At 69.5% G+C, this 112,441-nt stretch carries 102 protein-coding genes, 2 tRNA genes and 2 pseudogenes (2 of these 106 only partly in view); 57 read left to right on the top strand and 49 right to left on the bottom strand.

Features of this window, described 5'->3' with window-relative positions; translation table 11 throughout:
- From ABZX12_RS01975 to recO, 4 genes are all read left to right on the top strand, one after another.
- On the top strand, positions 1-817 hold the 3' portion of the coding sequence (locus ABZX12_RS01975) for a GNAT family N-acetyltransferase (RefSeq protein WP_355688956.1). The gene continues 632 nt to the left of window position 1, outside the view; only the last 817 of its 1,449 coding nucleotides appear in the window; the start codon falls outside the window, past its left edge; it ends in the stop codon at positions 815-817.
- A 67-nt stretch (positions 818-884) separates the two neighbouring features.
- On the top strand, positions 885-1,874 hold the full coding sequence (locus ABZX12_RS01970) for an aldo/keto reductase (RefSeq protein ID WP_355688954.1): 990 nt from the start codon (positions 885-887) through the stop codon (positions 1,872-1,874).
- Complete coding sequence (locus ABZX12_RS01965; protein WP_355688952.1) at positions 1,871-2,692, top strand: SDR family oxidoreductase; 822 nt, start codon at positions 1,871-1,873, stop codon at positions 2,690-2,692. The genes ABZX12_RS01970 and ABZX12_RS01965 overlap by 4 nt, the downstream gene beginning before the upstream one ends.
- 12 nt (positions 2,693-2,704) lie before the next feature.
- Positions 2,705-3,448 (top strand): DNA repair protein RecO, encoded by a 744-nt coding sequence (recO, locus tag ABZX12_RS01960; protein WP_355688950.1) that lies wholly within the window; start codon positions 2,705-2,707, stop codon positions 3,446-3,448.
- 720 nt (positions 3,449-4,168) lie between these two features.
- Here recO and ABZX12_RS01955 read toward each other — a convergent pair.
- From ABZX12_RS01955 to ABZX12_RS01945, 3 genes are read right to left on the bottom strand one after another with little or no spacing between them, the layout of a single operon-like run.
- Positions 4,169-4,672, bottom strand: a complete 504-nt coding sequence (locus ABZX12_RS01955; RefSeq protein WP_355688948.1) for a hypothetical protein — start codon at positions 4,670-4,672, stop codon at positions 4,169-4,171.
- A gap of 39 nt (positions 4,673-4,711) precedes the next feature.
- Positions 4,712-5,719: a hypothetical protein gene (locus ABZX12_RS01950; protein WP_355688947.1), complete on the bottom strand. Its 1,008-nt coding sequence runs from the start codon at positions 5,717-5,719 to the stop codon at positions 4,712-4,714.
- Positions 5,713-6,072 carry a hypothetical protein gene (locus ABZX12_RS01945; protein WP_355688945.1) on the bottom strand — a complete coding sequence of 120 codons (360 nt, stop codon included), beginning with the start codon at positions 6,070-6,072 and terminating at the stop codon, positions 5,713-5,715. The genes ABZX12_RS01950 and ABZX12_RS01945 overlap by 7 nt, the downstream gene beginning before the upstream one ends.
- 587 nt (positions 6,073-6,659) lie before the next feature.
- On the opposite strand from ABZX12_RS01945, the gene ABZX12_RS01940 reads away from it, so the two are divergent.
- From ABZX12_RS01940 to ABZX12_RS01930, 3 genes are all read left to right on the top strand, one after another.
- A complete protein-coding gene (locus ABZX12_RS01940; protein WP_355688944.1) occupies positions 6,660-7,499 on the top strand; it encodes an isoprenyl transferase in 840 nt (279 codons plus the stop codon).
- 74 nt (positions 7,500-7,573) lie between these two features.
- Positions 7,574-7,822, top strand: coding sequence for a hypothetical protein (locus ABZX12_RS01935; protein ID WP_355688942.1), 249 nt, complete (start codon positions 7,574-7,576; stop codon positions 7,820-7,822).
- Positions 7,822-8,712, top strand: a complete 891-nt coding sequence (locus tag ABZX12_RS01930; RefSeq protein WP_355688941.1) for a hypothetical protein — start codon at positions 7,822-7,824, stop codon at positions 8,710-8,712. Before ABZX12_RS01935 ends, ABZX12_RS01930 begins: the two co-directional genes overlap by 1 nt.
- On the opposite strand, the gene ABZX12_RS01925 is transcribed toward ABZX12_RS01930, so the two are convergent.
- Genes ABZX12_RS01925 through ABZX12_RS01910 form a run of 4 tightly spaced genes read right to left on the bottom strand, consistent with a single transcriptional unit; the run spans position 8,709 to position 12,323 of the window.
- A complete protein-coding gene (locus ABZX12_RS01925) occupies positions 8,709-9,350 on the bottom strand; it encodes a response regulator transcription factor (RefSeq protein ID WP_355688939.1) in 642 nt (213 codons plus the stop codon). The genes ABZX12_RS01930 and ABZX12_RS01925 overlap by 4 nt on opposite strands.
- A complete protein-coding gene (locus ABZX12_RS01920; protein WP_355688937.1) occupies positions 9,347-10,570 on the bottom strand; it encodes a sensor histidine kinase in 1,224 nt (407 codons plus the stop codon). The genes ABZX12_RS01925 and ABZX12_RS01920 overlap by 4 nt, the downstream gene beginning before the upstream one ends.
- A gap of 53 nt (positions 10,571-10,623) precedes the next feature.
- Positions 10,624-11,445 (bottom strand): ABC transporter permease, encoded by an 822-nt coding sequence (locus tag ABZX12_RS01915; RefSeq protein ID WP_355688935.1) that lies wholly within the window; start codon positions 11,443-11,445, stop codon positions 10,624-10,626.
- The gene (locus ABZX12_RS01910) at positions 11,442-12,323 is read right to left on the bottom strand and encodes an ABC transporter ATP-binding protein (RefSeq protein ID WP_355688934.1); all 882 of its coding nucleotides are present in this window, start codon (positions 12,321-12,323) and stop codon (positions 11,442-11,444) included. Before ABZX12_RS01910 ends, ABZX12_RS01915 begins: the two co-directional genes overlap by 4 nt.
- 118 nt (positions 12,324-12,441) lie before the next feature.
- On the opposite strand from ABZX12_RS01910, the gene ABZX12_RS01905 reads away from it, so the two are divergent.
- Positions 12,442-13,536 carry an S-(hydroxymethyl)mycothiol dehydrogenase gene (locus ABZX12_RS01905; RefSeq protein ID WP_355688932.1) on the top strand — a complete coding sequence of 365 codons (1,095 nt, stop codon included), beginning with the start codon at positions 12,442-12,444 and terminating at the stop codon, positions 13,534-13,536.
- Here the strand turns inward: ABZX12_RS01905 and ABZX12_RS01900 are convergent.
- A complete protein-coding gene (locus tag ABZX12_RS01900; protein ID WP_355688930.1) occupies positions 13,533-14,903 on the bottom strand; it encodes an MFS transporter in 1,371 nt (456 codons plus the stop codon). The two genes, ABZX12_RS01905 and ABZX12_RS01900, sit on opposite strands and share 4 nt — an antisense overlap.
- A gap of 135 nt (positions 14,904-15,038) precedes the next feature.
- Here ABZX12_RS01900 and ABZX12_RS01895 point away from each other — a divergent pair, with 135 nt between their 5' ends.
- The gene (locus tag ABZX12_RS01895; protein WP_355688928.1) at positions 15,039-15,986 is read left to right on the top strand and encodes a sigma-70 family RNA polymerase sigma factor; all 948 of its coding nucleotides are present in this window, start codon (positions 15,039-15,041) and stop codon (positions 15,984-15,986) included.
- On the opposite strand, the gene ABZX12_RS01890 is transcribed toward ABZX12_RS01895, so the two are convergent.
- The 7 genes from ABZX12_RS01890 to ABZX12_RS01860 all read right to left on the bottom strand — a co-directional run bounded on the left by ABZX12_RS01890 (position 15,972) and on the right by ABZX12_RS01860 (position 21,282).
- Positions 15,972-16,466, bottom strand: a complete 495-nt coding sequence (locus ABZX12_RS01890) for a GNAT family N-acetyltransferase (RefSeq protein ID WP_355688926.1) — start codon at positions 16,464-16,466, stop codon at positions 15,972-15,974. The genes ABZX12_RS01895 and ABZX12_RS01890 overlap by 15 nt on opposite strands.
- 81 nt (positions 16,467-16,547) lie before the next feature.
- Entirely contained in the window at positions 16,548-17,522 is a 975-nt protein-coding gene (locus tag ABZX12_RS01885) for an aldo/keto reductase (protein ID WP_355688925.1), read from the bottom strand.
- 93 nt (positions 17,523-17,615) lie between these two features.
- Positions 17,616-18,050 carry a MerR family transcriptional regulator gene (locus ABZX12_RS01880; protein ID WP_355688923.1) on the bottom strand — a complete coding sequence of 145 codons (435 nt, stop codon included), beginning with the start codon at positions 18,048-18,050 and terminating at the stop codon, positions 17,616-17,618.
- 50 nt (positions 18,051-18,100) lie between these two features.
- On the bottom strand, positions 18,101-18,493 hold the full coding sequence (locus tag ABZX12_RS01875; protein WP_355688921.1) for a Fur family transcriptional regulator: 393 nt from the start codon (positions 18,491-18,493) through the stop codon (positions 18,101-18,103).
- A gap of 85 nt (positions 18,494-18,578) precedes the next feature.
- The gene (locus tag ABZX12_RS01870; protein ID WP_355688920.1) at positions 18,579-19,583 is read right to left on the bottom strand and encodes a metal ABC transporter permease; all 1,005 of its coding nucleotides are present in this window, start codon (positions 19,581-19,583) and stop codon (positions 18,579-18,581) included.
- Complete coding sequence (locus ABZX12_RS01865; protein ID WP_355688918.1) at positions 19,580-20,344, bottom strand: metal ABC transporter ATP-binding protein; 765 nt, start codon at positions 20,342-20,344, stop codon at positions 19,580-19,582. The genes ABZX12_RS01870 and ABZX12_RS01865 overlap by 4 nt, the downstream gene beginning before the upstream one ends.
- Positions 20,341-21,282, bottom strand: coding sequence for a metal ABC transporter substrate-binding protein (locus ABZX12_RS01860; protein ID WP_355688916.1), 942 nt, complete (start codon positions 21,280-21,282; stop codon positions 20,341-20,343). Before ABZX12_RS01860 ends, ABZX12_RS01865 begins: the two co-directional genes overlap by 4 nt.
- 51 nt (positions 21,283-21,333) lie before the next feature.
- Between ABZX12_RS01860 and ABZX12_RS01855 the strand changes: the two genes are divergently transcribed.
- Both ABZX12_RS01855 and eboE read left to right on the top strand, forming a co-directional pair.
- Positions 21,334-22,614: a YibE/F family protein gene (locus tag ABZX12_RS01855; protein ID WP_355688914.1), complete on the top strand. Its 1,281-nt coding sequence runs from the start codon at positions 21,334-21,336 to the stop codon at positions 22,612-22,614.
- A gap of 104 nt (positions 22,615-22,718) precedes the next feature.
- Positions 22,719-23,867 carry a metabolite traffic protein EboE gene (gene eboE, locus ABZX12_RS01850; protein WP_355688913.1) on the top strand — a complete coding sequence of 383 codons (1,149 nt, stop codon included), beginning with the start codon at positions 22,719-22,721 and terminating at the stop codon, positions 23,865-23,867.
- On the opposite strand, the gene ABZX12_RS01845 is transcribed toward eboE, so the two are convergent.
- Positions 23,826-25,064 carry an FAD-dependent monooxygenase gene (locus ABZX12_RS01845; protein WP_355688911.1) on the bottom strand — a complete coding sequence of 413 codons (1,239 nt, stop codon included), beginning with the start codon at positions 25,062-25,064 and terminating at the stop codon, positions 23,826-23,828. The genes eboE and ABZX12_RS01845 overlap by 42 nt on opposite strands.
- Before the next feature lie 91 nt (positions 25,065-25,155).
- On the opposite strand from ABZX12_RS01845, the gene ABZX12_RS01840 reads away from it, so the two are divergent.
- Positions 25,156-25,698: a helix-turn-helix domain-containing protein gene (locus ABZX12_RS01840; RefSeq protein WP_355688909.1), complete on the top strand. Its 543-nt coding sequence runs from the start codon at positions 25,156-25,158 to the stop codon at positions 25,696-25,698.
- Positions 25,699-25,711: 13 nt separating this feature from the next.
- On the opposite strand, the gene ABZX12_RS01835 is transcribed toward ABZX12_RS01840, so the two are convergent.
- Entirely contained in the window at positions 25,712-26,008 is a 297-nt protein-coding gene (locus tag ABZX12_RS01835; protein WP_355688907.1) for a DUF6703 family protein, read from the bottom strand.
- Between the two features lie 33 nt (positions 26,009-26,041).
- Between ABZX12_RS01835 and ABZX12_RS01830 the strand changes: the two genes are divergently transcribed.
- The 5 genes from ABZX12_RS01830 (at position 26,042) to ABZX12_RS01810 (ending at position 30,281) form a co-directional block, all read left to right on the top strand.
- The gene (locus ABZX12_RS01830) at positions 26,042-26,323 is read left to right on the top strand and encodes an antibiotic biosynthesis monooxygenase (RefSeq protein ID WP_355688906.1); all 282 of its coding nucleotides are present in this window, start codon (positions 26,042-26,044) and stop codon (positions 26,321-26,323) included.
- A 103-nt stretch (positions 26,324-26,426) separates the two neighbouring features.
- A complete protein-coding gene (locus ABZX12_RS01825) occupies positions 26,427-27,812 on the top strand; it encodes a glycine--tRNA ligase (protein WP_355688904.1) in 1,386 nt (461 codons plus the stop codon).
- Between the two features lie 2 nt (positions 27,813-27,814).
- A complete protein-coding gene (locus ABZX12_RS01820; RefSeq protein WP_355688902.1) occupies positions 27,815-28,480 on the top strand; it encodes a hypothetical protein in 666 nt (221 codons plus the stop codon).
- A gap of 1 nt (position 28,481) precedes the next feature.
- On the top strand, positions 28,482-29,603 hold the full coding sequence (gene dusB / locus ABZX12_RS01815; RefSeq protein ID WP_355688900.1) for a tRNA dihydrouridine synthase DusB: 1,122 nt from the start codon (positions 28,482-28,484) through the stop codon (positions 29,601-29,603).
- A 96-nt stretch (positions 29,604-29,699) separates the two neighbouring features.
- Positions 29,700-30,281 (top strand): dihydrofolate reductase family protein, encoded by a 582-nt coding sequence (locus ABZX12_RS01810; RefSeq protein ID WP_355688899.1) that lies wholly within the window; start codon positions 29,700-29,702, stop codon positions 30,279-30,281.
- Here the strand turns inward: ABZX12_RS01810 and ABZX12_RS01805 are convergent.
- Complete coding sequence (locus tag ABZX12_RS01805; protein WP_355688897.1) at positions 30,257-30,454, bottom strand: hypothetical protein; 198 nt, start codon at positions 30,452-30,454, stop codon at positions 30,257-30,259. The genes ABZX12_RS01810 and ABZX12_RS01805 overlap by 25 nt on opposite strands.
- A 137-nt stretch (positions 30,455-30,591) precedes the next feature.
- Positions 30,592-31,527, bottom strand: coding sequence for an NAD(P)-dependent oxidoreductase (locus tag ABZX12_RS01800; RefSeq protein ID WP_355688895.1), 936 nt, complete (start codon positions 31,525-31,527; stop codon positions 30,592-30,594).
- Positions 31,528-31,637: 110 nt separating this feature from the next.
- Here ABZX12_RS01800 and ligD point away from each other — a divergent pair, with 110 nt between their 5' ends.
- Entirely contained in the window at positions 31,638-32,615 is a 978-nt protein-coding gene (gene ligD, locus ABZX12_RS01795; RefSeq protein ID WP_355688893.1) for a non-homologous end-joining DNA ligase, read from the top strand.
- A gap of 31 nt (positions 32,616-32,646) precedes the next feature.
- Here ligD and ABZX12_RS01790 read toward each other — a convergent pair whose 3' ends face one another.
- Together ABZX12_RS01790 and mug are read right to left on the bottom strand one after the other, a co-directional pair.
- Entirely contained in the window at positions 32,647-35,928 is a 3,282-nt protein-coding gene (locus ABZX12_RS01790) for a hypothetical protein (RefSeq protein WP_355688891.1), read from the bottom strand.
- A gap of 94 nt (positions 35,929-36,022) precedes the next feature.
- Positions 36,023-36,523, bottom strand: coding sequence for a G/U mismatch-specific DNA glycosylase (mug, locus tag ABZX12_RS01785; protein WP_355688889.1), 501 nt, complete (start codon positions 36,521-36,523; stop codon positions 36,023-36,025).
- A gap of 58 nt (positions 36,524-36,581) precedes the next feature.
- Here mug and ABZX12_RS01780 point away from each other — a divergent pair, with 58 nt between their 5' ends.
- The 6 genes and pseudogenes from ABZX12_RS01780 (at position 36,582) to ABZX12_RS01755 (ending at position 45,551) form a co-directional block, all read left to right on the top strand.
- Entirely contained in the window at positions 36,582-37,859 is a 1,278-nt protein-coding gene (locus ABZX12_RS01780; RefSeq protein ID WP_355688888.1) for a serine hydrolase domain-containing protein, read from the top strand.
- A 44-nt stretch (positions 37,860-37,903) separates the two neighbouring features.
- The gene (locus ABZX12_RS01775; protein ID WP_355688886.1) at positions 37,904-39,301 is read left to right on the top strand and encodes a sigma 54-interacting transcriptional regulator; all 1,398 of its coding nucleotides are present in this window, start codon (positions 37,904-37,906) and stop codon (positions 39,299-39,301) included.
- Position 39,302: 1 nt separating this feature from the next.
- Positions 39,303-41,262, top strand: a pseudogene (locus ABZX12_RS01770) (VWA domain-containing protein).
- A 314-nt stretch (positions 41,263-41,576) separates the two neighbouring features.
- Positions 41,577-44,231 (top strand): pyruvate, phosphate dikinase, encoded by a 2,655-nt coding sequence (gene ppdK / locus ABZX12_RS01765; protein WP_355688885.1) that lies wholly within the window; start codon positions 41,577-41,579, stop codon positions 44,229-44,231.
- A gap of 122 nt (positions 44,232-44,353) precedes the next feature.
- Positions 44,354-45,193, top strand: coding sequence for a class I SAM-dependent methyltransferase (locus tag ABZX12_RS01760; protein WP_355688883.1), 840 nt, complete (start codon positions 44,354-44,356; stop codon positions 45,191-45,193).
- A gap of 79 nt (positions 45,194-45,272) precedes the next feature.
- On the top strand, positions 45,273-45,551 hold the full coding sequence (locus ABZX12_RS01755; protein ID WP_355688881.1) for a muconolactone Delta-isomerase family protein: 279 nt from the start codon (positions 45,273-45,275) through the stop codon (positions 45,549-45,551).
- Here the strand turns inward: ABZX12_RS01755 and ABZX12_RS01750 are convergent.
- Together ABZX12_RS01750 and ABZX12_RS01745 are read right to left on the bottom strand one after the other, a co-directional pair.
- Positions 45,548-46,798 carry an acyl-CoA thioesterase/bile acid-CoA:amino acid N-acyltransferase family protein gene (locus ABZX12_RS01750; RefSeq protein WP_355688880.1) on the bottom strand — a complete coding sequence of 417 codons (1,251 nt, stop codon included), beginning with the start codon at positions 46,796-46,798 and terminating at the stop codon, positions 45,548-45,550. The genes ABZX12_RS01755 and ABZX12_RS01750 overlap by 4 nt on opposite strands.
- A gap of 34 nt (positions 46,799-46,832) precedes the next feature.
- A complete protein-coding gene (locus tag ABZX12_RS01745; protein ID WP_355688878.1) occupies positions 46,833-48,053 on the bottom strand; it encodes a hypothetical protein in 1,221 nt (406 codons plus the stop codon).
- A gap of 163 nt (positions 48,054-48,216) precedes the next feature.
- On the opposite strand from ABZX12_RS01745, the gene ABZX12_RS01740 reads away from it, so the two are divergent.
- Positions 48,217-49,743 carry a UDP-N-acetylglucosamine 1-carboxyvinyltransferase gene (locus ABZX12_RS01740; protein WP_355688876.1) on the top strand — a complete coding sequence of 509 codons (1,527 nt, stop codon included), beginning with the start codon at positions 48,217-48,219 and terminating at the stop codon, positions 49,741-49,743.
- Here the strand turns inward: ABZX12_RS01740 and ABZX12_RS01735 are convergent.
- Entirely contained in the window at positions 49,708-50,565 is an 858-nt protein-coding gene (locus tag ABZX12_RS01735; RefSeq protein ID WP_355688875.1) for an alpha/beta fold hydrolase, read from the bottom strand. The genes ABZX12_RS01740 and ABZX12_RS01735 overlap by 36 nt on opposite strands.
- Before the next feature lie 109 nt (positions 50,566-50,674).
- Here ABZX12_RS01735 and ABZX12_RS01730 point away from each other — a divergent pair, with 109 nt between their 5' ends.
- Positions 50,675-51,301: a TetR/AcrR family transcriptional regulator gene (locus tag ABZX12_RS01730; protein ID WP_355688873.1), complete on the top strand. Its 627-nt coding sequence runs from the start codon at positions 50,675-50,677 to the stop codon at positions 51,299-51,301.
- Here the strand turns inward: ABZX12_RS01730 and ABZX12_RS01725 are convergent.
- Together ABZX12_RS01725 and ABZX12_RS01720 are read right to left on the bottom strand one after the other, a co-directional pair.
- Positions 51,241-52,494, bottom strand: coding sequence for an MFS transporter (locus ABZX12_RS01725; protein WP_355688871.1), 1,254 nt, complete (start codon positions 52,492-52,494; stop codon positions 51,241-51,243). The two genes, ABZX12_RS01730 and ABZX12_RS01725, sit on opposite strands and share 61 nt — an antisense overlap.
- Positions 52,491-53,030: a helix-turn-helix domain-containing protein gene (locus ABZX12_RS01720; RefSeq protein WP_355688870.1), complete on the bottom strand. Its 540-nt coding sequence runs from the start codon at positions 53,028-53,030 to the stop codon at positions 52,491-52,493. Before ABZX12_RS01720 ends, ABZX12_RS01725 begins: the two co-directional genes overlap by 4 nt.
- Before the next feature lie 73 nt (positions 53,031-53,103).
- Between ABZX12_RS01720 and ABZX12_RS01715 the strand changes: the two genes are divergently transcribed.
- From ABZX12_RS01715 to ABZX12_RS01705, 3 genes are all read left to right on the top strand, one after another.
- The gene (locus tag ABZX12_RS01715; RefSeq protein ID WP_355688868.1) at positions 53,104-53,706 is read left to right on the top strand and encodes a dihydrofolate reductase family protein; all 603 of its coding nucleotides are present in this window, start codon (positions 53,104-53,106) and stop codon (positions 53,704-53,706) included.
- 75 nt (positions 53,707-53,781) lie between these two features.
- Entirely contained in the window at positions 53,782-54,204 is a 423-nt protein-coding gene (locus ABZX12_RS01710; RefSeq protein WP_355688867.1) for a nuclear transport factor 2 family protein, read from the top strand.
- 48 nt (positions 54,205-54,252) lie between these two features.
- On the top strand, positions 54,253-55,482 hold the full coding sequence (locus ABZX12_RS01705; RefSeq protein ID WP_355688865.1) for a deoxyguanosinetriphosphate triphosphohydrolase: 1,230 nt from the start codon (positions 54,253-54,255) through the stop codon (positions 55,480-55,482).
- Here ABZX12_RS01705 and ABZX12_RS01700 read toward each other — a convergent pair.
- The gene (locus ABZX12_RS01700; protein WP_355688864.1) at positions 55,444-57,306 is read right to left on the bottom strand and encodes a sialidase family protein; all 1,863 of its coding nucleotides are present in this window, start codon (positions 57,304-57,306) and stop codon (positions 55,444-55,446) included. The two genes, ABZX12_RS01705 and ABZX12_RS01700, sit on opposite strands and share 39 nt — an antisense overlap.
- 98 nt (positions 57,307-57,404) lie before the next feature.
- Between ABZX12_RS01700 and ABZX12_RS01695 the strand changes: the two genes are divergently transcribed.
- On the top strand, positions 57,405-58,646 hold the full coding sequence (locus tag ABZX12_RS01695; protein ID WP_355688862.1) for an FAD/NAD(P)-binding oxidoreductase: 1,242 nt from the start codon (positions 57,405-57,407) through the stop codon (positions 58,644-58,646).
- Between the two features lie 84 nt (positions 58,647-58,730).
- Here ABZX12_RS01695 and ABZX12_RS01690 read toward each other — a convergent pair whose 3' ends face one another.
- On the bottom strand, positions 58,731-59,579 hold the full coding sequence (locus tag ABZX12_RS01690) for a biopolymer transporter Tol (protein WP_355688860.1): 849 nt from the start codon (positions 59,577-59,579) through the stop codon (positions 58,731-58,733).
- A gap of 115 nt (positions 59,580-59,694) precedes the next feature.
- On the opposite strand from ABZX12_RS01690, the gene ABZX12_RS01685 reads away from it, so the two are divergent.
- Together ABZX12_RS01685 and dnaG are read left to right on the top strand one after the other, a co-directional pair.
- The gene (locus ABZX12_RS01685) at positions 59,695-60,804 is read left to right on the top strand and encodes an alpha/beta fold hydrolase (protein WP_355688859.1); all 1,110 of its coding nucleotides are present in this window, start codon (positions 59,695-59,697) and stop codon (positions 60,802-60,804) included.
- A gap of 56 nt (positions 60,805-60,860) precedes the next feature.
- Complete coding sequence (dnaG, locus tag ABZX12_RS01680; protein WP_355688857.1) at positions 60,861-62,744, top strand: DNA primase; 1,884 nt, start codon at positions 60,861-60,863, stop codon at positions 62,742-62,744.
- A 21-nt stretch (positions 62,745-62,765) separates the two neighbouring features.
- Here the strand turns inward: dnaG and ABZX12_RS01675 are convergent, their stop codons facing one another.
- Positions 62,766-63,302 (bottom strand): DUF664 domain-containing protein, encoded by a 537-nt coding sequence (locus ABZX12_RS01675; RefSeq protein ID WP_355688855.1) that lies wholly within the window; start codon positions 63,300-63,302, stop codon positions 62,766-62,768.
- Between the two features lie 85 nt (positions 63,303-63,387).
- Between ABZX12_RS01675 and ABZX12_RS01670 the strand changes: the two genes are divergently transcribed.
- Positions 63,388-64,662, top strand: coding sequence for an adenylate/guanylate cyclase domain-containing protein (locus ABZX12_RS01670; RefSeq protein ID WP_355688853.1), 1,275 nt, complete (start codon positions 63,388-63,390; stop codon positions 64,660-64,662).
- 26 nt (positions 64,663-64,688) lie between these two features.
- Here the strand turns inward: ABZX12_RS01670 and ABZX12_RS01665 are convergent, their stop codons facing one another.
- Positions 64,689-65,537 carry an MBL fold metallo-hydrolase gene (locus ABZX12_RS01665; protein ID WP_355688851.1) on the bottom strand — a complete coding sequence of 283 codons (849 nt, stop codon included), beginning with the start codon at positions 65,535-65,537 and terminating at the stop codon, positions 64,689-64,691.
- Positions 65,538-65,666: 129 nt separating this feature from the next.
- Between ABZX12_RS01665 and ABZX12_RS01660 the strand changes: the two genes are divergently transcribed.
- The 3 genes from ABZX12_RS01660 to ABZX12_RS01650 all read left to right on the top strand — a co-directional run bounded on the left by ABZX12_RS01660 (position 65,667) and on the right by ABZX12_RS01650 (position 69,926).
- Entirely contained in the window at positions 65,667-66,113 is a 447-nt protein-coding gene (locus ABZX12_RS01660; protein ID WP_355688849.1) for a helix-turn-helix domain-containing protein, read from the top strand.
- A 197-nt stretch (positions 66,114-66,310) separates the two neighbouring features.
- Entirely contained in the window at positions 66,311-67,219 is a 909-nt protein-coding gene (locus ABZX12_RS01655; RefSeq protein ID WP_355688847.1) for a hypothetical protein, read from the top strand.
- Between the two features lie 544 nt (positions 67,220-67,763).
- Positions 67,764-69,926, top strand: coding sequence for a GAF domain-containing sensor histidine kinase (locus tag ABZX12_RS01650; RefSeq protein WP_355688846.1), 2,163 nt, complete (start codon positions 67,764-67,766; stop codon positions 69,924-69,926).
- Between the two features lie 12 nt (positions 69,927-69,938).
- Here the strand turns inward: ABZX12_RS01650 and ABZX12_RS01645 are convergent, their stop codons facing one another.
- A complete protein-coding gene (locus tag ABZX12_RS01645; protein WP_355689714.1) occupies positions 69,939-70,598 on the bottom strand; it encodes a response regulator transcription factor in 660 nt (219 codons plus the stop codon).
- Positions 70,599-70,611: 13 nt separating this feature from the next.
- Positions 70,612-70,968, bottom strand: a complete 357-nt coding sequence (locus ABZX12_RS01640; RefSeq protein ID WP_355688844.1) for a response regulator transcription factor — start codon at positions 70,966-70,968, stop codon at positions 70,612-70,614.
- Positions 70,969-71,183: 215 nt separating this feature from the next.
- On the opposite strand from ABZX12_RS01640, the gene ABZX12_RS01635 reads away from it, so the two are divergent.
- The 3 genes from ABZX12_RS01635 (at position 71,184) to ABZX12_RS01625 (ending at position 74,382) form a co-directional block, all read left to right on the top strand.
- Positions 71,184-72,032, top strand: a complete 849-nt coding sequence (locus ABZX12_RS01635) for an alpha/beta hydrolase (RefSeq protein ID WP_355688842.1) — start codon at positions 71,184-71,186, stop codon at positions 72,030-72,032.
- Positions 72,029-72,385 (top strand): cupin domain-containing protein, encoded by a 357-nt coding sequence (locus ABZX12_RS01630; RefSeq protein WP_355688841.1) that lies wholly within the window; start codon positions 72,029-72,031, stop codon positions 72,383-72,385. The genes ABZX12_RS01635 and ABZX12_RS01630 overlap by 4 nt, the downstream gene beginning before the upstream one ends.
- Before the next feature lie 134 nt (positions 72,386-72,519).
- Positions 72,520-74,382 (top strand): TSUP family transporter, encoded by a 1,863-nt coding sequence (locus ABZX12_RS01625; RefSeq protein ID WP_355688839.1) that lies wholly within the window; start codon positions 72,520-72,522, stop codon positions 74,380-74,382.
- 996 nt (positions 74,383-75,378) lie between these two features.
- On the opposite strand, the gene ABZX12_RS01620 is transcribed toward ABZX12_RS01625, so the two are convergent.
- Positions 75,379-75,452 (bottom strand) — tRNA-Ile (locus ABZX12_RS01620).
- A gap of 128 nt (positions 75,453-75,580) precedes the next feature.
- Between ABZX12_RS01620 and ABZX12_RS01615 the strand changes: the two genes are divergently transcribed.
- The gene (locus tag ABZX12_RS01615) at positions 75,581-75,718 is read left to right on the top strand and encodes a hypothetical protein (RefSeq protein ID WP_355484662.1); all 138 of its coding nucleotides are present in this window, start codon (positions 75,581-75,583) and stop codon (positions 75,716-75,718) included.
- Positions 75,719-76,086: 368 nt separating this feature from the next.
- Here the strand turns inward: ABZX12_RS01615 and ABZX12_RS01610 are convergent.
- The 3 genes from ABZX12_RS01610 to ABZX12_RS01600 all read right to left on the bottom strand — a co-directional run bounded on the left by ABZX12_RS01610 (position 76,087) and on the right by ABZX12_RS01600 (position 77,710).
- A tRNA-Asn gene (locus ABZX12_RS01610) sits at positions 76,087-76,159 on the bottom strand.
- Positions 76,160-76,252: 93 nt separating this feature from the next.
- Complete coding sequence (locus ABZX12_RS01605) at positions 76,253-76,792, bottom strand: hypothetical protein (RefSeq protein ID WP_355688838.1); 540 nt, start codon at positions 76,790-76,792, stop codon at positions 76,253-76,255.
- Positions 76,793-76,825: 33 nt separating this feature from the next.
- Positions 76,826-77,710, bottom strand: coding sequence for a sigma-70 family RNA polymerase sigma factor (locus ABZX12_RS01600; protein ID WP_355688836.1), 885 nt, complete (start codon positions 77,708-77,710; stop codon positions 76,826-76,828).
- Positions 77,711-77,934: 224 nt separating this feature from the next.
- On the opposite strand from ABZX12_RS01600, the gene ABZX12_RS01595 reads away from it, so the two are divergent.
- Complete coding sequence (locus tag ABZX12_RS01595; protein WP_355688834.1) at positions 77,935-81,729, top strand: S8 family serine peptidase; 3,795 nt, start codon at positions 77,935-77,937, stop codon at positions 81,727-81,729.
- Positions 81,730-81,777: 48 nt separating this feature from the next.
- Here the strand turns inward: ABZX12_RS01595 and ABZX12_RS01590 are convergent, their stop codons facing one another.
- A complete protein-coding gene (locus ABZX12_RS01590) occupies positions 81,778-82,728 on the bottom strand; it encodes a helix-turn-helix domain-containing protein (RefSeq protein ID WP_355688832.1) in 951 nt (316 codons plus the stop codon).
- A 78-nt stretch (positions 82,729-82,806) separates the two neighbouring features.
- On the bottom strand, positions 82,807-84,312 hold the full coding sequence (locus tag ABZX12_RS01585; RefSeq protein WP_355688830.1) for an amidohydrolase family protein: 1,506 nt from the start codon (positions 84,310-84,312) through the stop codon (positions 82,807-82,809).
- A 71-nt stretch (positions 84,313-84,383) separates the two neighbouring features.
- On the opposite strand from ABZX12_RS01585, the gene ABZX12_RS01580 reads away from it, so the two are divergent.
- From ABZX12_RS01580 to ABZX12_RS01570, 3 genes are read left to right on the top strand one after another with little or no spacing between them, the layout of a single operon-like run.
- Positions 84,384-85,160, top strand: coding sequence for a uracil-DNA glycosylase family protein (locus ABZX12_RS01580; RefSeq protein ID WP_355688829.1), 777 nt, complete (start codon positions 84,384-84,386; stop codon positions 85,158-85,160).
- 31 nt (positions 85,161-85,191) lie between these two features.
- Complete coding sequence (locus tag ABZX12_RS01575) at positions 85,192-86,061, top strand: exodeoxyribonuclease III (protein WP_355688827.1); 870 nt, start codon at positions 85,192-85,194, stop codon at positions 86,059-86,061.
- A gap of 1 nt (position 86,062) precedes the next feature.
- Positions 86,063-87,187, top strand: a complete 1,125-nt coding sequence (locus ABZX12_RS01570) for a hypothetical protein (protein WP_355688825.1) — start codon at positions 86,063-86,065, stop codon at positions 87,185-87,187.
- On the opposite strand, the gene ABZX12_RS01565 is transcribed toward ABZX12_RS01570, so the two are convergent.
- A complete protein-coding gene (locus ABZX12_RS01565; RefSeq protein WP_355688823.1) occupies positions 87,180-87,680 on the bottom strand; it encodes a DUF664 domain-containing protein in 501 nt (166 codons plus the stop codon). The genes ABZX12_RS01570 and ABZX12_RS01565 overlap by 8 nt on opposite strands.
- A 50-nt stretch (positions 87,681-87,730) precedes the next feature.
- Here ABZX12_RS01565 and ABZX12_RS01560 point away from each other — a divergent pair, with 50 nt between their 5' ends.
- The gene (locus ABZX12_RS01560; RefSeq protein ID WP_355688821.1) at positions 87,731-88,756 is read left to right on the top strand and encodes an aldo/keto reductase; all 1,026 of its coding nucleotides are present in this window, start codon (positions 87,731-87,733) and stop codon (positions 88,754-88,756) included.
- Here ABZX12_RS01560 and ABZX12_RS01555 read toward each other — a convergent pair.
- Positions 88,753-89,334, bottom strand: coding sequence for a hypothetical protein (locus ABZX12_RS01555; RefSeq protein WP_355688819.1), 582 nt, complete (start codon positions 89,332-89,334; stop codon positions 88,753-88,755). The two genes, ABZX12_RS01560 and ABZX12_RS01555, sit on opposite strands and share 4 nt — an antisense overlap.
- 21 nt (positions 89,335-89,355) lie before the next feature.
- Between ABZX12_RS01555 and ABZX12_RS01550 the strand changes: the two genes are divergently transcribed.
- Positions 89,356-90,111: a DUF5995 family protein gene (locus tag ABZX12_RS01550; protein ID WP_355688818.1), complete on the top strand. Its 756-nt coding sequence runs from the start codon at positions 89,356-89,358 to the stop codon at positions 90,109-90,111.
- On the opposite strand, the gene ABZX12_RS01545 is transcribed toward ABZX12_RS01550, so the two are convergent.
- Together ABZX12_RS01545 and ABZX12_RS01540 are read right to left on the bottom strand one after the other, a co-directional pair.
- Positions 90,108-90,812, bottom strand: a complete 705-nt coding sequence (locus ABZX12_RS01545) for a M50 family metallopeptidase (RefSeq protein ID WP_355688817.1) — start codon at positions 90,810-90,812, stop codon at positions 90,108-90,110. The two genes, ABZX12_RS01550 and ABZX12_RS01545, sit on opposite strands and share 4 nt — an antisense overlap.
- Positions 90,813-90,843: 31 nt before the next feature.
- Positions 90,844-92,019 carry a hypothetical protein gene (locus ABZX12_RS01540; protein ID WP_355688815.1) on the bottom strand — a complete coding sequence of 392 codons (1,176 nt, stop codon included), beginning with the start codon at positions 92,017-92,019 and terminating at the stop codon, positions 90,844-90,846.
- A gap of 128 nt (positions 92,020-92,147) precedes the next feature.
- Between ABZX12_RS01540 and ABZX12_RS01535 the strand changes: the two genes are divergently transcribed.
- The 3 genes from ABZX12_RS01535 (at position 92,148) to ABZX12_RS01525 (ending at position 95,933) form a co-directional block, all read left to right on the top strand.
- The gene (locus ABZX12_RS01535) at positions 92,148-94,199 is read left to right on the top strand and encodes a S41 family peptidase (RefSeq protein WP_355688813.1); all 2,052 of its coding nucleotides are present in this window, start codon (positions 92,148-92,150) and stop codon (positions 94,197-94,199) included.
- 118 nt (positions 94,200-94,317) lie between these two features.
- The gene (locus ABZX12_RS01530) at positions 94,318-95,532 is read left to right on the top strand and encodes an aconitase X catalytic domain-containing protein (protein ID WP_355688812.1); all 1,215 of its coding nucleotides are present in this window, start codon (positions 94,318-94,320) and stop codon (positions 95,530-95,532) included.
- Positions 95,529-95,933, top strand: coding sequence for a DUF126 domain-containing protein (locus ABZX12_RS01525; protein ID WP_355688810.1), 405 nt, complete (start codon positions 95,529-95,531; stop codon positions 95,931-95,933). The genes ABZX12_RS01530 and ABZX12_RS01525 overlap by 4 nt, the downstream gene beginning before the upstream one ends.
- Here ABZX12_RS01525 and ABZX12_RS01520 read toward each other — a convergent pair.
- Positions 95,886-97,091, bottom strand: coding sequence for an MFS transporter (locus ABZX12_RS01520; protein ID WP_355688808.1), 1,206 nt, complete (start codon positions 97,089-97,091; stop codon positions 95,886-95,888). The two genes, ABZX12_RS01525 and ABZX12_RS01520, sit on opposite strands and share 48 nt — an antisense overlap.
- A gap of 216 nt (positions 97,092-97,307) precedes the next feature.
- On the opposite strand from ABZX12_RS01520, the gene ABZX12_RS01515 reads away from it, so the two are divergent.
- Positions 97,308-98,135 (top strand): phosphatase PAP2 family protein, encoded by an 828-nt coding sequence (locus ABZX12_RS01515; protein WP_355688807.1) that lies wholly within the window; start codon positions 97,308-97,310, stop codon positions 98,133-98,135.
- Between the two features lie 14 nt (positions 98,136-98,149).
- On the opposite strand, the pseudogene ABZX12_RS01510 reads toward ABZX12_RS01515, so the two are convergent.
- Positions 98,150-100,309: pseudogene (locus ABZX12_RS01510) on the bottom strand (SulP family inorganic anion transporter); the annotation flags it as partial.
- Here ABZX12_RS01510 and ABZX12_RS01505 point away from each other — a divergent pair.
- Positions 100,254-101,027, top strand: coding sequence for an SDR family oxidoreductase (locus ABZX12_RS01505; RefSeq protein WP_355688805.1), 774 nt, complete (start codon positions 100,254-100,256; stop codon positions 101,025-101,027). The pseudogene ABZX12_RS01510 and the gene ABZX12_RS01505 overlap by 56 nt on opposite strands.
- Before the next feature lie 9 nt (positions 101,028-101,036).
- Here ABZX12_RS01505 and ABZX12_RS01500 read toward each other — a convergent pair whose 3' ends face one another.
- Positions 101,037-101,804, bottom strand: coding sequence for a DUF427 domain-containing protein (locus tag ABZX12_RS01500; RefSeq protein ID WP_355688803.1), 768 nt, complete (start codon positions 101,802-101,804; stop codon positions 101,037-101,039).
- Positions 101,805-101,878: 74 nt separating this feature from the next.
- Here ABZX12_RS01500 and ABZX12_RS01495 point away from each other — a divergent pair, with 74 nt between their 5' ends.
- Positions 101,879-102,265 carry a nuclear transport factor 2 family protein gene (locus tag ABZX12_RS01495; RefSeq protein WP_355688801.1) on the top strand — a complete coding sequence of 129 codons (387 nt, stop codon included), beginning with the start codon at positions 101,879-101,881 and terminating at the stop codon, positions 102,263-102,265.
- A gap of 91 nt (positions 102,266-102,356) precedes the next feature.
- Here ABZX12_RS01495 and ABZX12_RS01490 read toward each other — a convergent pair whose 3' ends face one another.
- The gene (locus tag ABZX12_RS01490; protein WP_355688799.1) at positions 102,357-104,390 is read right to left on the bottom strand and encodes a CBM35 domain-containing protein; all 2,034 of its coding nucleotides are present in this window, start codon (positions 104,388-104,390) and stop codon (positions 102,357-102,359) included.
- Between the two features lie 215 nt (positions 104,391-104,605).
- Between ABZX12_RS01490 and ABZX12_RS01485 the strand changes: the two genes are divergently transcribed.
- Positions 104,606-106,066, top strand: a complete 1,461-nt coding sequence (locus ABZX12_RS01485; RefSeq protein WP_355688797.1) for a lysyl oxidase family protein — start codon at positions 104,606-104,608, stop codon at positions 106,064-106,066.
- Between the two features lie 71 nt (positions 106,067-106,137).
- Here ABZX12_RS01485 and ABZX12_RS01480 read toward each other — a convergent pair whose 3' ends face one another.
- Positions 106,138-107,661, bottom strand: coding sequence for an MFS transporter (locus tag ABZX12_RS01480; RefSeq protein WP_355688795.1), 1,524 nt, complete (start codon positions 107,659-107,661; stop codon positions 106,138-106,140).
- A 124-nt stretch (positions 107,662-107,785) separates the two neighbouring features.
- Here ABZX12_RS01480 and ABZX12_RS01475 point away from each other — a divergent pair, with 124 nt between their 5' ends.
- Complete coding sequence (locus tag ABZX12_RS01475) at positions 107,786-108,658, top strand: LysR substrate-binding domain-containing protein (protein WP_355688793.1); 873 nt, start codon at positions 107,786-107,788, stop codon at positions 108,656-108,658.
- 104 nt (positions 108,659-108,762) lie between these two features.
- Here ABZX12_RS01475 and ABZX12_RS01470 read toward each other — a convergent pair whose 3' ends face one another.
- Positions 108,763-109,575, bottom strand: a complete 813-nt coding sequence (locus ABZX12_RS01470; RefSeq protein WP_355688791.1) for a UbiA family prenyltransferase — start codon at positions 109,573-109,575, stop codon at positions 108,763-108,765.
- Between the two features lie 18 nt (positions 109,576-109,593).
- On the opposite strand from ABZX12_RS01470, the gene ABZX12_RS01465 reads away from it, so the two are divergent.
- From ABZX12_RS01465 to ABZX12_RS01455, 3 genes are read left to right on the top strand one after another with little or no spacing between them, the layout of a single operon-like run.
- Positions 109,594-110,640 carry a type III polyketide synthase gene (locus ABZX12_RS01465; protein ID WP_355688789.1) on the top strand — a complete coding sequence of 349 codons (1,047 nt, stop codon included), beginning with the start codon at positions 109,594-109,596 and terminating at the stop codon, positions 110,638-110,640.
- The gene (locus ABZX12_RS01460; protein WP_355688788.1) at positions 110,640-111,152 is read left to right on the top strand and encodes an isoprenylcysteine carboxyl methyltransferase family protein; all 513 of its coding nucleotides are present in this window, start codon (positions 110,640-110,642) and stop codon (positions 111,150-111,152) included. The genes ABZX12_RS01465 and ABZX12_RS01460 overlap by 1 nt, the downstream gene beginning before the upstream one ends.
- A gap of 5 nt (positions 111,153-111,157) precedes the next feature.
- The gene (locus ABZX12_RS01455) at positions 111,158-112,183 is read left to right on the top strand and encodes an FAD-dependent monooxygenase (protein WP_355688787.1); all 1,026 of its coding nucleotides are present in this window, start codon (positions 111,158-111,160) and stop codon (positions 112,181-112,183) included.
- 231 nt (positions 112,184-112,414) lie between these two features.
- Here the strand turns inward: ABZX12_RS01455 and ABZX12_RS01450 are convergent, their stop codons facing one another.
- Positions 112,415-112,441, bottom strand: partial view of a helix-turn-helix domain-containing protein gene (locus ABZX12_RS01450; protein ID WP_355688785.1) — the end only. It continues 1,512 nt past the right edge of the window; the window shows 27 of its 1,539 coding nt (coding positions 1,513-1,539); its start codon lies off the right edge, out of view; its stop codon occupies positions 112,415-112,417.

The following is a 112,441-nucleotide window of genomic DNA, read 5'->3' as shown; positions in this document are numbered from 1 at the left end:
CGAGAAACTCGAGGCGAGCGAGGCCCGGATCGACCGGAGCTACCTCGCGCTGGTGACGATGGCGCACACCCTCGCCGGTGAGCCGGCCGGCTACACGCTGATCTACCTGCCGCGGGCGGATGCCGTGAACGCCCAGCAGGACGACACGCTGGTCCTGCGGGAACACCGCGGCCACAACCTCGGCACGTTCCTGAAGCTCGCGAACCTGGAACAACTGGCCGAACACCGGACGACGCAACGCTTCCTGCACACCTGGACGGCGTTGACGAACGCCCCGATGCGCAAGGTGAACGCCCGCTTCGGCTTCCGTGCCGTCGAGGAGCACCGCGAACTCGAGCTCCGCCTGCCGCGGCTCCGCCCGGCGGCTCGAGGGGTGATCGTGGACGAGAACGAGCGCGTCCTGCTGGTCCGGTTCGAGTTCGCGGACGGGCCGCTGTGGGCGACACCGGGCGGCGGCCTGGAAGCCGGTGAGACCGTGGTCGAGGGACTGCGGCGCGAGCTCGTCGAGGAGGTCGGCCTGACGGGCTTCGCCGACCCCGTCCACCTCTGGCATCAGGAAGTAGTTGCCGACGGCCACGCCACGGGCTACGACGGCGTCCTCAACGACTACTTCCTGATCCGCGCGGACCACTTCACCCCGGCCGGCTCCATGACTGCCGCCGAACTCGCCGCCGAGAACGTCCACGAGATGCGCTGGTGGACCCTCGACGAACTGCAAGCTCACGAGGGCCGCTTCGCTCCGCGCGACCTCCCGGAGCTGGTTCGGCGCCTGCTGGCGAACGGCCCACCGAGCACACCCACCCAGCTCGGCCTTTGAGAGGCCTGTGCGAACTCCGTGAGAACCAGGGCGGCAAGCTGAGGGGCACAAGGGGTAGGTTCGGGGCATGCGTGAATCCCAGCTCGGTCACCTGACCGTTTCCTGCCTCGGCCTCGGCTGCATGGGCATGTCCCAGTCGTACGGCGTCCGCGCCGACGACGCGGAGTCCGTCGCGACGCTGCACGCGGCCATCGACGCGGGCTGTACCTTCATCGACACCGCCGACGTGTACGGCGACGGCGAGAACGAGTCGCTGGTCGGCCGGGCGCTGGCGGGGCGTCGCGACGAGGTGGTCCTTGCGACCAAGTTCGGCTTCAAGAAGCCGGCGTCGGCCTCGGCGGTGCCGACCGTGGTCGACGGCTCACCTGCCTATGCCGCTGAGGCCCTGGACGCCTCGCTGCGCCGGCTCGGTGTCGACCACATCGACCTGTGGTACCTGCACCGGCGCGACCCGCAGGTCCCGATCGAGGAGACCGTCGGGGCGATGGCCGCCGCGGTCGAGGCGGGCAAGGTGCGGTACCTCGGGCTGTCCGAGGTGAACGGCGACACGGTGCGCGCGGCCCACGCCGTCCACCCGATCACCGCCGTCCAGAGCGAGTGGTCGCTGTGGACGCGGGACCCGGAGACCGTCGTCCTGCCGACGCTGCGCGAGCTCGGCATCGGGTTCGTGCCGTTCAGCCCGCTCGGGCGCGGGTTCCTGACCGGGCAGATCAAGTCTCCGGCCGACTTTCCCGAGGACGACATGCGGCGCGGGCTGCCGCGGTTCCAGGGCGAGAACTTCCAGCGCAACCTGGACCTCGTCGAGCAGGTCAAGACGCTGGCTGCCGCGAAGGGCGTCACCCCCGGCCAGCTGGCGCTCGCCTGGCTGCTTGCGCAGGGCAACGACGTGGCGCCGATCCCGGGGACGAAGCGGCGCAAGTACCTGGCCGAGAACCTGGGCGCCGTGGACGTCACGCTGACCGATGCCGAGCTGGCCGACCTCGACGCGGCGTTCCCGCCGGACGCGGTGGCGGGCCAGCGGTACCAGCAGGGTGGGATGGACCTGGTGGGCAAGTGATCGGCGTCACCGGGGCGACCGGGCAGCTCGGGTCCCGGATCGTCGCGCGATTGACCGGCGAACCGCTGCGGCTGATCGTGCGCGACCCGGCGCGGGCTCCGTCGGTGCCGGGCGCCACGGTGGCGCAGGCGGCGTACGGCGAGCACGCCGCGCTGCTGTCCGCTTTCGAGGGCGTCGACGTACTGCTGCTCGTCAGCGCGAGCGAGTCGGCGGACCGGGTGGCGTTGCACAAGGCCACGGTCGACGCGGCCGTGGCGGCCGGCGTACAGCGGATCGTCTACACGTCGTTCATCGGCGCGGCGCCCGGCGCGACGTTCACGTTCGCGCGCGACCACTGGCACACCGAGCAGCACATCCGGTCTGCTGGTGTCGACTTCACGTTCCTGCGGGACAACATCTACCTCGACTTCGTGCCCGGGTTCGTGGGCTCGGACGGCGTGATCCGGGGCCCGGCGGGGGACGGGCGGGTCGCCGCGGTCGCTCGAGACGACGTGGCGGCCGTCGCGGCCGCGGTCCTGACGTCGGACGGGCATTCCGGCGCCAGCTACGACCTGACCGGGCCTCGCGCGTTCACGCTGGCCGAGGCGGCGGCGGTGCTGAGCGATGCATGGGGGCGGAAGGTGCGGTACGAGCCGGAGACGCTGGACGAGGCGTACCGGTCGCGTGAGTCGTACGGCGCCCCGGCGTGGGAGGTGGCCGGCTGGGTCACGTCGTACGCCGCCATCGCCAGCGGGGAGCTGTCGGCCGTGACGACCGCGGTGCGTGACCTCACCGGGGTCGAACCGACCGGCCTCGAGGAGTATGTCCGCGCTCAGTGAGACACTACTGACGTGCCGCTCTACCGGGATCAGGCGATCGTGCTGCGCACCCAGAAACTGGGTGAGGCGGACCGGATCGCCACGCTGCTGACCCGCGCCAACGGCAAGGTCCGCGCGGTCGCCAAGGGGGTCCGGCGGACGTCGTCACGGTTCGGCGCCCGGCTGGAGCCGTTCAGCCACGTCGACCTGCAACTCGCCACCGGCCGCACCCTCGACGTGGTCACCCAGGCCGAGTCGATCGCGGCGTACGGCGAGGGCATCGTGGGCGACTATGCGCGGTACACCACCGGCACCGTCCTGCTCGAGACCGCCGACCGCCTCGTCGTCGAAGAGAAGGAACCGGCGATCCAGCAGCACCTGCTCCTGGCCGGCGCGCTCCGCGTTCTGTCCACCGGCGAACGCGAACCCGCCCTGGTCCTGGATTCCTTCTTGCTGAGGTCCTTGGCGATCTCCGGCTACGCGCCGTCCTTCGACGACTGCGCCCGCTGCGGCGAACCAGGCCCCCACCGAGCCTTCAACCCCGCCGCCGGCGGCATGGTCTGCACCTCCTGCCGCCCACCCGCCTCAGCCATGCCGTCCCCCGCCACCGTCACCCACCTGGCCGCCCTCCTCACCGGCGACTGGCCCACCGCCCTCCAAGCCGACCCCAGAACGCGCCGAGAATCCACCGGCCTGATAGCCGCCTTCTTCACCTACCACCAAGAAAACCAACTCCGCTCCCTACCCCACCTGGACCTAACCCCCGGCGGCTCCTGAGCCGCGATCACCTGCCGCGATCACCGGCCACGCTCGCCGGCCGCGGTCACCGACCACGGTCACCGACCACGCTGCGGCCACCCGCTCGGCTCCGACCGAGGCCGGCCCGGAGGCATGGGCCACCCGGTGCGGTCGGCGTTGACGACGATCCGACCCGAAGGCGGAACGTTGGGAGGACGTGCTGCTGCAGCGGTGAGCGGCCGCGTCGACCTCATCGGTCGTTGACCAGCCCAGGCATGCGCGATCGCCCGCTTGGTGTCGAGCTCGGCTTCTCGGGCCGCTTGACTGCCCCGCGCGTCGGGCCGCCGGTCACCGAACCGGTCGAGGCCCGGCTGGCGGTCGTTCGGATGGCGTCCGAGCCGAGCGCAGACGTGTGCATAGATGTTGTTCCGGCCGCGACGGGGCTTGATCGCCAGCAACTCCCGCCGAGGCTTCCCGCCCGGAGCCTGCGGCCCGATCTCCCGAAACACCAGCCGGTAGTCAGGCTTGCGTGAGGGATCCGACCGGATGTACGCCGTCACACAGTCCCGGAGATCGCCCTTTCCAGTCTCGCGGCCGAGCGCATGATGTCCGTCGGTCGTACCCGCCCGAAGTCTTTCGATCTCACGGAGAACCTCGCGGTACAGATGGCGGAACCCGGCCGGGGAAGCCTTCGCCTGCTGACGGAGGAAGTGCAAGTCCTGATGGAACTTCTCGATGCCGACGACTTCGTACTTCCCGTCATCGGCCATCGCCCTCTGTCCTCTCCTCGGCTCGTATCTCGTCGAGAAGTTCGCGGGTGAACGGATCGTCGGCGGCCCACTCGTCCAGGTCCAGCGGGCGGCTGGTGGGTGAGGGTTCAGTGGCGTAGGTGCGCACGGTGGGGTCATCGAGCTGACCGAGCGGCGGATGGTCGTCGCCGCGCAGGTCGCGGTACTGCGCCGTCGACATCACCACGGCCTCAGGCTCACCGTCGGCGCCCCACACCACGGGCGCACCACGGCCTGCCCGGACGGCCTGCACGAGCTGCGGCAACTGACCCGCCAACTGGTCGACGCCGACCACCTCATCGGCGAGCGTGAACTTGCCTTCACCGCCGAGATCTTCGAACTCGTCGTACGTGAGCATGACAGCCTCCGGCTCCCCGTCGCCGAAGCTGAACGCCCGCGTCCGCCCGCCACGGAACCCGGCCAGCACCGCCTCCAGCCCCGCGCGAACCTCGTGAACCGACCGCCAACTCGTCATACGCCGAATCTAGTCCTTCGGCCCCGCACCCCGCGGAAGTTATCCACACCCACCACGACCATCAGCCGGCGTCACCTCTCCACCATCCGGATCCACGAGAACCGGCACAGCCTCACCGATCCGCAACTGCGTCGAGGCCTGCTGAGTCATAGAAATCTGCCCCGTATCACCCAAGGTGCTCTGCCAGGTGATCTCCCACTGCGCAGTAGCCGTCACCGGATACTTACAGTTCGCCAACTCCCGCGAAGTCTTCGCATACCGATGCCCACAAGTAGGCGAGGCCTTAACGCCCATCGAAGAGTCGTACGGCGTCCCCGGCCCTCCACACCGAACCGTCTGCCCGTCCCCCATCGACCAATTGATGGCCTTCACCTGAGCAGTAGCCGTAACCGACAACCCCGGCACACTCGCCTTCCGAACAATCGGCCCCCAGGTGTTCTCTGTCTTGTTCACCCACAACCAGACGGGCATATTCACCAAGCCGACCTGCCTGGCGTCCGGCGCCGTCTTGATGATGGGCGGTCCCGGGTGCATCTGCGCGATTGCCTCGTAAACCAAGGTCAGCGGGTCGACCACGACTGTGTCGGGCCTGCCGGGCAACCAGATCCACCGCGTGACGAATCGTGTGCCCTGCTCGCGAACGCAGACCCAGATTGCGCCGTCGGTGTGTCCTTGCCACGAGGGATCGCTCTTCGGAGGCTGCGGGGAGAGGCGTTTCAGGTAGCACTGTTGGCTGTTCGACCAATTGCCCAGATCCGACGTGCATGAACGTGCGGCCCCGCCATCATGGCAGACCCGCTCCGGCGTTCGCTCGGTCGACTTGGCTGGCTTCTTTCCTGGCGCCTCCGTCTCTTCGGGAATCTTCATCGTGGCGCGCAGGACCCACCAGCAAGGCCCGTTCGGCAGGCAAAATGGAACGTAGTCGCCGTCCGGCTTTGGCGGGAGCTTCTTCGATGCGGTCGACGATGTCTCTGCAAACGCGAGAGACGACACAACGAGTCCGCCGACGAGGATGCCGACAACCAGTCGCAGCAGAGGCTTCAGCATGTTCCGGCGTCCTGTTGATCGATGAGGAACCACATCTTCTTGGAATGACCGACTGGAGGCGCGTAGGCCAGCTTTGCTTGTACTTTGCTTCGTCCGGTCGTTCCGGGGCCGACAGGCACAGGTTTGTGTGTCGCGAGGTAGCGCAACGAAATCTTCGAGGCGTCCAGGCAGACGTTGAGACGTACTTCGGGTTGCTCGCCCGTGATATTGACTGAGGCGACGGATATCGACTCGACCCTGGCCTTCCCGTCCTGATACCAGCCGCGCTGTTTGTTGAACCCGACGCTTCCCAGCACTTGGACGAGCCACTCGCCGCCGACCCCCGCCTGCAGCAGCTTGGCCTCAGTCGCCACGGGAGGATTGTTGAGCGCGGTGTCGACCGCTGCCGACGCCGTGACAAAGCGCGCCTTGGCAGCCGTAATGGCAGCCTGCTCGGCCGTCGGGCGCGTTGGTGTGGCTGAAATTGTAGGCGTGGCTGTCGTGCTCGGAGAGGTTGGGGTCGTGTTGGGCTGACCGGCTTCGGGGGAGCCTTGGCAAGCGGTCAGCGCTGTGAGGGCGCAGAGGGCTGCTGTGATGAGGGCCGGTCGGCGGGGCATGTGGTGGGGCTCCGTTCTTGGGTGCTGTTGGTGTAAGGGTGGCATACGGAGGGTGTTCGGCGGGGTCGGTTGTCCACAGGTTGCAGGTTGCTGCAGTGACGGTGAGTTAGTGGTTGGTTGCTGTGGTCACTCTGTGCATTCTGTCCGTACGACGGGCTGCCGAGGGTGGGGTTGGGCGGTGCGGCGCCTGGTTGGGGTACACGTTCGGCTGCTGCCTGGTCGCGTCGGACCGCGGCTGTCCTGTCAGCCTGCCTGGGGCCGTCGCGGTGTCGCCCCGCCAGCCGAAGTTGGCGGGTCGGCCACCGCCGGGTGGTGGGGCGGGTGGGGGTGGGAGACTTCGGGGTATGTCGCCTTTAGGTCGTCGTCGGGGTCGGGGGAGTTCGGGGCCGGTGGGGGAGAAGGTGGTGGTGGCGCCGGAGCCGCATCCTTCGGGGGCTCGGCCGCCGGGGGTTCCGAAGGAGTTGGTGCCGCGGCATGTGGCGATTGTGATGGACGGGAACGGGCGGTGGGCCAAGCAGCGGGGGCTGGCGCGGACCGAGGGGCACAAGGCGGGTGAGGCGAGCCTGCTGGATGTGATCAAGGGCGGGATCGAGATCGGGGTGAAGTACATCTCGGCGTATGCGTTCTCGACCGAGAACTGGGCGCGGTCGCCGGAAGAGGTGCGGTTCCTGATGGGGTTCAACCGCGAGGTGATCCACCGGCGGCGTGACGAGCTGGACGCGATGGGCGTCCGGGTGGTGTGGTCGGGGCGGCGGCCGCGGTTGTGGAAGAGCGTGATCGACGAGCTGGAGTACGCGCAGGAGCGGACCAAGCACAACGACACGATCACGCTGCAGTTCTGCGTGAACTACGGCGGCCGGGCGGAGCTGGCGGACGCGATGCGGGCGATCGCGCGGGAGGTTGCCGAGGGCAAGGTGAAGCCGGACCGGATCTCCGAGCAGACGATCGCCCGGCACCTGTACGCGCCCGACATCCCCGAGGTGGACCTGTTCGTCCGGTCGTCCGGGGAGCAGCGGACGAGCAACTTCCTGGTGTGGCAGCTCGCGTACGCCGAGATGGTTTTCCTGGACACACTCTGGCCGGACTTCGACCGCCGCGACCTGTGGCGGGCGATCGAGATCTACGCGCAGCGGGACCGGCGGTACGGCGGTGCGGTGCCGAACGAGGTCGCGCCGCAGACCTGAGACCGGTGGAACCGCGGACGGGTACGGCCGCGTCCATGGTCGTTGGAGGATTCCCCGACGACAGGAGCTGGAGCGTGCCGGAGCACGAGACACCGCGGCAGACCGCCGAGCGGGAACTGGTCGCCGCGCGCGAGGAGGTACGCCGGATGGCCGAGTCCATCCGCGCCAGACTCCCCGCCGACAACCACGACAACCACGACGGGCACGAGCACGACGAGCAGCAAGAGCAAGGCAAGCAGCAAGAGCGGCAAGAGCAGCAAGAGCAGCAAGAGCAGGACAAGCAGCCAGAGCAGGACGAGCGAGCGGGGCGCTGGGAGAGCTGATGGTGAATCTGGCCGAGGTTGCCGGGCGGACGCACGAGGTCGCATCGGCGATGGACGAGGCGAAGAACGTGCTCGTGCGCGCCGAGCGCGTGCTGGGCGAGCAGGAGGTCGACCACGCGCTGACCCGGCGGCTCAGCGACGTACAGTCCCTGGCCGACTCGGCCGAGCGGGTCTCCGCGCTGGAGCAGGACGCGAGTCGCAAGCGGCAAGCTGCGGCGACCGGCAAGGACGTTGCGCAGTCGGACGAGGCGGACAGGGCGCTGGTGAGCGCGTTCAGCAACTCGGTGGGTGAGGCCGCGAACATCCCGTCGGCGCTCCGGGAGACGTGGGAGGACCTGGCCGACCTGCGCGACCGGCTGGACCGCAGCAGCAAGCACCTCGGCACGGCCGCGGAGCATGCCGACGCGCTCGACCGCATGCCGGAGTACGACGGCGACAAGAACCTGCTCGCGAACGTCCGAGGCGTCAAAGGCGTTGTTGACAAGGCACATGAGGCTGTCGCGGACGTCGTGGAGCGCGTTGAGGCAGTGCGGACGATCACGTCCCGTTTCGAGCAGGACCCAAGGCACCTCAGAAGCGGTCAAATGGCCGAGCAGATCACGTCGACCAGCAGCAGGCTGCGTGGCGAGCTGGTCGCCGCGCAGAACAGGGTTCGTGAGGCGCACGGTCCGGTCGTGGCCAACAAGTCTGCCGTCGAGAAGGCGACGCAGCAGGCGATCGACGGGGCGGTCGCGGCCAAGGACGCGGAGAGGGACGCCAAGGACCTGACGAAGAGCGTGCAGGCCGCAACGAACCCCACCCCCAGGGACCAGCAGGTCCAGAGCAGTTCGCAGGAGGAGCTGCGCCGGCGGCTGGACGGACCCGCACAGGAAGCCGGAGTGCAGCGCTAGCGGCCAGGTGAGGGGAGCAGGCCGCGTTCGATCGCCACGGTGACCGCTCGCGTCCGGTCGTCGACGTCGAGCTTGGCGAACAGTCGCTGCAGATGTGTCTTGACCGTCGCCTCGCCGATGAACAGTTCGCGTCCGATCTCGGCGTTGCTGAGCCCGCGGGCGACCGCGGCCAGCACCTCGAGTTCGCGCGGTGACGGCTGCGCCGCGGCGGGCGCTGCCGGCGTCCGCAGACGCGACATCAGCCGCGCTGCGACCGGCGGCGCGAGAACGGTCTCACCGCGCGCGGCCGCCCGGATCCCGTTCAGCAGCTCGACGTGCGGCGTGTCCTTCAGCAGGTATCCCGCAGCGCCGGCCTCGACCGCGTGCAGGATCTCCGTGTCGGTGTCGTACGTCGTCAGCACCAGCACCCGCGTCGACGGGTAGCCGGACACGATCGCCCCGGTCGCGGCCACCCCGTCCATCCGCGGCATCCGCAGATCCATCAGTACGACGTCGGGCAGCGTCGACTCGACCAGCGCCAGCGCCTCCGAGCCGTCACCTGCCTCGCCGACGACGGAGATGTCGTCGGTGACCGAGAGCATCCCGCTCAGCCCGGACCGTACGACGGGGTGATCGTCGACCACCAGAACCCGGATCACGCATCCTCCTGCACTGCCGGAATCAGGACCTGCACCCGGGTGCCGTGACCGGGGCTGCTCTCCACCTCGACGCTGCCGCCCGACTCCTCGACCCGCCCGCGCATCGCGCTGAGCCCGAAGCCGCCCGACACCGAACCCGGCGTGAACCCGGATCCGTCGTCGCGGATCTCGATCCACACCCGGCCGTCGGACAGCCCGAGCGTGATCAGCACCTGTGTGGCCGCCGCGTGCTTGCGGACGTTCGCCAGCGCTTCCTGCGCCGACCGCAGCAGTACCACCTGTTGCGCCTGCGGCAGCGCCGCGACCTCGTCGTCCGGCAGGTCCAGCGCGACCTGTACGTCGACCCCGGTCTCCGCGGCGAACCGCTCCGCCTGCCGGCGCAGTACTTCGGTCAAGGTTGCCTCGGACAACGCGACCGGGGTGAAAGCGGCGACCAGCGCCCGCGCCTCGGCCAGGTTCTCCCGCGCGGTGTCCTCGATCGCCGCCAGCCGGGCCGCGGCGCCGTCGGTTCCGCCCCGGGAGAGCTCGACGGCGGCGGCCTGCGCGAGCATCACAATCGAGGTCATGCCCTGCGCGAGCGTGTCGTGGATCTCGCGCGCCATCCGCTCCCGCTCGGCCATCACACCGGCGCTGTGGTGCGCCTCGGCGAGCTCGTCGCGGGCCGACTCGAGTTGCTCGATCAGCTCGGCGCGCTGCTGGCTCTGGGTGATCACCTTCTCGATCCAGATTCCGAACAACAGGCTGACCACCAGACTGACCAGCATCCACGGGAGGATCTCCCAGAACGCGTCCCAGCCCCACCCGGCGCTCCACAACTGCGCCGTACCGACGCCGACCACCAGCAGCAGGCTGAGGCCGACGCCCTCGCGGATGTCCTCGCACAGCAACCAGATCTGCGCCGACGCGATGAACATCAGGAACACCGACTGCGGATAGATCCCGATCAGCACCATCAGGCAGGCGATCAGGACCAGCCGATAGCTGTACGACGGGAGCGCCCGCCGGGACCGGACCGCGGGCAGCCCGACGAACTGGTACGCCGCGCCGAGCAGCACGACCGTACCGACGTACACCGCCTGCCGGGTCGCGCCGAGATCGCCGGTGAACGACAGGGCCAGGGTCATGCCGAGCAGCACCCAGAACACGATGTGCCAGCCGATCAGCGTCCGTGTCCAGACGGGCTGCCCGGCACTGTCTCGTGAGCTCTGCACGGACCCCATCATCCTCCACGCCAGGATCCAGACCCGCGGTCCGGTCCAGGCGGGGCGGACCATCAGCCCGCGTCCCGGCGGGTCCAGCGGAACAGGCGCTGGGCGAGGAACAGGCCGACGAGCAGCCAGACGGTGAGGACGATCGCGCCGGTGCCGAGCTGCCAGGACCCGCCCGGCTCGTTCACCTGGTACCCGTCGGGCAGGAACACCGACCGCATGCCCTGCGCGAGCCACTTCAGCGGGAAGAACTCCGACACCGTCCGCATCCAGGCGGGCAAACTGCTGTAGACGAAGTACACGCCGGAGATGAACTGCAGCAGCAGGACCACCGGCGTGACCACCGCGGACGCCGCCCGTCCGGACTTCGGGACGACCGAGAACGCGATGCCGAGCACCGAGCCGGACGCGGTGCCGAGCACGAAGATCCAGAGGAAGTTCAGCCACTTCTCCGGCGCCGTCGGGACGGCGACGCCGAGCAGCAGGCCGGCGATCGTCAGCAGCAGGGCGAACTGCAGGACCGAGGTGACCAGGACCATGCCGATCTTGCCGATGAAGTACGACTGCGGCGACATCGGCGTGCCGCGCAGCCGCTTGAGGACGTCCTGGTCGCGCTCGATCGCGATCGCGATGGCCAGCGACTGGAAGCTGGTCAGGAAGATGCCGGAGGCAATCATCCCGGGGGTGAAGTAGGTCGCGGCGGTGACGCCGCCGGAGAAGTCGGTGCCGCTGAACACGGCGGAGAAGATGCCGAGGAAGATGATCGGGAAGAAGAACGTGAAGATCAGCTGCTCACGCTCGCGGAAGAACTCCTTCACCTCGATTCCGGTGCGGGACAGTCCGACCTTCAGCGGCGACGGCAGTACGGTGCTCACTTCGGGGCTCACGCGAGAGCTCCTTCCGGTTCCGGGGCAGCGCTCGCCACTGCGATGAGTTCCAGGTAGATGTCTTCCAGGCTCGGCCGCCGGACCTGCAGCTCCGGCACTTCCGAGCCGCCGTACTCGGCCATCAGCCGGGCGACCTCGGCGGTCGGCCGGTCGGTGCGTACCTCGCGCGGGCCGTCCGCGGTCAGCCAGGAGACGCGCGCGGTGCGGGCGCCGCGGCCGCCGAGCGTGTCCGGCGTCGCGATCTCGACCATCCGGCCGTCGGCGATCACGCCGACCCGGTCGGCCAGGTGCTCGGCCTCGTCCAGGTAGTGGGTGGTGAGGAGGATCGTGGTGCCTTCGGTGCGGAGCTCCTCGATCAGCGTCCAGAACTGGCGGCGCGCCTCGGGGTCGAACCCGGTGGTCGGCTCGTCGAGGAACAGCAGCTCCGGGTTGCCGATCACGCCGAGCGCCACGTCCAGCCGGCGGCGCTGGCCGCCGGACAGGTTCCGGACCCGGGTCTTGCGCTTGTCCTCCAGGCCGACCGCGGCGATCACGTCCGAGGGGTCCCGCGGGTTCGGGTAGTACCCGGCGAAATGGGTGATCATCTCGGCGACGGACAGCACCGCCTCGTCCCGCGTGGTCTGGGCAACGATCCCGAGCCGCGCCCGCCAGTACCGGTCGCCGTGCGCCGGGTCGGTGCCCAGCACGCTCACCTCGCCCTCGTCGGCCCGGCGATACCCCTCCAGAATCTCCGTGGTCGTCGTCTTGCCGGCCCCGTTCGGCCCGAGCAGGGCGAACACCTCGCCCCGGTGGATGTCCAGGTCGACCCCGTCGACCGCCACCTTGTCGGGGTACCTCTTGACCAGACCGCGCACCCGCACTGCGTCGTCGTTGTCCATGCCTCAACTCTGGCTGCCCGCGACCATCTGCCGGGAGCACCGCTCGGCGGACGGGCTGTCCCCCGACCGGTGGACACAAGGGTGTACGCCGGTGGGTCGAGCCAGCTAGGTTCGGGGAATGGCTCAGACGGTGCGTGGTGTGGCGGCGGCGGGCAAGGGTGCGCCGGTGACGATCGAGGAGATCACGATCCCGGACCCGGGTCCGGGTGAGGCGGTCGTGCAGGTGCAGGCGTGCGGGGTCTGCCACACGGACCTGCACTACCGCGAGGGCGGGATCAACGACGAGTTCCCGTTCCTGCTCGGGCACGAGGCCGCGGGGATCGTGGAGGCGGTCGGCGACGGCGTCACCGATGTGCAGCCAGGCGATTTCGTCGTACTGAACTGGCGGGCGGTCTGCGGCAACTGCCGCGCCTGCCTGCGCGGTCGGCCCTGGTACTGCTTCAACACGCACAACGCGCAGCAGAAGATGACGCTGGCCGACGGCACCGAGCTGAGCCCCGCGCTCGGTATCGGGGCGTTCGCGGAGAAGACCCTGGTCGCGGCCGGGCAGTGCACGAAGGTCGACCCGGCGGCGAAGCCCGAGGTCGCCGGCCTGCTCGGATGCGGTGTGATGGCCGGCCTCGGCGCCGCGATCAACACCGGCAACGTCGGCCGCGGCGACACCGTCGCCGTGATCGGCTCGGGCGGCGTCGGTACGGCGGCCGTGGTCGGCGCCCGTCTCGCCGGGGCCGCGAAGGTGATCGCGATCGACATCGACGAGCGCAAGCTCGCCACCGCGCAGGAGCTCGGCGCCACGCACGCCGTGAACTCCACGACGCTCGACCACGACGGCGTCGTCGCGGCGGTGCAGGAGCTCACCGGCGGCTTCGGCGCCGACGTCGTGATCGACGCGGTCGGCCGGCCCGAGACCTGGAGGCAGGCGTTCTACGCCCGCGATCTGGCCGGCACGGTCGTGCTGGTCGGCGTACCGACTCCTGACATGCGCCTGGAGATGCCGCTGCTGGACTTCTTCGGCCGCGGTGGTTCGCTCAAGTCGAGCTGGTACGGCGACTGTCTGCCGACCCGTGACTTCCCGATGCTGATCGACCTGCACCTCCAGGGCCGCCTGCCGTTGGACCGCTTCGTCTCCGAGACCATCGCGCTGGACGAGGTCGAGGACGCCTTCGCGAAGATGCATCACGGGGACGTCCTGCGCTCGGTCGTTGTCTTCTAGCGAGCTCGGACCGCCCGGGCGAGGAAGCCGGCCGCGACGATGCCGATCGCGGCCGTCGACGCGATCGACCAACTCGTCGTGCCGAAGGACCGGACCGACAGGAACAGCGTTCCGAACAGCGTGACGCCGCCGACCTGGCTGAGTTGCATGGCGGTGGTGAGGATGCCGCTCGCGTCGGCGGCCCGGGCCAACGGCACGTGGACCAGGGATTGGGTGACGAGTGGGCTCGCGGCCAGACCCATGCCTGCGCCCGCCAGGACGAGACCAGGCCACAGAACGGACAAGCTGACGCCGGCATAGCCGAGCGCGCACAACGCGAGGCCGGCGGGAACGACCAGGTGGTGCACGCGGCGCGGGAGGACACGCCAGAAATAGCCGACCACGCCGAACGTGACGGCGAACGGCAGCCAGGTGAGACCCGCCTGCTCAGGGGATTCACCGAGTGCGTTCTGCAGGTGGAGGGTGAAGGTGAACAGGAACCCGCCCATCGCCAGCAGCGTGCAGACGAGCGTCACGAGACCGGATGGCAGACCGCGGGCGCGCAGTACGTCGAGGTTCAGCAGCGGGTCGCCGCCGCGGTCCGCGAGCCGCCGTTCGAACCGTACGAAGACCACCGCGACCGCCACCCCGGCGACGCTGCAGCCGAAGGTCCAGAGCGGCCAGCCGACCTCGTGACCGACCACCGCCGGCAGCACCATCAGCAGTACGGCGCAGGTCGACAGTGCCAGGCCGATGACGTCGAGACGGCGCGTCGCGCCCGGCCGGTCCGCCGGCACGGACAGCGGTACAAGCAGTGCGAGGCAGATGCCGACCGGGACGTTCACCAGGAACACCGGGCGCCACCCGGAGCCGAGCAGGTTCGCTCCGACGAGGAGCCCACCGGCGATCAGCCCGGCGACCTGACCGGCGGACAGCGTCATGCCGTACGCCGACAAGGCCTTGGCCCGGGCCGAACCGGTGAAATGCGCCTGGATCAGGCTCATGATCTGCGGGACCATCAGCGCCGCCGCGATCCCTTGCACGAAACGGAACAGCACCAGCGGCAGGATCGCCGGGGCCAGGCCGCAGGCGAGTGACGCGAGGGTGAACAGAATCGCGCCGGTCACGTACGTCCGGCGGCGACCGTAGAGATCGCCGAGCCGCGCGCCGGTGACCAGCATCATCGCGTACGCGACCAGGTAGCCGCCGACGACCAGTTGCAGCCAAGCGCCGGAGGCGTGGAAGCCGGCACCGATGGCCGGCATCGCGACGTTCACGATCGAGGTGTCGAGCAGCGCCATGAACTGGCCGAGAAGCAGGACGGCGAGCATCAGCCCGCGCCGGGTGTCCGGGCCCGCCGGGCGGTCGGTGGTTGTTACAGCGGTCATCAGGTTTCTCCCTTGTCTGCACGGGACGTGGGGTATACCTGGCGGGTCCGCAGGATTCATCGGCGGCCGACCGATGATTTTCGCGAGGTTGCGCAGTACGTACTCCGGCAACCGGACCGTGGGAGGCTGACCTCGATGGACCGTGACGAATTCGACCTGAGGGCCGAGCCGCACCGGCGTGAGTTGCTGGTGCACTGCTACCGCATGCTGGGGTCGATCCAGGACGCGGAAGATTTGGTGCAGGAGACGCTGCTGCGTGCATGGCGCGCCGCTGATTCGTACGACGAGCGGCGCGCCTCGATGCGGACCTGGCTCTACCGGATCGCCACCAACGCGTGCCTGACTGCTCTCAAAGGCAGGGGCCGGCGCGCGCTGCCGTCGGGACTCGTCAGGGCAAGCCAGGACGCCCAGGCGGCGATCGAGCTGAACACGGACGTGGCCTGGCTGCAGCCCTTTCCGACGGCCGGCGACCCGGCCGCTGCGATCGCCGCCAAGGGGAGTCTGCGGCTCGCCCTCATCGCCGCCATGCAGTACCTACCGGCCCGGCAACGTGCCGTCCTGGTACTGCGGGACGTCCTCGACTGGCCGGTCGCGGACATCGCCGAGGCACTGGAAACCACGACCGCAAGTGTGAACAGCGCGCTTCAGCGGGCCCGCGCCAGGCTGGCCGAGATCGACATCACCGAGGACGACGTCGACGAGCCTGACGACCGGGAGACCAGTTCCGTCATCGACGACTACGTCCGGGCCTTCGAGGCTGCCGACGTCAACGGCCTGACCCGGCTGCTCACCGACCAGGTCGTCCTGGAGATGCCGCCGGCCCCGCTCTGGTACGTCGGGCGCGACGCGTACGGCGAGTTCATGGCCCGCGTGTACGCGATGCGCGGCCCGGCCTGGCGAGTGCTGCCGACCGTGGCCAACCAGCAGCCGGCCGTCGGCGCCTACGTGCGTGGGGACGACGGCCGCTTCCACGCGCACAGCTTGCAGGTGTTCACGGTCACCAAGGCCGGCATCACTCACAACGTCGTGTTCTTCGGCCAGGACCTCTTCGCGTACTTCGACCTGCCCTTACACCTTGAATGAGATCCACAGGTCCGGCGGCGCGTCCGGCTTGCCCGGGATCGGCCGAGCCTCCTGCGTCCAGACGTCGCCGGAGATCTCGGTCGCTACCCGCTGCCAGAACCTGACCGCCTTCTCGTTGTTGGCCTGGAACGCGACCTCGCAGGGGCCGGGGTGGCGCGACAGCACTTCCTGGACCGCCCGTAGGCCGAGGCCGCTGCGACGCACCGGTCGCACCATGAAGAACGCGTTCAGCACGTGGACCGGCTGCTGCAGTGCGCGCATGAGGCAGAACCCCACCGGGTTCTCGCCGAGCGAGATGACGTACCCGGCCCACTCCGGATGGCCGGTCAGGGCGTTCTCCAGCCACTCGGTGCGGTAGCTGCCGTCGGGTCGCGGGAGCTGACCCTGGAACTCGGACATGTCGTGGCGGAACATCAGCCACAACCGCTCCATCAGAGCTCGGTCGGAAGCGTCCACGCGGCGCACCAGAAGATCGGACATAGGTCTCCTTCAAAGGATCGGAACGCAGAAAAGCCTCCCGCCGGAAGAGTCCGGTACGGAAGGCTTACTGCGGTCAGTTTATCAGTGGCGCGGCGCGGTCTGCCCGGCGACCCAGTTCATGTCCGGGTAGCGGGTGCCGACCGGCGTCAGCTTCGCGAGCGCCTCGACGTCGGCGGCGGACAGTTCCAGTCGCAGCGCCGCGACGTTCTCCTCCAGGTACCTGCGCCGCTTCGTGCCCGGGATCGGCGCCACGTCGTTGCCCTGCGCAAGCACCCAGGCGAGCGCGATCTGGCCGGGCGTCGCGTCGTACCGGCCGGCGACCGCGCGGATCTCCTCGACCAGCGCGAGGTTGGCGTCCAGGTTGTCACCGGTGAACCGCGGCAGCGTACGGCGGAAGTCGTCGGCCGGAAGGTCCGCGGGCAGCGCGCCGGTGAGCATGCCGCGCCCGAGCGGCGAGTACGGCACGATCCCGATGCCGAGCTCGCGGCAGGCCGGCAGCGCCGACTCCTCGATGTCCCGGCTGAACAGCGACCACTCGCTCTGCACCGCGGTGATCGGATGGACGGCGTGCGCCCGCCGGATCGTCTCCGCGGACGCCTCGGACAGGCCGAGGTACCGGACCTTGCCGGCCTCGACGAGCTCCGCCATCGCGCCGACCGTCTCCTCGACCGGTACGCCGGGGTCCATCCGGTGCTGGTAGTACAGGTCGACGTGGTCGACGCCCAGCCGCCGCAGCGACGCGTCGATCGCGGACCGGACGTACTCCGGCGACCCGTTCACGCCCCGCACCGCGTCGGTCAGCGGATCTCCGGTGATGCCGAACTTCGTCGCGAGGAACACCTCGTCGCGGCGGTCCGCGATCGTCCGGCCGATCAGCTCCTCGTTGGCGCCGAAACCGTAGATGTCGGCGGTGTCCAGGAACGTGACACCGAGATCGAGCGCGCGGTGCAGTGTCGCGGCGGACTCGGTGTCGTCGGTCGTGCCGTACGCGTAGCTCATCCCCATACAGCCGAGTCCGAGCCGGCTGACCTCGGCGCCTTGGCTACCCAGTTTCATCAGAGTCTTCCCTTCAGATGGCCTTCAGATGGCCTTCAATGGCATGGCTCCGCCGCCGAGCGTCCGCAACGGTCGGCTGAGTTCAGTGGTCGGTTACGGGGCGGCGGTGCCGCCGTACACGGTGATCTTGTAGTCGGTCACCGCGAGGGCGAGCTGCAGATCACGCAGCTGCCGCTGGATCCGGTCGCGGTGCTCCTGCATCAGGGCGAGCCGCTGGGGTGCGGTGTGGTCGCCCTCGAGCACCAGCTCCAGATAGTGGCTGATCGTGCCGATCGGCATACCGGAGGCACGCAGCCTGCTGATGAACACGATCCGCGCCATCGCCCGCTCGTCGTAGCTGCGGTAACCGGCGGCGTCCCGGCGCACGTCGAGCAGACCGATCCGCTCGTAGTACCGCAGGGTGTGCGCGGTGAGGCCGGTGAGCTCGGAGGCCTCGGCGATCGACAGCTGCTCGGGCAGATCCGCCGGCAGCTCGAGCAGGCACAGCAGGTCCCGGTCGATCGGCTCCAGTACCTCGGTCGCGTTCATGTCTACGACCGTATGCCTTCGAGTGCGCTCAAAGGCAAAGGTGATCTACGTCACGCCTTCTGGCACTCCGCGCAGGTGCCGAAGATCTCCAGGGTGTGGCTGATGTCCGCGTAGCCGTGCTCGGCTGCGATCTTGTCGGCCCAGCGCTCGACGGCCGGGCCTTCGACCTCGACGGTCCGCCCGCAGTTGCGGCAGACCAGGTGGTGGTGGTGGCCCTTCGAGCAGCGCCGGTACGCCGTTTCGCCGTCGGCGGTGCGCAGGACGTCGACCTCGCGGGAGTCCGCGAGCGCCTGCAGGGTGCGGTAGACAGTGGTCAGGCCGACGGCCTCACCGGCGGACCGGAGCTCCTGGTGGATCTCCTGGGCGGTCCGGAAGTCGTCGATCTTGTCGAGCGCGTGCGCGACCGCCGCGCGCTGACGGGTCGAGCGTGTTCCGATAGCCACCGTTCCTCCTGTCATTTCATTACCGCCGTCCAGTCTCTCAGAAGTCAGCAACCCCGTGCCGCATCACTGCTGCATCACTGCTGCATCAGTGTTCGTCCCAGTGGTCGCCGTGCGCCGCGTGCAGGTGCCCGTCGTGCACATAGTCGACATGGTCGCCGTGCTCGACCTTCTTGTGCCCGCACTCCGGGTTGTGCGCGTGCGGGTGCCCGGCGCTCACCACATGCGGCTCCGGCGCCGGCACGCCGATCTCCGGCTCCTCGTCCGCCAGCGGACGCGCGCGGCCGGCCCGCCGTCGCAGCAGCGTCCCGACCGTCGCCGCCACGACGAACCCGGCCAGCGCCAGTACGACGATGGTCGCGCCGGGCGCGACATCCGCGTTGTACGACGTGATGATGCCGGCCAGACACGCCGCCACACCGATCACGCACGCGGTGATGAACGTACTGCGGAATGACCGCGTGATCTGTTGCGCCGTCGCGACCGGAACCACCATCAGCGCGCTGACCAGCAGCAGCCCCACAGTGCGCATCGCGACCGTCACAGTGACCGCGGCCATCACAGCGATCACCAGGTTGAGCAGCTGGACCCGAAGCCCCGTCGTACGGGCGAACTCTTCGTCCTGGCAGACCGCGAACAGTTGCGGACCCAGGCCGATCGCGACGACCAGGACGGCGACGGCCAGGCCGACGACGACATACAGGTCGCTCTGCGAGACGGTGGTGAGTGAACCGAACAGGTAGGTGTTCAGCGTGGCTGCGCCCTGACCCGCGAGTCCGATGAGCAGCACGCCGCCCGCGATGCCGCCGTAGAAGAGGAGAGCGAGCGCCACGTCGCCCGTGGCCTTGCCGCGGGCGCGGACCAGCTCGATGGCGGTCGCTCCGGCGATCGAGACGATGATGGCGGTCAGCACCGGTGCGCTGCCGGTCAGCAGACCGAGCGCCACACCCGTGATCGCGATGTGGCCGATGCCGTCACCCATCAGCGACAGCCGCCGCTGCACCAGATACGTCCCGATGGCAGGCGCCGACAGCCCGGTGAGCAGGCCCGCGATCAGGGCCCGCTGCATGAACTCCAGCTGGAACATGGTCATGACGGGAGCCACCCCGGTTCGTCGTCGGAGGTGTGCGAGTGGTGGACGTGGGCGTGCGTCTGCGAGGCGTGCGGGGGACCGTCGTACACGATGCGGCCGCGGCGCATCACGACCGAGCGGTCGATCAACGCGTCCATCGGGCCGAGGTCGTGGCTCACCATCACCACGGTCGTGCCGCGCGCGACCCGCTCCCGGATCGCGTCGGCGAAGATCTGCTGGCTGGCCAGGTCGACCCCGGCGGTCGGTTCGTCGAGGATCAGCAGCTCGGGGTCCGACACCAGGGCGCGCGCGATCAGCACCCGCTGCTGCTGGCCGCCGGACAGCTCGGCGACCGCGTCCTTGCGCCGGTCGGCCATGTCGACGACCTCCAGCGCCTCCTCGATCGCCTGCTTGCCGGCGGCGCCGAGCGGCGTGAACAGCCGCCGCTTCGACAGCAGGCCGGACGACACCACCTCGTACACCGTCGCGGGCACGCCGCCGGCCGCGGTGATGCGCTGCGGCACGTAGCCGACCCGGCGCCAGTCGCGGAAGCGGGGGACCGGCGTCCCGAACAACCGGACCTCGCCGCGGGCCGCGGGAAGCAGCCCGACCACGGTCTTGATCAGCGTGGACTTGCCGGAGCCGTTGGTGCCGAGCACGGCGAGCACCTCGCCCTGGCGGATCTGCAGGTCGATGCCCCGAAGCACCAGGCGGCCGCCCAGGTCGACCGAGAGGTCGGCGACCTGGACGGCCCTGGCCGGTTCTGCCGGTTCTACTGTCACGAGCAGCCGTTCGCTTTCTGTAGCTCTTGCAGGTTCTGCCGCATCAGGGTCAGGTAGGTTTCCTGGGAGTTCGCGTCCGACAGGCCCTCGATCGGGCTCAGCACGGCGGTCTGGACGCCGACGTCCTTGGCGATCGTCTCGGCCACCTTCGGACTGACCAGCTCTTCGTAGAAGATGGTCGTCACGTGCTGGGCTTTCACGATGTCCTGGACCTCCTTGATCCGGGCCGGCGCCGGCTCCGCGTCCGGGGTGAATCCGGCGATCCCGACCATCGTCAGACCGTATCGCTTCGCGAGGTAGGCGAAGGCCTCGTGGCTGGTCACGAACGTCTTCAGCTTGCAGCTCGCCAGACCGGTCTTGTAGTCGGTGTCGAGCTTGCCGACCTGATCGAGCAGGGCCTTGGCGCGCTCGTGGTACCCCGCGGCGTTGGCGCTGTCGATGCTCACCAGCCGGTCCTCGACGGCCTTGACGACCGCGGCGTAGCGCACCGGGTCGAGCCAGAAGTGCGGGTCGAGGGCGTCGTCCTTGTGCGCGGTCGCCTCGGCGCCGTCCTCGTGCTCCTCGAAGTCGGCGCCGGTCGCCTCCAGTTGCGCGGCCGGGGCGACGTCGAAGCCCGCGTCCTTCGCGTTCTGCTCGACGGCCTCGTCGACGGCGGGCTGCAGGTCCTTCTCGAACAGGACCAGCTTCGCCTCGGCGATCTCGCCGACCTGCTTGGGGGTCAGCTCGAGGTCGTGGGGCTCCACGCCGGGCGCGGTCAGGGTGGTCACGTGCACCGCGTCGCCCCCCACTGTGCGGGCGATGAACTCGAGCGGGTAGAACGAAGCCACGACGTCGAGCTTGCCGCCACCGGAGTCGTTGGCGGACCCGCCGCACCCGGCCAGGGTGAGGGCGGCCAGGGCGGTGGCGCCGGCGACAACAGCTCGAAGACCAGATCTCATGACAATCATTTTCATTTAACTGGAACTGATTGTCAAAACAGGGAGTTCAGATTGGCCAGCCGCAACGTCGGGCGACGACGTGCCGACCCCAAGCGCAGCCTGCGCCGGGCACTCGATCTGCCGCCGGGTCACGGGCACGGACACGGGCACGGACACGGGGATCATGTGGTCGACACGTCGGTGGTGAACTCCGACGCAATCGTCGCCCGCCGGGTCCGGATCGTGGTCGCCGCGGTGCTGATCCCGCTGCTGCTGGCCGCCGTGGTGGCGATGATCGTGATGTGGCCCGGCGGTGACGTGAAGGTCTCGTCGTACCAGACCGCCACGGCCCGCGGCGAGGTCACCGCGGTCAAGGCGTGCCCGAACGTGAAGGAGCAGTGCGACGAGGCGACGGTCGAGTTGACGACCGGAGCCGACAAGGGCGCGGTCATCCCGGTGCAGGTTCCGAAGGCCGACCAGACGTCCGTCCCGGTCAAGGTCGGCCAGTCGATCATGCTGGGCGTCCAGGACGCGCCGAAGGTCGCCGACCGGTACTCCTACGTCGACCACGACCGGACCAAGCCGCTGTTGTGGCTGGCCGCGATCTTCGCGATCGCCGTCGTCGCACTCTCGCGGTGGCGCGGTTTCGCGGCGTTGATCGCGCTCGCGGTGACTGCGGTGATGCTGACCCAGTTCATCCTGCCGGCGATCCTGAAGGGCGAGAACGCGCTACTCGTCGCCGTCGTCGGTGGCACGGTGATCATGGCGATCGCGCTGTTCCTGACCCATGGCATCAATGCGGAGAGTTCGATCGCGCTGTCCGGGACGGTGGCCGCGCTCGGGCTGACCGTGCTGCTCGGCTGGTTCTTCACCAAGTTCTGCCAGCTGAGCGGTCTGGCGTCCGAGGGCGCGTCCGGGGCCAAGGCGCTGGTGCCGGACATCGACCTGACCGGGTTGCTGGTCGCCGGGATGGTGATCGGCGCGCTCGGCGTGCTCGACGACGTGACCGTCACCCAGGCCGCGGCGGTCTGGGAACTGTCGGCCGCGAACCCGTCCGCGAACCGTCGCGAGCTGGTCAGCGCCGGCCTGCGGATCGGCCGGACCCATGTCGCCTCGGTGGTCAACACACTCGTCCTCGCGTACGCCGGCGCCGCGCTGCCGGTGCTGCTGATCTTCGCCATCCAGGACCTTCCCGGACGGGCGGTGCTGTCCACCGAGTCGGTGGCGATGGAGGTGGTCCGCGGCCTGGTCGGCAGCCTCGGGATCATCGCGGCCGTCCCGCTGACCACCGCCCTCGCCGCGATGGCGGTCGCCGACCGGTCCCGCGACCTGGTGGCATCGGACAACAACTGAAAATCAGCCCTTCCGCCCCGCCGTTCCGCCTTCTACAGTGCAGGTAAGTCACGGAGAGTCCGCCATCGACTACCTTCGGCGACTGTACGGGGTGAGGAGCGCGGATGAGGTTTCGTCATCGGGACGGTTCGACCGTCCACCTGGGGTACTGCGCGACAGTGCATCCGGCCGCCGAGCTCGACGAGTTGGTCGCCGGGCTCGATGCGTGCGCCGGCGCGGTCCGTGCCGCGCTCGGCGTGCCGGTCCTCGGCGTCGGCCTGTGGTTCCCGCACCGGCTCGCCGATCGGCTGGCGAACTCGCCGGCCGCGCTCAGCAAGCTCCGCCGCGCGCTGCACCGGAACCGGCTGGAAGTCGTCACGCTGAACGGCACGCCGCACGCCCAGTTCACCGACAAGGTCGTCGGCGCCAAGCTGTACTGCCCCGACTGGACCGATCCCGAACGGCTCCGCTACACGCTCGACCTGATCGACGTGCTGGCCGAGCTGCTGCCCGCGGACGCGCCGTACGGATCGATCTCGACCGTGCCGCTCGGCTGGCGGGTGCCGTGGTCGAGGGACCGCAACCGCGCCGCGCGGGAGGCGATCGACCGTGTCGAGCAGCACCTCGCCCGGACCGAGACCCGGACCGGCCGGACGATCCGGATCGCCGTGGAGACCGAGCCGGGCTGTGTCCTCGAGATGATCGGCCAGGCCGCCGCCTGGCTGGATCGCTACTCCAGTCCGTACGGCGGTGGGTCGCGCATCGGGCTGGGGCTCGACACCTGTCATCTCGCGGTGCAGTTCGAGGACCCGGCCGAATCGTTCGAGCTGTTGTGGCGTGCGGGCGTGGATGTGGTCAAAGCGCAGCTGTCCCTCGCGCCAACGCTCGTGGACCCGTCGGATGCGTCCGGTCGCTACGCCCTCGGCCAGCTCGGCAGGCCGAAGTACCTGCGGCAGGTGCGTGAGTGGGGCGGCCCTGGTGTCGACGACGTGGCGCAGGCCAACGAACTGTCCGGTCACGCGGCCTGGCGGATGCATGCGCACTTGGCGGCCCATGCCGCGCCACCGGATCCGTTGAGCGCGACAACCGGCGTACTGGACGAGTGTCTGACCAGGCTGGTCGGCGGCGGGCATCCACTCACGCAGCACCTCGAGTCGGAGGTGTACGTGTGGCCGCGTGCGCCCAGAACCCAACAGGCGTTGGCGAAACGGATCGCCAAGGAGCTCAAGTGGCTACGTGACCGGCTGACCGCGCTCGGGCTGGACCAGGTCTGAATAGTCCGGCATCGGGACCGAGCTGAGCGCCTTGCCCACCGAGTTCTGCGACCAGATGAAGCGCTGCACCGCTGTCGGCAGCTTCGCCAGCGTGGCTGCCGCGGCCGGCATCAGCCGCAACGCGAGGGGACCGGCCGGAATGATCGTGCGCATCACCTTCGGTGCGAACCGCCGGCTCTGCTCGACGACCGGCCGGATGGTCCGCTCGTAGGTGCGGAGCCCCGACGGCAGGTCGCTACGAGCCGCGGCCAGCTCACCTGCCAGGACGTACGCCGCCATGACCGCAAGGCTCGTGCCGCCGCCGACTGCCGGGCCGGGGCAGTAGCCCGCATCGCCGACCAGGCCGATCCGGCCGCGGTGCCAGGTGTCCAGAGTGATCTGTGCGATCGAATCGAAGTAGAAGTCCTCGGCCGGCACCAGGTGCTCCAGCAATTGAGGCACCTTCCAGCCGTAGTCGCGGAACTCCTTGACCAGCAAGGCTTTCTGCTCGTCCTTGTCGCGGTAGTCGTAGCGCAACTCAGGTGCGCGGAACAGGAAACCGGCGCGAACCTGACCGGTCTGGTGCACGCCGTAGATGCCGACCAGCTTGCCGACGGAGAAGTGCGACAGCGTGTGGTTGCCGAGCCCGAAGACGTCGGGCATCGAGAACACCGCGAGGTATCCGCCGAGCGGCCGGAGCATCGGCCCTTCCGGACCGAAGGCGAGCCGCCGGACGTTGGAGTGCAGGCCGTCGGCCCCGATCACCAGGTCGAAACGGCGCTGCGTCCCCGACTCGAACGTCACGTCGACACCGGCGCCGTCGTCGTGCACGGCCGCGATCGAGTCACCGAACACGTACTCGGCGGTGTCGCGCGTGGCGGCGTACAGGATCCGGGTCAGCTCGCCGCGGAGGATCTCCACGTGCCGGCTCGAGATCCCGGCGTACATCCGGCTGAGGTCGACCTCGACCGGGCGCTTGCCGAACCGCTCGATCGTCATCGCGTCGAGCCGCGTGCGGGCCGCCTCGATCGCGTCCCAGCAGCCCATCCGGCGGGTGATGTCGGCGGCCGAACTGAACAGGTCGACGGCGTGCCCGCCGAGTCCGTGGCGGCCGGCCGGCGTGCGCTCGACGAGCGTCGGCTCGAAGCCGTACCGATGCAGCCAGTGGGCCAGCACCGGACCGGCCACGCTGGCACCCGAGATCAGGATCTTCTTCATCGCGACAACCCCCTTACTTATCGGAAGGTAAGTAAACAGGGGTGCGCTTGTCAATGGCTTACTTACCGGAAGGTCAGCTAATCTGCGGGGTATGCCGAGACGACGGACGGGCGACACCCGGGCGCGGATCCAGCAGGCCGCCCTGGAGTTGTTCGCCGAGCGCGGGATGCAGCAGACCAGCCTGCGCGACATCGCCGACCGCCTCGGCGTCACCAAACCCGCGCTGTACTACCACTTCGCGTCCCGCGAGGACCTGCTGAACAGTCTCGTCGAGCCGATGATCGCGGACTTCGAGGCGTACGCCGCCGCGCAACGGGCGGCCGCACCGGTCCCGCCGCGGGAGCTGCTCGGGTCGTACTTCGACCTCGCCCACCGGCACCGCGCGCTGATCCGGCTCGCGATCCGCGACTTGTCGGTGCTGCACGAACTGAAGCTCGCCGATCGCTTCCTCGAATGGCGCGGGACGCTCGCCGAGCTCCTGGTCGGCGCGAGTCCGTCGCTGTTGGACGCGGTCCGCTGCATGGTCGCGCTGGGCGGTCTGTCCGACTGCGCGGTGATGATCGACCACGAGCCGGTCGCCGAGCTCCGCGAGGCCGCGGTCGACGCGGCCTACGACAGCCTCGGCCGCCCCTGAAGGACCGCGCGGCTCAGCCGGTCGCGATCCTCGAGACCGCGAACAGCAGGATCACGAGGATCGAGAAGATCCGCAGGAACCGCGGCCCGTTCGTCACCGCCGGCCACGACAGGAACGCCAGCCACCCCAGCAGCAACGCCAGCAACACCAACGCCGGCACCCCCACCGGCACCGGAGCGAACACCCCGACCAGCGCCAGCACCAGCGTGATCCCCGGCAACGTCAACTTGGGCGCGGCGTGCAGCTTGGCGACGTACGGATAGCTGATCTTGGTGATCCGCTGCCGCAACGGACTGCTGGGGGTGCTCATACCTCCATTGTTCCAGGTCCTATGGTTGAGCCCGTGTTCGTGGTGATCAGGTTTCGGGTGGGGGAGGCCGGGCAGGCCGGGTTCGGGGAGCGGGTGCGGGCCGCTGTCGACGTGCTGGCGAGGCAGAAAGGGTTCGTCGCGGCGCGGGTCGGGAAGAATGTGGACGACCCGGAGTTGCTGGCGCTGACGCTCGAGTTCGAGAACATCGGCAGTTACCGGCGCGCGCTGTCGCCGTACGAGGTGAAGCTGGCCGCGGTGCCCCTGTTGTCCGAGGCGCTCGACGAGCCGACGGCGTACGAGGATCTGCCGAGTTAGCACGGATTCGATCGCGGCCACCCCGGACCGATAGCCTGGTTCCTTCCGTAGATCTGCCTGTACCTGTTCTGTACCCGTTCTGTGCCCGTTCTGGAGTCGAAAAGTGCCCGTGGAAACCGTCGATGCCGTCGTCAGCCTCTCCAAGCGCAGGGGCTTCGTCTATCCGTGCGGCGAGATCTACGGCGGTACCAAGTCGGCCTGGGACTACGGGCCGCTGGGCGTCGAGCTGAAGAACAACGTGCGCACCCAGTGGTGGCGGACGATGGTGACCGGCCGCGACGACATCGTCGGTCTGGACTCCTCGGTGATCCTGCCGACCCAGGTCTGGGAGGCCTCCGGCCACCTGGCCGAGTTCGTCGACCCGCTGACCGAGTGCCAGTCCTGCCACAAGCGGTTCCGCGACGACCACCTGCGCGAGGACTTCGCGCGGCGCAAGAACAAGGATCCCGAAGCGGTCGAGCTGGCCGAGATCGCCTGCCCGAACTGCGGTAACAAGGGCACGTTCACCGAGCCGCGGATGTTCAACGGGCTGCTGAAGACCTACCTCGGCCCGGTCGAGTCCGAGGAGGGCCTGCACTACCTCCGCCCGGAGACCGCGCAGGGCATCTTCATCAACTTCGCGAACGTGATGGGCACCGCGCGGAAGAAGCCGCCGTTCGGGATCGCCCAGGTCGGCAAGAGCTTCCGCAACGAGATCACCCCGGGCAACTTCATCTTCCGGACCCGCGAGTTCGAGCAGATGGAGATGGAGTTCTTCGTCGAGCCCGGCTCCGACGAGGACTGGCACGAGTACTGGCTGAAGGCGCGCTGGGACTGGTACACCGGCCTCGGGCTGAACCCGGACAACATGCGGTTCTACGAGCACCCGAAGGAGAAGCTGAGCCACTACTCCAAGCGCACCGTCGACATCGAGTACCGGTTCAACTTCGGCGGCAAGGAGTTCGACGAGCTCGAGGGCATCGCGAACCGCACCGACTTCGACCTGACCACGCACTCCAAGCACTCCGGCGCCGACCTGTCGTACTTCGACCAGGAGAAGGGCGAGCGCTGGACGCCGTACGTGATCGAGCCCGCGGCCGGCCTGACCCGCAACGTGCTGGCGTTCCTGCTCGACGCCTACACCGAGGACGAGGCGCCGAACGCCAAGGGCGGTGTCGACAAGCGGACGGTCCTGCGGTTCGACCCGCGGCTCGCGCCGGTCAAGGCCGCCGTGCTGCCGCTGTCCCGCAACGCCGACCTCTCGCCGAAGGCGCGCGACCTGGCCGGCGAGCTGCGGCAGAACTGGAACGTCGACTTCGACGACGCCGGCGCGATCGGCCGCCGCTACCGCCGCCAGGACGAGATCGGTACGCCGTACTGCATCACCGTCGACTTCGACACCCTCGAAGACCAGGCCGTGACGATCCGCGAGCGGGATTCGATGAAGCAGGAGCGGGTCGCCCTCACCGAGGTCACCGGCTACCTCGCCCAGCACCTGGTGGGTTGCTGACGATGAAGCCGATTCGGGATCTGGCCCTCTTCGGACTGGTCGCCGTGGCGCTGCTCGCGCTGGTGTCCTGCTCGGACACCAAGCCCGAGGCGGGGACGTCGCCGACGGCGCCCGCCACCAGCGCGCCGCCGTCGAGCGCGCCGATCCCGAGCGCGTCGACACCGACGCTGACCGCGCTGCCGACACCGTCGAAGCCCTGGCCGACGCCGAAGGTCACCGGGGAACCGGAGTCCGACGCGCCGCTCGCCGAGCGGATCACGTTCGCGATCGCGAAGCAGGCCCAGGTCACCGCCGGCAAGGCCGCCGCGACGACCGTGAAGTGCCCCGGCATCGACACTGTCGAGACCGCCGGCAAGCACGAGCTGACCTGCACGGTGACGTACGCCGGGAAGCCCTACACCGGCACGCTGACGGTCGACGCCAAGCAGTACTCGGCGTCGTACAAGTTCACCTCGCAGTCCGTCGCGATCGTTCGGGCCAAGGTCGTGGATGCCGTCCTGCGGACCGTCACGGACGCCGCGAAGGTGACCTGCACGATGGACGATGTTGCCGTCGTCAAGCATTCCGGCGAGCCGATCGCGTGCGACGTGACGACCACCGCCAACGCCGTACAGCCTTACAAAGCACAGGTTTCCGGCGACGGACAGGTGCTGGTGGCGAAGGCCTGACATGCTGCACCTGGGAAATCTGACGATCGAGACGCCGGTGGTGCTGGCGCCGATGGCCGGCATCACGAATGCGGCGTACCGGCGGCTGTGCGCCGAGCAGGGCGCCGGGCTGTACGTGTGCGAGATGATCACGTCGCGCGGCATCGTCGAGGGCGACCAGAAGTCGCTCGACATGCTGACGTTCGACGCGCGCGAGACCGTGCGGTCGGTGCAGCTGTACGGCGTCGACCCGACCTACATCGGGCGTGCGGTGCAGATCTTGTGCGACTCGTACGGCGTCGCGCACATCGATCTGAACTTCGGCTGCCCGGTCCCTAAGGTGACCCGCAAGGGCGGCGGCGCGGCGCTGCCGTGGAAGCGGAACCTGCTCGGCGCGATCCTGCGCTCGGCCGTGCACGCCGCGACGCCGTACGGCGTGCCGGTGACGATGAAGACCCGGATCGGGATCGACCTCGACCACCAGACCTACCTGGACGCGGGGCGGATCGCCGCGGACTCGGGTGCGGCGGCGATCGGGCTCCACGGTCGTACGGCGTCACAGGCGTACTCGGGGCAGGCGGACTGGTCGACGATCGCCGCGCTGGTCGAGCACGTCGACATCCCGGTGCTCGGCAACGGCGACATCTGGGAAGCCGGCGACGCCCTGCGGATGGTCGCCGAGACGGGCTGCGCGGGCGTCATCGTCGGACGCGGCTGCCTCGGCCGGCCGTGGCTGTTCCGCGATCTCGCGGTTGCGTTCGCCGGCGGCGAGGCGCTGAACCTGCCGACGCTCGGCGAGGTCGCCGACGTGATGCGCCGGCACGGCGAGCTGCTCGCGGAGCTGATGGGGGAGCAGCGCGGCCTGCGCGACTTCCGCAAGCACGTCCCGTGGTACCTGAAGGGCTTCCCGGCCGGCGGCGAACTGCGCGCCGCCCTCGGTATGGTCGACTCCCTCGCCCGGCTGGACGAGTTGCTGGAGGAGCTCGACCGCAGCGTCCCGTTCCCGGTCGCCGAACTCGGCGCCCCCCGCGGCCGCCAAGGCAGCCCTCGCGACCACATCGTCCTCCCACAAGGCTGGCTCGACGACACCGACGGCTTGACGGCCGACCTCGCCGACGCCGAAATCGGCGTCTCCGGCGGCTGACCCTGCGGAAGCGGTGGATCGACACCAGGTGTCGGATCCGCGGTGACGTGCTCGTTGGGTAGGTGACAGCGCAACCGGCGTACCGAGGAGGGCATCATGACCGCGACGTACACGTTCGACATCTTCTGCACGCTCGACGGGTTCGGTTCGTACGACGAGAACGGGGACTGGGGCGGCTACTGGGGCAAGGCCGGGCCGGAGTTTCTCGAGCGGCGGCTGGACTCGTACAACTCGGAGCAGCGGCTGGTGCTCGGGGCGAACACGTACCGGCTGTTCCTCGACATCCTCGGCCCGAGCAGCGCGCCGAAGATCGACGACCCGGTGAACAACCAGATGATGGCGATGCCGTCGACGGTCGTCTCGACCACGCTCGACGGCCCGCTGGATTGGGCGAACGCGACCCTCGCCCACGGCGACGCGGTCGACGTCGTCGCCCGGCTGAAGGAGGAGTCGGACCTGCCGCTGCGCTCGCACGGCAGCCTCGCGATGAACCGCGCGCTGATGGCCGCCGGCCTCGTCGACCGCGTCCAGGTCACGATCTTCCCGGTCATCTCCGGCCGCACCGGCTCCGACCCGATCTTCGGCGGCGCCGCCGACTTCGACCTCGAACTGCTCGAGTCCCGAACCCTCGACGGCAACACCCAGGAACTGACCTACCGGCCGACCCTCCACACCTGATCCAGCTCGTCGGCGGACCGCACCCGTACGGCGCTCTCGTCGTCCCCCGGCGGCTCGAATCCGGCAAGGTGCTCCTCCAGTACGTCGACCCCGACGTCCCGCCGCCGCGGATCGACAAGGTTCTCGACCCGCCGCCGCCGTACGGTCGCGTCGTCCACATCGACGTACAGCAAGGTGAATCCGGCACCGACGCCGGCCGCCAGCGACCGCCACCCGTCCCGCAGGAGCCGCGGTGAACCGACGACAAGTAATGGTGCGTGGCGACAAGGTATTACTTGTCCCCACATACCATTTGGTGTTCCAGGTTCTGTCAGCGGGAGTTCTCGGAGCGCCAGGAGACGTAGTGAGCGACGGCCTCGGCCGGGTCGTACTGCGGGATGAAGCCGGTGTCCTGCGTCAACCGGGTGATGTCCAGGTACGGGTCCTCGCCGGGGCCGTTCGCGCGTCCGGGAAGGAGCTCGATGTGGGCGTCGGGCCTGATCGCCCGCAGCCCTTCGACCAGCTCGCGGTTGCTGACCGGGCGTCCGCTCGACACGTTGTAGATCGTGTGGGGGAGCTGCTCGGCGGCGGTCAGCAGGGCGATCGCGCGGCCGGCGTCAGGGGCGTAGCAGTTGTCGCCCGCGTCGTCGGCGTACATCGGTTTGGGTGTGTCACCACGCAGTACGGCGCTGACGCACGACGGCATCGGGTTGAACGGGGACTCCGGGTCCATCAGCGGGCCCCAGACGCTCCCGATCCGCAGGATGATCGGCTGGATGCCGGTGCCGTGCAGTGCATGGGTGGTGATCGGCTCGACGGCCTTCTTGAACGCGATGATCAGCAGCGGCAGGTCCGCGGCCGGCAACGCCAGGTCCTCGTGCCAGGGGATCTCCGGCCGCCCGATGTAGTTTCCGATACTGCTCGCCACCGCGAACCGGCGCACGCCCCAGGCGCGAGCGGCGTCGAGAGCGTTCAGCAGCGCGGTCGTGTCGGTACGAAAGTACGCGACCGGGTCTTGGCCCGGAATGGTCCCTGCCAGGTGGACGATGTCGCGAACGTCGTATCGATTGCCCAGGGCCAGGAAAGCTTCGCGGTCGGTGGCATCGAGCGACTCGACGGTGACCCGTCCGCTGAGGAAGGACGGCACCTCGGTGCGGCGGTAGGAGGTGACGACCACCTCGTGCCCGAGGCCGGCGAGCGCGCCGGCGGTCTGGGCGCCGATCATCCCCAGCCCACCGGTGACGAGAACTGCTCCGTTGTCTGGCATGGACCAGAGCCTAGGCCCGACCGCCACCGCGCCTCTTGAACAAAACCTGCACGATCCGCACAGCCGCGCGGTGGTTCTCGATGCACTGGTGCGCCTTCTAAGCTCGGGGAATGGCCAGCAAGCCGGATGAGACGCGGGACGGGGTCGACCTCACCAATCTGGATCAGCCGCTGTTCGACGGGGCTGACGCCACGAAGCGGGACCTGGTCGACTACCTCGACGCCGTGCACGAACGGATCCTGCCGGAGCTGCGCGGGCGGCCGTTGTCGGTCGTGCGGATCCGGCCGGGACAGCCCAAGTTCATGCAGAAGAACGTCCCGAAGTACACGCCGGACTGGGTGAAGACCGTGCAGGTGTGGGCGGAGGCGTCGAAACGCCAGGTGTCGTACGCCTTGTGCGACGACCGCCGGACGCTGCTGTGGTTCGCGAACCAGCGCGCCGTGGAGTACCACCCGACGCTGATGCGTGCCGAGCGCTGGGACCGCGTCACGCACCTGGTGCTCGACCTCGACCCGCCGGAAGGGGAGACGTTCGCGATGGCCGTCCAGGCCGCGCTGCTGGTGCGGCAGGCGCTGACCGACTCCGGCCTGGCGGGCGCGGTGAAGACGAGCGGCGCGAAGGGCGTGCACGTGATCGTGCCGATTGTCGACACTGTGACGATCGAGGACGCGGCGGCCGCCACGCGGGCGATCGCGGCGCGCGCCGAGAAGATCGACCCGTCGATCGCGACCACGGCGTACATCAAGGAGGACCGGCACGGGAAGGTGTTCGTCGACTCGACGCGGTCCGGCGGCGCGACGGTGGTCGCGGCGTACAGTCCGCGGGTCCGTCCGGGTGCGACGGTGTCGTACCCGGTCGGGTGGGACGACCTGGAGAACGTCGCCCCGCGCGACTTCACCGTGCGCACCGCGCCCGCCCTCCTCGCCGACCGCGACCCCTGGGCCGAACAGCTCCCCGCGCCACAAGCCATCCCCGACGACGTCCTCGAGGAAGGGCGCACCATCCCGGTCGCCCGCGTCGCCGCCATGCACGAAGGCAAGCGCCGCAAACGTGCCCGCGAGGCCGAACAGGACAATCCACGCACCTGATGCGTGGTGGTGTGCGCAGGCGGGAGTCTGGTTACTCCTGGGACGTCGTGAGGTCGAGGGCGTGGCGGCGGACCGGTGGTGCCGGATGGTTGCGGAGGGCAACTAGGAGGGCTCGCCAGGCGGGTGGCCAGCCGGCTCGGGGGCCGGCGGTGGTGAGGACAGCGTGGGCCAGCAGGCCGGCTGCCAGGTCGGGAGATCGGACGAGGGACTCGGTGACGGGGAGTACGGCGGCGGGCGTCCAGGTCGGTTCTGTTGCGGACAGGCGGGCGCGGACGAGGTCGGCGGCCGTGGCTGCGGCGAGAGCGTCGTCGGTGACGAGTTCGCGGAGCTCGTTGGTGAGGACGCGCAAGTCGTCATGTGAGAGGACCAGGAGCTGCAGGCGGAGCTCGAGAAGGTCCGCTCCGGCAAGCTCAGAAGCGACGGCCCGCAGGTGGCTGCGGACGTCGGCGGAGCGGTTGGCGAAGTGAGCAGACAGCTGACGCACCAGATACGTGAGCCGCTGCCGCGCCGGGTGATCCCGGTCCGGCAATGCGTCCGGCAGCGATGGATCCCGCTCGAGACGCACGAGTAGCCGGACAGCCTCGACCACCTCGTCCAGCCCCGCGGGCGCATCGGTAGCCAAGAAGGAGACCAACGCCGAGCCCGCGTCCCGCCACACCCGGCTACGCAGCTCCAGCCGGCTGAGGAAGTCCGCACACACCCGAGCGGCAGCGGAGTTGTACCGCGCCCACCCCCGCAACGCGTGCAAAGCCGCCCCGACAACCTCAGGCTCAGCCCGTGTCGTCACAGCGATCAGCAGGTCGGCGTACCGCGAGCGATAGGCCACGGGTACGTCGTACGGGCGCCGCACCGTCAACGCCGTAGCGGTAGCCGGCGAATCGTGAACAGCCTGCTCCAGCACCGCCCACGCCGCCGGGTCGTACAGCAAGTACTGCGACACAGTCCGCGCAATAGCCGCCCGCACATCCCGATGCGCACCGGACCACGTCTCTGTGAGTACGGCGCCGGCCCCCGGCGCCCTGAGCTCACCGAGCAGCCGCACGGCCTCTTTCCGCGATGTGACCTTCACACCGTCGCCAGAAAGCACCGGCTGGAGCAGCCCGGGCAGCCGACTCGGTCGCACGAACCGCGCCGCCCGGGCAGCGGCGTAGACAGCAACCCGCGCGCGATCGTCCCCCACATGCGCGAGCAGCAGCGGCATAGCCAAGTCAGGTCGTTCCGTCCACGCCAGTGCGGCCAGTGCGGCCTCCTGCAGCAGTACGTCGGAACTAGCGAGAAACTCGTCCAACGCGGCCCGCCCCGCCACCGGCACGCGCCCCAGCGTCTTCACCGCCAACGCCCGGTACAACTCCGACATCCGCTCGTCACGTGCGACGCCGACCAGCAGCTCGGCGTACCGGGCCTGCTGTCGCGGCAACCATTGCCGCAGCGCGTAGCTCGGCACCTCCCACGCGGCACTGTTCCGGTCGAACCGGCGGATCCGCCCCGCCGCCGCGAACACCTGGTCGAGCAGGTCGGTGCGCAACTCGGTGACGACCCACCACACCGGATGCCAGCGGGCCATCCGTACGTCGCGAGCAATAATCTGCTCAACGCGGGCCGAGCGTGTAGCCGGTGCGTCCAGCCAGTACCGGCACGCTGACTGCACGGTGTACTCCTGGTTCGACCAGACTGCCTGCTCCAGCACCTCCTGCAACGGCTCCAACGACCACCCGCGACGGCCGAAGGCTCCCGCCACCGCAAGCGCCAGACCGAACTCGTTTCGCTTCGCCGCCGCCTCGACCGCCCGCCGCAGGACGTCGTACACCTGGACCTCACGCCCGCGCGGCAGACCGTCGACCAAGCCGTACAGACTGAGCGAGCCCGCGTTCTCGGACAACCGCGCGTGTGCCTGCAGTCCCCACTCCAGTACGCCGGGCCGGTCGTCGACGGCGCCGCGGACGACGGCGTGCTCGGCCAGTTGCGTCAACGCCCGCCGTGTCGCCCAAGAGACGTCTCGTGCCGCCAGCGCATCGGTGAGCAACATGTCCAGCGACTCGAGCAGCGCGTCCGTCAACAGCGTCGGCGGCAACTCCACAACAGCCTGTACGACGTTGAGTCGCACCGTGTCCTGGTCGTTGCGGACCCGGCCGACCGCCCACGTGACAGCCTGCACAACTTGCTCCGGCTGCCTGCCGTGCCCGGCGGACTGGATCACTGCCCGGTGGACCGAGCTGCGCACAGCCGCATCGGGATCACGGACGTCGGGCTCCAGCAACGCAAACGCCTCGTCAAAGGGCAGATGACCGGCGACACTGCGCCGCCACGCCCCATCTGAGCCGGCTGGCAGCGTCAGCATCCGGCGTGTCTGCTCAGCCCGCACAGCGTGCGGCAGTGCCCCCAGCAGATCACCATTCAGCTGCGCCTGACCAAGGTCGACATGTTGTGTGACCGCGGCGAAGATGACAGCGCGCCGGGACGGTGGCAGCACGCCCAGGACACCGGCGAGCTGCGGCCAGAGAACCCGGCCGAGACTGACGAGGTCCTCATCGGAGTACCTGTGCAGACGACGCCGGAACGCCGGCGTGAGAGCCCGCGACACCGTACGGCGCCGGTCAGGTGCCAGTAGCAGCTGCAGCACGCCCGCGGGGTCCCGGTCCGTCAGCGGCCCGAGGACGTCGAGCACTGCGATCGGGATGTCGTGCGCGGGGAGGGCCTGCTTGATCAGGTCTACGTCGAGCGCTGCAGTGACACCGTGGCCGACACCCTGCCACCACTCGTCGTCAGCCGGAAGCGTCTGGCGCGCAAACGCCAGTACTGCGTCCGGGTGGTGCTTCGCGAGCTGACGCCAACCACCTGGCGTCACGCAGTACGCCAGCTCGGGCAGCAGCCGCGTCACAGTCTCCTGGTCCGTTGCGGCGAGCAATGCGGTCGCCGCCACGTCACCCCACCGCGCGCGGTGCTCGTCGATCAGCCGTACGGCGAGATGCTCGCGCCGCTGTCGCCGTACCAGCGAGACCAGCTTCGACCGCAGCGCAGCGGGCGCATCGTCGTACGCGATGCGCAGCTCGTCGTCCGTGACCGGCACCCCGCGGGCGACGGCCGCGAGCGCCCGGCCCTGCACGGCCGGATCCGGGTCACGCAGCATCCGGCTCACGTACGGCGCCTGGCGCGTGACCTCGGCGATCTGCAGGCCGAGGACGCGCTCGAAGGCCGAGCCGCGAGCCAGCTCGTCGAGCAGCCCGGTCAGCTCCGGCGCCCGGTCGGCGAGCAGGCGTACGCGCTGTCCGCGCGAGAGTCCGTCGATCGATCGCAGCAGCTCGGGCAGGCGCATGCACCCATCCTGCCCAATGGGTGGTGTCAGGCCCTCGTCGACGCGTCCAGGATCATGGTTGCGGCCTCCCGGGCGCGCAACGCGGGCAGGGCGCTCAACTGACCCGTTCGAGCTCCGCGAACGCCTCCGCGAGTTTCGGCAACGTGTAGTGGGCATTCAGGCCGCTCGGGTTCGGCAGCACCCAGACTTGGGTCGTGCCGATCGTCCGGTCCTGCTTGCCCACTGTCGCTGTCCGTTCCCCGAAGGCGTCCCGGTACGCCGTGACGCCGAGGACCGCCAGCCACTCCGGCTGGACGTCGAGGACCTTCCTGACCAGGTTCTCGCCGCCCGCGACGAGCTCGGCCCGCGTCAGCTCGGCCGCCTTCGCCGACGGCCGGTCGACGACATTGGTGATCCCGAGCCGATAGCTGAGCAACTCCTGCTGCTCACTCGGGTGCAGCTGCCGGGAGGTGAACCCACTCAGCTGCAGCGCCGGCCAGAACCGGTTCCCCGGCCGGGCGAAGTGATGCCCCGTCGCCGCCGACATCAACCCGGGATTGATCCCGGAGAACAGCACCCGCAGCCCGTCGCCGATCACGTCCGGAATCCCGTCCACGCGGCAGACGGTACCGCCCCACCACGATCGGCGGCCGACCAGCACGTAGGTTGGGCGCATGCCTGACTGGTCTGCGCGGTTGAGCGAGTTGGCGGTGGCGGCCGAGGTCACCGGCGCGGTGCTCGGGATCTGGCGCGACGGCGAGACGACCATCGCGCCGTACGGCGTCCTGAACGCGGCGACCGACGTCGGCACCACGGCGGACTCCCTGTTCCAGATCGGCTCGATCAGCAAGCCGTGGACCGCGTCGATGATCGTGCAGCTGGCCGACGAGGAGCGGCTGCGGCTGGACGACCCGGTCGTCCAGCTGTTGCCCGAAGCGCCGGTTGATGCGCGGATCACGGTCCGTCACCTGCTGACCCACACCAGCGGCATCGACGGCGACCTGTTCACCGACACCGGTCGCGGCGACGACTGCCTCCAGCGGTACGTCGCCCTGCTGGCAGGCGTCGACCAGCTCTTCGAGCCCGGTACGGCGTACTCGTACTGCAACGCGGGATTCGTCCTGCTCGGTCGGCTGATCGAGGTGCTCGACGGCCGGACCTGGGACGCGTCACTGAAGGCCCGCCTGGTCGAGCCGCTCGGCCTCGCCCACACGGTGACACTGCCGGAAGAGGCGATCCTGGAACGCGCCGCGGTCGGTCACCTGGCCACGGACGGCTCGCGGGTGAAGACGTGGCAGCTGCCGCGCAGCATCGGACCGGCCGGGACGATCAGCGCGAGCGCCGCGGACCTGCTCGAGTTCGCCCGGATGCACCTGACCGACGAGCGGTACGCGGCCATGCAGGAGCCGCAGGTCCCGTACGCGGCCGGCATCGGCGGCTTCGTCGACCTCGGCCTGACCTGGCGGATCTACGACTGGGGAGGCCGCCGGCTGTTCGGGCACGACGGGTCGACGATCTCGCAGCTGGCGTTTCTGCGGATCGACCCGGAGGCGCGGCTGGCGATGTGCCTGCTGACCAACTCGGGCAACGGCACCCGCCTGTTCGAACCGCTCGCGTCCGAGGTGTTCACGCAGTACGCCGGGGTCGCGCATCCGCCCGCGCCGCGGCCGATCGACGTACTCGTCGACGACCGTCACGCAGGGCGGTACGAACGCGCCAGCGTGCGGCTCGACGTCGCGAAGCGTGAGGACGAACTGGTGATGGTCTACACCGCAACCGGCGACCGGCTGCTGTTCTCCGAGGACCCGGTGCACGAGTACGAGCTGCGACCGACCGAACCCGCCGACGGCGACCATTTCGTCACCCGCGAGTCCGCGGCGCACCCGTGGGTGCCGGTCACGTTCACGCCGACACACGTGTTCACGTCCGGCCGGGTCACGCCCCGGCGGTGAGATATCCCTTAGCGATTTGGGGTGAGCGAGCTAACGTCATCAGGGTGACTAGTGCACCTGCTGAACTTCCTCGTAAGGCCGGTGACCTCCGGGCCGCCGGATATCTTCCCCGGTCGATCAAGGCCGAAATCCGTGACAACCTGCTGAAAGAACTCCGGGCCGGGCGTGATCCCTGGCCCGGCATCGTCGGCTTCACCCGCACGGTGATCCCGCAGCTCGAGCGCGCATTGCTCGCGGGGCACGACGTCGTCCTGCTCGGTGAGCGCGGTCAGGGCAAGACCCGGCTGCTGCGCACACTGGTCGGTCTGCTCGACGAGTGGACCCCGGTGATCGAGGGCGCGGAGCTGCCCGAGCACCCGCTCGACCCGATCACGCCCGCCTCCCGCCGCCGGGCTGCCGAGCTCGGCGACGACCTGCCGGTCGCCTGGCTGCACCGCTCGTTGCGGTACGCCGAGAAGCTGGCCACACCCGACACCAGCGTCGGTGACCTGATCGGCGACGTGGACCCGGTGAAGGTTGCCGAGGGCCGCAGTCTCGGCGACCCGGAGACCATCCACTTCGGGCTGGTCCCGCGCTCACACCGCGGCATCGTCGCGGTCAACGAGCTGCCCGACCTCGCCGAGCGGATCCAGGTCGCGCTGCTGAACGTGATGGAGGAGCGCGACATCCAGGTCCGCGGCTACACGCTGCGGCTGCCGCTCGACGTGTTGCTGGTGGCAACGGCCAACCCCGAGGACTACACCAACCGCGGCCGGATCATCACGCCGCTGAAGGACCGGTTCGGCGCCGAGGTCCGGACCCACTACCCGCTCGACATCGACGCCGAGGTGGACGTGATCCGGCAGGAGGCCGAGTTCACCGCCGAGGTCGGCGAACCGCTGCTGGAGGTGCTGGCCCGGTTCGTCCGGCACCTGCGCGAGTCGACGGCGATCGATCAGCGGTCCGGGGTGTCCGCCCGGTTCGCGGTCGCCGCGGCCGAGACGATCGCCGCGGCCGCGCTGCGCCGGTCCGCGATCACCGGTGAGGAGCCTGCGGTTGCCCGGCCGGTCGACCTGGAGGCGGTGCCCGCCGTGCTGCGGGGCAAGCTCGAGTTCGAGCCGGGGGAGGAGGGGCGCGAGATCGAGCTGCTCGAGTACCTGCTACGCCGGTCCGTCGCCGACACGGCGCGCGAGCGGTTCGCGGGTCTCGACCTCACCCCGCTGGCTCACGCTGTTGCCGATGGCAACCTTGTGACGACGGGCGAGCGGGTGCCCGGCCGGGAGGTGCTGGCCGCGCTGCCCGAGCTGCCGGTCCTGCACGACGTCGCCGCGCGCGCCGGCGTGGAGCCGGACGACTCGTCCGGCCGGATCGCCGCCGCGGTCGAGCTCGCCCTGGAGATGCTGTACCTGTCGAAACGGGTGGCGAAGGACGCCGACAACGACACCACGATCTACGGCGCCTGACATGTCGGCGTCCATCCCAGAAGGCTGGTCGTACGGACCGTGGCACGACGGGCCGGATCCGCTCCAGGCGCCCGCGGACCTGCGGGACGCCCTGGACGAGATCGGCCGGGACGTCATGAACGGATCGTCGCCGCGGTCCGCGCTGGAGGAACTGCTCCGGCGCGGCACCCGGAACACCCAGGGCCTCGACGACCTGACCCGCCGGTTGTGGGAGCGCCGCCGCGAGATCCAGCGGCGGCACAACCTCGACGGCACCCTGCAGGACGTCCAGCGGCTGCTCGACGAGGCCCTGGAGGCGGAGCGGCGCGAGCTGTTCCCGAACCCGTCCGACGATGCGCGGTTCAAAGAGGCCGAGCTCGACGCGCTCCCGTCCGGTACGGCGGCCGCCGTACGGGAGCTGGCGAACTACCAGTGGGAGTCGTCGCAGGCGCGGCAGAAGTACGAGGAGATCCGGGAGCTGCTCGGGAAGGAGCTGCTCGGGTCGCGGTTCGAGGGTATGAAGGAGGCCCTGCAGCAGACGACGCCCGAGGACGTCGAGCGGATCAACGAGATGCTCACGGACCTGAACGCGCTGCTCGCGGCGCATGCGCAGGGGCGTCCCGACGTACCCGAGCTGTTCGACGAGTTCATGGCCAAGCACGGCGAGTTCTTCCCGGAGAACCCGCGCACCGTCGACGAGCTGATCGACGTGCTCGCGCAGCGGGCGGCCGCGGCGCAACGGATGCTGAACTCGATGACGCCCGAACAGCGGGCGGAGCTGATGGAGCTGTCGCAGCAAGCGTTCGGCAGCCCGCAACTCGCGCAGCAGTTGTCGCAGCTGGACGCCCAGCTGCAGGCACTGCGGCCGGGCGAGGACTGGTACGGGTCGGAGCAGATGAGCGGTGACGATCCTCTCGGTCTCGCCGACGGCGCCCGGGCGATGTCCGACCTCGCGGAGCTGGACGCACTGGCCGAGCAGCTGGCGCAGTCGTATCCGGGAGCGCGGCTGGAGGACATCGATCTCGACGCGCTCACCCGTCAGCTGGGCGACGAGGCGACGGTCGACGCACGCCGGCTGAGCGAGCTGGAGCGGCAACTGCGGGATCAGGGCCTGATCGAGCGGGCGCCGGACGGCTCGCTGCGGCTGTCGCCCAAGGCGTTGCGTCAGCTCGGGCAGACGGCGCTGGCCGACGTACTGCGAACCGCTCGCGGATCCGGTGAACGGGACGCGGCCAACGCGGGCGCGGCCGGCGAGTTGAGCGGGTCGTCGCGTCCGTGGGAGTTCGGCGACACCCAGCCGTGGGACGTGCCGCGCACCGTGCGGAACGCCGTACTGCGGACTGCTTCGCGCAGCGGCTCGGTGAAGCTCGACGTCGCGGACGTGGAGATCGCGGAGACCGAGCACCGTGCCCGGGCCGCGGTGGCGTTGTTGGTCGACACGTCGTGGTCGATGGTGCAGGAGGGCCGCTGGCTGCCGATGAAGCGGACGGCGCTCGCGCTGCACCAGCTGATCTCGACCCGGTACCGCAACGACGCGCTGCAGCTGATCACCTTCGGCCGGTACGCCGGGGGTGGTCGAGCTGCCGCAGCTGATCGGCATGGAGGGCACCTGGGAGCAGGGCACGAACGCGCACCACGCGCTGCTCCTCGCCGGCCGGCACCTGCGGCGGCACCCGGATGCGCAACCGGTCGTGCTGATGGTGACGGACGGGGAGCCGACCGCGCACCTCGAGCCCGACGGTACGGCGGAGTTCTCGTACCCGCCCGAGCCGGCGACGCTCCGCAAGACGATCTTCGAGGTCGACCGGCTCGCGAAACTCGGCGCCTCGCTGACCGTCTTCCGGCTCGGCGGCGACCCGCGGCTGAACGCGTTCGTCGACCTGCTGGCCCGCCGCAGCGGCGGGCGGGTCGTCGCGCCGGACGCCGACGGTCTGGGCGCGGCGGTGGTCGGCGACTACCTCCGCACCCGCCGCAAGCTCTAGTACGAACAGCAAAAGCGGACCTTGGACCTGGGGCATCCCGGTCCAAGGTCCGCTGCGTTGCGGGCGGATCGCTGGTTGGCTGGGAATCGTTGGAAACAGGGTCGGTTGTCCTGCGTTGTCAACGCTGTAAGGGTTTTCCGGCCTTCGAGCTGTGGGAAGCGTCACGTCGCGATAGTGAGACCAGTGTTCAACTGGACTGATTTTTGGGCTTACTCTGAAAGCACGCCCCCGCCGCCGGAGTCGATGGGCCAGCGGGCCATCTTCCCGCACCTGAAACACGCTGCAACCACCCGCCTGCAACCCAGGGAGTGACCGTGCCGAAACTCGTCTACGACTTCGCCGAAGGCAACAAGGACATGAAGGAGCTGCTCGGCGGCAAGGGCGCGAATCTCGCCGAGATGACCAACCTCGGCCTGCCGGTGCCGCCGGGGTTCACCATCACCACCGACGCCTGCCGTGCGTACCTGGAGACCGGCGCGGTGCCGGCCGAGCTGGCCGAGGAGATCGATCGGCACGTCGACCTGCTGCAGCAGAAGATGGGCAAGAAGCTCGGCCAGGCCGACGACCCGCTCCTGGTCTCGGTGCGCTCCGGCGCGGCCGCCTCGATGCCCGGGATGATGGAGACCGTTCTGAATGTCGGCCTCAACGACGACTCGGTGAACGGGCTGGCCCACCAGTCCGGCAACCCGCGGTTCGCCTGGGACGCGTACCGGCGGCTGATCCAGATGTTCGGCAAGACCGTGCTCGACATGGACGGCGAGGTGTTCGAGCAGGCGCTGGACGCCGCCAAGGACGCGAAGGGCGCGCGGACCGACCTCGATCTGGACGCCGACGACCTGAAGGCGCTGGTCGAGACCTTCAAGCGGGCCGTGCACGACCACACCGGCCGCGAGTTCCCGCAGGATCCGCGGACCCAGATGGACCTCGCGATCGCGGCCGTCTTCGGTTCCTGGAACGCCGAGCGCGCGGTCCTCTACCGCCGCCAGGAACGCATCGACGGCAACCTCGGCACGGCGGTCAACATCTGCTCGATGGTGTTCGGCAACCTCGGCATGGACTCCGGCACCGGCGTCGCGTTCACCCGCGACCCCGCGAGCGGCCAGCAGGGGGTGTACGGCGACTACCTGCAGAACGCGCAGGGCGAGGATGTGGTGGCGGGCATCCGCAACACGGTCCCGCTCGCCGACCTCGAGCAGATCGACAAGACGTCGTACGACGACCTGATGGGCATCATGGCCACGCTCGAAGGCCACTACCGCGACCTGTGCGACATCGAGTTCACCGTCGAGCGCGGCAAGCTGTGGATGCTGCAGACCCGGGTCGGCAAGCGGACCGCGGCGGCCGCGTTCCGGATCGCGACCAGCCTGGTCGACGAGGGCGTGATCGACACCGACGAGGCGCTGCGGCGGGTCAAGGGCGCGCAGCTCGCGCAGCTGATGTTCCCGCGGTTCGACGCCGACGCCGGCAAGGACCGGATCACCAAGGCGATCGGCGCGTCGCCGGGTGCGGCGTCGGGCAAGGTCGTGTTCACGTCGGCCGCCGCGGTCGAGGCCGCGGACAACGGCGAGAAGGTGATCCTGGTCCGGCGCGAGACCAACCCGGACGACCTGCACGGCATGATCGCGGCGCAGGGCATCCTGACCAGCCGCGGCGGCAAGACCTCGCACGCGGCGGTGGTCGCCCGCGGCATGGGAAAGACCTGTGTCTGCGGCGCCGAGGAGCTCGACGTGAACGTTGCCCAGGGCACCATCAAGGTGAACGGCACGGTGATCGAGGCCGGTGAGCTGATCTCGATCGACGGCACCACCGGCGAGGTGTTCCGCGGCGAGGTCCCGGTCGTGCCGTCTCCGGTCGTGCAGTACTTCGAGGGCACGCTGGCGCCCGACGCCGGCGACGAGCTGGTCGCGTCGGTGCACCGCCTGATCACGCATGCGGACGAGGTCCGGCGACTCGGCGTACGGACCAATGCGGACACCGCGGACGACGCGGCGCGGGCGCGGCGGTTCGGCGCCGAAGGGATCGGGCTGTGCCGGACCGAGCACATGTTCCTGGGGGAGCGGCGCGAATCCGTCGAGCGGCTGATCCTCGCCGACAACGACGCCGACCGGGACGCCGCGCTGGCGGAGCTGGAGCCCCTGCAGCGCGGGGACTTCGTGGAGCTGCTGGACGCGATGGACGGCCTGCCGGTGACGATCCGGCTGATCGACCCGCCGTTGCACGAGTTCCTGCCGTCGATGGAGGAGCTGGCGGTCAAGGTCGCCGTGGCGCGCGAGCGCGGCGAGGAGCCGGAGCACGACGCCAAGCTGCTGGCCGCCGTCGAGCGGCTGCACGAGCAGAACCCGATGCTCGGGCTGCGCGGCGTGCGGCTCGGGCTGGTGATTCCCGGACTGTTCGCGATGCAGGTCCGGGCGATCGCGCAAGCGGCCGTCGAGCTGCGCGGGCGTGGCAAGGACCCGCGGCCGGAGATCATGATCCCGCTGGTCGGCGCCATCCAGGAGCTGCACCTGGCCCGCGACGAGGTCGAACGCGTGCTCGCCGAGGCCGGCCTGGCCGGGGAGATCCCGATCGGGACGATGATCGAGCTGCCGCGGGCCGCGGTGATCGCGGACCAGATCGCCGAGGCGGCCGACTTCTTCTCGTTCGGCACCAACGACCTGACCCAGACCACCTGGGGCTTCAGCCGCGACGACGTCGAGGGCGCGTTCTTCTCGCGGTACCTGGAGAAGGGCATCTTCGCGGTGTCGCCGTTCGAGTCGATCGACCGCGAGGGCGTCGGGGCGCTGGTCCGCACCGGAGTGGACCGCGGCCGGGCGACCAAGCCGGACCTGAAGCTCGGCGTCTGCGGCGAGCACGGCGGCGACCCCGACAGCATCCACTTCTTCCACGAGGCGGGCCTCGACTACGTCTCCTGCTCCCCGTTCCGCATCCCGGTAGCCCGGCTGGAGGCAGGCCGGGCGACGCTGGACTGACGCCAGGCGGACCTGCGCCACCCACCAACCCTCGCTCGCTCCGGCCCGGCACGCTCACGAGAGCGCCAACCCGGGGTGCAGCGGGTGGTTGGTGAGTGGCACAGGTCCGCTAGCCTGCCGCGATGAGCCTGCGAACGACCTTCGGCGAGGATCCCGAGCTGTACGACCGGGTCCGGCCGTCGTATCCGCGTGAGCTGTTCGACGAGCTGGCACGAATCGTCGGCGACCGCCCGAAGGTCCTGGAGATCGGCCCCGGCACGGGCCAGGCGACCGCCGCCATGGTCGAACGCGGCTGGCAGGTCACGGCCGTCGAACTCAGCCCGGGGCTCGCGGGAGTACTGCGACGGAAGTTCCCCGCGATCGAGGTGATCGTCGCGGACTTCGACACCTGGCCGCTCCCGCCGCCGTCGTACGACCTGGTCATCTCGGCGACCGCGTTCCACTGGCTCGACCCGCAGACGCGTGTCCAGCGCTGCGTGGACCTGCTGCGGCCCGGCGGAGCGTTGGCGGTCGTGTCGACACATCATGTCGCGGGCGGGTCCGAGCAGTTCTTCGCCGACGTGCAGTCCTGCTACGAACGGTTCACCGACGACGCGACTGCGGACGGGCTGCCGGCCGCGGACGACGTACCAGACGATCCGGCAAGCCTTGCGAAAACAGGGCTTTTCGGGTCTGTCGAGTTCCGCAGGTTCGTCTGGAACGCGGGCTATTCGACGGCCGAATATCTCGAACTTCTGTCCTCGTATTCGGGTCATCGGGCCTTGACAACACAGCGGCGTGACGGACTGTACGGCTGCATCGGTGCTCTCATCGACGCGGCGGGCGGTTCCATCACGAAGAGTTACGTCAATCAACTGTCCGTAGGAATTTCCTTTACCAACCCCTTGCGTAGCGGCCGGTCGGCTGGTGAGAATATCCGGGCGGGAAGGGAGATCACTCGTCGACTTTCGGGTCTGACCTGAACCAGCCGCTGTGGCGGCTCGTGACTCCCTTTCCCGCACCAAATCTTCTTGTTTCCAAGGGCCTTGTAGAGTTCTGCGCATGGCCCAATTTGTCGTGCAGCTGCGCTTCGACGTCGCCGAGACCGACCGTCGGATGGAGGTCCGTCCGGCCCACCGCGAGTACCTCGCCGAGCTGAAGGCGGCCGGCAAGCTCGTGGCCGCCGGCCCGTTCGCCGACCAGACCGGCGCGCTGCTCGTGTACGACGTCGCCGACGAGGCCGAGCTCCGCGACATCCTCGCCAAGGACCCCTACACCCCGGCCGGCGTCTACGAGATCGGCACCCTCGCCGAGTGGCAGCCGCTGTTCCCGTTCAGCTAACGCTGCAGGGAGGCGAGCAGCGCCAGGGTCTTCGTCCAGCCCCGGCGTAGCGCGGCTTCGTTGGCCGGCCGGCTCCCGCCCAGGTCGTAAGGGCCGACGATCGGGTGGTTGATCTTCGTGCCGTGCGGCAGGTACGGCGCCCCGCCGACGCCGTGGCCCGCGGCGTCCACGATCACCGCCTCGTGGGGGAAGGCGCTGTGCGCTTCGTCGAGGCGCAGCATGATCAACTCCGCGGACTGCTTCGAGTCCCACGTGAGGTCGCTGCCGCCGGCCACCGCGAGGACCGGTCCGCTGACACCGTCGACCGGGATCGGATCGTTCACCGGCAGCGGCTTGCCCTGGTACGTCCAGGCCGCGCCGCCCGAATGTGGGAAGGAGCCAGTCACGGAGGCGCCCGGCGCCAGCAGCACCGCTCCGTGGACGAGTCGCGGGAAGTGGTCGGCGACCAGGAGCGCGGGCTCACTGCCGAACGACGTGCCGAGGGCCACGATGTGCGCCGGGTCGACCTCCGGCTGCCTGCTCAGCCATTGCGCCGCCGCGGCGAAGTACTCGAGTGGAATCTCGCGCAGGTCCTGCGGCACACCCGGCGCGTGGAAGTACGCCAGGTCCAGCACCGGGTAGCCGTGCGACGCCAGCAGGTACGTGCTCGACGGCGGCGGCAGTCCTCCTTCGGAACCTCCGAGCAGCAGGACGGCGGGATGCTTGGCGCCGTCCGGCTTCGGGGCGACGTACAGGCCGGTCAGCTTGTCCTTGGCCCTCGTGAGTGGCCTCGCCGTCACACCGGGAGCCACCCAGCGCCGCGTGATCGTCGTACTCGCGAGACGTTTGCCGTCGCGGTCGACGAACAGGTCGAGGTGTTCGACCGCCTGACCGTCCTCGACCGGCGGGAGGTACGACTGGGCGTCCGGGGACCCGTCCGGCGGGTTCATCGACCAGAACAGACCCATGCCGTCGGTGTCGTGGTAGCTGCCGGCCGAGGGCTTCGCGGTGTCGAGGACCACCGTCCCGTGGTCGTCCGCCGTGAACGTCACCTGCCCGTGCCACTTCCGCCCGTCCCGGTCCACCGCCTCGGCTCCGACCTCCAACGGCTTGCCCGCCGGAGCTCCGGTCACTTTGACGTGCACTTGCTGATCGGCGAGCGCCGCAGCCTGGTCGACGGTGAGAGTGACGTGGGTTGTGCCGGGCGTGCATCCGGTCGCCGCCAGCAGACAGCCGGCCGCCGTCAGAGCCACGCTGGATCGCTTCACGGATCCAGACTGGCACTCCGCGGAGTCACTGCTGTCAGGCCTCGGCGTTTTCCAGGTCGAGGTGGTCGACGTAGGCCCAGAGCCAGGCCAGGGGAGCCAGGACGAGCTCGGGCTCGTCGTCCTCGTCGGCGATGAACAGCATCGAGGCCTCGCCGTTGGTCAGGTCCTCGATGACCGCCTCGCACAGCTCGAGCGCGACGTCGAACGGCAGCAGCCGCGGCCCGTTCTCCCAGCGCGGCTCGGGCAGCGGGAGCACCGGCGCCTCGTCGGTGCCGCCCAGGTCGACCGAGACCTTCTGCAGCTCCTCGTACAGGTCGAACGAGATCAGCCCGGCGACCGGCCGCCCGTCCAGACCGACCAGGTACGGATCGTCGGCGCCCTCGCGGAACGCGTCCCGGATGTCCGGCATCGCCGCCTTGAGATCGGTCGCCTCGAGGTACGGCGCCTCGTCCGGCTCGTCGGCTGCCTCGGCCTGGACCAGGCCGCTGCGCATCCGGTCGAACTGGTGCAGCAGGTTGTTCAGCTCGTCGTACGCCCCGCCGCCCGGCGTCTTCTGCGCGCGCGCCTCGAGGTCGCGCAGGTGCTCGATCAGCTCGTCCTCGAAGTGCAGCTCGTACCGCGGGAGGCCCGGCTCGCGGCCGGCGTTGATCTGCGCGACCAGCTGCGTCGAGACCGGGCCGATCCGCTCGGCGAGCACCTCGAGCGGCGTTGTCGGCTTCTCCTCGTCGTCGTGCGCGCAGGAGTCGTCCTCGGTCTTGCCGTCGCCGTCCATCGCCAGCAGCACCTGGAAGGCCTGGAAGGACAGCAGCGCCGCGGTCGCCATGGTCCCGTCGCCGATCAGCATCAGCGGGTTGCCGCCGGCTTCGGTACGGCGCAGGTGGTCCGGCATGAGCGTCGCGGCCTGCTCGACGGTCACCTGGCTGGCCAGCGACGACAGGCCGTGGTCCGCGTCGACGCCGAGCAGCTCGACGAGGCGCTCCGAGCTCATGTCGAAGTTCGAGCGCAGGTAGTACCGCAGCCAGCCGGCGTCCACCGGGTTGCCCAACAACTCCGCGATCCGGGCCCGGAAGTCGGCCAGGTCGGCGATCGCGAGCACCACGAGCACCGGCTGGTCGCCGTCGCCGATCACCAGCGGCCTGGTGTCGCCGTTGTGGAACCCGTCGATGACCTGGTGCAGGCTGTCCGCGGCCGCCTCCAGCGGCCATGACTCAGCCTCGAACTCGCTGACCACGCCGGCGGAGGTGTCGTCGGGCATCTGGTGGATCCTCTCCGGGTGGCGGCGGGAGTTGGGGGTAACTGTAGGCGGCGGGCGTTTCACCAGGTCACATGGGCCCTGTCCGGTCCTCGAGTGACGTTCGCTACGCTGGCACCGGCGGGTCGATGCAGTGATATCTCACATGTGAGATATGGTCCGGGGCATGACCGATGACTACCTGAGCCGGATCGGAAATCTCATCCGGGACGCCCGCAAGCATCGCGGCTGGACGCAGACGCAGCTCGCGGAAGTGCTGAACACCAGCCAGAGTGCGGTGAACAGGATCGAGAAGGGTCATCAGAACCTCACCCTCGAGATGCTCGCCCGGATCGGCGAAGCACTCGACTCCGAAATTGTCTCTCTCGGCGGCGGTCCGGTCCACCTGCGCGTGGCCGGCGGCCGGCGGCTCTCCGGCGCGATCGACGTCAAGTCGAGCAAGAACGCCGGTGTCGCGCTGCTGTGCGCCTCGCTGCTGAACAAGGGCCGGACGACGCTGCGCAAGGTGGCCCGCATCGAAGAGGTCAACCGCCTGCTCGAGGTGCTGAACTCGATCGGCGTGCGGACCACCTGGCTGAACGACGCCGGCGACCTGGAGATCGTGCCGCCCGCGCACCTCGACCTCGGCTCGATGGACGCCGACGCGGCCCGCCGGACCCGCTCGATCATCATGTTCCTCGGTCCGCTGCTGCACCGCGAGGACGCCTTCGAGCTGCCGTACGCCGGCGGCTGCGACCTCGGCACCCGCACCGTCGAGCCGCACCTGACCGCGCTGCGCCCGTTCGGCCTCGAGGTGAAGGCGACCGGCGGGCAGTACCACGCGCTGGTCAACCGGGCGATCGCGCCGGGCAAGCCGATCGTGCTGACCGAGCGCGGCGACACCGTGACCGAGAACGCGGTGATGGCCGCCGCGCGGCACGACGGCGTCACGGTGATCCGCAACGCCAGCCCGAACTACATGGTCCAGGACCTGTGCTTCTACCTGGACCTGCTCGGGGTCCGGATCGACGGGATCGGCACCACCACGCTGACCGTGCACGGCAAGCCCGACATCGACGTGGACGTCGACTACGCGCCGTCGGAGGACCCGATCGAGGCGATGAGCCTGCTCACCGCCGCGATCGTGACGAAGTCCGAGATCACCATCCGGCGGGCGCCGGTGGAGTTCCTCGAGATCGAGCTCGCGCTGCTGGAGGAGATGGGGCTCGACTACCAGCGCAGCGCGGAGTACCTGGCCGAGAACGGCCGCACCCGGCTCGTCGACCTGACCACCCGGCCGTCGAAACTGCACGCGCCGATCGACAAGATCCACCCGATGCCGTTCCCGGGCCTGAACATCGACAACCTGCCGTTCTTCGCGGTGATCGCGGCGACCGCCACCGGGCAGACGCTGATCCACGACTGGGTGTACGAGAATCGCGCGATCTACCTGACCGACCTGAACAAGCTCGGCGGCCGGGTCAAGCTGCTCGACCCGCACCGGGTGATGGTGGAGGGGCCGACGCACTTCTCCGGCGCCGAGATCATGTGCCCGCCGGCGCTCCGGCCGGCCGTCGTCACGCTGATCGCGATGATGGCCGCGAAGGGCACGTCGGTGCTGCGCAGCGTCTACGTGATCAACCGCGGCTACGAGGACCTCGCCACCCGGCTGAACTCGCTAGGCGCTCAGATCGAGACCTTCAGGGACATCTGAGTCCTGCGCTGAGTCCTGGAGGAAGGCGACCGCCTCGGCGATCACCGCGGGGTCCGAGAGGATCCTGCGGTGGCCGAGGCCGGTCGTCGGCAGGAAGTGCGCCCGCTCGCCGTAGTTGCGGAGCAGCAGGCCGGCCTGCGCCGGGTCCACGACGTCGTCCTCGTCGTTGTGGATCACCAGCAGTTCGGCCTTCCCGGTGGTGACCGAGAACCGGGTCCAGATCCCGCCGTCGCCGTCGAAGTAGCCGCGCTCGATCGATCGCCGCAGCTCCTTGTTGATCTTCGGCCCGAGTCCGAGCTCGGCGCAGAACGCGTCCGCCAGGTAGCCGAAGTCCGCGACGCCGCTGATCATCACCAGGCGCTTCGCCGCGACGCCCTCCCGGACGGCGTAGAGCGCGAACGGTACGCCGAGTGAGTGGGCGATCACACCTTCGAACGGCCCGTGGCGTTCCTCCAGCGCGCGGATGATCCGCTGGTGGCCGAGGATCGACACCACCTCGCCGTCGGAGTCGCCGTGCGCGGGAGCGTCGTACGACACCGGGCTGTAGCCGAGCTCGAGCAGGCGCGTGACGAATCCGGCGTACCGCGAGGCGCGGGAGCGCCAGCCGTGGACCAGAAGCACCGGGCGCTGTCCGTCGCCCCAGGCGTAGGTATTCACATTGTCGACAATCTCTACCCGCGCGGCGTCGTGGACCAGCTGCTCGCTCGCGCGGACCCGGCCGCGGGCGAGCGGGCGTCGCCAGAGCTGGAACGCGAGCCGTCCGCCGAGCCGTGGCGACACCACTCCGATTGTCTGCAATCCGACGCTGACCAGCTTCTGCATGGGAACCCCTCCGCAAACTATACGAACGGTCGTATTATTAGTTTCGGTCAGGTTAGCAGGCAATGCACTCAGGCGCTGGATCACCAGACAGGACCTAGGATCGGGACTCGTGGAAAAGGTGGACGGACGGTTGGCGCGGGGTGACCAGACGCGTCGCGCCGTTCTGCGTCGTGCGGTCGACATCGCGTCGGTCGACGGACTCGAGGGGCTGTCCATCGGGCGGCTCGCGACCGAGCTCGGGATCAGCAAGAGCGGTCTGTTCGCGCACTTCGGGTCCAAGGAGGAGCTGCAGCTGGCGACCGTCCGGGCCGCGCGCCGGATCTACGCGGACAACGTGGTGGTCCCGGCGTACGAGATCGAGCCCGGGCTCGGGCGGGTCTGGGCGCTGAGCCGGCACTGGCTGGACTACTCGCGGAGCCGCGTGTTCCCGGGCGGCTGTTTCTTCCAGAAGGTCTCGCACGAGTTCTCCGCGCGCGAAGGAGCGGTGCACGAGTACCTTGCGGCCGTCCATCAGGAGTGGATGGACCTGATCGAGACCGCGGTCGCCGAGGCGGTGCAGCGCGGTGAGCTCGCCGACGACCCGGTGCAGCTCGCGTTCGACCTGAACGCGTACTACGAGGCCGCGAACCTCGCCTCGATCCTGCACAACGACGAGAACGGGTACGACCGTGCGCGTCAGGCGGTGCGGATCCGGTTGGCGTCGGCCGTCGTCCCCGGCACGCCGGTGCCCTGGTGAGTCGGGAGGTCGCGGTGCCGACGGATCGGTGACGCGAGCAGGACGAGTCCCGCCAGTGGTACGCCGGCGGTCGTGATCCAGAGTGCCGTTGTCAGGCCGAAATACTGACCGAGCGTCCCGCCGAGCAGTGCGCCGAGCGGGATGGTGCCGTAGTTGACGAAGGCGGTCGTCGCGGTGAGCCGGCCGAAAAGGTCGGGTGGGCAGTAGGACTGTAGGAACGTCGCCTTGACGACGTTGCCGCCGACCACGCCCAGGCTCACGCCGAACGCCCCGACCAGATAGAACCACGGGCTCCGCGCGCCCCAGGGGATGAGCAGCGCAAGCGTCGGCAGGCCGAGCTCGCAGAGCAGCAGTGCCCGCGCCGTACCAAACCGTAGGGTGTGGCGGCCGACGAACGCGCCGGCGACGCCGCCGCTCGACGCGGCCGCGACCAGTGTGCCGACCGTCGCCGCGGTGAGCCCGGCCTCGCGAACCAGGAAGACGACGACGATCGCCTGGTAGCCCATCAGGGCGAGGTTCGAGACCGCGCCGAAGATCGTCAGCGTCCGCAGCCAGACGTCGCGCGCGACGAGTCGGATGCCTTCCCGGATCGCGCCGGCCCGGCGGGGGATGTCCGTCTGGCGCTCCCGGAAGCGGATTGCCGCGAGACAGCCGAGGGCGACCAGGAAGCTGGCTGCGTCGACGAGCAACGCGTTCGCCGCCCCGGCGAACTGGACGAGCAGACCGCCGCACCCGAGACCGGCGATCTGCGCGGCCGACGCGCTGCCGTGCAGCTTCGCGTTGCCTTCCGCGTGATCGGGAGGATCCAGCAGTGTCGGGAGGTAGGCCGTGTACGCCGTCTGGAACACGACGCCCGCGGCGCCCACCAGTCCGGCGACGATCAACAACAATTGGATTGTCAACAATCCGCCCGCCAGCGGTACCGCGGCGAGCAGCAGGCCCGAGACCGCCGAGGACGCGAGCATGACCGGACGCCGCCGTACCCGATCGATCCACGCGCCGGTCGGTAGTCCGATCAGGAGCCAGGGCGCCCAGGAGGCGGCCGTCAGCAGGCCGACTTCGAAGGTCGTTGCGTCGAGCCTCGAAATCGCGACCAGCGGCAGCGCGACCGAGGAGGTGGCGCTGCCGAAGCGGTTGATCGTCTCACCGGCCCAGAACAGCCGGAAGTCGCGATGCGTGCGCAGCAGACTCATGATCGCCGCGGGAACGACTGCAGCTGGACGATCACGCGCTCCGATCCTTCGGCCGGGGCGGCATCGGTGTAGCGATCGATGACAGCCCCGATCTCCTCGTTGAGGTTGTGCAGCTGCTCCGGCGTCAGGCGTAGGTCGCGCCAGTCGGAGAGTCCCGCCGCGTGCTGCCATTCGGCCGGCCAGTCTTCGTCGACGTACGTCCGGACGCGGTCGTAGTAGCGCTCCACCAGATCCCGTAGATACACGTCGAGCGCGCGCCGGGTCTCCGGGTCGTCGAGGAACTCGGCCGGGTCGAGGACGGTGCGGCCGGGGATGCGCCACCAGCGCTCCCGCTTGGTGCCGCGGCCGGGATCCTCCTCGAGGTAGCCGTGCTCGGCGAGCAGGCGCAGGTGCCAGCTGACCGTGCCGGTGTTCTCGCCGAGGCGCGTCGCCAGCGTGCTCGACGTGGCCGGCCCGTCGAGCTCGATCGCCTCCAGGATGCGCATCCGGAGCGGGTGGGCGAGTCCGCGCAGACTCCGGGCATCGATCCGTCGCATGACTGCAGAGTAATCTCTGCAAAGAAGTCTCTGCAACAGGAATTTGTCGGTGGCCGTCCCTAGGTTGGGCGGTATGCGGCCTCATGTGGTGGCTCAGCTGGCCATCTCGCTGGACGGGGTGACGTCGGGATTCGACGTCGACCTCGCGCGGTTCTATGCGCTGGCGACGCTGTGGCAGGAGGACGTGACGCTGATCGACGCCGGCGCGATCCTCGCCCAGGAGCATGCGCTACTCGCGGCCCCGCGGCGCGGGCCTCGCGCGGAGGGTCCGCTGCTCGCGGTGGTGGACGAGCGCGCGCGGATCCGGAGCTGGGAGTCGCTGCGCGAGCTCGGGTACTGGTCCGGCGTCCTCGCGCTCTATGCCGACCAGACGCCGGAACGACCGCCGGATGCGACGACGCCCGAGTTGATCACCGGCTACGACCAGGTCGACCTCGCCGAGGCCCTGGGTGTTCTGGGTCGCCGCGGGGTGCGGACCGTGCGGGTCGATTCGTCCGGCATGCTGCTGAGAGCCTGCCTGGCTCTCGACCTGATCGACGAGCTCGCCCTGCTCGTCCACCCGGTGCTGATCGGCGGCGACCGCTGGTACGACACCGGCCGCCTCGACCTGCGGCACGCCGGCACCGAGGTGTTCCGCGACGGCGTCATCTGGACCCGGTACTGCGTTTCTCGCTGACGCCGGGAACTTCGGGTCCAGCCCTGCCGTTAAACTGAGTACACTGTACGAAGTTTCAGCGAGTGAGGAGCGGGATTGACCGGGAACGTGCCGACAACGGGTGGATTCGAGCCGAGCGCGGCGGACGTGGCGAGCGTGCTCGCGTGGTTCGAGCGGTACGACGCCTTGGCCGCCGAGCAGGACTACGAGGGGATGGCGGACGTCGCGCTGTTCCCGCTGAACGAGGTGTCCGACGACGGCAACGGCAACGGACGGGCCGAGCAGCTCGACCGGGCGGCGTACGTCGCGCAGATGGCGCAGGTGATGAGCGGCGCCGCTGACGTGCGGCTCGAGACCACCCGGACGCCGCACTTCCTGTCCGCGGACCTGGTGTTCGTGATCAGCGACGGCACGATGACGTACCAGGGCCACGCGCAGCCCATCCGGTACGGCGATCTGCTCGTGAAGGTCGCCGGCGAGTGGAAGTTCCAGACGATGGTTCAGGGCGGTTGGGGCTGACGCGGTCCGGCCCTTGAATGTCGGTGGGCGCCGCTACTGTGAGCGGTGATGAGGAAGCAGCACGAGTGGTACGACGAGCATGATGCCGAGCGATGGGTCGCCGAGCCGGTCAAGAGGCCGGGGCGGACGGCCTTCGCTCGTGATCGCGCGCGGGTGCTGCACAGTGCGGCGCTCCGCCGGCTGGCCGCCAAGACGCAGGTCGTCACGGCAGGCAGCGACGACTTCGTCCGGAACCGGTTGACGCACAGCCTCGAGGTCGCCCAGATCGGCCGTGAGCTGGCGGCGACGCTCGGCTGCGATCCGGACATCGTGGACGCTGCCTGCCTGTCGCACGACCTGGGCCATCCGCCGTTCGGGCACAACGGCGAGCGCGCGCTGGACCAGGTCGCCGCGGACATCGGCGGCTTCGAGGGCAACGCGCAGACGCTGCGGCTGCTGACCCGGTTGGAGTCGAAGACGTTCGACGCCGAAGGCCGCAGCGTCGGGCTCAACCTGAGTCGGGCGACCCTCGACGCCGCGACGAAGTACCCGTGGCCGCGGCGGGCCGGCGAGCGCAAGTTCGGGGTGTACGACGACGACCTCGCGGTCTTCACCTGGTTGCGTCCGGGCGTGGGGGAGCGGCGCTGCCTGGAGGCGCAGGTGATGGATTTCGCCGACGACGTGGCGTATTCGGTGCACGACGTCGAGGACGGGATCGTCGCGCACCACATCGATCTCGCCGCGGTCGACGCGGAGCCGGCGCCGTACTGGGAGACGGTCCGGCAGATGTACTTGCCGGAGGCAACCGACGCCGAGCTGGACGAGGGCTGGGCGCGGCTGAAGTCGTCGCACTACTGGCCGGGGGCGGCGTTCGACGACAGCCGGCGGGCGCTGGGCGGGCTGAAGGACCTCACCAGTCAGCTGATCGGTCGGTTCGCCACCGCGGCCGAGCAGGCGACCCATGCCGTCTTCGGCCGCTCCCGGCTGATCCGTTACGAGGCCGATCTGGTCGTCCCGGACGGCGTCCGTACCGAGATCGGGCTGCTGAAGGGCGTCGGCATGTTCCACGTCCTCAACTCCCCGGAACGCCAGGCCCGCCGCGCCACCCAGCGTGAGCTCCTCACCGAGCTCGTGGAAGCCCTGTGGAAAACGGCGCCGCGGCACCTGGACGCGCCGTTCCGGTCCGACTTCGCGGAGGCGGCCGACGACAACGCCCGCCTCCGCGTCGTCATCGACCAGGTTGCCTCCCTCACCGACCCCTCAGCCCAGACCTGGCACGCCAATCTGGTCGAGAGGTAAGTCGAGGCCCAGCCGGTTGTAGTTGGGCTTGTTGGTCAGGCGGATCTGTGTGAGCTCGGCGTCGGTGAGGGCCCGGCGGTAGACGCGGACCTCGTCGAGGGCGCCGTGGAAGCGGTTGGCGCCGTCGACGCGCTGGCCGAGGTGGATGCCCTGCACGCCGAACTCCTTGCCGGCGGTGACCGATCCGGCCGGTGCCGTCGCCGAGCTGACCTCAACGCCGTCGATCATCAGCCGCAGCTTCCAGCCGGCCCGTTGCAGGACGACGTGATGCCACTGGTCGTCGTTGTACGCCGACGCCGACTGCACAGTCACGTTGAACCGATCGACCGACAACAGCGCGCGGATCCGCTTGCTCTCCGGCTCCGCCCGCAACCACACCTGCGGCGTACTGCCCGAGCCGGTCCGGTACGCCCAGAGGATCGCGTGCGAACCGGTCGTCGCGCCGTACCGGATCCACGTCATCAGCGTGAAGTCGTCCGCGCCGAGATCGATCGACCGGTCGTACGGCACCTCGACATAGTCGTCGGCGCCGTCCAGCGCGAGCCCGTTCCCGAACTTGCCGGCGGCAACACTCGCCCCGCCGCGCACGTACGCCGGGTTGTGCGCCGGGCTTGTGTCAGGCGTCAACGGCCCCGGCGCGGGCGGACCGGGGATCCCGGGCGGCGTCCCGTTCGGCGTCGACAGGTAGGCCTCGTTGAAGCGCGCCCAGCGAATCGATTCGTACGGGTTCGCGACGCCGGCCTCGTACAGCAGGCCGGCCTGGTCTCCGTCGAGCCGGACCATGTCCGAGTACGCCGACGGGCCCCAGTAGAAGACCTTGCCCTGCTCCCAGGTGCCGAACGACCGCGCCTCGTCGTACGACGACCGCACGGTCATCACCTCGCGCGCGGCCGGGTGGGCCGGCGCCGAGAACAGGATCCGGTGCGTGCCGAACCGCAACAGCGACCCCTGGACATCGGGCATCGCCAACCGCGGGATCGTCCGGAACGGCGCGTCGAAGCTCGCGCCGCCGTCGCTGCTGATCGCGTACGCGCGGTTGCCGGGATCGGTGCCGCGTTCCCGCGCCAGCGCGTAGATCTGACCGTTGGTGCGCTCGACGACAGTGACCTCCTGTGCGATCACCGTCCCGTCGTCGCGGGACGTCGCTGCCCCGATGTGCCAGGTCTCGCCGGCGTCGTCGGAGTACAGCAAGTGGGTGCCGTAGACATGCGGCCCCACGCCGTCGTACGTCTCGAAGTTCGCGCCGACGATCAGCCGGCCGGCGTGTGGGCCGTGCTGGAGCTGGATGCCGTGCATCGGGCCGGTGGCGTACCAGAAGTTCCAGCTCGGCAGCTTCGCGCCGGTCAGTTCGCGGGCCGCGGTCCAGGTCGCGCCGAAGTCGTCGCTGGTCTGGACGTACGGGTCGCGGTCGCAGCCGTTCGTGCAGGGCTCCGGACCGTTGTGCGTGGACACGAGGACGATCCGGCCCGTCTGATTGTCAACGATCGGCACGGGGTTGCCGTGCGTGCTGCCGTTGCCGTCCGACACCACCTGCAACGGGCCCCACGTCCTGCCGCCGTCGGTCGACCGGCGCAGCACGATGTCGATGTCGCCGTCGTCGCCGCAGTCCGCGACACGACCCTCGGCGAACGCGAGGACGTCGCCGTTCGTCGCGTGCACGACGGCCGGGATCCGGAAGCACGAGTAGCCCTCGGTCTTCTGCCGGAACAGCACGTTGTCCTCGACGAAGGGGGCGGCTTCGCCGGCGTGAGCGGTCGGGGCGGTGAGGCTGCTGAACAGCAGCAGGGCGGCGGCCGCGAGACGGGCCGGTGTGAGTACGCGCATGGCTCTCCTGGAGAGGACATAGGACGTATTATGTCCGCGCAAAAGTAGCGACTCGCGGGGACCGCGGCAAGAGGTCGGCGAGGACTAAGGTTCGTTGCATGGCTGATGCAGAGCAGATCGTGATCGTCGGTGCGAGTCTTGCGGGGGCGACCGCCGCCGAGACCCTTCGGAAGGACGGCTGGAGCGGCGCCGTCGTGCTGATCGGCAGCGAGCAGTCGCTGCCCTACGAGCGACCCCCGTTGTCGAAGGGCGTCCTGCTCGGCAAGGACGAAACCTCGTCCGCGCAGCTGCACGACCAGCAGTGGTACGACGACAACAACATCGACCTCCGCCTCGGGACCACGGTCACCGCGATCGACCCGGCCGGGCACACGGTCACGCTCGACGACGGCTCACAGGTGCCGTACACGAAGCTCCTGATCGCGACCGGCAGCCGCGTCCGCACACTCGACGTACCGGGCGCGGACCTGCCGGGTGTGCACTACCTGCGGACGGCCGAGGAGGCGCAGGCGCTGACCGACGCGTACGCCGCGAAGCCGCGCGTCGTCGTGGTCGGCGCGGGCTGGATCGGGCTCGAGGCGGCGTCGGCGGCCCGCGAGCGCGGCTGCGAGGTGACGGTCGTCGAGCCGCAGTCCACCGCGCTGGCGTCGGTGCTCGGCGAGGAGGTCGGTGAGCTGTTCGCCGAGTTCCACCGGCAGCACGGCGTGCAGTTCCGCTTCGGCACCGGCGTGGACGGCTTCGAGGGGACCGACAAGGTCACCGGGGTGCGGGTGAGCGGCGGTGAGGTGATTCCGGCGGACCTGGTGGTGGTCGGGGTCGGCGTCCAGCCGAACACCGAGCTCGCCGAGGAGGCCGGCATCGAGGTCGCGACCCGCGACAACGGGTCGGGCATCGTCACCGGCGCGGACCTGCAGACCTCGGTCGCCGACGTGTACGCCGCCGGCGACGTGGTCCGTTGGGACCACCCGCTGTTCGGCCGGTTCGTCCGGGTCGAGCACTGGCAGAACGCGAAGGACACCGGCGCGTCGGCCGCCAAGGCGATGCTCGGTCAGGACGTGGCGCACGACGCGATCCCGTTCTTCTTCACCGACCAGTTCGACCTCGGGATGGAGTACGCCGGGGAGGTCCCGCGCGGCACGTCGTACCAGGTCGTCCTGCGCGGCGACCCGAAGTCCGGCGCCTACGTCGCGTTCTGGCTGTCCGACGACCACCACGTACTGGCCGGCATGCACGTCAACACGTGGGGCGCCATCGACGCGGTGCAGAGCCTGATCCGCTCCGGCAAGCAGGTCGACCCGGCCCGCCTGGCCGACACCTCGGTGGAGCTCGCCGATGTTTAGGTCCTGTCCGGTGATCCATCGCCTACTGCGGGGCACTCGGCACGGCACCTCCTCGCTACGGCGCTGAATCACCGGACAGGACACCTAGAGCGGGTAGGTGACGTAGGCGAACGACGCGCTGTCCGGCGACCAGCTCGGCACGTTCATCGTGCCCTGGCCGCCGAACAGGCTCGTCAGCTCGCGGACCTCGCCGTCCCTGGTCAGGAGGCGCAGCCGTACGTCGTCGATGTCGGCGGGATGGCCTTCGGTGCCGGGCGGGAAGCTGACGTAGGCGATCGCCGACCCGTCCGGCGCCGGGTGCGGGAACCAGTTGACCCGCTCGTCGTCGGTCAGCTGCTCCGCGTGCCCGTCGGCGACCCGGATCCGGAACAGTTGCGCGTGCCCCGCGCGCTCGGAGTTGAAGTAGATCCACTCGCCGTCCGGGCCGAACTCCGAGCCGTCGTCGGCGTACTCGTCGTCGGTCACCTGGACGTCCGCACCGCCCGCGCTCGGGATCGTCCAGACGTTGGTGATCCGCCGCTCGCCGACCCACTCCAGCCCGATGTATGCGAGCGTCCTACCGTCCGGCGAGACCCCGTGCAGGTAGTGGTGGAACCCCTGCCCCCGATCGTTGGTCACCCGCCGGCCGGCTCCGCCCTCGATCGGCACGGCATAGATGTGCCCGTCGCTCGCGGACACGTACACGGTGCGCCCGTCCGGGCTCACCACGTGGTCGTTGTTGATCGCCGGCACACCGCCGAGCTCGATCTCCTCGAGTCCGTCGCCGACGCGGAAGAGCCGGCCGTCGCCGTTGACGATCAGCTGCCCGTCAGGCGTCCAGTTGGGCGCTTCGAAGAGGATGGTGCCGGAGCTGTGGACGAGCCGATGCTCGCCCGAGGTCACCTCGACGACGTAGAGCTCGGCGCGCTGACCTGGTCGCAGGGTACGTGGCATGACAACCAACCTATGGCACCGAACGGCGGCTCCGGAGGACTGTCCAGCATGGGACCTCCGGCCCTGCTCTGCCGGCTGCCCGCTTCGTACGGTGAGTCCGAAGAGGTGGGTGCTGGTGGCAACGAAGACGGCGACGCCGCGGCCGGTGGGGGTCCGTACCGAGCCGGTGCTGTCCACCGTCCTCGCGTTCGTCGCCGGCACGGTGAGTCTCGCCGTCGGCATCGGGCTCGGGCTGCCGCATCTCACGGCAGGCTCGGCAGCCGGTGCGGTCGTCGGAATGATGGCGTTGGTGGCCGGGCTGTTGCTGACCGGGTTCGCCGCGGTCGTTCTGGTCCGGCGGGTGCGTGGCTGGTGGCGGCTCCTCGTCGTACCGGGGTTGTTGGCGTTGACGCTCGTTGCCGTCCTGTCGGTCGGGCAGGCCGTCGCGGCGACGCACGTGCCCAGGAGCACGGTCGGGGCGACGACGCCGGGTCATTGGGGACTGAGCTACACCGATGCAGCGTTCGAGACCAGCGACGGCGTCAGGCTGTCGGGCTGGTACATCCCTTCGACCAACGGTGCCGCGGTCGCCGTACTGCACGGCGCTGGATCCACCCGGTCGGACGTGCTCGGTCAAGCCGCCGTACTGGCACGGCACGGGTACGGCGTTCTGCTCTTCGACGCGCGTGGCCACGGGCGCAGCGCGGGCCGGGCGATGGATTTCGGCTGGTACGGCGACGAGGACGTCGGCGCGGCCGTGTCCTATCTGCAGAGCAGGCCGGACGTCCGCTCCCGGATCGGCGTGCTCGGGCTGTCGATGGGTGGCGAGGAAGCGATCGGCGCGGCTGCCGTAGACACGCGGATCGGTGCCGTCGTCGCCGAGGGTGCGACCAACCGCGGTACCGCGGACCGTGCGTGGCTCTCGGACCAGTACGGCTGGCGGGGGACGTTGCAGGAAGGCATCGAGTGGCTGACCTACGGCGTGACCGACCTGCTCACGCCGGCCGACCAGCCGATGTCGCTGCGCGACGCTGCCGCCGGGGCCGCGCCACGCCCGATCCTGCTCATCGCGGGAGGCGCGCTGCCCGACGAGGCATACGCCGGCCGGTACATCGGGTCCGGCGCACCCGGTTCCGTCCAGCTGTGGGTCGTCCCTGAGGCGGGGCACACTGCGGGACTGCGGGTCGCGCCCGCAGAATGGGAGCAGCGAGTGATCGCCTTCTTCGACTCGGCCCTGCTCGGTTAGTGCCCGTTCGTCGTCCCGCGGGCGAGTTTGCTTGCCGATGATCGTAGACTCACGGCGTGGCAGGCCGGATCAAGGAAGAGGACATCGCGCTGGTGCGCGAGCGAGCCCGGATCGACGACGTCGTCGGCTCGTACGTGACCTTGAAGAACGCCGGCGGGGGCAACCTGAAGGGCCTCTGCCCGTTCCATGACGAGAAGTCGCCGTCGTTCAACGTCACGCCGTCCCGTGGCTTCTTCTACTGCTTCGGCTGCCAAGAGGGCGGCGACGTCATCGACTTCATCCAGAAGGTCGACCAGATCACATTCTCCGAAGCGGTCGAGACACTGGCCTCCAAGGTCGGCATCCAGCTCCGGTACGAGGACTCCGGCGCGCCGGTGCAGCGCGGCCCGGGGAACCAGCGGCCGCGGCTCGTCGAGGCGCACAAGGTCGCGGCCGAGTTCTACGTCGACCAGCTGTTCGGCGCGCCCGAGGCCTCGCCCGGGCGGCAGTTCCTGGATCAGCGCGGCTTCGACAAGGACGCAGCGGTGCAGTTCGGGGTCGGGTTCTCGCCGCGCGGCGGCGAGGCGCTGGTCAGCCACCTGCGCGGTCGCGGTTTCACGAACGCCGAGCTGGTCGCGTCCGGCCTGGCCGCCGACGGGCAGCGCGGGCTGTACGACCGGTTCCGCGGCCGGCTGATGTGGCCGATCCGGGACGCGTCGTCCGACGTGATCGGGTTCGGCGCGCGCCGGCTGTTCGACGACGACCGGATCGAAGCGAAGTACCTGAACACGCCGGAGACGCCGATCTACAAGAAGTCCAAGGTCCTGTACGGCGTGGACCTGGCCCGCCGCGAGATCGCGAAGGGCCGCCAGGCCGTCGTCGTCGAGGGGTACACCGACGTGATGGCGTGTCACCTCGCCGGCGTGCAGACCGCGGTCGCCACCTGCGGTACGTCGTTCGGCGACGACCACGCGCGGGTGCTGCGGCAACTGCTGCTGGACCACGACCAGTTCCGCGGCGAGGTGATCTTCACCTTCGACGGTGACGCGGCCGGCCAGCGTGCCGCGCTGAAGGCCTTCGAGGGCGACCAGGCGTTCGCCGCCCAGACGTACGTCGCGGTCGAACCGGACGGTCTGGATCCCTGCGAGCTCCGCCTCGAGAAGGGCGACGCCGCGGTGCGCGAGCTGATCGGCCGCCGGGTGCCGCTGTACCGCTTCGTCCTCACCAACATCCTCTCCCGCTACGACCTCGACCGGGCCGACAGCCGGATCGACGCGTTGCGCGAGGCGGCGCCGCTGGTCGCCCGCATCCGCGACAAGTCGAAGGTGACGTCGTTCTCGCTGGAGCTGGCCGGGCGGCTCGGCATGGACGAGGAGCAGGTCCGCGCGGAGGTGTATCGCGCAGCGTCCAAGGCCGGAGCGCCGGCCGCGGGCAACCAGGCGCCCGTCGCGCAGCAGGTCGTCCGGAACGACGTTCCGTCGCCGCGGGACCAGCGGTTCGTGATCGAGTGGGACGTGCTCAAGGTCGCGATGCAGCACCCGGCGCTGGTCGGGGTCGCGTTCGACGAGCTCGACGACCACGACTTCACGCACCCATGGCTGGCGGCGATCCGGGCCGCGATGGCGAAGATTGGCGGCCCGTCCGCCGCGCCGCCCGGCGAGGCCTGGGTGGTCGCCGTCCGCGACGCCGTCGGAAACGACCCGGCGGCCGCGGTTGTCGGCGCCCTCGCCGTGGACCCGCTCCGGCTCGGCCGCGAGCCCGACGAGCCGTATGCGCTCGCGTTGCTGGCGCGGCTGCAGGAGCTGACCTGCGCACGCCGCATCCTCGACCTGAAGTCAAAGCTCCAGCGGACGAATCCGATCGACCGCGCGGACGAGTACAACCGGATGTTCGGCGAACTCATCGCCCTCGAGGCCTACAAGGCCGAACTCCGCAACCGAGCCATCTCGGGCGCGATCTAGCCGAGGGCGCGGGCGCTGCCGTCAGTCAGGATCGTTTCCCGTCATGCCGTCAACCGCCTCACGCAGGACGTCGGCGTGCCCAGTGTGCTTCAAGTACTCCTCGAGCAGATCGAAGGCGATCATCCGCCGGTTCGCCGACCACGCCGAGTCCGAATCCGCGATGACCACATCCAGCCCGCCGTCCGCGCTCAGCAACTGCCAGGCAGCACGAGAGCGAGCGGCCGCGCCGTACCAGAGGGCATACAGCTCCTCCGGATCGTCAGCGGTCGCCGACTCCCAGCCCCACCGGTCATTCTCGACCCAGCTCCTGGTGTCCCACGGTGCCGCCAGCGGCTGCGCGGCGGCTCGCGCCGTGAACCCGTCCTCGACGAACGCCAGGTGCTTGATCAACCCGGCCAGCGTCATCGCCGACGGCGGATGCGTCTGCCGCAGCTGCTCAGCCCTCAGCCCACCGGTCTTCCAGGCGAACTGCTGCCGCACCCGATCCAACGCGAACTGCAGCATCTCGACCTCCCCACCCCGCGGCGAAGGCTCGGACGGCAGATCCCTCCACTCCATAACCACTCCTTCGTCAGGCCCTTAGCATGCCGCGGAAGCGGCTTCGGAGGATGTCGACGGCGGTTTGCGAGCCTACGCTGCTGACGTGACCGGTTCCTGGCTCCAGGCTGGCGTCCGCGGGCGTGGCCCCGGGCGGACCGGCGTCCGTTGGCTGGAGCGACTGGCCGACCTCGGCGCGCGGCCGGAGGACACCCACGACGAGCGCCTCCGCCAAGGCACGCTCATCTTCTCGTCACTGCTGATCACCGTGATCTCCACGATCTGGGTGACGACCTACCTCGCGTACGGCGACCCGGTCTCGGCCGCGATCCCCGCCTTCTACCAGCTGATCACGATCGTCGGCCTGGCCGTCCTGGCGCGGACGCGACGGTTCGCGATCTTCCGGACCACGCAACTGCTCGCGTTCCTCATCCTGCCGGCGCTGCTGCAGGTCTCGCTCGGCGGCTTCGTCGCCTCGAGCGCGATGATCCTCTGGGCGGTCTTCACCCCGCTGGCCGCGCTCGCGCTGCTCGGCATCCGGCGCTCGGTACCGTGGCTGATCGCGTTCCTGGCCGAACTGGTCGTCCTCGGCCTCGTCGACTCCAGGCTCGCCCAATCGCCGTCCGAACTGCCGCCCGGTTTCGTCGTCACGTTCCTGGTGATGAACGTCGCGGGGACGATGGTGAGCGCGTACGTCATGCTCAGCTACTTCGTCGAGCAGCGTGAGCGCGCCCACCGAGCGCTCGCGGCGGAACGGGAACGCTCGGAACACCTGCTGCTGAACGTCCTCCCGGAGCCGATCGCCGAGCGCCTCAAAACCGAGCCAGGAGTGATCGCCGAACACTACGACTCGGTCAGCGTGCTGTTCGCCGACCTGGTCGGCTTCACGGCCCACTCAGCGGTGATGGCCGCGGCGGACGTGGTAACCCTGCTGGACCAGGTCTTCTCCGCCTTCGACCGCATCGCCGACGCGGAGGGCGTCGAGAAGATCAAAACCATCGGCGACGCGTACATGCTGGTCGGCGGCTTACCGGATCCACGGCCCGACCACCTCGCCGCAGTCGCCCGCACAGCCCTCGCCCTTCGTGACGAGGTAACCCGACTCTCAGCCCGACCCGGCCAAGAATGGCTAGCGATCCGCATCGGCATCGACTCAGGCCCCGTCGTGGCCGGCGTCATCGGCCGCCGCAAGTTCATCTACGACCTCTGGGGCGACACCGTCAACACAGCCAGCCGCATGGAATCCCACGGCAAACCAGGCACCATCCAACTCACCGCCCGAGCCGCCGCAGCCCTAGACCCCGCCTTCACCACCCACCCCCGAGGCACCATCGACGTCAAAGGCAAAGGCCCCATGGAGACCTTCTTCCTGGACCACTGATCCACCGCGACCTCACGTACGCCGGCTCAGGCGGGCTCGGGATAGAGCGCGGTCGCGCTGCCCCAGAGTGCGCCGGCGTTGAGGCGGTCCGGGAATCGTTGCAGCATCGCGTTGAAGAAGCCCAGCGCGGTGTCCTCTTGCGTGAGCAGCTCAGCGGCTGCGTTCAGGTACGAGCGCGTCTCGGCGATCGTACGGTCCGCAGCGTCGTCGAGTTGCTCGTTCTTGTGGCCGGTCACGATGTACCTCGGCTCGAGAGCGGCAACGGCGTCAATGGCTTCGTGCCACCGCTTGATGCCGTCGCCGGCGGCTTCCCGGAGGAACTGATGGACGCCGTTGTAGACGACGTCGCCGGCGACAACCAGGCTGAGCGCGGGGACGTGCAGGACGCTGGTGTCGTCGGTATCGGAGTGCCCGACCTCGACGACGAAGAGCTGGTGGCCCTCGAGTTCGATCATGTTGTCCACCGCCGGGACGGCCGTGACATCGGTCTGCGGAATCTGTCCGGGAAACAACGCATCCCAGAAGACCGGCCGCAGTGCGACGTTGAGCCGCATCTGCTCGATGGTTCCCGGCGTCGCGACGAAGGTCGCACCGAAGCGCTCGGCCAACTGTGCACCGCCGAACCAGTGGTCGCCGTGACCATGCGTGGCGAAGACATGGGTCAGGTTCTTCCCACTCGCCTCGACCCAGCCGGCGACCTGCTCGGTCTGCTCGATCGTCAACGGTGGATCGACGAGTACGGCGTCGTTTTCCCCGGAGATGAGCGTGATCGAGAGCGGAGAGAACATTCGCCTCTCACCGTTGGGGATCGGCTCCCGGACGTTCTGCGGGATGGGCTCGGCGACGAACACGTCGTACGTCAGCTGCGACGGCATGGCTGCTCCTTGTGGCATGAGTTCTGATCGACGCCGGTTCTCCACGCAGGGGACGCACCGGCGATCTGGCTTCAAGAATTGATGTTAGCTGCCTGGGTTCAAGTTTGAAAGTCAGAGTAGACTCGAGGCATGGATGCAATGCTGTTGCCGGCGAACCGGGCCTGCCCGATCGCAGGCACCCTCACCGTCCTCGGCCAGAAGTGGAACTTGCTGTTGCTGCGCGAGGCGTTCCTGGGGAGCACGAGATTCGCGGAGTTTCAACGCATCGGCATCCCCACCGCAACACTCGGCGGGCGCTTGGACGCATTGGTCGCGGCCGGCCTCCTGGAGCGCCAGGCCTACCAGGCCGAGGGGGAACGCACGCGTGAGGAGTATCGGCTCACGCAAGCCGGACGCGACGCGTTGCCGATCTTGGCCGCGCTGGCGCAGTGGGGCGAAACGCACCTGGACCTCGGCGATCGCTCCAAGGTCGGATTCGCTTCCGGATCGACCGGTCGCCGCGCCCATCTGGAGTTCGTCGACGAGGACGGCAACCTGGTCGAGGCAGCTGACATCCGCGTTGCCCGCGCCTCGTAAGACCCACGGTCGAATCCGCATGGGGCCGCCGTGAACGGCCGCGGCCTGGCGGACGTGCTTCGCTAGTGCCTTCCTGGATCTAACTTTCCGGGTCTGGTGAGTATCAAAGTAGGCAAAGTGCTACTGCGTACTACGACCCGAAGGATGGCTGGGGAGCGATGGTCAACGCGTCGAAACAACTCAGGAGTGCGGCGCGGGTGGCTGCTGCCGCTGCGCTGGTGGCGGCGGTGCTGGTCGGGGATCCGGGCGCGGCATCGGCTGCTGGCGCCGCCGTGGCTGCGGCGTGCAAGATCGAGCCCGGGTCGGTGACGGCTGGTGGCGATCACACGCACAGGGTGATCACTGCCGGCTCGCCGCCAACGGTTCAGGAGAAGCCGGGCTACACCGATCTCTTTCCTGAAGGCCTGCCCCGGTTGAGCAGTCTGTTCTTCAACGACCCCGTTGTGACAGGTTTCGGCGGCGCGTACGCCGGCCACGTGGTGATCGGCTCGGGGTTGTACGACAGCACGTACTTCCTCACCGAGTCCGGCGAGGTCGACCGGACGCAGGCGCACAACTTCCGGGTCGGCGGCGGCTGGGGCGACGCCACCTTCCTGGAGTCGAGCTACCCGCACGACACGAACCCGTGGGCCTTGGTCAACCACTACGCGCTGCGCTCCAACGGCACGCTCACCCGCTGGGACAGCAAGGGCGGCTTCGGCTGGACCAACCCGCAGTCCGCGCCCGGCTTCTCGGCCGTCAAGACGATGGCGCTCATCAGCCAGACCGCGACGTACGACACCTTCCTGGCCACCACCCGCGGCGGCGCCCTCTACACGATCCGGCTCCCGCTGACCTCGCCGATGAAGCCGGTCGTGAAGATGGTCCGCAGCTCCACCTGGCAAGTCTTCGACGCCCTGATTGCCGAGAAGTGCGGCCAGTACGGCACCCTGCTCCTTGGCATCGACAAGGACACCCGATCCGGCTACCTGTATGCCATCGGCCACGCAAACGGCCCCGCCACAGTCATCCAGAGCCTGGGCAAGGTCCCGGCTACTTTCGCCGACCCCACCTACTTCCGCCACACAGCCGAGCCCGGCACCGCTCCTCTCCTCTTCGGAGAGTGATCCCCGCCTCTCGGCTGGTCACCGGCCTTCGGATCAGACCGCCAAATGACCGTGGCTGTGCTCGGCCCACGCGCAGGCCGAGGACAGACATCAGGTCCAACAGCCCGTCAGACGAGCTATTTCGCAGTCGCAACTATGCTTCGTGACCCACGTCATCCGACGAATTCGCGGACGATCCTCCCCGCAGTCGTTGGCTGTGGTTCGGATGATCGGACTTCGATGGCGAAGGACGTGACCGACGATGGCTGAGGGCAACCAGCTCGTGCTGGTAGCGGCGCACCGGGACGACCAGCTCGCCCAGCAGGAGAGCGTCCCTAGTACGTGGTCGCCGCCGGAGGAGGCTATTTCGGCGTAGACGATGGGCAGCTGGTCAGTACTCACACAAGTAAGTCGGTCGAGCTCGACGCCCGAGTGAGTTCGACTCGGCAGACCTTCTCCTGGCTCGTGTCGCTGGGAGCTTCTATCTGGTCGCCCGGCCTGTCATTGGGTACTGTCGCTGGAGTGACAGAAGTGGGCGCTGGGCCTGGCACCCCTGGATGAGCCCATGGAACCCTCCGCGAAGAATCCCGGTGATCTTCGCCGTTCGGCTGCCGAGCAGGTGGCCTTGCGGCGAGTGGCGACACTGGTGGCGCGGGGGGCCGCTCGCGCCGAGGTCTTCGAGGCACTGGTGACCGAGGTGGGCCTGCTGATCTCCGCGACTGACGCGGCCCTGGTGCGCTTGCACGACGACGAAACGGTGACCATGATCGGGCGCTGGAACGAGTCCGATGGGTACCAGGACATCGGGGTCCGGCACCCGTTCGGCTCCGGCACCCTGGCCCGGCTGATCTGGGACGGCAAGCGTCCGAGCCGGATCAGGAGTTACACGGGCTCCTCGGGTTCGCTGGCCGAGATGATTCGCGGCTGGGGCTGGCGATCGTCAGTCGGTGCGCCGGTGATCGTTGACGGAACCGTGTGGGGTCTTACCGCCGTCGGTTCGGCGAACGACCAGGAGCTCCCGCCCGGGACAGAGGACCAGTTGGCAGCGTTCACCGAACTGCTGGCTATCGCGATCGCTAACGAGCAGAGCCGCGAGGAGCTCGAGCAGCTCGCCGCCGAGCAGGCCGCGCTGCGGCGGGTGGCCGAGCTCGCGGTGCACGACGCCCCGCCGGATGAGGTGCTCGAGGCGGTGGTCACGGAGGCTTCGCGCCTGGTCGGCGTCGCCTTTACGACGCTGTTGCGCTTTGAGCCTGACGGGGCGACCGAGGTGGTTGCGATCCACGATCCGCCGGACGGCGTGACAGTGGGGATGCGTGCCTCGGGCGACGGTGACGGCGCCACCCAGCGCGTCTGGCGGACCCGGCGGCCGGCCCGCGCCGACCAGCTGAAGGCCATGTCGGGCGCGTGGCCTCGGCTGGCCGCGGGCCAGGGGTACTCGTCCAGTGCTGCGGCGCCGGTACTGGCCGCGGACCGGCTGTGGGGCGCTCTGGTGGCGGCCGGGAGGGGGGCATTGCCGCCTGGGATCGAGGAACAGCTTTCGCGTTTCGCTGAGCTGGCCGGTACGGCGATTGCCAGTTCCCAGGCGCGTGCCGACGTCCAGGCGATGGCTGACGAGCAGGCGGCGCTGCTGCGCGTCGCCGAACAGGTGGCCCGCGGCGGACCGCCCGACGCGATATTCGCGGCGGTGGCTGCCGAGGCTCAGCAGCTTCTCGGCGGTCAGCCGATGACCCTCGTCCGTTTCGAGGAGGACGCGGCGCTGGTGGTGGTAAGCCACAGCGGCGGCCCTGCGCCGTCCGGGACACGCATCGCCTACGCGTCCGGCACGTTGCCCGACCGCGTCCGGCGGACCGGGCGGCCGGAGCGCGTGGACGACTACGCCGTCGAACCCGACGCCGCCCTTGCCCGGGAGTTCGGCCTGACCGCCGCGGTCGCCGCACCGATCGCGCTGGAGAGCCGCGTCTGGGGGATGCTCACCGCCACCTCGGCCGACGGGCCGCTGGTGCGCGGGGTCGAGGATCGTCTTCAGCAGTTCGCCAACCTGGCCGGCACCGCGGTGAGCAACGCCGCGAGCCGCGCTCAGCTGATCGCCTCGCGCGCCCGGGTCCTGTCGACAGCCGACGAGACGCGGCGGCGGCTGCAGCGTGACGTCCATGACGGTGCGCAGCAGCGTCTGGTCCAGACGGTCATCACGTTGAAGCTGGCTCAGCAGTCACTCGCGGATCGCGATGTACAGGCCGGCATCGATCGTGTCGAGGAAGCGCTCAAGCACGCTCAGCGCGCCACTGATGAACTGCGTGAGCTCGTCAGCGGGATTCTCCCGGCGGGGCTGACCCGCAAGGGCTTGCGCGGCGGAGTGGAGTCGTTGCTGGCTGACCTGCCGCTGCCGGTCGACGCTGTCGTCGACATGCCCCGGCTGCCCGCAGAGATCGAGACCACCGCCTATTTTGTCGTCGCCGAGGCGCTGACCAATGTCGTCAAGCACGCCCGCGCCAACCGCGCCTGGGTTCGCGCCAGCCTCAGCGACGGCGCGGTGCGCATCGAGGTGGGTGACGACGGGGTCGGCGGAGCTCAGGCCGGAACGGGCTCCGGTCTGACCGGGCTCTTCGACCGGGTCGAGGCACGCGGCGGCGCGCTTCGCATCACCAGCCCAGCGGGAACGGGGACAACGGTGGAGGCTACGGTGCCGATCGGCGACCCGCTCCCGTCCACGCCGGGCATGCCCCATTAGCTGGACGCAGGCCTACGAGCCCGGCCCGGCGCTCCGCACGTAGGCCAGTACGGCGAGAACCCGGCGATGTTCGGTGCTCTCGACGCCGATGTCGAGCTTGCGGAAGATGGCGGTCACGTGCTTCTCGACGGCCGCCTCGCTGATGGCGAGCGCGGCGGCGACGCCCGCGTTCGACTTACCCTCGGCCATCACGGCGAGCACGGCTCGCTCGCGGACCGTGAGCTGACGCAGTGGGTCGTCCTGGCGATCGCGGCCTAGCATGCGGCGTACAACCGCGGCGTCCAAGGCGGTCCCCCCAGCCGCGACCCGCCGGATCGCGCTGACGAAGGTCTCGACATCACCGACCCGCTCCTTGAGCAGGTAGCCCACCCCTTCGGGGCTGTCCCCGATCAGGTCCAAGGCATAGGACTCCTCGTTGAACTGCGAGAGGACCAGAACCCCGAGCCCGGGCTGACGGCGTCGCAGCTCCATGGCCGCGACCAGCCCGTCATCGCCTCGGTGGGGAGGCATCTGGACATCCACAATGACGACGTCCGGATGGTAAGCCAGCACCTTGCGGAGCAGGTCGCCGGCGTCCCCGGCCTGGGCCATGACCTCGAGCCCGGCCTCCGCCAGCAGGCGCACGATTCCCTCACGCATCAGGACGTCGTCCTCGCCGACGACCACGCGCACGACGCGGTCCATCTCACCCATCGAGCATCCGGCGAAACTGCGATCCGGCCATGTCGGTCTTCGAGACGAAGCCGACGGCGCCGGCCTGCCGGGCGTCGGAATCGGTAGCCGCGCTGGAATCCGATGAAATCAGCAGCACACGGGGCTGCCACGGCAACAGCCGCATGCGCGCGGTCAACTGGAAACCGTCACCGTCTGGTAGCCCGATGTCGATCAGCACGGTATCGGGACGGAGCTCGGCAACCCGCTCCACTGCCTCCGCGATGCTGGCGGCTTCCCCGACGACGTCATGGCCCCATGAGCGCAGCAGCCTGATCGCAAGCTGACGAAAGGACGAATCATCGTCGACGACGAGAACCGACCGGGGCATGGCAACATCTTTCCAGCTCGGTGGGCTCGGCAGGGTAGGGCTAGCCGGAAATATCGGCGGGCTGGCCAGGCGTCACGGCAGCCCGACCATCACGGTAGGGCTAGCCGTAGCCCACTCGTGGGTGAGCACGACCGGGCTGTCGGGCCAGGGGGTCTGGGCGTGGCCGCGCCCCGCTGACAGGCTCCCCCTGACAGCGAGCTTCCCAGGAGGGCGCCATGGGCACTATCACCGTCGGCCAGGAAAATTCCACCCCGATCGAGCTGTACTTCGAGGACCACGGAAGCGGCAACCCCGTCGTCTTGCTGGCTGGCTGGCCGCTGGACAGCCGGTCCTGGGAACCGCAGCTTCACCCCCTCCTGGACGCGGGGCACCGCGTTATTGCCTACGACCGCCGCGGGTTCGGCCGGTCGAGCCGGCCGACCGAGGGCTATGACTTCGACCGCCTGGCCGATGATCTTCACCAACTGCTGACGAAGCTCGACCTGCGCGAGGTGACGCTGATCGGCTTCTCGCTGGGGACCGGCGAGCTGGCCCGCTACATCGGCACCCACGGCACGGGACGGCTGCGGAGCTGCGTCTTCATCGAGACTCTGGCGCCGTCGTTTGCCAAGTCCGACGCAAACCCCGAGGGCGTCGACCAGGCCGCGGTGTCCGGCGTACAGCAGGCGATCCTGGACGACCGGTTCGCCTGGCTCACGGGACTGGTCGAGAACCTTCTCAATCTCGACGACTACCTCGGCAAACGGGTGAGCGAACAGACCGTTCGCGCCCTCTGGAACGCCGGTGCCGATGCCTCACCATGGGCGACCTGGGCGTGCCCGCCCGGCTGGCTGTCGGACTTCAGCGACGACATCACCAAGATCGACATCCCGACGCTGATCCTGCACGGCACCGCCGACCGGATCCTGCCGATCAACGGTCAGGGCCGTCGGCTGCACGCCGCCCTGCCCGCGGCGCGGTACGCCGAGATCGACGGCGGCCCGCACGTCATGGGCGTCACCCATGCCGCCGAAGTCAATCGCGAGCTGCTCGCCTTCCTGCGTGAAACCGCGCCGACGCCATGACCAGCCGCGACTCCCGCGATGATCTCGCCGGAACACTCAAGCGCACCGAACTGCAGCGCGCCGAGTCCTCGATCCCAGGCCGCGAGATCGTCCAGGTGCTTACCGAGATCCCGCCCGGCGTGCAGTCCGGCTGGCACCAGCATCCCGGTGAAGAGGTCGGCTTCATCGTGTCCGGCACCGTACGTATGGAGATCCAGGCCCAGCCCACGGTCACCCTGAACGCCGGCGATGGCTTCCTCATCCCGCCCGAGACGCCGCACAACGCCACCGACCTCGGCCCCCGAACGGGCCGCATGCTTTCCACTTACATCGTCGAACCGGGAAAGCCGCTGGCCAGGTTCACCAAGCCATGACGACGGGCCTACATTCACGCCGCTCATCGCAGTAGCGACGGAAGGCTCGAAACCGTGCCCCTGATTGCCCTCCTTCGCGCCCGGGCGGGCGGACTTCCTGGCCGGGAACCGGCTGACCTGATGTGGAGCCGTCGATGAGCACAGCATGGAACGGTCCGGACGGCTCTGCCGCCCCAGGCAGGGGCGGTGAGACGACTGCGGCACCGACTGCTCCCGCGCGGCTGTCCTGTGGACCGGCGGGGCACGGCCGCGGGTATTGGGCCACCCTGGCCGCGATCGGGGCCGTCGGGGGCGTGCTATCAGGGCTGTTTGCGATCGGCGGCGGTATTTTGATGGTTCCGCTGCTGATGTGGCGCGCCCACCTCGGCCAGCGGCAAGCCGCGGCGACGTCGCTGGTGGCCGTCATCCCCGCCGCCGCGGTCAGTTCGGCCACCTACTTGGCTCACGGCCGCGTCAGTATCGCAGCCGCCGCGCTCGTGGCGCCGGGTGCGGTCGCCGGTGCGGTCGCCGGCAGCCACCTGCTGCGGCGTCTGCCGCTGGCCTGGCTGCGGTGGATATTCATCGCCTTCATCGTCGCGAACGCGGTCCGCCTACTGGCCGTTGCGCCCGAGCGCGGCAACCCGGTCCACCTGACAGCAGGCGTAGCGCTCAGCTATATCGGCCTCGGCCTGTTGGTCGGGACCGCCTCGGGCCTGTTCGGCATCGGCGGCGGGATCATCGCCGTGCCGCTTCTGATCTCCGGGTTCGCTGTCAGCGACCTGACCGCTAAGGGCACGGCGCTACTGGTCAGCATCCCGGCCAGCCTGGCCGGCACCGTGACTAGCCGGCGTAGCGGCCTGGTTGATGTCCGCGCCGGGCTGGTCGCCGGTACCGCGGCCGCCGCCACCTCGGTACCGGCCGTGTACGCCGCACTAGTGATCACTCCCGCCCTGTCGGGAATCTTGTTCGCGGCGCTGCTGCTGGCCGTCGCCGTCCAGCTAGTCATCAAGGCGCTACCCGCCCAGCGGATCCAGGCAGTCAGCCGCCGGGCGGTCGCCGAGCCACAGGTCAGCACATCAGGCGACCTCGCACTGGCCCTGACTCGGCATCAAGAGACGTCACCGCCCGGCACGGGCGCGGACTTGCCGGTAACCGCCTGGCTCCCGGCCATCACGAAGAAGGAGAAAACGATGGGCACTGTCACCACCACCGACGGCACGGAGATCTTCTACAAGGACTGGGGGGCCGGCCGACCGGTCGTCTTCAGCCACGGCTGGCCGCTGACCGCCGACGCCTGGGACGACCAGCTGTTCCTGCTGGCCTCCAGCGGCTACCGCGCCATCGCGCACGACCGCCGTGGCGGCGGTCGGTCCGGCCAGCCCTGGGACGGCAACAACCTGGACACCTACGCAGATGACCTGGCCGCGGTCATCGAGGCCCTCGACCTGCACGACGCGGTCCTGGTCGGCCACTCCACCGGCGGTGGCGAGGTCGCGCGCTACATCGGCCGCCACGGCACTTCCCGTGTGGCCAAGGCGGTGCTGGTCAGCGCGATCCCGCCGCTGATGCTCCAGACAAGCGCCAACCCTGAGGGCCAGCCCCTGGATGTCTTCGACGGTCTACGGGCCAGCCTGTCCGCCGACCGGTCCCAGTTCTACCAGGACCTCAGCGGGCCGTTCTACGGCGCCAACCGCAACGGCAGCACCGTGTCGCAGGGCCTGCGCGATTCGTTCTGGCTGCTCAGCATGACCGTGGGCGAGAAAGGCGCCTACGACTGCATCAAGGCCTTCTCCGAGACCGACACGACCGAGGACCTCAAGAAGTTCGATGTCCCGACTCTGATCATCCATGGCGACGACGACCAGATCGTCCCCATCGCCGCGGCGGCACTGAAGTCGGCGGAGATCATCCCGAACGCGACTCTGAAGGTCTACCCCGGCGCCCCGCACGGGCTGGCCCAGACCACCGCCTACAAAGACACCTTCCACAAGGACCTGCTCGACTTCATCAAGTCCTGAGCGGAGCCGCCGAGCGAGCAGCAGGCGGCCGAGAATCTGGTCCGCCGGGCCGGGAACAGGGGCTGTCCCTGACCGGCCCGGACGACCCGTAATCAAGGAGTCCTGCAGACGGCCGGGGGCCAGGAGCTGACCGAGCACCTGGGGCACCAGAAGACGCCCCAGCGGGCAACGAGCCCGGCAGCACCCGCAACAGAACCCGGCTCAAGGCTGGCGCTGTCCGAGAGCACAGCGACGTCCAGTTAGAAGTCCCGCACCGGGACGGCAAGTTCGAGGGTCAGAACGACCTTGCATCGAGGTGCCACAACCAGCGCCATCGACATCGCCGACGTCGCTGGCCCGAGCTCTGAGGCAATCGAGATAAAGCTTCCCCAGTCCTCGTCTTCCTCGAATGCGGCCGTGATTAGGCGGCCGACTTCGTCGACCGTTGGCGGTTGGGGTTCGGAGCGGGGAGTCCTGGCTTGTCGGCATGTTCTGCTGGATTGACCGAGAGCCAACCCCAAACCACCGCTCAATCCGACGCACCGCTGAGGATCCAGTGGATCTGACATACGGTCGAATCAGCGAGGCCCTTCCAGACATGGGGCTTGCACATTCGGCGGCAGCCACGGCATCCCTCCGGATTGTTGCGCGGGCAACGGTCGCCGACATGCTCGTCGCACTGGTGTGCACGGGGCGTTCGATGCTCGACGTCGGGGCGCGACAGTTGAGCGGTGCCAAGCAACGGCTTGATGTGAGTCTCGTACTTCGATCGACAGCCACGGACTGTCTGCGTGTCGGCGTCGAGCACCGAGAAGTAGCGCGTCATCAACTGCGCGACGGTTGCGCGCGTCTTCGGATTTCCCTTCTCGTCGATCCGGCTGCGCAGCCGTGCGCGCCTGCCGGTATAACCGCCGTCAGATAGAGATCCTTCTTCGTCACAGGGTCGACGCCGGCGTAGACGCGGACTTGGAGCGATCCTGACTCGAGACGCCGGATCGATCCGCGCTGACGCTTCTGTAGGGCGGACGGGACTCGAACCCGTGACCCAGGGATTATGAGTCCCCTGCTCTAACCAGCTGAGCTACCGCCCCGTGTGCGGCAGATCGTATCTGGTGGGTGGGGGTGAGGTGTGAAACCAGGGGTGGGTCAGGGGTTTGACGGAGGGGCGGGTGGGGTGGACCGGGCATGATGGAGGCAGGTCCGGACGAAGGGAACACCGATGGGCTGGTTCATTTTCCTGGTGCTCGTGGTGGGTGCGATCGCGGCGTACAAGTACCGCGTGCCGCTGCTCGCGAAGATTACCGGTCAACCGCAGCACCGTATCCAGCGGGCGATCGATCGGAAGAAGGGGAAGTAGCACTTCCTCGTGGAGCTTGGAGTCAGTTGGGCAGGTTGGGCGGTCGCCAGTGTGTGGGGCGATGGCGAGGTAGGTGCCTGGGGCTAGGGTCTCGGCCACTTCGACCGTGTTGGACCAGGAGACGGAGGCCAGAGCGGATTCGCCTTTGTGGAGGCGGATCGGGGTCTGGCCGGGGTCTGTTGCCACGTACGACGTGCTGTGGGTGATCGGCGCGCCTGATGCCGGGCAGGTGGTGGGGGAGGCGCTGGCGTTGGTCTGGGCGCCACGCTCGGCGTGGGCGTGCTTACGGACGGCGGTCCTCCGCCGGCCGTTGTTGCGGGTGACATGAGAAAACCGGGCTCCTTGAGTGGAGGCCCGGCTCGTTGTTGCTCCCGCGACTGGACTCGAACCAGTAACCTGCCGGTTAACAGCCGGCTGCTCTGCCAATTGAGCTACGCGGGATCGGGGTCTTGCTTTGTCCTCGATCCCCGAGGACCTGAGTAGGTTAGCAGGCGGGGGGCGAACTACAAAAACGGGATTCTGGACGCTGCCGGGTCAGATTCCGAACTCGTCGCGGACCTGCCGGAGGGCGGCCTCGGCGGCGTCGACGATGCCGGGCTGGGTGGGCTCCAATCCCTTGTCCAGAACGATGTTCCAGGTGACGGCGGCATCGGTGGCGGCCGGGTTGCGGCGGCCGACGATGCGGACGCCGCGCTTGCCGGCCAGCGGGACGTGGCGCTGGACGACGATGCTCGCGTCCACGCGCTCGCGGAGCAGCTGGCCGAACCGGCCCGGGTCCTCGACCTTGAGCTCGGTGGCGCGCAGCGGGGTGCCGAAGTCGGTGGTCTCGTAGACGTGCAGCACCGACGCCTCGGAGTCCCAGTTGGCGCGCTCGATCTTCTCCCACCCGACCCGGCGGTCCGCGTCCGCGGAGTCCGACGGCAGGTAGACGGCCGCGCGGGTGCCGGCCACCCAGCGGCCGGTGGTCAGTTGGACGGCGGCGAGGACGTCTTCCTTCCTGCCGGTCGACTCGCGGGCGGCGGCCGACACGGCTTCGCCCAGCTCGCGCGGCCAGGGAGTACGCAGGAGTCTCACACCCACATCATTCCAGTCGCGCCAAGCAGCCGGTCAGGCGACGTAGTCACGGAGCTGAGGCAGCGCCCGGCGCCGGAGTTGCCGGAGCGCTTCACGCTCCAGCGCGCGAACCTTCGCCGTGGTCAGACCCAGCTGCGACGCGATCTCCTCGGGCGTGGACGGGATGTGACCGTGCAGCCCGTACCGCCGGTGGAGCACGGTCTGGTGCAGGTCGTCGAGAAACTGCAGGTGGTGGGCGAGGTCGCGGCGGAGCGCGGCGCGCAGCACGATCGGGTCGTCGTCGATCACCGGGTCCGTGTCGTCGAGGTCGAGGGTCTCGGGTTGCGTCCGCCACGCCTGCGCCCGCTCGATCCGGGCGATGCTCAGGCCGGTCGCTCGCGCGAGCTCCGGCGCTCCTGGGTCGCGGCCCAGCTCCTGGGTCAGCTCCTGGCGCGCGGACGCCACCCGGGACGCGTCGGCGTACGCCTGGGCCGGCATCCGGACCAGGCGGGAACGGTCCGAGATCGCGCGGCCGATCGACTGGCGGATCCACCAGATCGCGTACGTCGAGAAGCGGTGCCCGCGGCGGTGGTCGAACCGCTCGACCGCGCGCATCAGCCCGATGTTGCCCTCCTGGATCAGGTCGAGCAGCGAGATGCCCTTCCCGCCGTACCGCCGGGCGAGCGAGACGACCAGGCGCAGGTTGCCCTCGATCATCCGGCGCCACGAGTGCTGCCCGAGCGCGACGACCTGGCGCAGGTCGCCCGGGTCGTGCCGCCCCGGATCGCCGCTCAGCCGGTCCGCCGCCAGCACGCCGGCCTCGATCCAGTACGAATGCTCGTTCACCTCCTCCAAGGTCAGTAGCTCGTGCTGCCCGATGTCGCGCAGGTACGCCACCAGCGCGGTCACGTCCGCCGGTTCACAGTCCAGATCTCCCATCCCGTCCCCTTCGCCGCCGATCTCCTTGCCCAAGAGAGTGCCGCGTTTCACCCTCCCGCGGACCGATGACTTCGAGTATGTGGATAACTACGCAACGTGGTGGCGGCTCGGCGGTGACCTGACATGTCGGGTGATCGCCAAGCGGATCCGTAGCGGCACTCCGGCCGCCTTGGCGAGGCTGTGCGGCACCGGAACGGAATCCGGAAGAAGGAGGGCCACCCCCCATGGCAACCAGAAGATCGATGCTGCTCGGCGTCGCGCTCACCGCCACCCTCGTGGTGCCCGGCAGCGCGATCGCCTCCGCCGAGCCGTCGCCGCCCCCGGCCACCGCCAAGGCCGCAACCGCCGCAACCGCCGCAACCGCCGCAACCGCCGCAGACGCTGCCAACGCCGTCACCCCGGTCCAGGCCGCAGCGATCCCCACGACGGCCGGCGCGTCCCAGAAGCCCGCGGCCAAGGTCACCTTGGTCACCGGCGACGTGGTCACGGTGACCACGTCCGCCGGCAAGCCCGCGGTCGCGATCACCCCGCACGCCGGCTCCGCGGCCAACTTCCGCAGTTACGCGGTCGGCGACGACGTGTACGTGATCCCGCCCGAGGCGCAGCCGCTGATCGCGTCCGGCAAGCTGGACCAGAAGCTGTTCAACGTCACCGGCCTGATCGCCCAGGGGTACGACGACGCGCGCAGCGGATCGATCCCGCTGATCGTCAAGTACTCCGGCCGGACCGCCCCGAAGACCCTCGCGCCGTCGGGGGCCACGATCAAGCGCAACCTGCCGAGCATCCGCGGCGCCGCTGTCACGGCGGCGAAGGCGAAGACAGCCACGTTCTGGGACTCGGTCGACGACGCCGGGCCGCGGTTGTCCGGGGGCCTGGACCACATCTGGCTGGACAGCAAGATGCACGCGCTGCTGGACAAGAGCGTGCCGCAGATCGGCGCTCCGGACGCCTGGCAGGCCGGGTACGACGGTACCGGCGTCAAGGTCGCGATCCTGGACACCGGCGTCGACCTGAACCACCCGGACCTGACCGGCAAGGTGGTTGCCAGCCAGAGCTTCGTACCGGGCGAGTCGGTCCAGGACGGGCACGGCCACGGCACCCATGTCGCCTCGACGGTCGCCGGTAGCGGCGCCGCGTCCGGCGGCAAGTACCGCGGCGTCGCGCCGGGCGCGGAGTTGGTGATCGGAAAGGTGCTGTCCAACGCGGGCTCCGGCGCCCAGTCGGACATCCTGGCCGGGATGGACTGGGCCGCGCACTCCGGTGCCAAGGTCGTCTCGATGAGCCTGGGTGGACCAGCAGGGCCGAGGGACGAGGACCCGCTGGTCGCCGCCGTCGACACGCTCACCGCGCAGACCGGTGTCCTGTTCACCATCGCCGCGGGTAACTCGGGCCCGGCCGACTCGACCGTCGGCTCGCCCGGCAACGCGGCCTCGGCACTGACGGTCGGCGCTGTCGACCAGAACGACGCGGTCACGTACTTCTCCAGCCGCGGTCCGCTCGCCGAAGGCGCCCTGAAGCCCGAGATCACCGCTCCCGGCTCGGCGATCGTCGCCGCTCGCGCGGCCGGTACCGCCATGGGCACTCCGGTGGACGCCAACTACACCACGGCCAGCGGTACGTCGATGGCGACGCCGCACGTCGCCGGAGCAGCCGCGATCCTCGCCGAGGCGCACCCGGACTGGACCCCCGCCCAGCTGAAGAACCAGCTGGTCAGTACGGCGAAGACCACCGCCGAGACGTCGGTCTACCTGCAGGGCGCGGGACGCGTCGATGTCAGCCGCGCCTTCCGTCAGGAGGTGTCCGCGTCAGGTGTCGTCGACTTCGGGATGCGCCCGTTCGGGTCGACCGCACCGGTCGCCAAGCAACTGACCTACACCAACAACGGTGACGAGCCGATCACCTTGGAGCTGGTCCAGAAGTCGGCCGGCACCGCGGTCCCGGCCGGTACCTTCCAGCTCGGTGCGGACTCGGTGACGGTCCCCGCCCACGGCACCGCCGACGTACCGGTGACACTGACCGGCGGCACGATGCCCACCGGCACGTACGGCGAACACGTCGTCGCAACCTCGGCGGACGGCAAGGCTGTGGTCACCACCGCTGTCGGGTTCGTGCAGGACGTGGAGCGCTTCGACGTCACGATCACCGTGAAGGACCGGGAGACGACGCCGGCCCCCGCGGCGTACGGCATGGTCTTCGTGTTCGACCTCAAGAACGCCAAGCCGGCCGACATGTACTACTTCCTGGGCACGGCGGGCACGATGACGCTCAGCCTGCCGCGGGGTGAGTACGCCTTCGAGTCGTCGACCTACCGGTTCACGCCTGACTACGGTCAGGTCCGCCAGGTCGTGTACGGCGCGGAGTCCGGTGTAGTGCTCGACACAGACCGCACGCTGACGTTCGACGGCACCAAGTCGCACCAGGTACGCCTCGAGACGCCGCTGCCCAGTCAAACGAGCCAGGTCCGCATGAGCGTGTCCTTCATGAGCGACAACACCACGCTGCGGTACGAGCTGCAGTCGGACGCCCCCGGCTACACGAAGCTGTGGGCGATCCCGTCCACCGGTAAGAAGGAGCTCATCGAGCACAGGCTGCAGTTCTCTGCGAGCGCCCCTGAGCTGAGCACCCAGGTCGTCAGCCGCGACTCCTTCGCGATCACGCCGGAATACATCGACGGCTGGGCCGGTTCTGCCCGGATCAACGGCACCAAACTGCTCCGCGTTGTCGACGCGGGCACCGGCCGGCCGGAGGACCTGACCGGCTCGGCGGTCCGCGGCGCCGTGGCGTTGGTGAAGCGGAGTGACGCTGTCAGCATCGGCCAGGTCATCGCGAACGCGGCTGCCGCAGGTGCGGCCGTAGTGATCGTCTACAACGACGCACCGGGTGACTGGGGTACCGCGATCTACCGGAAGGACCCGACCGCGATTCCCGCGCTCTCGCTGTCCAACGAGCAGGGCGTCAAGCTGGCTGCCAGCCGCGACGCCATGCTGCTGTTCCGCGGTACGGCAGCGCCGCCGTACAGCTACGAGGTCCTGAAGACCCAGGTGGGCATCTCGACGACTCAGCAGTACCGGGCCGATTCGAGCGAACTGGCGACGGTCGACAGCAGCTTCCACGCGTCGACACCCACGCTGGGCGGCTACGCGCGGTACCTGATCTCGGACAAGCAGACGTTCGTCGTGATGACGCTGAAGCGGTCGACGATGCCGCGCAGGACGACCGAGTACGTCACCGGCGGCGTGCGAACCTGGGAGTTCGTGTCGGCGGCCGGCATCTGGGAGTCGATGGGCGGGTCCTATCAGACGATGCCGACCGTCCTGCAGGCCGGCCAGAAGACCAGCCGGGCCTGGAACAAGGCTGTGGTCCGCTCGGCGATCACGCCCAACCATCCGGACGGCGCCGTCCGCATCGGTGACCTCGGTGGTACGGACATCGCCTCGCTGCTGGACCAGGGGACCGGGCAGTGGTTCACGCTGTCGAGCAATCTCGAGAAGTCGGTGACCACGGTCTACCGCGACGGCCAACTGCTCGGCTCGGCGCCGTCCAGCACGGTGGCGTTCCCGATGGTGCCGCAGCCGGCGACGTACAAGCTCGTCCTCGACGTCACCAAGAACCAGCCGTGGTGGACGACGTCGACCAAGGCCAGCACCGCCTGGACGTTCCGGTCGGAGCACACCGACCGGAGCCTGCTGCCGGTCATGTCGATCGACTACGACCTGGACGTCGCGCTCGACAACACGGTGCAGGCAGGGCGGGCGACCACCCTCGGCCTCGGCTTCCGGTACCCGAAGGGGCTGGCTGCTCCGAAGCTGCGGGACGTCACCCTGTCGGCCTCGTACGACGACGGCGCGACCTGGACCCAGGTCCCGGTGACGATGACCGGCGCCGCGAGCGCCACGGGTGTCCTGAACAGCCCGGCGTTGCGCAACACCAACGGGTTCGTCACGCTGCGGGTCCAGGGCACGGACGTCGACGGCACCGCCGTCGAGCAGACCGTGACCCGGGCCTACCGGCTGCGCTGACCTCACGGGGTGCCCTTGCTCGCACAACGAGTGGGGGCACCCCTGCGGTCACGGGGCGATCAGTCCGGAGCGGGCGGCGTACCAGGCCAGTTGCATGCGGCTGTCGGTGCCGGACAGCTCCATCAGCCGCTTGATCCGGCGCTGCACCGTCCGCTCGCTGGTGCCGAGCTTGCCGGCCGCCGACTTGTCCGGCATCCCGGACAGCAGGTAAGTGAGCAGCTTGATGTCGAAGTCGTCCCACGCCGGGCCGCCTTCGACGAGGTTGGCGGCGCTCAGCCGCAGCGGGGTCGCCAGCTGCCAGACTCGCTCGAACAGGTCCACCAGCAGCCGGACCAGGGACTGCCCGCGCACCAGCAGGAACCCCGGCTCGATCCCTGCCTGGTCCGGCAGCATCGGCAGCAGCACGATCGTCCGGTCCATGATGATCATCTTGCTCGGCAGCTCGTTGACGATCCGGATCTGGTACCCGCCGTCCAGGAATCGTCCGATCTCCGCCGGCGTGCGCGGGTCGTCGAGCGCGGCCCGCTCGTACACGTACCGGTACGACGGGACGTCCGTCGTGACCTCGAGGTCGCCGTCCAGCACGTACGGCGGGCGGAAGAACGCGAGCAGTTCGTGTTTCGCGCCGCGCTCGATGTTGTCGACCCACGTCGCCAGCTCCTCCGGCGTGGTGAGTGCCTCGACCTCGCTCATCGTCGACGCCGCGCCGGTGCGGTACACGTCGACGAGTTCGGAAAGCCGTCGTTGCACCAGCTGCAGCGTGCTCTGATGCTGGACGACGAGCGTTCCGAGCCCGACGTCCGGCGGTACGGCGTTGTACAGGCCGGACTCGTCGCCGGTGACGAGCCCGAGCTCGGCCAGCCGGGTCAGCGCGGCGGCCACGTGCTCGCACGGCAGCTGCGCGGCGGAGCCGAGGTCGGCGGCCGTGGCCCGGCGCCGACGCAGCAGCTCCACGTAGACGGCTTCCTCGTGCTGACTGATACCCAGCCCCTGCAGCATCCTCGCCCCACCCTCCCGCGCGCACGGAATTCCTGGCGGGACGCTACCCCGAACCGGCGAGTGATCCGACCTCTTGTCTCATGTATAGGCGCGCAGACCGCTGAGCAGGCCGCCGTGGAACGGGTTGGCGTCGACCGCGTCGAACCAGTCCGGACCGGTGGTCAGCGGCTCCAGCGGCGGAATGCTGACCGCCTCCGGGGGGCCGGCGCGGTTGAACTCGTCGCCGACCTCGGGAGCCGGCATGTCCGGCAACAGCACGAACGAGTCGGCGAAGCCGGCCCCGTCAGCCCCGTCAGCGGCGAGCGCGGCGAACGTGACGGCGGCGCGCGCGGAAGCTGCGGCAGGGTCGCTGCGGATCTTCTCCAGGTCGGCGACGACGCTCGTCCACGTCACCGCCGGGTCGCCGTAGTCGATCATGCGGGAAAGCCGTCCGACCCGGATCGGCGTCGCCGCCGGAGCGAGCGGAGCCATCAGTGACCGGAGGCCGTAGCGGGCGCGGCCGCCCACGACGACCAGCCTGATGTCCGGCTCGGTCGCCTCGATGAGGCTGCGGTACGTGCCGCCGGCGGCGCGCCGTACGACGACCAGGTCGGCGAGCGCGCCGCGTTCGACCCGGCCGAGCGGGCGCGGCCACACGCCGGACAACGCGTCGCCGGGATTCGACGTGACCATCCGGACCAGTTCCTCGTCGGTGAAGACCGAGTGTTTCTTGTTCCACAGGTCGGCGACCTTCAACTCCCACAGGACATTCCGCGTCCCGGACGGGCCCCAGTCCGACCCCAGGCACAATCGCACCCCGGCGGAGTGCGCCGTTTTCACGTCGGCCGTTGCCCCGTACAACCACAGGTTCGAGAACGGCGACCACACCAGACTCGAATTCCCGGCCTTCAGCGCGGCGAAGTCGTCGGCATTCAGCGCAGCCCCGTGAATCGCGACCAGTTGCGGTTTCACCACGCCGGCATCGGCCAGCAGCCGGAACTCCGAGCGCAGTTTCGGATCCGATCCCTCGGCCGAATGCGCGATGAATCCGCGGCCGGCCGCCACCGCGGCGGCGTACGGCGCCAGGGCTTCGGCGCTGTCGGCAACCAGCGTGCTGACCCGGATGAAGTCGTCGTGGGTCCCGAGTTTCTCGGAGTCGACGTTGCGGATCAGGTCGTTGTCCGGCGGTACGGCGCCGCGCGGGTTGCCCTGGATCGACGTCGTTCCGCCGACGATCGCCCGCGTCTCGACGTACCGCAGCAGCGCCCGGCCCGCGGTGGCGCCGAGCAACCTGGCCGGCTGACTGATCTGAGCGCTGTACGTCGGCGCACGGCCCCACTGGTTGTGCGAGGTCCACGGAACGGTGCGCGAGGGCTCCGTCCACAACGGCAGACTGTTGTACATCAAATGATTGTGCAGATCGATCAAACCGGGGCAGATCAATCCGCCCGCGGTGATCCGCGGCGCATTCCCGAAACCGGCGGGCTCCGGGTCCGACGGCGTCACCGCCGCGATCAGTCCGTCGTCCCCGACGTACACCGCGCCGCCGGAAAGAACCGCCCCGTCAGGTCGCATCGTCACCACGGTTCCACGCAGTACGAACATCGCCCACCCTCCCGTAGAATTCCCCGTGCCGCCCCTGAACATGAGCGTATCGCCGAGGGGGAGGTTGTTCGATGGGGGAATTCGATCCGGGCCCGCCGGCCACCGTGGCGCGGCACCTGGCGAAACTGCCGAGCTACGCCGATTTCCGGGAATTGTTCTGGTACGACTGGGGGCCCGTCTTCTATCGCGGCCGGCTGAACCGCACGGCCCGGCTGCTCGCGATCGCGTCCGATCCCGGGCCGACCGAACGGATCGCCGGCCGTACGCTGGTCGGCGACGCCGGGCAACGCGTGCAGGGCTTCCTGCACAAGCTCGGCCTGACCCGCAGCTACGCGCTGGTCAACGCGTACGCGTACGCGCTGCGGCCGTCCCGAGCCCAGCAGGCGGCGCCACTGCTGTCCAGGCCCGATCAGCTCAGCTGGCGCAACACCTTGTTGGACCTCATCATCGGCCCGCAACTGCAGGCGATCGTCGCGTTCGGCACCCAGGCACGCGCGGCTGTACAGCTCTGGGACGACAAGCCGGACGTCCCTGTGTTCGAGGTGCCGCATCCGTCGAGCCGCAACGCCAAGGCTCTCGTCGACAGTTGGCGTGCGGCCGTCACGGACCTGCGGGTGATCGTGACCCCGGACCCGGACGGCGACAACGGCGTCCCGAACTACGGGCCGAAGTTCACCGAGTCGGACTACTCGCCGATCCCGCCGGGGGACCTGCCGTTCGGCGTACCGCCGTGGCTGGGCGACGACGCGTGGGGACGCAAGGACAAACCGCGCCACAACAACAGCGTCGAACGTCCGGGGACCGACCTGCTGAACACTCTCGTCTGGAGGGCGCCCAAGCTCGGCTGACGTTGTCCCCGGCGGGCGCTACCTTGGTCGGATGCGAGTCGCCACGTGGAATGTGAACTCGGTCAAGCAGCGGATGCCGCGGCTGCTGGACTGGCTCGACGAGCGGCAGCCCGATGTCGTGTGCCTGCAGGAGACCAAGCTCGCGGACGACGCGTTCACGAAGCTGCTCGGTGACGAGCTGACCGGTCGCGACTACGAGTTCGGCCTGTCCGGCGAACCGCAGTGGAACGGCGTCGCGCTGCTGTCCCGGGTCGGCCTGGAGGACGTGGTGACCGGTGTGGCCGGCGCGCCCGGCTTCCCGAACCCCGAGGCCCGCGCGATCGCCGCAACCTGTGGCGGTGTGCGCATCCACTCGCTCTACGTTCCGAACGGCCGCGTGGTGGACTCCGACCACTACCACTACAAACTCGCGTGGCTCGCGGCGCTGGCCGAGGTCGTCGCCGGCGGTCCCGCCGACCAGATCGTCTGCGGCGACATGAACATCGCCCCGACCGACGCCGACGTGTTCGACCCGGCGGCGTACGTCGGTGAGACGCACGTGACGCCGCCCGAGCGGCAGGCGCTCGCGGAGCTGATGGCCGCGAAGGACTTGCACGACGTGGTCCGCGACCGGTGGCCGGACAACCGCATCTTCAGCTATTGGGACTACCGCGCCGGCATGTTCCACCAGGACCTCGGCATGCGGATCGACCTGATGCTGGCAACCGTGCCGGTCGCGGAGCGGGTCAAGGCCGCCTGGATCGACCGCAAGGCGCGCAAGGGCACCGGGCCGAGCGACCACGCACCGGTGATCGTCGACCTGGACACCGCGCCGGACGGCGACCTCGGCCCGGTCGTGCCACCGCCGTCCGCACCGCGGACCGGCCGGAAGCAGACCACCAAGCTCCCGCAGAGCCGCTGACATGCGGCGCCTCGCTGTTGCGGCCGTTCTGGCCGGTGTGCTGGTGGCCGCGGCTGCCTGCAAGGACGAGAAGTCCGCCACGCCCGCGCCGGTGGCGTGGTCGAAGGTGGAGCTTGGTGCGGCCGAGCCGGTCGTGCTGGCGCAGCATGGCAGCGAACTGCTGGTGGGTCTTCGGCATCGCGGGGCAAAAGTCGTGCCCGAGGCCCAGATCCTCCGAAGCGGCCGATGGACGCCGATCGGGGTGAAGCCGAACCCGGCCAGCCCGTATGCGTTCGAGGCGATCTGGTACTCGATCGCGTACGACGGGAAGCAGCTCCTCGCGCTCGGCGGAGCGTCCGGCGGTGCGCACTCCAACACCCGCTGGACAGTCTGGACCGGCACACCGCAGGCCGGGCTGGTCGAGCATCCGCAGAACTTCTGGACGTTCGGCGGCCAGACCGCCGGCGACCTGTTCAGCGCCGTCCTCACCCCGAGCGGCGGCGCCCTGCTCGGCACCTGGGGCGGCGTCGAGACCGGCAACGACGCCATGGTCTGGCTGCCGCAACCGGACGGCAAGTGGACGCGGCAAGACCCGACGAAGACGGCGCTGCAGAGCACCTCGTCGCTCCTGGTCGGGCCAGGCTTCGGTACGACGCTCGACGACAGCATCGTGCTCGTCGGCTCGCAGGTCCGGCTCGCGCCCAACACCGTCGCGCAGGAGGCCGCCGTGTGGCGGTCCACCAAGTTCAACCAAGGCTGGAAGCGGATCGCGCTGCCGGAGCCGGGCAACCGCAGCCAGGCCAACACCGCGACCTGCGCCAAGGACTGTGTCATCTCGGGGTATGTCGACGGCAAGCTCGCGATCTGGCAGCTCGACGCGTCCGGGACGGCGACCCGGCTGCAGGGCGTGCCGTCGGTGCCGGTGGGGGACAAGGACAAATTGCCGCCGCCGATCGTCGACGGCGACAAGATCGTCCAGATCGTTGCTCAGGACAACAAGGTCGAGGTGCTCACCGGTCAGGGCGAGAAGTGGACCGTGCAGGAGGCGCAAGGACCGCAGGGCAGGGTGACCGACGCCGTGCTGATGCCGGACCACGAGCTCTACCTGATCGCCGGCACCTCGCTCTGGCAGACCACACTCAGCTGACCAGACCCTTCACATAGGCCGCCTGACCGGAGTGCTGCGCGCAGTCGTCGATGACGCTGACCAGTCGCACGCCGAGCGTGACCGGCGGGTTCCACCGGCGGTCGACGATCCGGTCGAGCCCTTCGTCGGTCACGGTGCGCAGAAACTCGGCGGTCCGCGCATGAACAGCGTCGTAGTACCCGAGCAGTTGGTCTGCCGAGAGCTTCACCAGCCCGACCTGCTCGGAGCTGTGCCCATACCCGGTGTCGGCCGCGTCGAACGGGAGCCCGAGCCGCTCGAACCACCCGTCGGCGGTGTAGACCTGCTCATACCCACCCGCGTCCGCCAGGTGGTCGTCCTGCACCCGGGCGAGATGCCAGACCAGCCAGGCGATCGAGTTCGCCGAGTCGCCCGGCCGTGTCGCGAGCGTCTTGTCGTCGAGCCCGCTCACGACATCGTGCAGCACCTCCTGCACCCGGCTGTGCGCGTCGAGGAGTAGTTCACTTGTCTTCATACCCGCCACCGTAGTCTTCGCTTCAGACAGTTCCGATGAGAGGAGCACCCGTGGAATATCGCACTCTCGGCACCAGTGGCGCCGTCGTCTCGACGTATGCGCTCGGCACCATGACGTTCGGCAACGAGACCGACGAGGAGGGGTCGCACGCGCAGTTGGACCGGTACGTCGAGGCGGGCGGCAACTTCGTCGACACCGCCGACGTGTACAACGCGGGGGTCTCCGAGGAGATCATCGGCCGCTGGCTGGCGAAGAAGAGCGGCGACGTCGTGCTCGCGACCAAGGGCCGGTTCCCGACCGGTGGCGGGCCGAACGACGTCGGCACGTCCCGCCGGCACCTCCGCCAGGCGCTGGAGGCGTCCCTGCGCAGACTCGGTGTCGACCACGTCGACCTGTACCAGTTGCACGCGTGGGACCCGATCACCCCGCTCGACGAGACGCTCAGCTTCCTCGAGGACGCCGTCCGCGCGGGCAAGATCTCGTACGGCGGCCTGTCGAACTTCACCGGCTGGCAGCTGCAGAAAGCGTGCGACCTGATCGCGCACCGCGGCTGGTCGCGGCTCGTCACGTTGCAGCCGCAGTACAACTTGCTGGTCCGCGAGATCGAGTGGGAGATCGTGCCGGCCGCGCAGGAGAACGGGCTGGGTCTGCTGCCGTGGTCGCCGCTCGGCGGTGGCTGGCTGACCGGGAAGTACTCGTTCGACGAGGAGCCGGCCGGTGCGACCCGGCTCGGCGAGAACCCGGACCGCGGCGTCGAGTCCTGGTACCGGCGCAGCCGCAACCAGCGGGTCCGTGACGTGGTCGACGCGGTCCGTGAGATCGCCGGCAAGCGCGGGATCTCGATGGCGCAGGTCGCCCTCGCCTGGCTGGTCGACCGGCCCGCGGTCACGTCGGTGATCCTCGGCGCCCGCACGCTCGACCAGCTCGACGACAACCTCGCCGCCGCGGACCTGCACCTGACCGCGGAGGAGACCGCGACCCTCGACGAGGCCAGCGACCCGGGCGCGGCGGACTACCCGTACGGCGGGCCGGGAGTCGCACAACGCGACCGCCCGATCAGCGGCGGACGCGGCTAGCGCTCGACGGCGGCTCGGAGCGCGGAGTACGAGGCAACCAGCGCACGCCGCTCGCTCGCGAGCAGCGGGTCGTCGCGACGACGCCCGGCCCGGACCCATTGGTCCGACAGGCCCATCGCCTCGACCCGCTTCCGCGCTGCGTGCCGCACGGTGTCGCGCTCGATGCAGAACACGTAGGCGTACAGCTCGGCGAGGGCGTCCACGATCTGCTCCCGGGTGACGTTCTCGTCGTGCTGGTGTGCGCGATGCACGCGCCACCACTCGACCTCCAGGCGCGCGGCCTCGACCGGCTCCAGCGACAGCGTGCCGGACACGGCAACGAGTTCGTAGAAACGGCGCATGTACGCGCGGGCCGCGTCCGGCTGGTTGTCCGGGTACGGCGACCACACCTGGTTGGCGCGCAGTACATACCAGGCTGCGGCGAGTGTCCGGTGCGGTGGCATGCCGAACCCGGCGGCGACCATGCCGACCGCGGCCACCAGGAACCGGCCCCACTCGTGCCGGTAGTACGCGGCCCAGGCGTCCGTCTCGCGGTTGCCGACCACCACCGGATCAAAGGACAGTGGACTGGTGCGCATGTTCCCCCCTGAGGACATCCGATGACCGATGCTAGTCCGATCGCCGACGTCGTGGCGCGGATGCGGCAGCGGCTCGACGCGTTGCCGGCGGACCTGGCCGCTCGGCGGCACTTCCTCGGAACGTACCTGCGGACGACCCAGGCGGTGGGCCGGGCGATCGACCAGGCGCGGTTCGAGGATCCCGAGTGGGTCGAGATCTGGGACGTGCGGTTCGCCGAGCTCTACCTGCAGGCGCACGACGCCGACCTGGCGTCCCGGACGGCCGGCGGGGCCGTCGGCGTGCCGCGACCCTGGCGTCTGGCGTTCGACGCATCGCCCGACCTGCCGGCGCTGGGGCATGTGCTGCTCGGCATCAACGCCCACGTGAACTACGACCTGCCGCAGGCGCTGCTGGCGGTGATCAGCGACGATGACTTCCTGGATCCGCGGCTGATGGCGCGACGCCGGCGGGATCACGAGCGGATCGACGCCGTACTCGCGGAACGTGTCGCGGCTGAGGACGGTGAGCTCGCAGCAACCGGACCGCGGAGTCTGTTGGACCACGTCCTCACACCGCTCAACCGGCTCGCGTCACAGCGTTTCCTGCGCGAGTCCCGGCAGAAGGTGTGGCACAACACCGTAGAGCTGCAGCAGGCGCGGGTCGACGGGTGCTACGAGAAACGGCTGGGTGAGCTGGAGGTACTGAGCGCGGCGAAGGTCGCCGATCTGCTCAGGCCGGGACAGGTGCTCCTCCGGTTGGCAGTGACGGGTTTCGGCGTCACGCTCCCGCCGCCCTAGCTCGGCAGAACGCCGGACCACATCACGCCGAGCGCCAGACACGCGAGTGTGACCAGCCCGAACACCCCGACCCACATCAAGGCCGGTACGCCGGTCAGCCGCCGCAGTTGGTCCGCGTCGGAGCTGCGCCCCTGGCCGCGTCGCCGTGAGTGCTGCAGTTCCAGTACGGCGCGCGGCGCGGCCAGCAGCAGGAACCACGTGAGCAGGTGTGCGAACGCGGACTGCACGGAGGGCGAGCCCCACCACGACACGCTGAACACCATGGCACCGAACACCAGCACCGACCACAGCCCGAACAGGTTGCGGATCTGGAGCAGCAGGATCACCAGCGCCGCCAGCAGCCCCCACAGCAGCGCGACGGCGTACCCGCGGCTGAGGACGAACGCCGCGGCGAGTCCGAACAGCGCGGGACCCGGGTAGCCGGCCAGCAGGACCGCGATCATGCCGCCGCCGGTCGGTTTGCCGCGCGACACCGTGACACCGGACGTGTCCGAGTGCAGGCGGATCCCGGAGAGCTTGCGGCCGACCAGCGCGGCGATCAGACCGTGCGCACCCTCGTGCGCGATCGTGACGACCTGCCGGGTGTACTTCCAGATCGGGCGCCACGCGATCAGCAGCAGCGCGACGACGCCCGTACCGATCACCAGCCGCAAAGACGGCTCCGGCTGAACCGACGTGATGTTGTCCCAGAACTCCTTCACCCGCCCATCCTTACAGGCAGGTGGTCGACTGCTAGGGAAAGGGGACGTGCACCGTCACGCGTTCGCGGAGTTGCTCGCTGATCAGCCACAGCTCGCCGGTGGCCGGCCAGTACGACAGGTTCTCGGTGTTCTTCGGCGCTTTGGTCCAGACCGTTGTCGAGTCCCCGCCGACGCCGCGGTGCAGACAGCTCGGGTAGTCGACCCCGTCCCCGATGTTGTCCGCGTACTCCGGGCAGACGCCGGTGATCACGAAGCTGTTGTCGTACGACGTCGCGCCCTGCATGCCCCACACCGGCGAGTTGAACGCCTCCACCGCGTGGACGACGCCGTCCGATCCGGCCCGCGGGAGCCCGGCCGCCTCGTCGAGCGGCCAGCGCACGATCCGTCCGCCGCCGCGCTCGGTGTGCTCCACCGCCACGAACGAGCCGCTCCCGGCGTGATCGATCCCGAGCGACGCGAAGCACGGCTTCGTCCCGGTCGAGTTCGCGCAGCCGCCGCCGGCGTACCAATAGGCGCCGACCTGCGGCAGGGCGAACGCGTGCCACCGCGCGTGGTACTTGCCGTCGGCCCCTAACCCGACCTCGCCGGTGCTGGTGTCGGTCCGCCAGATGTGGCGCAGGTCGAAGACCCGCAGCACCGATCCGCCGGTCGCCACGACGAGCATGTTCCCGGACCAGAACAGCCCGTGCCCGTGCCCGGCGATCGCCTGGAAGTTCCCGTCCGCCGTCGGCTCGACCAGCAGCACATGCCGGTACTTCAGCGTCGCCAGATCCAGGAACGACACCCGGATCGCCGTGTCGTCGCTGTTGTGCCAGGTCGCGACCACGACCCGGCGCGCGCCGCCGGCCGGTTGCGCGTCGCCCGATCCGCTCACGCCCTGCGGGATCCACACGTTCTCGTCGTCGTCCTCGCCGTCCTGCCAGCAGAAGCCCTGCGGGTCGAGCGACGCGTTCAGGTACGTCGAATGGCACAACGGCCGGCCGGTGCGATTGGACGCGGCGAGCACCTCGGTGACGCCGACCGGTGCGAGCTGCGGTTTGGTCTCCAGTTGCGCGACGCGGGCGGCGTACGTCGCGAACGTGTCGCCGGAGACGAGCTGGAATCCGCTCGCGTCGATGCGTGGGAACGTCGCCGCCGCGTGCGCCGGCGCCGGGACGAGCACGCCGATCAGGAGGGCGGCCGTGAAGAACAAACGGCTGATCCGCATGTCTTTGATAATGATTGACAAGTCGGTGACCTGCCCGGCGGGACGGCGTGGCGTTGACATCGCCTGGTGCGCGGACCACGGTGGAAGGATCGCGGCCCTGGGGAGGTGCCGCCGCACTTGGGGGGACCATGTCTCAACCACGCACGATCAAAGCCGCACCGAAGAAGACAGCCACCAAACGGACGCCCGCACGCCGCCGCGCCGCCACCAAGACCACGTCGGCGAAGAGCACGGCGGCGGAGGTGAAAACCGCGGCCGGCAAGGGCGCTGCGGCGAACCCGGCCCCGGCCGCGGCAGCCGCCGTGCCGCTCGCCACCTTCCTCGGCTCCGCGGGCAGCCTCACGCTCGATCAGCGCAGGCTCCTGGTGGATCAAGCGCTTCTGCTGCTGAGCGAGAACTACGTCCATCTGCCGCTGAAGATGGCGATGCACGCCGTCAACCCGTTGCAGCGGCTGCGCGTGCTGCGCGCCCGGATGGCGCGGCAGACGCCGGCGACGATGCAGGCCGAGTGGCTGTTCCACCGCGAGATGTCGAGCATCTTCCACTCGGTCCGCGACCTGCACACCAACTACCTGCTGCCGGTCCCGTTCGCCGGGAAGGTCGCGTTCCTGCCGTTCATGATCGAGAAGTGCTACGACGCGGCGGGTGCCGAGCATTACCTGATCACCCGCACCGTTACCGGTTACCAGGCGCCGCAGTTCGGCCCCGGCGCCGAGGTCACGCACTGGAACGGTACGCCGATCGCGCGCGCCGTCGCGCTCAACGGCGCCGTCTTCGCCGGGAGCAACGACGCCGCCAACCTCGCCCGGGGACTGGAGTCGCTGACGCTTCGGCCGCTCGTCATCCAGGCGCCGCCGGACGAGGACTGGGTGCGGCTGACCTACATCGGCCTCGACGGTTCGGACCAGGAGCTGCGCGAGGAGTGGAAGGTCGCCACCAACCTGCCGCCGATGACCGACCTGGACGCGATCAGCCAGGTGTCGGCGTCGATGGGTCTCGACCTCGACTCCGACGAGAAGTCCCGTGCGAAGAAGGCACTGTACGTCCGCGAGGTCGTCGAACTGGAACGCGGCCGGAGCTCGGCCGAACTGGCCGCCCCGGCGGCGGTCGCCGGCGCGGACGTGCCGACCACGATGCCCGGTGTGTTCCGGGCCCGCGAGGTGGTCACGCCGTCCGGCACCTTCGGGCAGCTGCGGATCTTCACGTTCAGCGTGCAGGATCCGGTGGCGTTCCGCGACGAGTTCGTCCGGCTGGCCGCGGCGCTGCCGCAGAACGGCCTGATCGTGGACGTCCGGGACAACGGCGGCGGGCACATCTTCGCCAGCGAGTTCACCCTGCAGACGATGACGCCGCGGCGGATCGCGCCGGAGCCGGTGCAGTTCATCAGTACGCCGCTCAACCTCCGGCTGTGCCGCCGGCACAAGGACAACCCGGCCGGGATCGACCTCGGTCCGTGGTTCGAGTCGCTCGACCTGGCGATCGAGACCGGCGCGCAGTTCTCGGCGGCGAACCCGATCACGCCCGAGAGCGGCGCGAACGACGTCGGGCAGACCTACCTCGGGCCGGTCGTGCTGATCACCGACGCCCGGGTCTACTCGGCCACCGACATCTTCGCGGCCGGGTTCGCCGACCACGAGATCGGCACCATCCTCGGCGTCGACGACAACACCGGCGCCGGCGGCGCGAACGTCTGGACGCACGGCCTGCTCGCCACGCTGCTGAACGAACCGCCGCCGCCCGACGAGACGTCGCCGTACGTCGCGCTGCCGAACGGTGCGAACCTGCGGGTCGCGATCCGGCGCACCCTGCGGGTCGGCAAGCTCGCCGGAACGCCGGTCGAGGACCTCGGCGTCAAGCCGCAGGAGACCCACCGGATGACCCGGGCCGACCTGCTCGAGGGCAACGTCGACCTGCTGAACCGGGCCGGGGAGCTGCTCGCCGCGCAGCCGGTGCGCCGGCTGGACCTGGAGACCTCGTTCAGCGGGACCACGCTCACCGTCGCGATCGATGCCCAGGGCATCGACCGGGTCGACCTGTACGTCGACGACCGGCCGATCAGCTCCGAGGACCTGACCGGCCCGGTGAGCATCGACATCCTCGAGGTGACGTCCGGCCAACTGCTCCGCGCGGACGGCTACGACGCCGGCAAGCTCGTCGCATCCCGCCGACGGACCGTCTAGGAGGCGGACGCCGGGCACTCACCAACCTCGCGCCGACGGGGCCCCGCCCGCCTGGACGAGCGGGGCGCAGCCCGCTTCGGGCGGGTTGGTGAGCGGTGGCGTCCGCTAAGTTCGACGTATGCCGACTCTCCGCCTGACCGCCGAGGAAGAGGCGATGCTCGGCGGCCGGGACGGGGAGGGTGTCGCGCTCGCGATGCGGGTGCTCGTCGGGCAGGCGCGGATCTCGGACGCGCCGCGGCTGGTCGCGATCACGTCGGCACACGTCGACTCCTGCCTGTACCACGGCCAGGTCAGCCTGGACTTCGCGCAGCGCCTCGTCGACCTGGGCGCACGCGTGCGCGTACCGACCACGCTGAATGTCGGCTCGACGGACCTCATCCACCCCGAGCTGGTCCGCGACCAGGCGCTGGCGTCGGCCGGGCACGAGCTGATGGCGGCCTACGTCGAGCTCGGGTGCAGGCCGACGTTCACCTGCGCGCCGTACCAGCTCCCCGGCCGGCCCGGGCTCGGGGAGCACGTCGCGTGGGCGGAGTCGAACGCGATCGTCTTCGCGAACTCGGTGCTCGGAGCGCGCACGGACCGGTACGGCGACTTCCTGGACATCTGCGCGGCGATCACCGGACGCGCGCCGTACGCCGGGTTGCAGACCCCCGAGGCGCGACGGGGGACCGTGGTGTTCGACTGCCGCCCGCTGGGTGAGTTCACCGAGTTGACCTATCCGCTGCTGGGGCACCACATCGGGTCGACGGTCGGAGCCGGGATCCCCGTGCTGGCAGGGATTCCGGCGAATGTGCGTGAGGACGACCTGAAGGCGCTCGGTGCGGCGGCCGCGTCGGCCGGGGGTGTCGCGTTGTTCCACGCCGTCGGGATCACGCCCGAGGCGCCGTCGTCGGTCGACGGCCTGCCCGTGCGTGTGGTCGAGGTGGAGACACTGCGGCGGGTCCGGCGGGAGTTGTCGGCGGACATCGCGGAGCTGGACGCGGTGAGCGTGGGGACGCCGCACGCGTCGTACGCCGAGTGCGTCCGCCTCGCCGGCCTCGTCGTCGGACCGCCGTTGAGATTGCCCTTGTACCTGTCGACCGCCCGCGCGACCCGAGACCGGCTGGCCGCGGACGGCGTACTGCAGGTGCTCGAGGCCGCGGGCGTCACGGTGGTCGTGGACACCTGCACGTACGTCACCGCGATCCTGTCGCCCGGCTGGACGAACGTGATGACGAACTCGGGCAAGTGGGCGCACTACGCGCCCGGCAACCTCAACGTCTCCGCGGTCCTCGGTTCGCTCGCCGAATGCGTGGCCTCGGCGCGCGCCGGGCGCGTGGTGCTCGACGCATGATCGTCCACGGCCGAACCCTCCACCCCGGCAGCGCGACCGGCCTGCCGATCCGCCTCACCGCACCGCTGTCCTTCTGGGGAGGCACGGACGACCAGGGCCGCATCGTCGACGCCCATCACCCGCAGTGCGGCGCCGTCCTCACCGGCCGGATCCTGCTGATGGAGTCCGGCCGCGGCTCCAGTTCCGCGTCGAGCGTGCTGGCCGAGCAGATCCGCGCCCGGACGGCGCCCGCCGCGATCGTCCTGTCACGCCCGGACCCGATCATCCCGCTCGGCGCCCTCGTCGCCGCCGAGCTGTACCACCTGGACCTGCCCGTCGTCGTCGCGCCGTACGACGCCGTTCCCGACGACGTCCTAGTGCGGGTGTCCGCCACCTCGCGCGAGGCTGCGATCTCGTGGTGATCGCATCAGTACGGCGGTGGCGGCGAACAGGACCGCGCACGCGGTGAGCCCGAGGGGGAGCGTGGTGAGCCAGGCGATCGCGGAGACGGCGACACCGCAGACGATCTCGCCCAGGTACTCGAGCTGGGCCAGGAACGAGTGCGTCGTCGCGCGGACGTCCGCGGTCGTGCGGGCGTTGACCCAGATGGTGCTGATCACGCGGGTGAGTGGCGTGACGATGCCGTTCAGCAGGACGACGGCGGCCGCGCCGGAGACCGGATCGCGCGCGAACGCGAACAGCAGCATCGCGACCACCCCGACGAGCGCGGCGAGGGTGTAGTCGGTCGCGGCGTGCTCGCCGCTGATCCTTCGGGTGACCAGTCGGAGGACGACGGCGCCGACGACCAGACCGAGGACGCCGAGACCGGTGAACCAGACCATCGGGTCCGGCCGGGTCGGCAGGCCCAGCTCGAGAAGCTGCTTCTGGGTGAGGCGGCCGGCGGCGTCCGAGGCACCGTTCACGAGGAACGTGGCCGCGAAGATCAGCAGGAGCGCCCGACTGCGCCGGACCAGCGTGACGCCACGGCGGAACGTGTCCCAGGACGCCGACCACCGGGCGCTCCGGGTCGGGACGAAGTTGTGCTCGGTGAAGCGGACCGCGACGTACGGGGCGAGCGACATCATCGCGACACCGGCGATCACGATCGTCAGGTCGCGCCGGGTCGCCCAGGCGAGCGTGCCGAGCAGGACCAGCCCGGTCGCGGCGCCGGCCAACTGGGCGCGGGCCGCGCGGGTCAGGACGAGGTTGATCTCCTCGGGCCGGTCCAGCTCGTCGGTGACGAGTGCGACGTCCGAGCCACTCGCGAACGTCCACGAGACGCCCCACAGCACCTGCGTCGCGAGCAGCGCCGGGAACGACTCGGACAAGCCCGTCGCGAGCATCGCCGTACCCATCAGCACCTGGGAGATCACCAGGGACCACTTGCGGCTGATCGTGTCGGCGAACACGCCGGCCGGAACTTCGAGGACGAGCGCGAACGCACTCTGCACGGAGCCGATCAGCACCAGCTGGGCGGGGGAGAGTCCGGCGTCGACCACCAGATACACGCTGGTGACCAGCCACCAGCCGTTGTGCAGCACCGCCCGCATCCAGGTCCACCGGACGAAGACGTCGACCATGCGCCGATCCTTCCGCGCACGGCCCGCCGCCCGCCAACGGATTTCTCGGAGTTGTGAGTTGGTTCATATTGTTCGCAACTATCAGGAATTTGCGATAATTTGAAATGGTGCCAGGGATCACAGTGGAAAACGAATGACCGTTCTTGATCTGTGGGTGGACTCGGGCGCAGGGTGGAAGTTCAGAGAACGAGCGTTCGGTTTGATGTGGGGGTCGGCATGGCGCAGGTGACTCTGGAGCGGGTCGGGCAACCGGCGCTGCCGGATCTGGACCGGCAGCGCGGGGGCCTCTGGCGGATCGTGCGGGAGATCGGACTGCTCGCCGTCCTGTTCGGGGTTTACAACCTCGGCCGGTTCCTGTCGGCGGAGCATGCGGGCTCGGCCTTCCGGCATGCACACGAGTTGATCCGCTGGGAGTCCAGGCTCGGCCTCCCGAGCGAGGCGTCGATCCAGCACCACGCGCTGGCGGTCGACGGCCTCGCCCGGGCCGCGAACGTGTTCTACGCGAGCGTGCACTTCCCCCTGACCGCGGCAGTGCTGCTCTGGCTGATGATCCGCCGCCCGGCCGCGTACGGGAAGGCGCGCTGGGCGCTCGCGTCGCTGACCGGGCTGGCGTTGATCGGGCACATGTTCTTCCCGCTCGCCCCGCCGCGGATGATGCCGGGCTGGGTGGACACGGGTGTCATGCTCGGTCAGTCGGTGTACGGACCGAGCACGGACTCCGGGGTGGCGAACCAGTTCGCCGCGATGCCGAGCCTGCATGTCGGCTGGGCGTTCCTGGTCGCGGTGTTCCTGATCCGGGCGACCCGGTCACGGTGGCGCTGGCTGTGGATCGCGCATCCGGTGCTCACCTTCACGGTCGTCGTGGTGACCGCGAACCACTACTGGCTGGACGGGTTGGTCGCGATCGCGCTCGCCGTCCCGCTGCTCCTGATCTTCGACAGCTCCTCGTCGGCGCGGACGAGGAAGGGCGCGCGGTCGACCACCGATCGCGCCGTCGCCGCGCCGATGTCGAACCAGAGCCCGATCAGCTCGAGCCGTCCTTGATCCTCGGCCCGGCGGACACAGTCGAAGCTGCGCAGGTTCTCCAGCTGAACGGCGACGTTCGCGACCGACAGCTTGTCCGCCGGCGACAACGTCACGCCGCTCGCCGGATCCGCGATCTCCGGCAGCGCGAGCGCCCGACGTACGGACGGCTCCAGGTGCCGCAACCAGTTGTGCAGCCCGGACCCCTCGGGGACGTCGGCGGCGAGCGCGGCGGCCGCGGCGCCGCAGGAGGAGTGACCGCAGACCACGATCGACTTCACCCCGAGGACGTCGACCGCGTACTCGATGGCGGCGCCCACCGAGCTGCTGTTCGATCCTTTCGGCGGCACCAGATTCCCGATGTTCCGCACGCAGAACTGGTCGCCCGGCCCGCTGGTCGTGATCATCGTCGGCACGATCCGGGAGTCGGCACAGGTGATGAACAGGTGCGCCGGCTGCTGTCCCTCGGCCGCGAGCTTCGCCAGCAGCGCCCGGATCGGGACGTCGTCGAGTTGCTGGGCGACGCCGCCGCGATGCACCTCGACCGAGCCGCCGCGTGCGACGTGCCCGCGCCGCCAGTCCTCGATCGCCTCGGACGCCGCGTGGTCCAGGTGGTCGACCGTGAGATCGACCCGGACCGTCGCCCCGGTGGGGATCGACCGCAACGTCCGCACCAGCGACGCGACGCCGAGGAACACCAGTGCGCCGCGGATCCGGACCGTCCACACGCCGTCGTCCTCGGTGGCGGTCACGGTCGCGCGCGCCAGCCGGTACAGCACCCGCGCGAGCGCGAGCACCAGACCGAGCAGCACGCCCTCGGCCAGTCCCAGGACACCGACGCCGACAGCGGTCACGACGTACACGAGGAGCTCGTCGTGCCGGCGCAGGGTGCGGATGTGGGCCAGCTGCACCAGGCGGAGTCCGGTGACGAGCAGGACGCCGGCCAGCGCGGCCATCGGGATCAGCTCGAGCATCGACCCTGCCGCGAGCACGAACGCCGCGATCCACAGGCCGTGCATGATCGTGGACGCGCGGGTCCGGGCGCCGGCCGCGACGTTGGTCGACGAGCGCACGATCACACCGGTCACCGGCATCCCGCCGAGGGCGCCGGAGACCGCGTTCGCGGCGCCCTGGCCGATCAGTTCGCGGTCGAGGTTGCTCCGCCGGCCGCGATGAAGCTTGTCGACGGCAACGGCCGACAGCAACGACTCCACACTGGCGACCAGCGCGACGGTCAGGACGGCGGTGACGATCTCGAGCGGCGTACCTGCAGGCATCACCGGCAGCACCAGACTCTGCAACGGGTTGTCCGGCAGGTCGACGCGGGTGACGTCGGGCATCGCGACGGCCGCGAGTGCGGTGACCGCGACGACGGCGACGAGCGGAGCCGGAATCACCTTCAGGGTGGGGATCCGCGGCCAGACGAGCACGATCGCGACCGTGAGGACACCGGCCACGACCGAGTGTCCGTGGTGCGCGATGAGTTGCGCGGGAAGCGCGGTCACGTTGGAGACCAGCGAGCTCTGCGCCTTGCCGCCGAGCACCACGTGCAGCTGCTGGACGGCGATCGTGACGCCGATCCCGGCGAGCATGCCGTGCACGACGGCGGGGGACAGGGACAGCGCCAGCCGCCCGATGCGGGTGACGCCCAGCAGGATCTGCAACAGGCCGGCCGCGCAGGTGATGGCGGCGGTCGCGGCCCAGCCGAACTGGCCGATCAGACCGGCGACGACCACGGTGAGGCCGGCGGCGGGACCGCTGACCTGGAGCGGGGAGCCGCCGAGCGCGCCGGCGACGACACCGCCGACGACGGCGGCCACCAAGCCGGCGATGAGTGGGGCGCCGGACGCGGCGGCGATCCCCAGGGACAGCGGTATCGCGATCAGGAAGACCACCAGCGAGGCCGGCAGGTCATGGTGGAGAATGTTCTTCCAGGACAGGCGTTCGCTGGAAGTCGGTGGGGAATGAGACGTGGTCGGCACGGGTCCTCCGGCGTCGGTGCTCACGGCAACTGCTGGGGCATCAGGCGTCGAAACTAAGAGTGTCGATCTGGTTACCGATCGTACTGAACGAATCAAGGCCACAAAAGCGACAGCTGCCAATTTGTTGCTCAGCACATCGATGTACGAGGAGAAGTGAGTGGACCTGCAACTCTCGGGCAAGACTGCGGTGGTCACCGGTGCGAGCAAGGGCATCGGGCTGGCGTGTGTCGAGGCGCTGGCGCGTGAGGGGGCGACGGTGGTCGGCATCTCGCGGGACGCCGGCAACCTGGCGAAGGCACAGGAGGACCTCGCCGCCAAGGGCCTGAGCTTCCGGGCGGAGGCGGTCGACCTCACCGACCCCGAAGCGACGCGGGCCGCCTTCGAGCGGATCGGCGTACCGGACATCCTGGTCAACTGCGCAGGTGCGGCCCGGCGGACGCCGGTCGACGAGCTGGACAGCGCGGCGCTGCACGCGGCGATGGACGCGAAGTACTTCACGTACATGCACGCGACCGAGGCCGTGATCCGCGGGATGGCCGAGCGCGGCAGCGGTGCGGTCGTGAACGTCGTCGGCCAGGGCGGCCGCGCGGCGAACCCGCTGCACATCGGCGGCGGCGCGGCCAACGCCGCACTGATGCTGGCGTCGGTCGGCTACGCGAAGGCGTACGCGGGCCGGGGTGTCCGGGTGAACGTGATCAACCCGGGGATGACCCGCACCGGCCGGGTGGACGAGGGCCTCGAGGCCGCGGTCCGGGCCACCGGCCGTCCGAAGGACGAGCTGCTGGCCGAGATGACCAGCGAGATCCCGATGGGTCGCGCCGGCGAACCCGCCGAGGTCGCCGACGTCGCCGTCTTCCTCGCTTCGCCACGGGCCGGCTACGTGACCGCTTCGATCATCACCATGGACGGCGCCACCACCGCGGGCATCTGACGCCGGCCGTCACCGAGTGTTCACCTTTCCGTCGGCTGGTCGCTGAGCTGGGTTCGAGAACGGGGTGATCGGGCGGTCCTGCGGCACACCGTCGATGGTGATGTCGACGTTCTCGTTGAAGAACGCGACGTGGTTCGCGATCGGGAGCAGGGGTGCGGTCGGGAAGTCGTAGGACCAGGCGACGTCGGGGACCGACCGGGTCGACCAGTAGGCCGACGTTCGGCCCTTGTAGGGGCAGGCGGTGACGGTGCCGGTCGGGGTCAGGTGCTCGAAGTTCACGGAGGTCCGCGGGAAGTAGTACCGCGGCGGCAGCCCGGTCTCGAACACGATCACCGCGGCGGTCGAGTCCGCGAGGACCTGGTCGTCGGCGGCAACCTGGATGCGCCTCGTCGACTTGACGGCGTCCACCCGGGCGTACGGGTTCCTGGGGTGGACGAAGACTTCCTCGTCTTCCTCGAACCAGCTGTCCAGCGCGTCCCATTGGAACCGGACGCGGTCCTTCGCGACACCGTCGTCGTACACCCAGGCGCGCCCGGATCCGGCGCTGTGCACCCGCGCCACACCGTGTGTGAACTCCTTCGTCTCGCCGGTGTCGGTCAGGACGCCGGCAGCGACGTCCGCGACCGGGACGTAGTACTGCGGGTACGGCGGGAACTCCCACAGGTAGATCGCGTCGGTCGTGTCGAGGACGACGCGGTCGTCGAGCATCGCGCGGATCCGCCGCGGAACCGGCGCGGTGCCACCGGGCGGGACCAGAGGTTCGGGGTAGGCGCTCATGGTTCCAGTAAAGCTTGTGCGGCCGGCCCGGCGGTCGCAGCATGAAGTCGTACGGCGAGCCAGGGGGAGGGATCGTGGGGGACCTGAGTCGGCGCTCGGCACGTGAGGTGCTGGACGACCATCTGAACATCGCGAACAACTGGGTGGGGATCCCGTCGTTCGAGGACGTGCTGGCCGAGGATCTGCGCCGGAACGTGTCCGAGGACATCGTGATCCTGATGAGCCGCGGCACGTTCCGCGGCCATGCCGGTGTCCGGGAGCTGGCGCTGATGCTGGCCGGTGAGCTGCCCGAGCACAAGGCGTTCGACTACACCTACGTCGCTGTCGACGGCCGGATGGGGCTGCTCGAGTGGGCGTACCAGGACTCGCAGGTCCAGGTCCGCGACGGCGTCGACTCGTACCTGATCGAGAACGGGAAGATCGTCGCCCAGACGATCCGGTACACGGTCGAGCCGCGCTGAGCAGTGCCGAGCAGAGCCGAGCAGTGCCGAGCAGTGCCGGGAAAGGGCGCGGGGCCGGCCCTGGTGGTGCCGGCCCCGCGGATCTGGACGACTAGACCGTGATCCAGTCGATGTCGGCGATGTAGCCGTTCGGGTTGCTGACCTTGATCGAGTTCGCTCCGGCGGTGAGCGTCATCGGGAGGTAGGTGACCTGCGGCGTGCCCCAGTCGTTGTCGCCGAGGCCGTGGTAGTTCACCCAGTAACTGTCGGTGCCGTTGACCGTCAGCATGCTCTGCCGGCTGGTGTCGCCGTCGGTGTAGGCGATCTTCACCAAGTAGGTGCCCGTGGCCGGCACGGTGATCCCGTTCAGCGTCACCGTCGACGAGTAGCCGATGTTGCCGATCTTGGAGCCGCCCGAGCACGCCGTGCACCCGGAGACACTCGCGTCCCCGGTCAGGGTACTGGTCGGGGCCTCCGCCTCGTACCGGACCGGCCCGCCCGACGCGGAGGTGGACAGGGTGATCGGCGCACTGGCCTCTGACGTCGCGCTGCCTCGCACACCCGTCACCGTGAAGGTGTACGGCGTCTGCGCAAGCAGCCCGGACACGACAGCACTCGTACCCGACGTGGTCGCCACCTGCTTGCCGTTGGCAAACAGCCGGTACAACGTGGCGCCGGCGCTCGGCCGCCACGCGAGGGACACGGTGGTGCGGCTGACGTCGGTCGCGGTCACGTCCGCGGGCTTACCGACGGCGCCCAGGTTGTTCGGCGTGATCTTGTAGAGCTTCGACCCGTGGGCCGGCAGGTTCGCGCTGACCGACCCGGAGACGTTGCGGGTGTTCTGACCGGCCCAGATGTCGCGAACCGTCGCCTTCCCGGTGATGCCGAGCCGGCCGAAGTCGCCGGTCACGGTCGCGGGGGAGTCGGCCAGGTTGAACAGGGCCACCGTCGTACTGCCGTCGGCGTTCTGTGCGTACCAGATCTGCTGCAGCTGGTCCTGGTCGAGCGGGCGCGCCGGGTTGCCGGACTGGTTGATCGCGATGACCTCGCGGTTCGTCAGCAGCTTCAGGCCGTACGCATCCAGCTTGGTCAGGTCGTCACCGGCGAACAGCGGCGCGGAGTTGATCGCCCAGAACGTCATGTACGACTGACGTTCCGCGTCGGTCAGGCCGTCCATCGCGCCGACGCCGACGTTGATCGCGTCCAGGTTGTTCCAGTGCCCCGGTCCGGCGTCGTCGATCCACTGCGCGACGTCCCACCAGCGGGCCTTCACCGAGCTGTCCCACTTCACGATCGTGTCGCAGTAGCACTCGACGTCGGTGTCGATCCGCCAGCCGTTCGAGTTCTGCTTCCACACGTCGGCGTAGCGGTGGCTGAGCGACCAGGACAGGGTGTACATCATCGGCCGGCCGGCGTTCTGCACCGCGCGCCACCAGGCCTCGACGTCCTCGGTGTTGTTGTGGTTCGGGTCGTCCGGCGCACCCTTCCAGGAGCCTGGGCCGACACCGTCCATCTTGATGAAGTCCACACCCCAGGACGCGAACAGCTTCGCGATCGAATCGGCGTACTTCTGCGCGCACGGGCTCGCGTAGTCGATCTTGTACGCCGCGTCCCAGCCGTTCGTGGTCCGCAGGTCCGGGTAGACGATGTCGCGGGTGAAGCAGCCGGGCGCGTCGTAGATCGGCGTGTTGCCGTCGCGGTACACGTCCTTGCCGAGACCGACGACCGTGTAGATGCCGAACTTCAGCCCGAGCTTGTGGATGTCGTCGCCGACGGCCTTCATGCCGCGCGGGAACCGCTCGAGGTTGGCGACCGGGCGGCCGTACTCGTCGCCGCCGTCCTGCCAGCCGGCGTCGACGTTGATGTACTCGTAGCCGTACGGCTTGAGCTTGGTCGCCAGGGCGTTCGCCTGGGTGAGGATGTTCTTCTCGCTGATGAAGCTGCCGGGGCCGTCGGGGTTGACGCCCGGGTAGTTGGTCGACTGCAGACTCCAGCTGCTCCAGCCCAGGTAGGGCTTCGCGGCGATCTGCGGGTAGGTCGGCTGCTGCTCCTGGATCGCGTCGGCGGGGGCGGTGATTGTCAAGGTTGCTGTCGACACCAGGGCGACGGCAGCCAGGACTGTTGCGGTACGGCGTCTCAAGGACATGTGAACGTCCTCCGGGGGAGGCGTGAGCGGACGCCGTCGAGCCTAGGTCGGCTTAATTTACACAGTCAAGTATCGAGGCTCTGTCATTTCCTGCCACTTCCTGTGACAGGACTGCCATGGAACCTTGATCAACTTCGCTCCGCGGCCGCGTCGTCGTACCAGCAACAGGCCGAATCGTGAGGATGCCGGCCGCAGCAGGAGGGGGTTCCGTCATCGTGAACGCAAGGAAACTCGGCCGGACGGCGGTCGCCGCGGCCGGGGCCACCGGACTGGTCGCGCTCGCCGCGGCCGGCGCGTCGGCTGCGTCGTCAACAGCCGACCGGCCGCCGGTCAAGCTCGTTGCTGGAAGCACCAATGTGACACTGGAGAACGTCGAGGACTACGGCGTGGACCTCGACCTCGGTACCCACCTGGTGGCCGGCAACGCGCCGCTCGAGGTGCGCGCGACGCGGGCGACGTACAACTCGGCAGTCGTGGCGACGCAGTACGTGCACGGCAAGCCGGTCCGGACGCTGCCAAAGGGTCTCGTCACGGACTTCTCCGGTCTCGGGAAGTTCCTGCACGTCACGCTGATCGACGCCGCGGGCAAGAAGGTGCTCGACAAGGACCAGGGGATCTGCCTGAACGGCGACGGCTCGCGGACCCGTCCGGACGCGCCGGCGACCTCGCCGTACCCGGACAGCTGTACGGCGAACCCGTTCACGCAGGGGGCCGTGTGGGGACTGCAGACCGGCTGGTCCGCGCGGACGTACGGCGGCGGCGATCCGGTACAGCTTGCCGTGGGCAAGTACAAGGCGACGATCACCGTGAACAAGGCCTACCGGGACTTCTTCAAGATCCCGGCCAAGGAGTCGGCGGTGACCCTGAACGTGACGGTGCGGAAGTCCGAGGGCCCGGCGGCCAAGCAGGCCATGGCGGGTCGTGCGACGCCCAAGCCGAACGCGACACGTCCGACCGGCAGGGCGAGTGTTCCGCACGGACCGAAGCCGGACCTGCGGGCGGTGCCGGCCTGGGGGATCCAGATCGCGACCGGCGACGCGGGCACGCCGGACGCCAACAAGGACTTCCTGCAGTTCTCCGCGACCGTCTGGAACGCGGGCCCGTCGCCGCTGGTGCTGGACGGTTTCCGTCGGCAGGGCAAGGATCTGATGGACGCCTACCAGTACTTCTACAACGCGCAGGGCAAGCAGGTCGGGTACCAGACGACCGGGACGATGGAGTGGGACGGCCGCGACGGCCACAACCACTGGCACTTCACCGACTTCGCGCGCTACAGCCTGCTGAACGCCAAGCAGACCGAGGTCGTGCGCAGTCAGAAGGAAGCGTTCTGTCTCGCCGCGACGGATTCCATCGACTACACGGTGAAGAACGCGAACTGGCACCCGGACAACACCGACCTGCACACCGCCTGCGGCGACCACGGCTCGCTGTCGGTCCGTGAGGTGCTGGACGTCGGCTCCGGCGACACCTACGAGCAGACCCTGCCGGGGCAGTCCTTCGACATCACCAACCTCGCGAACGGCACGTACTACGTCCAGGTGACCGCCAATCCGGAACACCGCCTGTTCGAGTCGAGCACGAAGAACAACGTGGCACTGCGCCAAGTGGTCCTCGGCGGCACCAAGCACCACCGCACCGTCAAGGCGCTCCCGGTCGGCGTCATCACCGCTCCCTGAAGCCTGTTCACCTTCGGCTGGGTGATACCTGGGGCAGGGCTGGGAAGGCAGCGCAGCCCCGCCCCAGGAGTTCAGTGGTGTTGCGGGCGGCGGCGGGCGCGCATCGGGCGCAGGTGCGAGTCCATCCGCGCGTGTTGCCGGCGACCGAGGATGAAGGGACGCGACGTCCGCGTGATCGGCGTGCTCTTCGGGGCCGACAACTGGATGTCGGTCTGCTGCAGGTTGAGGCGGATCGGAACCTGGTGCCACGGCGACCTGGTCCGGACCAGGACCAGTCGGAGCCGGCCGTCGCGCCGCAGCCGGAGGCCGATCGCGACCGTCGCCACCGCCGGCACCAGACCCGCGAGCATCAGCGCCCACCGGGCACCGAAGTGCTGGGCCAGGTAGCCGACCAGCGGCCCACCGATCGCGCCGCCCCCGATGAAGACCAGGTTGTAGATCCCGGACACCCGGCCGCGCAGGCCGTCCGGAGTGGTCAGCTGGACCATCGACTGGGCCGCGGTCAGGAACATCAGCGTCGCCATGCCCATCGACGCCAGCACCGGGATGAACGTCCACAGCGACGGCTGGAGGGCGGCCAGTACCTCGGTGATCGTGAGCAGGCAGGCAATACCGATCAGGTTCCGCAGCCGGCTCGGCCGGACGCGGCGGGCCGAGAGCAGCGCGCCGGCGAGGGCGCCGAACGCGACGACCGAGTTCAGCACGCCGTACCCGGACGCGCCGGTGTGGAAGACCCGGTCGGCGAACGCGGTCAGCGTCACCGGCAGGCTGATGCAGAACATGCCGTAGATGCCGACCAGCGCGATCGCCCAGCGGACGGCCGGCTCGTGGAACGCGTACCGGACGCCGTCGCGCAGCCCGTCCCGGATCCGCATCCCGGCACTCGCCGTGCGGGCGGCGTGGAATCCCGGCATCTCGTTCTCGCGCATCCGCAGCAGCGCGCTGATCGACGCGAAGAACGTCAGCCCGTTGAGCGCGAACGCCCAGCCGGCGCCGATCGTGCCGAGCAGCACACCGCCGAGCGCCGGGCCGATCAGGCTGCCGAGCTGGAACGTCGACGAGACCATGCTGATCGCGTTCCGGACCGTGTCCCGCGGGACGAGTTCGGTGACGAAGGACTGCCGAGTCGGGTTGTCGACCGCGGTCGCGAGACCGAGCACGAAGGCCATCGTGTAGACGTGCCAGACCTGGACGCTGCCGGTGAAGGCGGTCAGGGCGAGCAGGCCGGCGCAGGTGCCCATGGTGATCTGCGTGACGAGCAGGATCTTCCGCTTCGGGAACCGGTCCGCGATCACGCCGCCGTACAGGCCGAGCACGAGGGTGGGGAGGAATTGCAGGGCGGTCGTGATGCCGACCGCGGTGGCGCTGCCGGTGAGCGTGAGCACCAGCCAGTCCTGGGCGATGCGCTGGATCCAGCCGCCGGTCGAACTGACCAGCAGTCCGCTGACCAGGAGGCGGAAGTTGCGGACCCGCAGTGCGCTGAAGGTGTCCTTGAAGCCCGGGCGGCGCTGCTCCCGGAGCTTGCTGGCGGAGTCGGTGGGGCGGTGCAGATGGAAGTCGGTGGACGGGACAGTACCGGTGGCCCGGGAGGTCAAGAGCGATCCCTACGCGAGTGAACTGGTCAGGGGAGGACAGGTCCATCCTCAGGGGTGAGTGCTGGATTCCCCCAGCGAATTACTCCTATTAGTCTTATTGCGTCACGTAATGGGAGGTCTATCGATGTACGACCCGGACCAGTTGCGCACGTTCCTGGCGGTGGCGCAGTCGCTCAGCTTCACCCAGGCGGCCGAGCGGCTGGGCATCCGGCAGCCGACCGTGAGTCAGCATGTGCGCAAACTGGAGACGGCCGTCGGGCGGCCGCTGTTCGTCCGGGACACCCGCACCGTCACGCTGACCGCCGACGGGGAGGCGATGGCCGGGTTCGCGCGGACCATCCTGGCCGCACACGAGGAGGCCGCCGGGTACTTCACCGGCTCGGAGTTGCGCGGCCGGCTGCGATTCGGCGTGACCGACGACCTGGCGCTCACGCCGTTGCCGAAGATCCTGCGCGACTTCCGCCAGCTGTACCCGCGGATCGACCTCGAGCTGACCGTTGCCCAGAGCCCGAACCTGCTCCGCCGCGTCGAGTCCGGGCACCTCGACCTCGCCTACGTGAAACACGGCGCCGGCGGCGGCTACGAGCCGAACGGCCGCCTGGTCCGGCGCGACCCGCTGGTCTGGGCAGGGATCGCGGGGACCCGGATCGCCCCCGACGGGCCGGTGCCGCTGGTCGCGTACCAGGCGCCCTCGCTGAGCCGGTCGCTCGGTGTGCACTCCCTCGAGCAGGCCGGCCGGACCTGCCGGATCACGTGCATCGTCCGCGGCGTCAACGGCGTCCTCGCGGCTGTCCGGGCCGGGCTCGGCATCGCGATCTTCGCCCGCTCGCTGATGCCCGCCGACCTGGTCGAGCCCCCGCCCAGCGCCGGCCTCCCGGAGCTCCCGCCGATCGACCTGGTCCTGATCACCAACCCGCGCGCGGCGAAGGAACCCGCCGAGGCCCTCACCGCCGCCATCCTCGGCAGCAACGCCCCCCTCAAACCGGACGCCGGCTGAGACCGGCAGCCCGACAGGAGGTGTCCGGCCGGCCGGGACGCAGCCACGCTCAGCCGACAGTCCGCGGCGCCTCAGTGGACGTATACGTACTGTCGAGCTGCCGCTCAGACGAGGGCGTCGCCGCGCAGGACCAGCGAGATGATGCTGACCGCGGCGATCGCGATCGTGATCAGGAACGGTGCGTCGCGCCAGAGCAGGATCGTGACGAGCAGGGCGGCGACCAGCGCGAGGGCGATCCAGCCGACGACGCCGATCGCGCCGGCCGGGGCGACGACCAGCAGGACGGTCGCGGCCGCCAGCGGGAGCGGCGCGAGCAGCCGGGCGTAGGAGCCGAGCCGCTGCGGCCAGCCGCGGACACCGGTGGCCAGGTCGTCGGCCAGATCGGGTACGACGTTTGCCAGATGGGCACCGACCCCTAGAAGTGCACCCGCCGCTGTCGCCCACCACGGGGCCCAGACCTGCGCGGTCCCGAGCGTCACGAACGAGGGCAGTGCGCCGAACGCCACGGCGTACGGAAGCCACGAGATCACGGTGGACTTGAGCCCGAGGTTGTACGCCCAGGCGCAGGCGACGAACAGCAGGTGCATCAGTCCGGCCGCGATGCCGTTGGCGAGGGAGACCGGAACGGTGACGACCAGCATGACGCCCGCACCCACCGCCAGCGTCCGGCGACTCACCAGTCCACGCACCACGGGCTTGTCCCGTCGGTTCACAATGGTGTCGCGGGCGGCATCTATCGCGTCATTGCTCCAGCCGATCGAGAGGTGGCCGGTGAGGATCGTTGCTGCGACGAGGAGACACCCGGCCGGACTTCGCCCGGCCGACCACGCGACGGCCGTGACGAGGGCGGTGACGGCGACGGTCGGCCCCGGATGGCAGGCGAGAGCCAGACCCTCGGCGGTCCGCAGTGCTCTCACCGACGTAACGATGCCACGATGACGCGGATCGCAGCGGTCCGGCCCGCGCTTCCGCCGCACCGCTATCCGCAGTCGGCGCTGACCGACGCGTTCGCCGCGATGTGCCTGTCCGACGGCCGCGGTACGGCGCTGCTCCGCCGGCTGCACGCGAACGCCGGGGTGTCGCACCGGTATCTCGCGCTGCCGCTGGAGCAGTACGCCGCCCTCGAGGACTTCGGCGCCGCGAACGACGCGTGGATCGCGGCCGCCGTGGACCTCGGCGCCGAAGCGGTCGCGGGAGCGGTCAAGGACGCCGGGCTGACGCTCGCCGACGTCGACGTGCTGATGTTCACCACGGTGACCGGCGTGGCGGCGCCGTCGATCGACGCACGGGTGGCGGTGCGGCTCGGTTTGCGCGAGGACGTGAAACGGCTGCCGTTGTTCGGGCTCGGGTGCGTCGGGGGAGCGGCCGGCATCGCGCGACTGCACGACTACCTGACGGCCTGGCCTTCGCATGTCGCCGTCCTGCTGTCGGTCGAGTTGTGTTCGCTGACGTTGCAGCGCGACGACGCGTCGTTGCCGAACCTCGTCGGCGGGGCGTTGTTCGGGGACGGCGCGGCGGCGGTCGTGATGACGGGATCGGAGCATCCGGCGGCGTCTGGTCCGGAGGTGGTGGCGACGCGTTCGCGGTTGTACCCGGACTCGGAGCGGGTGATGGGGTGGGACGTCGGAGCCGGTGGGTTCCGGATCGTGCTCGGGGCGGACGTGCCCGAAGTGGTCCGGACCTACCTCGGCGGCGACGTGCGGGAGTTCCTCGGCTCCGCCGGGCTGACGGTGCCGGAGATCGGGACCTGGGTGAGCCATCCCGGCGGCCCGAAGGTGCTCGAGGCGGTCGCGGAGACACTGTCGTTACGGCCGGGGGCGCTGGACGTGACCTGGAAGTCGCTCGATGCGGTCGGCAACCTGTCGTCATCCTCGGTGCTGCACGTCCTCGGTGACACCATGAAGCTGGATCCTGCTGGTCCCGGACTGTTGCTGGCGATGGGGCCGGGTTTCTGTTCGGAACTCGTGCTGCTGGAGTGGTGATGTACGGCTGGTACTTGGGTCTGGTGCTGCTGGTCGCCGCCGAGCGCGTCGCGGAGCTGGTGGTGTCGCTGCGCAACGCGCGGTGGAGTTTCGCGCGGGGCGGTGTGGAGTCGGGGCGCGGGCACTACCCGTTCATGGTCGCCTTGCACACGTTGTTGCTGGCGGCGTGCATGGTGGAGGCGTCGCACCGGCCGTTCATTCCGTGGCTCGGCTGGACGATGTTCGTGGTGGTGCTGCTGGCGCAGGGCCTGCGGTGGTGGTGCATCGCGGTGCTCGGGCATCAGTGGAACACGCGCGTGATCGTCGTACCTGGTCTCCACCTGGTGGCCCGCGGCCCGTACCGCTGGCTGCGGCACCCGAACTACGTGGCGGTCGTGCTGGAGGGCATCGCGCTCCCGCTCGTCCACACGGCCTGGGTGACGGCGCTGGTGTTCACGGTGCTGAACATCCCGCTGCTGGCCGTGCGGATCCGAACTGAAAACGCCGCCCTGAAATCCGCCCTCGTGCCGTGAACCGAATGCGGCCCGATGTCGATCTGCTGGTTGCCGGCGCCGGGCCGGCCGGCGCTGCTGTCGCCATCCGCGCGGCCCTCGCGGGTCTGTCGGTTGCCGTCGTCGAGCCCCGCTCGGCCCCGATCGACAAGGCCTGCGGCGAAGGCATCGCCCACAGCGCGGTCTTGTACCTGTCCCGGCTGGGCGTGGAACTCACCGGCCGTCCGTTCCACGGAATCCGCTACCTCGACGACGCCCACTCCGTCGACGCCCTGTTCACAGCAGGGCCCGGCCTCGGAGTACGCCGTACCACCCTCCACGCCGCCCTTATGTCCCGGCTGGCATCCCTGAACATCCCCGTCGTCCCCACCCGGGTGGGGACGATCACCCAAACTGTCACCTCGGTGACCGCCGCCGGACTGACCGCCCGCTACCTGGCAGCCGCCGACGGCCTCCACTCACCCATTCGCCGCCAGCTCGAGTTGTGTGGTGGGAGTTCGGGTGCGGTACGCCGCGGTCTGCGGCAGCATTTCCAGGTCTCGCCCTGGACCGATCTCGTCGAGGTCTACTGGTCTCGGTTGGGGGAGGCCTACGTGACACCTGTTGCCGAAGAGCTCGTCGGCGTGGCCATCCTCACCTCGGCCCGCGGCACCTTCGACTCGCACCTCGACGCCTTCCCGGCCTTGAAACGTCGTCTGCGCGGCGCCCCGGCAGCAAGTGCTGTGATGGGTGCCGGCCCGCTCCGCCAACGCGTCCGCGCTCGCACCGCCGGCCGGGTCCTGCTCGTCGGTGACGCCGCCGGGTACGTCGACGCGCTCACCGGCGAGGGCATCGCCGTTGCGCTCCGTACCTCCGCCGAACTCGTCGACTGCCTCCGCGCCGACCGCCCACAAGACTACGAGGCCGCCTGGCGCCGTGTCTCCTGGGAGTGCCGCCTGCTCACCGCGTCGTTGCTGTGGGCCCGCAACCGCCCGCTCCTCGCGCCGCGCATCGTCCCCGCCGCGGCCGCCCTGCCGGCTGTCTACCGCACCATCGTGAACAGGTTGTCCTAGGCAACGTCCGGACATGCCGCGGGGCCCGGCGATCGCTCAGACAACCGCCGGGCCCACGGGTGGCCCGAGCTTCCTGGTGAAAAGCTCGGACCCGCAGCCTTTCCGGCCTCCTGGTGAAAGGTCGGACCTGCTGACAAGGAAGACTCTGTCAGGCGGATGTTGCCCAGCAGTTGCCGGAATATGAAGCCTTGTTACATGGACCTGTGGCGTAGATCTCAGTGTTGTGTGATCTCAGTGCTCGGTGCGCACCGCGGCGAT

It is taken from the genome of Kribbella sp. NPDC003505, assembly GCF_040610875.1.
In the GTDB taxonomy this organism is placed as follows: domain Bacteria; phylum Actinomycetota; class Actinomycetes; order Propionibacteriales; family Kribbellaceae; genus Kribbella.
Note: the sequence above shows the minus strand (reverse complement) of the source record. Positions and strands in the feature narration are given on the sequence as shown.

What these genes read in the sequence shown, in the direction of transcription:
- ABZX12_RS01840 (WP_355688909.1), top strand. Translation starts at nt 25,156, where the DNA reads ATGCCGAGACGACGGACGGGCGACACCCGGGCGCGGATCCAGCAGGCC.
- ABZX12_RS01800 (WP_355688895.1), bottom strand. Translation starts at nt 31,527, where the DNA reads ATGCCAGACAACGGAGCAGTTCTCGTCACCGGTGGGCTGGGGATGATC.
- ABZX12_RS01845 (WP_355688911.1), bottom strand. Translation starts at nt 25,064, where the DNA reads ATGAAGAAGATCCTGATCTCGGGTGCCAGCGTGGCCGGTCCGGTGCTG.
- ABZX12_RS01880 (WP_355688923.1), bottom strand. Translation starts at nt 18,050, where the DNA reads ATGAACGCGACCGAGGTACTGGAGCCGATCGACCGGGACCTGCTGTGC.
- ABZX12_RS01660 (WP_355688849.1), top strand. Translation starts at nt 65,667, where the DNA reads ATGGATGCAATGCTGTTGCCGGCGAACCGGGCCTGCCCGATCGCAGGC.
- ABZX12_RS01640 (WP_355688844.1), bottom strand. Translation starts at nt 70,968, where the DNA reads ATGCCCCGGTCGGTTCTCGTCGTCGACGATGATTCGTCCTTTCGTCAG.
- ABZX12_RS01895 (WP_355688928.1), top strand. Translation starts at nt 15,039, where the DNA reads ATGGACCGTGACGAATTCGACCTGAGGGCCGAGCCGCACCGGCGTGAG.
- ABZX12_RS01525 (WP_355688810.1), top strand. Translation starts at nt 95,529, where the DNA reads ATGATCGTCCACGGCCGAACCCTCCACCCCGGCAGCGCGACCGGCCTG.
- ABZX12_RS01920 (WP_355688937.1), bottom strand. Translation starts at nt 10,570, where the DNA reads ATGGGGTCCGTGCAGAGCTCACGAGACAGTGCCGGGCAGCCCGTCTGG.
- ABZX12_RS01790 (WP_355688891.1), bottom strand. Translation starts at nt 35,928, where the DNA reads ATGCGCCTGCCCGAGCTGCTGCGATCGATCGACGGACTCTCGCGCGGA.
- ABZX12_RS01675 (WP_355688855.1), bottom strand. Translation starts at nt 63,302, where the DNA reads ATGGAGTGGAGGGATCTGCCGTCCGAGCCTTCGCCGCGGGGTGGGGAG.
- ABZX12_RS01490 (WP_355688799.1), bottom strand. Translation starts at nt 104,390, where the DNA reads ATGTCCTTGAGACGCCGTACCGCAACAGTCCTGGCTGCCGTCGCCCTG.
- ABZX12_RS01780 (WP_355688888.1), top strand. Translation starts at nt 36,582, where the DNA reads ATGCCTGACTGGTCTGCGCGGTTGAGCGAGTTGGCGGTGGCGGCCGAG.
- ABZX12_RS01725 (WP_355688871.1), bottom strand. Translation starts at nt 52,494, where the DNA reads ATGAGTCTGCTGCGCACGCATCGCGACTTCCGGCTGTTCTGGGCCGGT.
- ABZX12_RS01940 (WP_355688944.1), top strand. Translation starts at nt 6,660, where the DNA reads ATGTCGCCTTTAGGTCGTCGTCGGGGTCGGGGGAGTTCGGGGCCGGTG.
- ABZX12_RS01565 (WP_355688823.1), bottom strand. Translation starts at nt 87,680, where the DNA reads ATGAAGACAAGTGAACTACTCCTCGACGCGCACAGCCGGGTGCAGGAG.
- ABZX12_RS01720 (WP_355688870.1), bottom strand. Translation starts at nt 53,030, where the DNA reads ATGCGACGGATCGATGCCCGGAGTCTGCGCGGACTCGCCCACCCGCTC.
- ligD (WP_355688893.1), top strand. Translation starts at nt 31,638, where the DNA reads ATGGCCAGCAAGCCGGATGAGACGCGGGACGGGGTCGACCTCACCAAT.
- ABZX12_RS01575 (WP_355688827.1), top strand. Translation starts at nt 85,192, where the DNA reads ATGCGAGTCGCCACGTGGAATGTGAACTCGGTCAAGCAGCGGATGCCG.
- ABZX12_RS01515 (WP_355688807.1), top strand. Translation starts at nt 97,308, where the DNA reads ATGGCGCAGGTGACTCTGGAGCGGGTCGGGCAACCGGCGCTGCCGGAT.
- ABZX12_RS01580 (WP_355688829.1), top strand. Translation starts at nt 84,384, where the DNA reads ATGGGGGAATTCGATCCGGGCCCGCCGGCCACCGTGGCGCGGCACCTG.
- ABZX12_RS01630 (WP_355688841.1), top strand. Translation starts at nt 72,029, where the DNA reads ATGACCAGCCGCGACTCCCGCGATGATCTCGCCGGAACACTCAAGCGC.
- dusB (WP_355688900.1), top strand. Translation starts at nt 28,482, where the DNA reads ATGCTGCACCTGGGAAATCTGACGATCGAGACGCCGGTGGTGCTGGCG.
- ABZX12_RS01555 (WP_355688819.1), bottom strand. Translation starts at nt 89,334, where the DNA reads ATGCGCACCAGTCCACTGTCCTTTGATCCGGTGGTGGTCGGCAACCGC.
- eboE (WP_355688913.1), top strand. Translation starts at nt 22,719, where the DNA reads ATGAGGTTTCGTCATCGGGACGGTTCGACCGTCCACCTGGGGTACTGC.
- ABZX12_RS01550 (WP_355688818.1), top strand. Translation starts at nt 89,356, where the DNA reads ATGACCGATGCTAGTCCGATCGCCGACGTCGTGGCGCGGATGCGGCAG.
- ABZX12_RS01585 (WP_355688830.1), bottom strand. Translation starts at nt 84,312, where the DNA reads ATGTTCGTACTGCGTGGAACCGTGGTGACGATGCGACCTGACGGGGCG.
- ABZX12_RS01650 (WP_355688846.1), top strand. Translation starts at nt 67,764, where the DNA reads ATGGAACCCTCCGCGAAGAATCCCGGTGATCTTCGCCGTTCGGCTGCC.
- ABZX12_RS01760 (WP_355688883.1), top strand. Translation starts at nt 44,354, where the DNA reads ATGAGCCTGCGAACGACCTTCGGCGAGGATCCCGAGCTGTACGACCGG.
- ABZX12_RS01910 (WP_355688934.1), bottom strand. Translation starts at nt 12,323, where the DNA reads ATGGACAACGACGACGCAGTGCGGGTGCGCGGTCTGGTCAAGAGGTAC.
- ABZX12_RS01905 (WP_355688932.1), top strand. Translation starts at nt 12,442, where the DNA reads ATGGCTCAGACGGTGCGTGGTGTGGCGGCGGCGGGCAAGGGTGCGCCG.
- ABZX12_RS01695 (WP_355688862.1), top strand. Translation starts at nt 57,405, where the DNA reads ATGGCTGATGCAGAGCAGATCGTGATCGTCGGTGCGAGTCTTGCGGGG.
- ABZX12_RS01715 (WP_355688868.1), top strand. Translation starts at nt 53,104, where the DNA reads ATGCGGCCTCATGTGGTGGCTCAGCTGGCCATCTCGCTGGACGGGGTG.
- ABZX12_RS01740 (WP_355688876.1), top strand. Translation starts at nt 48,217, where the DNA reads ATGACCGATGACTACCTGAGCCGGATCGGAAATCTCATCCGGGACGCC.
- ABZX12_RS01540 (WP_355688815.1), bottom strand. Translation starts at nt 92,019, where the DNA reads ATGCGGATCAGCCGTTTGTTCTTCACGGCCGCCCTCCTGATCGGCGTG.
- ABZX12_RS01465 (WP_355688789.1), top strand. Translation starts at nt 109,594, where the DNA reads ATGACGCGGATCGCAGCGGTCCGGCCCGCGCTTCCGCCGCACCGCTAT.
- ABZX12_RS01955 (WP_355688948.1), bottom strand. Translation starts at nt 4,672, where the DNA reads ATGACGAGTTGGCGGTCGGTTCACGAGGTTCGCGCGGGGCTGGAGGCG.
- ABZX12_RS01885 (WP_355688925.1), bottom strand. Translation starts at nt 17,522, where the DNA reads ATGAAACTGGGTAGCCAAGGCGCCGAGGTCAGCCGGCTCGGACTCGGC.
- ABZX12_RS01930 (WP_355688941.1), top strand. Translation starts at nt 7,822, where the DNA reads ATGGTGAATCTGGCCGAGGTTGCCGGGCGGACGCACGAGGTCGCATCG.
- ABZX12_RS01500 (WP_355688803.1), bottom strand. Translation starts at nt 101,804, where the DNA reads ATGAGCGCCTACCCCGAACCTCTGGTCCCGCCCGGTGGCACCGCGCCG.
- ABZX12_RS01475 (WP_355688793.1), top strand. Translation starts at nt 107,786, where the DNA reads ATGTACGACCCGGACCAGTTGCGCACGTTCCTGGCGGTGGCGCAGTCG.
- ABZX12_RS01665 (WP_355688851.1), bottom strand. Translation starts at nt 65,537, where the DNA reads ATGCCGTCGCAGCTGACGTACGACGTGTTCGTCGCCGAGCCCATCCCG.
- ABZX12_RS01890 (WP_355688926.1), bottom strand. Translation starts at nt 16,466, where the DNA reads ATGTCCGATCTTCTGGTGCGCCGCGTGGACGCTTCCGACCGAGCTCTG.
- ABZX12_RS01870 (WP_355688920.1), bottom strand. Translation starts at nt 19,583, where the DNA reads ATGACCATGTTCCAGCTGGAGTTCATGCAGCGGGCCCTGATCGCGGGC.
- ABZX12_RS01860 (WP_355688916.1), bottom strand. Translation starts at nt 21,282, where the DNA reads ATGAGATCTGGTCTTCGAGCTGTTGTCGCCGGCGCCACCGCCCTGGCC.
- ABZX12_RS01625 (WP_355688839.1), top strand. Translation starts at nt 72,520, where the DNA reads ATGAGCACAGCATGGAACGGTCCGGACGGCTCTGCCGCCCCAGGCAGG.
- ABZX12_RS01455 (WP_355688787.1), top strand. Translation starts at nt 111,158, where the DNA reads ATGCGGCCCGATGTCGATCTGCTGGTTGCCGGCGCCGGGCCGGCCGGC.
- ABZX12_RS01820 (WP_355688902.1), top strand. Translation starts at nt 27,815, where the DNA reads ATGAAGCCGATTCGGGATCTGGCCCTCTTCGGACTGGTCGCCGTGGCG.
- ABZX12_RS01690 (WP_355688860.1), bottom strand. Translation starts at nt 59,579, where the DNA reads ATGCCACGTACCCTGCGACCAGGTCAGCGCGCCGAGCTCTACGTCGTC.
- ABZX12_RS01460 (WP_355688788.1), top strand. Translation starts at nt 110,640, where the DNA reads ATGTACGGCTGGTACTTGGGTCTGGTGCTGCTGGTCGCCGCCGAGCGC.
- ABZX12_RS01900 (WP_355688930.1), bottom strand. Translation starts at nt 14,903, where the DNA reads ATGACCGCTGTAACAACCACCGACCGCCCGGCGGGCCCGGACACCCGG.
- ABZX12_RS01745 (WP_355688878.1), bottom strand. Translation starts at nt 48,053, where the DNA reads ATGCCCGACGACACCTCCGCCGGCGTGGTCAGCGAGTTCGAGGCTGAG.
- ABZX12_RS01595 (WP_355688834.1), top strand. Translation starts at nt 77,935, where the DNA reads ATGGCAACCAGAAGATCGATGCTGCTCGGCGTCGCGCTCACCGCCACC.
- ABZX12_RS01950 (WP_355688947.1), bottom strand. Translation starts at nt 5,719, where the DNA reads ATGCTGAAGCCTCTGCTGCGACTGGTTGTCGGCATCCTCGTCGGCGGA.
- ABZX12_RS01520 (WP_355688808.1), bottom strand. Translation starts at nt 97,091, where the DNA reads ATGGTCGACGTCTTCGTCCGGTGGACCTGGATGCGGGCGGTGCTGCAC.
- ABZX12_RS01535 (WP_355688813.1), top strand. Translation starts at nt 92,148, where the DNA reads ATGTCTCAACCACGCACGATCAAAGCCGCACCGAAGAAGACAGCCACC.
- ABZX12_RS01705 (WP_355688865.1), top strand. Translation starts at nt 54,253, where the DNA reads ATGAGGAAGCAGCACGAGTGGTACGACGAGCATGATGCCGAGCGATGG.
- ABZX12_RS01615 (WP_355484662.1), top strand. Translation starts at nt 75,581, where the DNA reads ATGGGCTGGTTCATTTTCCTGGTGCTCGTGGTGGGTGCGATCGCGGCG.
- ABZX12_RS01570 (WP_355688825.1), top strand. Translation starts at nt 86,063, where the DNA reads ATGCGGCGCCTCGCTGTTGCGGCCGTTCTGGCCGGTGTGCTGGTGGCC.
- ABZX12_RS01735 (WP_355688875.1), bottom strand. Translation starts at nt 50,565, where the DNA reads ATGCAGAAGCTGGTCAGCGTCGGATTGCAGACAATCGGAGTGGTGTCG.
- ABZX12_RS01590 (WP_355688832.1), bottom strand. Translation starts at nt 82,728, where the DNA reads ATGCTGCAGGGGCTGGGTATCAGTCAGCACGAGGAAGCCGTCTACGTG.
- ABZX12_RS01755 (WP_355688881.1), top strand. Translation starts at nt 45,273, where the DNA reads ATGGCCCAATTTGTCGTGCAGCTGCGCTTCGACGTCGCCGAGACCGAC.
- ABZX12_RS01700 (WP_355688864.1), bottom strand. Translation starts at nt 57,306, where the DNA reads ATGCGCGTACTCACACCGGCCCGTCTCGCGGCCGCCGCCCTGCTGCTG.
- ABZX12_RS01970 (WP_355688954.1), top strand. Translation starts at nt 885, where the DNA reads ATGCGTGAATCCCAGCTCGGTCACCTGACCGTTTCCTGCCTCGGCCTC.
- ABZX12_RS01810 (WP_355688899.1), top strand. Translation starts at nt 29,700, where the DNA reads ATGACCGCGACGTACACGTTCGACATCTTCTGCACGCTCGACGGGTTC.
- ABZX12_RS01635 (WP_355688842.1), top strand. Translation starts at nt 71,184, where the DNA reads ATGGGCACTATCACCGTCGGCCAGGAAAATTCCACCCCGATCGAGCTG.
- ABZX12_RS01835 (WP_355688907.1), bottom strand. Translation starts at nt 26,008, where the DNA reads ATGAGCACCCCCAGCAGTCCGTTGCGGCAGCGGATCACCAAGATCAGC.
- ABZX12_RS01530 (WP_355688812.1), top strand. Translation starts at nt 94,318, where the DNA reads ATGCCGACTCTCCGCCTGACCGCCGAGGAAGAGGCGATGCTCGGCGGC.
- ABZX12_RS01600 (WP_355688836.1), bottom strand. Translation starts at nt 77,710, where the DNA reads ATGGGAGATCTGGACTGTGAACCGGCGGACGTGACCGCGCTGGTGGCG.